Source organism: Ruegeria sp. CJ6 (assembly GCF_056536665.1).
The window spans coordinates 1,015,334-1,128,379 of record NZ_JBQFQB010000001.1; the positions used below are offsets into that span (position 1 = coordinate 1,015,334).

A 113,046-nucleotide genomic window follows, 5' to 3' on the forward strand; every position below is an offset into this window, starting at 1 on the left:
GGATCGCACAGCACCATCGTTTCGTTCCGACGCAAGAACTTCATGTTCCGCTACCGTTCAGCCGAACACTTCCTAGAGTATTTTCGGACTTTCTATGGTCCGATGCAAAAGGCCTTCGATGCACTGGACGCACCGGGACAAGAGGCGCTGCAGCGCGATATCATGGCCCTGATCGAGAAGTTCGATATCTCAGGCAATGACACACTTTGCATCTCATCCGAGTACGCTGAAATTGTCATGCAGCGTGGCTGAGATCGTGAATCACTGGCTCATCGTTCTTTGACCCAACCGTCAAAGAACGATGAAGATCACCCGGTGTAGTCGATCCACCATTTTCTTGGTATTAGTTTGTTTAAGGGGGATTTTGTTATGGCCGAGCGCACACTTTATGAAAAGTACGGTGGGTTTTCACAGATCAGCAAGATCGTGTTCTCGTTCTATGACATCCTGCTCGACAATGACGAGGTTGGACCCTTCTTCGACAACGTGGATATGAGTCGCATGGTCGACCATCAGACCAAGTTCATAGCGTCGCTCCTTGGTGGTCCGGCCTCCTACACCGACAATCAACTGCGCCAGTTACACTCTCATCTCGAAATTACCGATGACCATTTCGACGAATTGGAGGTCGTGCTCCGTGACGCTTTGCAAAGACACGGCGTGGATGCCGAGGACATCGATATCGTTGTCGCGGAATTCAGTAAACGTCGCCCCTTGATTGTTGGATAAATCATGACCATCGAAGCCATCAATGAACAGCTCCTTCGCGCGATTGGTGTGGGCGTTGCCCTACTGGACCGTCAATCGCTGAAGTTTGGGTTCCGCAATGATACGTTTGACGAGTGGTTCAGTGCCGATGGCCCTTCAGACCAATTGCAGCAGCTCTTTCCTGATCTGGATATCGACACAGTGCAAACAAGCCTGTCCGGCACCGGGCGGCATACATCAGAAATCACGTTCAAAAAGAAACGCCGCACACTGGTGATCGCACTCGATTTCACGGTCGCGCACGACGATGTGCTGGTTCTGGTATGTCAGAACATCACCCGTATCAAAGAGCTGGAGTCCATGATCGACTCCTATTCGATGATGGTCGAACGGAACACCCGCGAGTTGAAGCGGGAAAAGGAGCAGGTTGAAAAACTGCTGCTAAATCTGATGCCCCGGTCGGTCTACGAAGAGTACAAGACTTTCGGCGTGGTCACGCCACAACTCTATGACCCCGTCTCCGTCCTGATGCTCGATTTCGTGGGGTTCACGGATATGGTCGCCTCGCAGGACCCAAGCGTCACCGTCACTGAGCTGAACGATATTTACAGCGCGTTTGATCGCATAGGTGAGCAATTCGGTTGCGAACGGATCAAGACAATCGGAGACGCATATATCACCGTCGCTGGTCTGCCCGATCCGACTCCGGATCACGCCAAGGCAATCGCAAACACAGCCATTCGTTTCGTACGCTATTTGACCCGCCGAAACCTGAGCCATCCGCATCAGTGGCGGTGCAGAATTGGACTGGCCACGGGATCGGTAGTCGGGTCGGTCGTTGGCATCCAGAAGTATGTGTACGATATCTTTGGTCCGGCTGTGAATCTGGCCTCCAGACTTCAGGAATTCTCTGACCCGATGCAGATTTCAGTCCAGGACGAAGTCGCGCAGGTCCTCAAAGATCAGTTTGACCTTGAGAATGTCGGCGCGCGAACAATCCGTGGGTTTGGAGAGCAAGACATCTGGCGCTTGTCCGACGATAGCTAAGCGTCAATGCCCGCTGTAATCCTTTGTTCGCACTAAATGGTGACTGATCACTGCAGTGAATACAGTAGGCTGTTTACCCAGTCCCAAAACCACTGATCTTGATCCCTAAATAAGCGGCTACTCGTTTCGGCGTTTGGTGACAACGGTTTCCAGCACCTCGCCTTCGTGATCAACAACCCGCCAGAGGCAATGTCTCTTACCATTCACCTTCACAAAATCTCGTCGGCGTGCCACTTCCATATCGAGAGTGCGCGCAGTTGTTGCATCCGCTATCTTCGGATCTCAGAGGCAAACACTGGACCGAACCGGTTCCAACAGTAGCAGTCGGTTTCGTGACTCAGGTCGATGCCTCGCTCGTGCAACAGATCTACGGCATTCCGAAGCGAGAGCGGGAATCGAATGTACAGCATCACGGTCACGCGGATGATCTCAGAACTGGTTATTATAGTATTTGAAAGATGCAGGTCTGGTCATGGGCAAAAGCTACGCAACACCCCTACCCCGCCCAAGCAAAGCTCTTCTGACAAGACTCTTTTGACAGTTCCCCGATTGCAGTTTTCCTTAGTCACACAAACCTGTTCACATAATTCTCCAGAATCTCCTGACGCCCAGATTGTGGTTTCGGGTTGGTATTTTCCTGCAGAACCCGGGCAGAAATCTCTTCCAGACTGCTACCCAACATAGACACTGCTTCCGGCGTGTTCCAACCGGAATACCGTTCCGTCAGCGCGTCCTCCAAGCCACCGTCTTCAATCATAGCAGCCGCAGCTTTCAAGCCCCGTGCACAAATGTCCATTCCACCGACATGGGCTGCAACAAGATCTTTTGCATCAAGCGATTGCCGACGTATTTTGGCGTCAAAATTTGTGCCCCCAGTTGTAAAGCCACCAGCTTTCAGGATGTGGTAATATGCCAAAGCAACCTCTGGCGTGTTATTCGGGAACTGGTCCGTATCCCATCCGGATTGGTAATCGTTTCGGTTCATGTCGATCGAGCCAAGCATCCCTTCGGCAGCGGCGACCGCAATTTCATGCTCGAAACTGTGTCCGGCCAGGATCGCATGCCCCTGCTCGAGGTTCAACTTGACCTCGTCCTCCAACCCGTACTTCCTGAGAAATCCAATACAAGTCGCGGCGTCGTAGTCGTATTGGTGTTTGGACGGCTCCTGAGGCTTGGGCTCAACGAGAATAGTTCCTTTGAACCCAATCTTGTGTTTGTATTCAACGACCATGTTCAAGAAACGGCCCATGTGGTCCAACTCGGTTTTCAAATCCGTGTTCAACAGGGTTTCATAGCCTTCTCGGCCACCCCATAGAACGTAGTTTTCTCCGCCGAGCTTGTGGGTCGCATCCATGCAGGATTTCACTGTCGCAGCTGCAAACGCAAAAACGTCGGGATCAGGATTGGTACTGGCACCAGACATCCAGCGACGATGGCTGAACATATTGGCCGTGCCCCAAAGCAGCTTGGTGCCAGACACCTGCATCTTTTCACCGATATAATCGGTGATATCTTCTAATGTGCGCAGGTTATCGGCAAAATTTCCCTGTTCGGGCCGGATGTCAGCGTCGTGCCAGCAAAAGAATGGCTGCCCCAAAAGCTCAAACAATTCGAATGCAATATCTGCCTTCTGACGGGCCCGGCCCATATCGTCCTGAGGATACCATGGGCGTTCGAACGTAGGTCCACCAAAGGGGTCTCCGCCCTCCCACGCGAATGAATGCCACCAGGCCACAGCAAACCGCAGATGGTCCTCCATACGCTTGCCCATGATGATTTCATTCGGGTCGTAGTGACGAAAGGCCAACGAGTTCTTGCTATCCACGCCTTCAAACTGGACCTTCTCGATCCCTTCAAAAAATCCACTTGGCATTTCTGCCCCCTACTCTGCTTTTTGTGCTGGCTGCTTGCCGAGAATGATCATCGACAATAGATCGTCATCAGTTACATCTGCGATATCGACCGTCCCAACCAGTTTTCCGTTCTTCATGACCGATGCGCGGTCGCACAGTTCCATGACGGCATGCACGTCGTGATCGATCAGAAATATCCCGATGCCTTGCGCCTTTAGCTGGTGGATCAGATCCGCCACCATCTGAGTTTCATGTGGCCCAAGCGCTGCTGTGGGTTCATCCATGATCAGGATACGGGCGTTGAAATAGACCGCGCGAGCGATGGCCACCGATTGCCTTTGACCGCCGGATAATGCGGAAACGGGAGCATTGAACTTTTGAAAGTTCGGATTGAGCTGCGCCATGATCTTTCGGCACTCGGCCTCCATGGCTGCGTCGTTGACCAAGCCAAAAGGCGTCGTCATCTCGCGCCCCAGGAACAGGTTTGATGTCGCGTCCAGATTGTCGGCCAAGGCGAGCGTCTGATATATCGTTTCGATATTGTTCGCCCGGGCGTCACGGGGATTGCCAATCTCGACCGGCTTGCCATCGATCAGAATCTCGCCGTGGTCCATCTGATAGGCGCCGGACAATACCTTGATCAACGTGGACTTTCCGGCCCCGTTGTGGCCAAGCAGGCCAACGACTTCACCCGGATAGAGATCGACCGACACATGGTCGACGGCCTTGATCCCACCGAAGGAAATCGAGATGTCGCGCATCTCGACCAATGGCGGCGCGCCTGAACCGCGCCCAGTGCCAGAAGGTTTTTTCTGCGTATCCTGAGCTTGCATCACTTTGCCCCCAGTCGCTTGCGGTAAACGATGTCGATATAGACGGCCAACACGAGGACGCTGCCGACGACGATGTTCTGAAACGGCGCGTCAACGCCAACCATTGCCATGCCCGATTGCAGCGCCTGCATGATCAATGCACCCAGAATCGCGCCATAGATGGTGCCGATGCCGCCCGACAATGCGGTTCCTCCGATCACTGCAGCTGCTATGACCCGAAGTTCGTCGAGCGTACCAATGTCGTTCGAATGGTTCGCCAAGCGAGCCGAGGCGACCACCGCGGACACGGCGCACAAGAAACCCATCAAAGCAAAGATTTTCACGGTTAGCAGTCGAGTGTTGATACCCGAAAGCTCTGCCGCATCCGGGTTGCCGCCAGTGGCAAAGATGTACCGACCAAACCGGGTTTTTCGCGCCACAATTGTCAGCGTGACAGCCACGATGATTAGGATGAGTACAGAAATCGGTATGCCGTATCCGACGACCAGCCCCTCTGGCATTGTCTCTCCGCGCGCTTCGAACATACGTTGCAGCCGACGCGTTGGTATGGCGTAGCTGTTTACGATGTAAACGTACCCGAGGATGGCGATCGCGATTATCCCGGCCAAAGTGGCCTCGGCCCAGACAGGTTTGACGGGGAACCCATGCGCCGCCTTTGCGCGACGACTGCTCCACAAAGCCCAGATCGCGATTGCGGTAGCAAACAAGCCGAACAGCCAGCTTGTCGTCGTTCCCAATGTCCCGTTGGTCCCGCCAAACATCAGGAATGTACTATCCAGAGGACCAATCGTCTGACCGCTAGTCAAATACCACGCCACGTTTCGCCAAACCAGAAACCCACCAAGCGTAACGATGAAGGCTGGTATCGTCAGGTATCCGACCATCCAGCCATGAAACGCACCAATCAGCATGCCGACAAACAACCCGACGACAATGGTGATCGCCCAGGTTGCAGGATTGTTCAGACCCATACCAAGTACTTGCGGCAAAAGCTCGGTTTGCGTCATCGCCATCACGGCCGAGGTTGTTGCCAGCAGTGCACCAACCGACAAGTCGATGTGCCGCGTGACGATAATAAATACCATCCCGCATGCCATAATGGCGACCGAAACCGTCTGGATGGACAGGTTGAATAGATTGCGCGGCGTCAGGAACCTTCCATCTGTGAAGATGTTGAACCCGATGCACAGGATGACAAACGCGCCGATCATTCCCAAAAGCCGCATATCCAGTTCCAGTTGCTGGAACAGGCTGGGTTTCGCTTTTTCAGGTACCGGCTGAGACGAAGTTTCGGTCATTTCCGATCTTTCATATTCAGCAATAGTCCCCGGCCCAGACGGGGCCAGGGACTTTGAAGTTTAGTTGCAGGGAGCAGGTCCGTTTTCAACGCCCTGACACAGATCTTCCAATGGGATCCATCCAGCGTCCACAACAACGGATAGGTTGTCCTTGGTGATCGGAACGGGTGCGAGGAAGACCGAGTTCATCTCGGTGCCACCAGGTGATGTCCAACTAACTGCACCTTCGACATCAGCAGGGCTTGTCCCACCGCTCAATGCGACTGCGATTTCGCCAGCGGCCTTTCCGAGTTCACGAGCGTCCTTCCATACCGAAACGGTTTGAGTGCCCAGCGCAACGCGGTTCAACGCTGCGTGGTCGCCATCCTGACCTGACACCGGAATGCCTTCCATACCCTGTGCGGTCAGCGCAGCAACAACACCGCCTGCAGTACCGTCATTCGACGCAACGACTGCATCCACGTTGTTTTCGTTCGCGGTCAGGATTTGTTCCATGTTCCGCTGCGCGTTCGCGGGCAACCAACCATCTGTGTAGGCTTCACCAACAATTACAATGTCACCGCTGTCGACGGCTGCTCCGATGATCTCTTGCTGACCACCGCGCAGGAAATCTGCGTTCGGATCAGTAGGAGAGCCTTTGATCATCACGTAGTTGCCTTTGGGCATGGCCTCAAAGACAGCCCGAGCCTGCATTCTGCCGACTTCCACGTTGTCGAAGGTCAGATAAAATGCTCGGTCGTCCTCGATCAGACGGTCATAGGCAATCACAGGAATACCTTCGTCCGCCGCGGCCTGAACCGCGGGACCAATGGCCTGCGCGTCCTGCGCTAGGATGATAAGCGCGTCCACGCCTTGCGCAATCAGGCTTTCGATATCCGAAAGCTGTTTGGCCGAGGATGATTGCGCATCGGCCGAGATATACTCGGCACCGCCTGCTTCAAGTGCCGACTTGATGGCCGCTTCGTCTGTTTTCCAACGCTCCTCCTGAAAGTTCGACCAGCTCACGCCGACCACTGGCTCTGCGAATGCGGTCGAAGCCAACAAAGTGGCCACAGCCGAAAAGCTGAGAATTCTCTTCATGATTTCCTCCCATTTGCCGAGCCATCGCATTTCGATTCGCGGCTCTCACAAACTTGAATACCATATTTATTTCAGCCGGTAAAATATTTAGTCTGTTAGGACAGGCGAAATCCAAATAGATTGAGGTAAGAACCAGATTCGTGAGGCCAAGATGCTGAAAAGCAAAGCTTCTCAAAATGCCGCGGACCAGCGGAACATTACGCGCCTGCGGGTGTTGGAACATATTCGGACAAGAGGCTCGATCTCTAGGATAGATATCGCCAGCGCTTTGCAGACCAGCCCTGCGACGGTTACTGCAGCCACAGCCGACCTCATATCTGCGGGGCTGATCAAAGAGATCGAATCCGAACCGCAATCCAAATCCGCCAAAAGGGGTCGGCCCAGAGTTTTACTTCAGCTGGATGGCCGCTCTTACCTTGTTGCGGGCCTCAAAGTGGCGCGCCACATGATCTCGGTCATCCTTGTAGATTTCAAAGGCAACGAGGTCACGTCATACAAACATCCGTTGGACGACGTCCGGATGACGCCAGGCGCATTAGTGGCAACCATTCGCAAGGCCTTGGATAAGGCCTGCGCTCAGATCAACGAGACCCTCGACACCTTATCCGGAGTGTCAATTGGGGTTGCCGGTCTCGTGGACGCAGAAAGGAACTTTGTACACTGGTCCTCTTCCCTTACCGATAGAAACGTCGATTTTAGTCAATTTCTGGAAACAGAGCTGCCCTGCCCCGCCTTTATAGAAAACGACGCCAACCTGGTAGCAAAGGCGGAACAACTCTTTGGGTTAGGCAAGGGTTTTAAGAACTTTCTTGTCGTCACGATCGAACACGGCGTTGGGCTTGGAATTGTCCTGGACGGTAAGCTATATCGCGGGGAAAGAGGCTGCGGAGCGGAATTTGGCCACACAAAAGTCCAACTGGACGGCGCGCTTTGCCAGTGCGGCCAGCGGGGTTGCCTTGAGGCCTATGTCGGGGACTATGCACTGATCCGGGAAGCAACCGTCGCCGATCAACGCATTGGAACGGAAACCATTAAAGAGATCCACGAAAATGCTCGATCCGGAGACGAAAGGGCGAAATCCGTTCTGGCCCGCGCGGGCCAGATGTTTGGTCTGGGAATATCCAATCTGATCAATCTGTTTGATCCCGAACGCATTATTTTGTCCGGAGCTCAGATGGACTTAGAACACCTGAATTCGGACGAGGTGATGACCCGAATTCGCAGTGGCGTCGTGAATGTCGATACCCCCTTGCCGGAAATCACAGCCCATCATTGGGGCGACCTTATGTGGGCTAAGGGAGCTGCGGCGTACGGGATTGAGCAGGTCTCGATCCTCAAGGTAAAGGAGCTGTCGACAAATGCGCCCTGAGCTTTGTATCCTATTCGCTTTTGCATCTGCGGCCAGCGCAGAATCTCAAGCTCCGCAATTCCAAAAGATTGACATCGGCGCTCATATTTATGACGGCGGCTGGGAGCACTTTGTTGGCGGCGGAGTCGCCGTTTTCGATTGTGACGGTGATGGGTTGCCCGAACTCTTTGCAGCGGGTGGCACCAACACATCCAAACTGTTTAGAAACACATCGCACGAAAGCGTTTCATTTCGTGCTGATACCCCCGAGCTGCTTTCCATGGTCGACGTAACTGGGGCTTACCCGCTGGATGTCGACAGTGATGGCGTTATGGATCTGGCTGTTTTGCGCGTCGGCCCCGATCTGCTTATAAAAGGTGAGCCTGATTGCAAGTTCCGCCCTTTCAGCTCCCTTGGCTTCAGATCAGAGGATCATTGGACAACCGGGTTCTCTGCCACCTGGGAAGCTAATCAGACTCTGCCAACATTGGCCTACGGAACTTATGTTGATCGTCACAATCCCGACGGCCCGTTTGAGACTTGCGGACCCACGGTCCTATACCGGCCCAGTGGCGGCAGTTACCAGCCACCGGAACATCTCGAACCAGGCTATTGCGCGCTGTCCATTCTCTTTTCTGACTGGTCCCGCACCGGGCAAGCGGATCTGCGGGTCAGTAACGATCGCCATTACTATGTACGTGGCGGCCACGAGCAATTGTGGGCAATGGAAAAAACTCCACGCCCCTATTCGAAAGAAGACGGATGGTTGGCATATTCGATCTGGGGCATGGGCATCGCTTCACGAGATCTAACAGGCGATGGCTTCCCCGAAGTTTACCTGACTTCTATGGGTGACCAAAAATTTCAAGTTTTTGACCCCGAAGCTGGCGGCCCAACCTGGCGAGACGCCACTTACAGCAAAGGCACAACCGCTCACAGGCCACATATTGGAGACGACGGTCGCCCATCAACTGGATGGCATGCGCAATTTGGCGACGTTAACAACGACGGTCTAGACGATATCTTTGTCGCCAAGGGAAATGTCGAGCAGATGCCAGATGCAGCATTGAATGACCCCAACAACCTACTGTTACAACTGGAGAATGGTCAATTTCAAGAAGCTTCAGTCGAGGCTGGCGTTGCCTCTATGGCCAAGTCGCGCGGCGCGGCTTTGGCTGACTTCAACAATGACGGCTGGCTTGATCTGGTGGTAATTAACCGGGGCTCGGAACTTGAGGTCTATCAAAACCAGCCCCACACCGGGAATTGGGTGATGCTGGACATTTCCCAAGATAAACCAAACCGCTTCGCGGTCGGCGGCTTTATCGAGGCCAGGACCGAGTCAGGTGTGGTAACCCGGGAAATCACAATCGGTGGAGGGCACACCAGCGGTATCGCAGGGCTTCATCATTTTGGACTGGGGGATGCGAAGGCAATCGAAGTTCGGGTTATTTGGCCTGATGGCGAAGAAGGAGGATGGCAGGAAATCCAATCAAATCAGATCATTCAAATTGAGCGATGATCATTGGTCAACCGGCAGTCCACTTGGAACCTGATCTGGAACACCAAGACGTTCCGCGGGATCTTCCAGACTGGCCAGAAAGCTCAGTAGCGCGCTGATCTCCTGATCCGTCAGACTTATCCTCGACAGGTCGCTGCTTCTGGCAATCGCATCCAAATTCTCCGGGTTCGACAATGGCAGCTGATCCTTTGCACCCGGAAAGTCAGGAAGCACAGCCATTTCCAAGGAGTACGAACGCAGGGAATCCTCTGGGTCGAGATGATGGCGCACGATATCTTCAAGCTGCGCATAGGCACCGTTATGCCCGTACGGGGCCGTCAGCGTTACATTGCGCAACGAGGGCGTGCGAAACGCAAACGCATCCTCTGCGTCACCAGTCACGCGTAGGCGCCCATCATCCCGGACATGGCTTTCGAACCGCGCCGCTTTTCCGGGTCCTATCTGCGGCATCGCTATGGAGTGAAATTTGTGGTCTGTTTGGAACCAGCCCGAATGACAGATGCTGCACCCTGCCTTCCCGTAGAACAACTGCATGCCGCGCTGTGCATCTTCCGGCAACTCAGATTCCCCCCGCATCGCAAGGTCAAACGGGCTATTGACAGCGCGCCATTCGAAGGCAATGAAATCAGCTATTACATTCGCAATAGCGGAAAAGGTGATCGTATCCCCCGGTGCAACCTGAGAAAAACGCTGTTCGTATTCCGGGATGGCCGCGACGCGAGCCGCTATCAAATCCCACGCCCCGCCTTCCTGAGTAAGCAACCCGAGGCGTACAGCCTGGCTGACGTCATTCTCGGAATAGTGGCCTGCCATCTCATCAGGAGACAGCACCGGAAACATTGCCTGAGCTGCCAGAGCGGATTTGAAACCTGACCTCATATGAGTGCCCAGCGGCGTCCTGATACCGTTCGCGCGTGTCGGATCAGTTTCAAGGCGCCCATCATGAAAGAAGACTGTGAACTCGGTTGCGCCAAGATTCCAAAGACCCGGCGAATTGCGCGGGATTCGTTGCTCCGGCGGGTTTTTCGCATCGAATTTCCGCTTTGCCCCCAGACCCGCACCACCTTCACCGATCCCAAGCGAGAGCCCATCGGACGTGCCGAGTTTGGGGTGATGACAAGTCGCACAGCTGATATTCCTGTTCCCGGACAAGATCGGGTCGTAGAAAAGCAGTCGCCCAAGTTGGACCTCTTTCACGCCAGGTTCAACAAATTCTGGGATTGGCCCAAGGTTCTGAGCCGCTGCCACCGTAATGGACGCAATTACCACGCTAAAAGCAACAATCGGTGTAACAAGCTTCATGTCACACCCTCTGAAATCTGCAGAATCAATGTCTGCTCGTAAGGGGCTTCAGGAGCGCATATGATCGACGGGAACTCGGGGATGTTGGGCGCGTTGGGATAACCCGATGGCTCGATGCACACGCCAGCGCTCTTGTAAAAGGGTTCCGTGAGGTGAGCCCCGGAGTAAATTTGCACCCCTGCCTGGTCTGACCATACAGATAGCTTCAAACCCGTGGGTGTAGTAAGGTCGGCGACCGGAAGCCCCTTCTCTCGTGCGCTGTTGAAAACGAAGTAGTTGTCCAAATCCGTCAAAACGGCACTGATCGCTTTCGGCGCGGAAAAATCCATACCACTATCTCTTGCGTCCACAATCTTGCCCGAGGGAATACCCTGATTGTCAACTTCAAGATAACGGTTTGAAGTCAGCCGCAGACAATGTTCTGAAATGCCCGTTACGCAACCCAGGCTATAGTAATTATGTTGCGCTATACTTACGGGTGTCGGCCGATCCGGCTGTGCTGAAATCGAATAAACCAGACGCGGATAGTCCAGCCTTACTCGCACTTCAAATCTGACGGTTCCCGGATAACCGCTGGCACCCTCCGGGGAAGTGAGGCGCAATACGGCCTCGTTTGCTGTCATCTGCTCAAGAGCCCAATTCTGATGCGATAGGCCTGCCCGCCCACCGTGCAAGGAATTTCGACCCTCGTTTGCGTCCAGTTCATACCGAACATTTTCCATGTCAAAACGCGCTGCTCCAATCCGGTTGGCGACACGCCCAACGATTGCGCCCAGATAATTATTATCGGTGGCGTAGTCCCGCGGGTTCTCGTATCCAAGGATCATTGGCATCCCCTTGTACCACCAACCTTGAGTTGTCGCCCCGTAGCTGAGTAGCGACACGCGCATGTCGCCATCATTCAGGACGGCTCGTTCGATTTGAGGAGGTATGTCCCGCCTTTTGTTCATCGTTTCGCAAAAGGTGCTAAGGCCGAATAATATTGCCGGTAACGTTGGTATTCATTTTCGAATGCATCGATCAGATCCCCACGAGGCTCGATCACCGTGTCGATTTTGGGCGACATCATCACAGAGTCCGGGTTTGCGCCATTGACGGCGCACATTGCCAGGCGGGCGGCGCCGATGGCGGCACCAAATTCACTGCCCCGGGGCAAGGCAAGGGGCGTATTGAGCACGGTGGCCAGGTTTTTCAACCAATACCGAGATCGCGCACCGCCGCCAACGGCCAAAAGGCTGGTTGGCTTTGTTCCGGTACTCTTGAGGGCCTCCAAACAGTCCCGCATTGCAAAGGCGACGCCTTCCATGACAGCCCGCGTCAAATCAGTGGTCTCCGAGGAAATATCCACACCCAGGAACGCACCACGGATTGCACTGTCATTGTGAGGCGTCCGCTCACCTGAAAGATAAGGCAGAAACGTGATCTCTGATGGGCCATCCAGATCGGCAGGCAGCGAGGCGATCATGTCCCCAACGGACTGGCCCAGATTGCGGGAAAGCCAGTTCAAACTGTTTGTCGCAGAAAGGATAACACCCATCTGAATCCACCTGTCAGGGACAGAATGACAAAAAGAATGTATCGCCGTTTCTGGCGCTGGAGCATAGATGTCTCTGGACACCAGCAACACACCTGAGGTTCCGAGGGACAAGAAGCCAGTTCCATCGCTTGTACTGCCTATCCCACAGGCGGCAGCGGCATTGTCCCCTGCTCCCCCTGCAATCACGACCGGTCCAGACACTCCCCACTCTTGCTCCAACTCGGACCGCAACTCCCCGCCCGGATCACTGCCTTCGACCAGTCGAGGCATTTGTTCGATGTTCATGTGACTCTGTTCCAGTGCGGTTTCCGACCATCGCCGCGCACCAACGTCCAGCCATGAAGTTCCGGCACTGTCAGACATATCGCTGACGTAGTCTCCGGTCAGCCAGAGCCGCAGGTAGTCTTTCGGTAGTAGGACCTTGGCAGTTTTAGCAAACAGGTCAGGCTCATTTGCGCGGACCCATTCCAACTTGGGGGCCGTGAACCCCGGAAAAACGATATTGCCTGAACTCGAACGCATACTCGGCAGTTGATCAAGAATTTCTGCCTCTTTAGATGCCCGCGTGTCGTTCCACAGAATGCACGGTCGCAACACGTTACCATTGGCATCCAAAAGGGTCGCACCGTGCATGTGCCCGCTCAAACCAATGCCGCGCAGCGCAGAAAACGCGTTTCCGTGTGCAGCCCGAAGCTGACTGACGACTTCTTTGCAAGCTTCCACCCAATCCAAAGGGGACTGTTCGGACCATCCGGGTTTTGAGGAAGACGTAAGGATAATGGACTCAGCGCTACCTGCGACGGAACCTGCGTCGTCGACAAGAATCCCTCTGAGACCGGATGTTCCCAAGTCCAATCCAAGATACATCTTTGAACTCACCTACCTTTATTTTAGTTGCTAAAATTAATAGCCGGATAGATATTGTCAACAAAAGTTTCAGGCAAGTTGGCTTCTCAGTGAGATAACCCCGCACCACTGCAGATTTATCGACCAAACGGCGAAATCCGTATCTCTGATCAGTAGCGCACATCACAACAAGCGCAGCCGTCTTGTTCCTGCGCATCGCAAACATGAAGCCAATCGTCGCCCTGTTCGTTGAGGAAGTGGTTCCCAAATTACTTCGCCAAACACCTCGCAGTTAACTGCGTGGTATAGTTAGGTTCATCCGCTTTTGCGCGTCCAATTCTGGCTTGTATTGAACAACCAATCTCAGAGAGTTGCCCCATTTCCACAACTGGCGGCGCGGATCATGAAGCCCGTCATTCGTCAGATGAGTGGATTCTGGCAATCCAAGCCTGGATAACCGCACGACAAATAATAGCGCGAATATCCGAGTATCATCTTACAACGAAACACTGGGTGGGTCCTAGGCTTCAAACTCCATTGGTGCTGTCAGACAAATTCGAACCAGTCTCAATTTGACTCAAAATCGTGAACCTATCCGGAACAAAGTTGACGCCACTCGTCAAGAGCGGCGGTTCGCGTCAGCTTGAAGAAGTCTCGGCTGGTGAGGGATCTTTCCTGGTTAAAGTGGTTGTATACGGAGGAATGGTCGGAAGCGAAATTCTGTAAACTTCGAATGCGCCTTAAACCCTGCATCGCGCGCTCGCGTTGTTGATACGGCAGGTGCGAGTTCTCGACCCGGTTGTTGAGCCATCTACCCGTCGGTTGTTTTTCGAGCGTGCCCAGCTCTCTGACCGCGACTCTGTATCCGGCGAAGCGATCCGTGACGACGGCTTCCGCTTGGCCGTGTCGATTCATCAATTTCTTTAGAAATTTCAATGCTGCAGCTTTGTTTCGACGTTTGGTGACAACGGCTTCCAGCACTTCGCCCTCATGATCTACGGCCCGCCAGAGGTAATGTTTCTTGCCAATCACCTTCACGAAAACCTCGTCCACCTGCCACCTCCAATTCGAGAATTCACGCAGTTGTTGCACCCGCTTTTGTCTGATCTCAGAGGCGAAGATCGGACCGAACCTGTTCCACCAATATCGGCCAGTTTCGTGGCTCACGTCGATGACTCGCTCGTGCAGCAGATCTTCGACATTCCGAAGCGAGAGCAGGAAACGGATGTACAGCATCACCGCAAGGCGGATAATCTCAGGACTGGTTTTATAATATCTGAAAAAAGCAGGTCTGGTCATGGGCAAAAGCTATGCAACACCCCTACCCCGCTAAAGCAAAGTTCTTCTGACAAGACCAAACAGAATGCCTTATGAGCTAGCGATGAATAGTCTAATTTCGAGCTTGCCGTAGACTACCTCTTCAGCTTTTTGCCCGATGGAAGAAAAGCTGAGCGACGATGATAACACTTGTAAGTCCACCAGTTTTCGCGCTTCAGGTCGGCTATCGGGGCGAAATAACAATGGTTCTGAACTTGCGAAGGGAACCATTACACTCCGGCGAAGAGTATTTGTTTCTTGCGGTCTGCATCCCTTTGACACAAAACGAAATCGTTCTCATGCAAAAAGCCCTGAGGGGAGGACGCAACTAAAAAATGCCCAAAATCATCTCGCCCTGCGACTAACGCAACCAAAGTTTTCACGCCATTCTGCTGTTTCATTGAAGGCTTTATGAAACGCAACGCCGCACCAATGCGTCTATCGTCTGTGTTATTGGGCCCTGATGCGTGAAAGAGATGCCCGTGATGCATGGATGCCTGCCCTGCACGCAATTCGGCAGCAACTGCATCTTTTTCGTTCACATCGACTGCGATTTCCTGCCCGCGTGACAAAAGATTGTTTTCGCTGAAGGTGTCCACGTGAGGCACGATAAGGCTTTTGTGGCTGCCAGGAACAAACTTCATACACCCGCTTTGCTCAGACGCTTCTGAAATCGCAACCCAACAGGTAACCTCTTCAGCATCATCCAATCCCCAATAGGTCAAGTCTTGGTGCCACGAGACTATCTTCGATGATCGCGCTTCTTTTACGAAAAGTGCACCGCTCCAAACCATGAGGTCCGGCCCTAACACCGTTGAAGCAGCCTCAATCAGCTTCGGATGGCGAAGTAGTGCATCGAATGATGGTATCAGCCTGTCCGGATAAGAATATAGAAGCTTGAGTTTATCTGGGTCGTCTCTGAGAATGCGCTCAGCTTTCTCAAAATCATCGCGCAGCGTTTGGACCTCAGAAGCCGTCAGGATATCCAGCGGAGCTACGAAACCATCTCTTTCATAAGTCTTTGCAATATCACGCGTTCGTTTATCCATTGTCATTATCCGGAAAAGTTAACTGCACCTTCATTGATTGGGTTCGATCAGACGCGACCTCAAAGGCAGTGACAGCCTCGCCAACTTCGAAGGAATGCGTTACCAACTGGTCGACGTTAATTAGTCCGCTTCGCATCATCTCGACCGCGACTGAGAACTCGGAATGGAAACGGAAAGACCCGCGAAGCACTATCTCTTTTGCAGTCAACGCCTGCATCGGCACAGTCATATCTCCGCCCAGACCAAGCTGAACCAATGTTCCACCCGGTCGCAAGCATGCGACGCCAGAAGCCAGAGCCGATTGAGCCCCGGAACACTCCAGTTGTACATCAACCTGACCCTTGTCGTTTTCAAACTGCTCCAGTTTTTGTGGATCGGTGTAGGTGTTGATGACATCGTCTGCCCCGCATCCACGCGCCAGAGCGAGGGTCTGGTCCGAGATATCCGTCGCCACTATTCTGGCCGCCCCAGAACGACGCGCCGCCAAGATCGTGAGGCAGCCGATTGGACCGCATCCCGTGATAAGTACCGTTTTACCTAAGAGGCTCCCGACTTGTTTAATCGCGTGCAAACAGACCGCCAAAGGTTCGGCCATAGCGGCCTGCGCAGGACTTAACCCATCTGCAGGAACGCATTGACTGGCTTTCGCTACGAGTTTGCTTTGAAAAGCGCCTTGGATATGCGGGAACGGCATCGCACTGCCATAGAACTTCATATCAAGACAGTGGTTTTGCTGCCCGATCAGACAATAAAGGCAGGATTGGCAAGGTCGGGATGGAGAAACTGCAACCAGTTGACCTAAATGCAACCCCTGCACACTTGACCCAACTTTCACGATCTCCCCGGCGATTTCGTGTCCAAGCACCATCGGTTGACGCAACTTGATCGCGCCGAAACCACCGTGGTTATAATAATGCAGGTCAGAGCCGCAAATCCCTCCCGCGCGCATGGCAATCAAGACTTCGTCTGGCCCCACGTCGTGCACATCCCGGTTTTCCAACCTCAGATCTTTTGCGGCATGGATAACAACAGCAACACTGGCCGAAGACATTGCACGGACTCCCTATACAGATTGCCAAAAGATACGGATAGTCGGTGCTGACAACCAAGGGATTTTTGCATGACGCTTGAAATGTTTAACCTAGAGGGAACACGCGCGCTCGTAACAGGCTCTAGCCAAGGCATTGGATTTGCGTTGGCTCGTGGTTTGGCTGCCGCCGGTGCGCAGGTCGTTTTGAACGGGCGCGATGCCACTAAACTAGCGGCAGCAGCATCCGAGCTGAGCGAAACAGGCGCCTCGGTACGCGAACTTTCGTTCGATGCAACCGATCATGAAGGTGTCCGATCTGCTGTGGACGACTTTGAAGAAAAAGTCGGCCCAATAGACATCCTGATAAACAACGCCGGAATGCAACACAGGACGGAGTTACAGGATTTCCCCGCTGATGCCTTCGAGCGCCTGCTACAGACAAATGTAGCGTCCGTCTTTCACGTCGGTCAGGCTGTGGCACGGCACATGATTGAAAGAAAGTCTGGTAAGATCATTAACATTGCGTCGGTTCAATCCGCATTAGCAAGACCGGGTATTGCGCCTTATACGGCGACAAAAGGCGCCGTGACCAATCTTACAAAAGGAATGGCAACTGATTGGGCTAAGTATGGTCTAAACTGCAATGCCATTGCGCCTGGATATTTCGATACACCTTTGAACGCCGCCTTGGTTGCCGACCCAGAGTTTAGCTCATGGCTTGAGAAACGTACCCCGGCCGGTCGCTGGGGCAATGTAGAAGAACTTGTCGGCGCCGCCATTTTCCTTGCTTCCCCTGCATCCAGTTTCGTCAATGGTCATACTCTCTATGTCGATGGTGGAATAACGGCGTCACTTTGATCTGCAGCTTCCAATCGCCTGCTAAGCAAGACCGACTTAGATATCGTTCATAGCGCCGACCCCAAGGCAATCACCACAACCACCATTAATGAAGCGGCCATCGCAATATTGATCCTTTGATGCGATCTCTCGCTTAAATCAAGGCTACCCAGCTTTGCGCCAGCACCCAGCCAGATCATGTGCACTGGAACCCAAATCATATTGAATACTACGATTTTTATGACGACCTCCCAAACGGGCGCATCGGGCAAAAAGGCAAACCCTGAAAACAATGCTGTGCCGACCACGTAAGCCTTGGGATTGATGAACTGAAGTGTCAGACCGTTCGCAAAACCAAGCGGCGAAACCGCAGGAGAAAATCCGACCTTTGAGCCGGCGCTGGCAATACGCCAGGCGAGAAATACCAGATACCCGACAGAGGCGAATAGCAACAAAGTTCTAAGCACCGGTACAGCCAAAGCAACCGCAGCGACTCCAGAGACAACTAACATCATGTTGATGAACCCGCCCAGCATCAGACCAGCCACAAAGGCGAGTCCAGCTCGAAAACCAAATGCTGATCCAATACCCGCGGTTGTTAGAACACCCGGGCCCGGCGTAATCAGCAGAAAGAAAACCGCGACAGCAAACTCAAACACTTTTCAGATTGGCCTATTACAGATCTCTGCATTCCGGCACAGCTGTGATCACCGATCCGTCCTTATGGTGTTGCAGCAGATTGTCGACAGTCAGGTCACCCATTGCTGCACGCGTCTCAAAAGTCGCGCTACCAGCGTGAGGGAGCAGAACGACATTGGACAACTCGCGCAATGCTTCTGGAACGCGCGGTTCGTCCTCAAAAACATCAAGCCCTGCCCACCCGAGCTCACCATTTTGCAATGCAGTAATTAAGGCAGTTTCGTCGACAACCGAACCTCGACTAACGTTTATCAGAGTGCCGTCTGCCCCCAACGCGCGCAACACCTCAGCGTTGACCAGCCTATTGGTCGACGGGCCGCCGGGCGTGATGCATATGAGGACGTCCACATGCTCTGCCATTTCAACCAAATTGTCGAAATATCGATACGGGACATCCTTTTGATTGCGGGTGTGATATGAGATTTCGGGTGCCCACGGCTCCAACTTATCAACAATCGCCTGACCAATGCGACCAAGACCAAGAATGCCTATTTTTTGATTGTCCGCTGATCGCGTCAAAGGGGCATTACCTTCAACTTCCCATCGCCCGGACCGGACGTATTCATCGTCACGTATGAGCTCTCGATAACATGACAGCAACAGCAGAACGGCAGTGGTTGCGACTTCTTTGTTCAACACATTGGGCGTGTGCGTCACAACAATCCCGCGCTCAGCCGCAGCACTTGCGTCGACGGCGTCGTAACCGACTCCATAGACGCTGATCATCTTCAGATTACTGAGTGAAATCATTAGGTCATGCGGAACGCCATCATGCCCGTTCGTTACGATATGCGTAATACTTTCCGCGTTGAAATCGTCTAATTGTTGAATATTGAACACTGAAGACAGGCGTTCTCTCATCCGTTCAGTGATCCCTCCGATTTGCAACAAGTCAGTCATCTTGGCCGACCTTTTGCCGCTGAACACCAAGCCCATCGATACGAAGCTCCATGACGTCGCCTTTTTTCAGATAAACTGGTTCCGGTTTGATCCCCATTCCAACACCGGGCGGTGTTCCAGTAGAAATGACATCACCGGGATGCAGTGTGAAAAGTTGGCTTAGATGCTCAATGATCTCGGCAACGGAAAAGATCATCGTGGCAGTATTCCCGGTTTGCATGCGCTGACCGTTTACATCCAGCGACATACCAAGACTCTGAGGATCCGGCACCTCATCCCGGGTCACTAGCCACGGGCCGGTAGGGCCAAATGTGTCGCAGGATTTTCCTTTGGTCCATTGACCTGTCAGTTGCGTTTGAAAATGCCTTTCCGACACGTCGTTTACGATGCAATAGCCCGCAACATATTCGAGTGCGTCGGCCTTGGAAACGTATTTGGCCGTTTTACCAATGACGACCCCCAGTTCGCATTCCCAGTCGGTATGTGTAGACCCCCGCGGCATAACAACATCATCATAGGCACCTATGACAGCCGAGTTCGCCTTGAAAAAAAGTATCGGATGCTCGGGAATATCTGCGCCGGTTTCTGCAGCATGGTCCGAGTAGTTCAAACCGATGCAAAGAAATTTACCGATGTCACCGACACACGGCGCGATACGAGGGTCGCCCTCTACAATTGGCAGGTTGTTCGGATCCAATGACCGCAGGTTATCAAGCGTTCCGTCATCCAACATATCCCCCGTGATATCATTGATATGAGCGGACAGATCCCGCAATTGACCCTCAGAGTCGACCAAGGCTGGCTTTTCCGAGCCCTTGGCTCCGTAACGAACAAGTTTCATTTCTGTTCCTTTTAGTGGTTATCGCGTGGCATGAAGCCTCGCGCGATATCGCGGTAGTTTTCTGCACCCTTGAGCGTCATACCGCGATCCAGCCGATCTACTTTTTCGCGGAATAATTCCTGCCAGGGGGATTGGTTGGGCGGGGTTGAATAACCACCCTTTGCCTCCAGATCGCGGGCGCGTTCATGCAGTTCTTCAAGCGAAACCAGCATATCCGCTGTGCCTTTGCCAAGATCGATGCGCAGTCGGTCGCCATTTCGCACCAAGGCCAATCCACCACCCTCTGCAGCTTCGGGTGAGGCATTCAGGATAGACGGACTTCCTGATGTACCGGATTGCCGTCCATCACCGATGCAAGGAAGGGCTTCGATGCCCTGTTTCAACAAATATGCGGGCGGCCGCATGTTCACGACCTCTGCAGCGCCAGGGTATCCTTTTGGTCCCGCTCCGCGCATAATCAGAATACAGTTTGCGTCGATGTTTTCTGCAGGATCATCGATCCGATGGTGAAAGTCCTCAGGCCCATCAAACACAACCGCCCTGCCCTCAAATGCATCAGGATCATCCGGGTTCGACAGGTAGGTCTCTCGAAATGCCTTTGAGATCACAGATGTCTTCATTATCGCACTCTCGAACAGGTTGCCCGAGAGATTGATGAACCCCGCCTGTTGCTTAACCGGGCTACTGACAGGCTTGATTACGTCGCTATTCTGAGACCGGCGCGTCGAGCAGTTATCGCCCATTGTCTTGCCGTTCACCGTTATCGCATCGGGATGCGGCAGCAATCCAGCATCAAGAAGCTCTCCGACAACGGCGGGTACACCTCCGGCCTGTTGGTAATCTTCGCCCAGATACTCACCCGCAGGCTGCATGTTAACCAACAGTGGAACGTCGTGGCCAAGTTTCTGCCAGTCATCGTTGGTCAACGGAACACCAAGATGCCGAGCGATTGCATTCAGGTGGATCGGCGCATTCGTCGATCCACCAATCGCAGAGTTGATAACAATCGCATTCTCAAAAGCCTGACGTGTCATCACATCGCTGGGGCGTAGATCCTCCCAGACCATGTCCACAATGCGTTTACCCGTTTCATAACTGATTTGACCGCGCTCTCTATACGGGGCTGGAATGGCTGCTGATCCGGGCAATTGCATACCCAAGGCCTCAGCAAGCGAATTCATGGTCGTTGCTGTTCCCATCGTATTGCAATAACCCACCGAAGGTGCTGCGGCGGCTGCGATTTCCATGAACTCATCGGTGTCGATTTCGTCAGCCGCAAGGTCTTCGCGCGCTTTCCAAATAACCGTTCCCGATCCGGCGCGCTCACCTTTCCACCAGCCGTTGAGCATGGGACCGACCGACAGGGCGATCGCTGGGATGTTGACGGTCGCAGCGGCCATAAGAAGCGCGGGCGTGGTCTTGTCGCAACCAATGTTCAGAACAACGCCGTCAATCGGATACCCGAATAGACTCTCAACCAAGGACAGATAAGCCAGGTTGCGGTCGAGTGACGCCGTTGGCCGTTTACCTGTCTCTTGTATCGGGTGGACCGGTATTTCGATGCACGTTCCCCCGGCGGCGATGATTCCATCGCGAACACGTTTGGACAATTCGATATGATGCCGATTACAGGGGCTCAAATCACTGCCGGTCTGAGCAATGCCAATGATCGGTTTGCCTGATTGCAGTTCCTCACGGGTCAATCCGTAATTCAGGTATCTTTCCAGATACAATGCGGTCATCTCAAGGTTCTCAGAATTCATGAACCACTTGCGAGATCGCAAATCGTTTTTTGATACTTTTGTCATTGGCCTGACCAACCCCCGTCAATTATGTGCGTGTGTCCTGTGGTGAATGCACTTTCATCGCTCGCCAGATAGACGACCAATGCAGCAATCTCTTCTGCTTTCGCTACACGCCCCATAGGCTGACGCGCCACAAATTGTGCAAGGGCCTCTTCTCTGCTGCCCAATTGCTCTCCCAACGCATCTACGCGGTCACGCCAACTGGGACTGTCGACTGTTCCCGGACAAATGCAATTGCACCGGATTCCTTTTGTTATGAAGTCCACGGCCACCGATTTCGTCAGCCCGACAACAGCGGCTTTTGTCGTTCCATATACAAAACGATTTGGCGCACCGATTATGGAACCCAGCGCGGAAGACATATTGATTATCGAGCCTCCTCCGCGCTCTAGCATTCCCGGCAATACAGCCTTTGTCGTGCGCACCATTGAGCGCACATTAAGGTCCATTGCGAAATCCCACTCTTCATCGGCTGCATCCAGAATAGTTCCGTGATGCACGAACCCTGCGCAGTTGAACAAAACGTCCGGCTTCGCTCGCGCGACCCCATGATGAATGCTGTCATTATTCGTCACATCCATCTCGAAAATTTCGAGATTTTCGAGATTCCGACCGCGAATCAAATTTAGTTGTTCAGGGCTAATATCCGTCGCATAGACTTTTGCACCCTCTCTTGCCATTGCAATTGCGCTTGCAAGTCCGATCCCCTGTGCGGCGGCTGTGACCAGGACGCTTTTTCCCTTAAGTCTTTCTGACATATAAATATTCCGACCTCAAAAGTGGCGACTGGACAAGTGTTACGTCGTCCCACAGATCAACCGAGAAGCAAAGAAACCTTGGCGGATTTGCAACGACTTCTGGCATGTGGGCACAGAGCCGTTAGCGTATGACAGAGATTTTGGTTTGGCCATAACCATGCGTGGCGCACCTTCGGAAGGACAGTGGATGATGAGCAAGCAGTTCAAAGTGGCTCTGTTGGGAACCGGCCTGATGGGAGCTCCTATGGCGCGGAATATTTTGCGCGCCGAGTTTCCGCTCTCTGTATGGAACCGCAGCTTGAAAAAGGCAAAACCGTTGACAGCAGAAGGCGCGACATTGGTGGAAACTGCCCCGCTGGCGGTTTCGGGTGCAGACGTAATAATAACCATGCTCTCGGATGGATACGCGACCGGCGCGCTACTTGCTGACGAGGCTTTCCGCGAGCAACTCAAACCGGGGATGATCTGGATTGATATGTCGAGCGCCAAACCCGAACACGCAAGAGAGCAATCCGCGCAGCTTTCCTCGATGGGGGTACTGCATCTGGACGCCCCGGTTTCCGGTGGCACCAAAGGTGCCGAAGCTGGCACCCTTGCGATCATGGTCGGTGGCGATCAGGACGTTATGGAGCGCGTGCGACCGGTTCTGACAGCAATGGGCGAGCCTGTGCATGTTGGCCCAAGTGGTTCTGGTCAATTGTGCAAATTGGCCAATCAAACAATTGTCGCTGTAACAATATCGGCTGTCGCCGAAGCGACTCTGCTGGCTCAGCAAGGTGGTGCGGACCCCTCCGCGTTGAGGGCCGCACTGAAGGGGGGCTTTGCGGATAGTATTATCTTGCAACAACATGGCGAACGCATGTCTGATGGAAATTTTACACCTGGGGGTTTGTCTAAGTTTCAACTAAAGGATTTGGACAACACGCTGGAGGAAGCGGGAAGCCTTGGCGTTGAGCTACCTAGCACCCGATCTGTGCGCGACCGTTTCGAATATCTGATAGACGAAATGGATGGGGCCGAACTGGATCATTCGGCTTTGTATCTAGAACTCAAAAAACGGAACGGAATGCTGTGACGCGGATCCTGATTATAGGCGGCGGAGGAATGCTGGGTCAGAAACTGGCCCATCGCGTGTCGACCCAAGAAACCTTCGGAGCCGATGCCCAAGTCTCACTGTTCGATCTCTCGTTCCCGCCCGACAGTGCGGCAGGTAATCAAATTGTGGGGAACTTGACTGCGTCAGGCATAGCTAAGTCTTTTGCTACGCAGCGGCCAGACGTCATTTTTCATCTTGCAGCTATCGTTTCAGGCCAAGCTGAAACAGACTTTGCGTTGGGTTGGGATGTAAACCTTATGGCAACGTGGGCACTGCTGAACGCACTTAAGGATGAACACGAGGCATCAGGAAACGAGTACACACCTCGTCTGGTTTTTGCCTCGTCCATAGCAGTTTTCGGGTCACCATTCCCCGAAAAGATAAGCGATGAGTTCCTCTCGGCACCTTTGACAAGTTACGGAGCGCAGAAAGCGGCCGCTGAATTGATGATCACGGATTTCAGCAGGAAAGGATACATCGACGGTATTTCCTTGCGCTTGCCCACTTTGTGTGTGCGCCCGGGCAAAGCCAACGCTGCCGCTTCGTCCTTCTTTTCGGGTATAATCCGAGAGCCATTGAATGGGGATGAGGCTGTCTTGCCAGTTGCCGAAACCGTTCGCCACTGGCACGCCAGCCCCCGCGCCGCTGCGACTTTTTTGACCCACGCAGCAACAATGGACACACAGCTTTTGAATGACAGACGCGCATTGAACATGCCTGGCGTAAGTTGCACCGTCGCCGAACAAATCGAAGCTCTGCGCAAAGTGGCAGGTCAAGAAGCGGTTGGCCTAATCAGGCGAGAACCCGACGAGGCAATCGAACGAATAGTCAAGAATTGGCCGCGCGACTTTCAAACAGATCGCGCTCTGGAGTTGGGGTTCGAAGCGGAATCAAGCTTCGACGAAATCATTCGCGTGTATTTAGAAGACGATTTTCGGCTTTAGTCGCCCATCGTCTTTCCAGTTAGGTGGCGTTCCAGATGATCGTGAATTTTCTCTCGTGTTAACTGCTCATCCCCTGACAATGCAGCTTCAAGTATATCGGCATGGTGTCTTATGTTCTGAGAAATGAATTCAAAGTTCCGGTCTGCAACCATCAACTGCTGCCTGAACTGCGCGTAAACTCGGCTATGCATTTGTTTTAAAGTTTCCGAGCCACAGGCAGAAATAAGTGTTTGGTGAAACTCCTTTTCCGAGGCAAACCATATCTCGATAAGGCCGCTCGGGTCGTCGGTGGCGTGAATGCGTTTTTCGATATGGCTGAGTTTGTGATGTGCGGCCGTCAATCTTGCTTCCCAATCCACCCCGCCATTACGGATCGACATTGCGGTGCCTTCGGCCTCCAACAGAACACGGACGTGCGTCAATTCGATTAGCTTCTGCGGCGATCGCATTGGCACGCGGAAACCTTTTTGTTCCTGAAAGTCCACCAAACCAACAGCGGCCAAACGAAAAAGGACTTCACGAACGGCGCTCGCAGAACAGCCATACACTTTACGAAGTTCTTCAGCCCGCACCTTCGCTCCATGCTCGAATCCATTAGAGATCAGGCGCATCTTAAGATCTTGATAAATATCTATTTCGTCGTTCATTCCAGTATGCACCTTCAAGTTTTGTCCAAGTAGCGTCCTAACCTTATTTTCGAATTATCGCAAGAATCTCGAAATTTTTAGAAATTTCAATTTTTTCTTGTTGCATTCGATTCGTCGGCTTAACGTTTACCTGCGCGACAGCAAAGGAGGCGGCAAGATCTTCCACACCGCGCACGCTCAACGTCTGGGAGGACAATATGAAAATAGTCAAGACAGCGGCCCTGGCGGCCGTAGCCACGACAATGGCAGCCGGTTTCGCGATGGCTGAAACAACGAAGCTTAGAATTCAAACCCATTTTTCGCCCGAAACTCTGTCAGGCCAGATGGCTGCAAAATTCGTTGAAGACATTCAGGAAATGTCGAACGGCGAAATCGAAGTTGAAATGTTCTATTCCTCTTCGGTGGTCAAATCAGTTGAAACCTTCGATGCCGCAGCTACCGGAATTCTGGATTGCGACATGACGGGCGGCGGCTATCAGACCGGTAAAAACCCGGCCTTCCAGTTTGCGGGCGACCTGCTCGGCGGATATCAGAACCCATATCAGCAAATGGCTTGGCTTCTTCATGGCGGCGGAAGAGAAGCTGTAAATGATCTATACAACGGCTACGACATGGAATTCATCGGATGGTGGATTCCCGGGCCAGAGTCGCTGTCTTCGACCAAGCCGATTGCAAAAGTGGAAGACTTCAAGGATTGGAAGTTCCGCTCGCCTCCAGGCCTTGCAACCAAGGTGTTCGCGGAACTTGGTGCTTCTCCGATCGTGATGGACTTCAACGAAATCTTCACGGCTTTGGAAACCGGTATCATTGATGGTGCGGATGCTGCGAACCTGACGAACAATGTGGGCCTCGGTCTGTACGAGATCGCAGGCCACACAAACTATCCCGGTTTCCACTCGATGCCTGCAGATCACCTAGCTTGTCGCAAAGACGTCTGGGAAGCGATGCCCGCGCATCACAAGAAGATCATGGAAGTCGCAATGGATAGCCTGGCATTGCACAATGCCACAATCAATGAAGTGCAGAACGCTCAGACTGCAAAAGACCTGAAGGCAAAAGGCGTTCAGTTGTACGAATGGTCGCCTGAAGACCTGGCAGCGTATCGCGCGGCCGTTCAGGTCGGTTGGACGGAGTTCGCAACGACACCTGAAGCACAGGCGCTTTTGGAAAGCCACATCAACTTCCTGCGTGACCTGGGCGCAATGCAGTAATCAGGCTTCGATCGAACTACGACACACGGAAAGGCCGCACTTGCGGCCTCTCCGGATCGGCGCCGGGATCCAGAACTTCATGAAAATCACCAGAATAATAAGTCATGTACTGCAGTACGACATGCCGGAAGTTCTGGGCTACTCGCAACAGTATTATGACAAGCGTACAACCCATCTGGTCGAGATTCAGACAGATGAAGGGGTAACCGGTTGGGGGGAGTGCTTTGGTCCCGGAAACGTAGCCATTGCGAACAAATCCATCGTGGAAAAGGTAATCCAACCAATGGTCCTTGGCATGGACCCTTTGGACAAAGACGTGATCTGGCACAAGGTGTACAATCTTTTGCGAGACCATGGCCAAAGCGGAATGCCAATACAGGCTTTGTCCGGGGTGGACATCGCACTTTGGGACATCTCCGGCAAAATCTCTGGCCTCCCCCTCCATAAGCTTGTCGGCGGGGCTCATCGCGCAAGCGTTCCTTGCTACGGCTACGGCATGATGCTCCGGGATGAACCGATTTCTAGTCTTGCAAGCCGTTTTGAGGATGAAGCCGCAAAGATCAAGGCAATGGGATTTACCGCCACCAAAATGAAAACGGGCTTTGGCCCGAAGCCTGATGTGAAACTGTGCGAAGCAGTTCGACGCGGAGTTGGTGACGACTTTCCTTTTATGGTCGATGCAAACCATGCCTATACGACTTCAGACGCGTTCTTTGTCGGTCGGGCGCTGGAAGAACTGGACGCATATTGGTTCGAAGAACCGGTCGCGCCAGAAGACATTGACGGATACCGCGAACTGCGCACTTCGCTTAAAGTAAACATCTCGGGCGGAGAGGCGGTATTCAATCGCTGGGCATGGCGCAATCTTCTTGAAAACCGTGGCATCGATATCGCGCAGCCAGAGGTTTGTGCTTTGGGCGGTGTTTCAGAGTATCTCAGGGTACTGTCTCTATGCCACGCACATTTCATTCCGGTCGTAAATCACGTCTGGGGTAGCGCCATCGCCGTCGCAACTAATCTGCATTTACTAGCGGCCATGCCCGCAATTCCAGGCGGCTTGCATCCATGGGAGCCGATGCTGGAGTTCGACACAACGGACAACAAGTTTCGGGACGATCTGCTGACCGAACCGCTGGAAATTCAAAATCAGGTCAAGGCCAACAACGGCCGAGTCATGATACCGACTGGCCCCGGATTGGGTGTCGAGCCGGACCGAGACTTTATCGATCACTACAGGATCGAAGGATAAGGACGAGGGTTACGCGATGCACAAGAACTCAGGCGGACTAATTGAATGGCTCATACCGTTGGCCTTCGTCGCAACAGCCAGCTGGCTTGTTTGGCATCTTCCCGCATTCCTATTGGACTGGCTGCCTTACACCTCTGAATCCCTCAAAAGTCAGGTAACTGAAATATATCTGCGCAGCGACGTTACGCCCGAATTGTCTGGCGTATTCGGGGGGTATGTCGACATCATCGACATGGCCGCGCTCGTCCTTCTACCGTTTCTTGCAGTGATTGGTACCAAGACCGTGCGCCCGGCGACGATGGAGTTCGAAGGCTCGACGGTTATGGACCGTTTCGCCCTGTTCATAGGTCGAGTGACGATGATGATGATCGCAATCATGACTGTCGTCATGCTCTACGAAGTCTTCATGCGTTATATCCTGGAGAAGCCGACCGAGTGGGCGAACGAAATGACACTCTGGTTCGCCAGCTTTGTGTTTTTGATGTCTGGCTACTACGCCATGCAGCAACGCAGTCACATTCGAATATTCCTGATGTACGACGCAGTTCCACGTTGGCTTCAGCGCGTTTTTGATACGGTTTCGACTATACTGATCTTGCTATTTGCCTTCTTTCTTGTCTACGGCAGCTACAAACAGGTGTTCGTCAACAAGCTCTACAAATGGGAGCTTTATGGCTCTGCCTTCAATCCTCCGATCCCGGCGACGTTGCAGCCGATGGTGCTGATCGTGATTACGCTCGTCGCAATGCAAGCAATTTTGAACTTGGTCGCGGATTGGAACAAAGAACCGGAAATCCACACAGATGAACCGGACGAAGACGAAATTGAAATGATCAAACGGGCGGTGGGACAAGACTGATGGACATTGGAACAATCTCACTCATCCTGATGGTCGCCCTGATTGTGCTTCTGGCGATCGGGATGCCCTTGGGTCTGGCCTCGGCTTCGCTTGCGGTTCTGGTTCTTGTGCTCAAGTTCGAACCGACACTGCTTTTAAACCCGTTTTCATTCGGCGACGGGATTCTCACCGGTCGGCCAGGGACTGGGCCGCTCTATATCCTGGCGCAGAAGATATACGGGCTCTTAACGGACTACGTGCTCATATCCGTGCCATTGTTTATCTTCATGGCGTCGCTGCTAGAGCGGTCCGGGATCGCGCGCGACATGTATTCTTCGCTGAATGTCTGGCTGTCCAGAACACGCGGCGGCATCGCGATCGTGACCTCGATCATGGCGGTGATCATGGCTGCCATGTCCGGCATCATCGGCGGTGAGGTTGTCCTGCTGGGCCTTATCGCCCTGCCCCAGATGCTGCGCCTGGGCTACGATCAGAATCTCGCGATCGGCGTCATCTGCGCCTCAGGGTCTCTGGGCACCATGATCCCTCCTTCGATCGTTCTGATCATCTATGGGCTGATCACCGAAACTTCGATCAAGTCGCTGTTCACCGCGTCTTTCATTCCCGGCTTCATGCTGGCCTCGATGATCATCCTGTACATCATCATCCGCACGCGGTTGAATCCTCATCACGCTCCGCTGCCGGAACCGGACCCAAACGACCCAGAACCGGCCGAAAAACGCAAATTGTTTGGGGCCTTCATGAGCATCGTTGTCGCCGGATTTTCCACCGTTCTGTTTATCCGGGCCGCGTTTTTCGAGCTCTCAGGCTCGAACGCTGCCAGCCAGGGTGAGCCCGCGAGGCTGGGAACGGCTGACTACCTGCCCTGGTTTGCCGGCATCACGATCGTCGCCCTTCTGCTGATTTTCTTCGTCTTTGGCAGACAACGCGCAAAAATCGGTTGGGAAATGGGCAAGGGTCTCGTCGCGCCGCTGGTTGTAATCGGCGTCGTGCTCGGCTCGATCTATGGCGGGATCACAGGTATCACTGAGGCTGCAGGCATGGGCGCCTTCGCAGTCCTGATCATCGCCATCCTAAGGGGCGAAGGATCGTTCGAGCTGGTTTGGGACAGCTTGATGCGGACACTAAAATCCACAGGCACCATCATCTGGGTTACGATCGGGGCCGCCGCGCTGGCGGGTGCCTATACCATTGCTGGAGGGCCCCAATACGTGGCCGACCTGATCGTCGGCCAGGAGCTGCCGACCATGTTGGTCATTCTGGTAATGATGCTGATCTTGCTGTTCATGGGCGCATTCATGGATTGGGTCGGCATCGTACTGTTGATCATTCCGGTCTTTCTGCCGATCGTCCTGCGCCTTCCTATCGAGGAAATCGGAGTCTTTGGCCAGTTGGAGCCGAGTCATGTCGCCATCTGGTTCGGCGTCGTGTTCTGTATGAACATGCAGGTCAGCTTCCTCTCGCCCCCTTTCGGCCCGGCCGCGTTCTACCTGAAGTCAGTGGCTCCGCCGCATATCAGCCTGACGGATATCTTCCGCGGCTTCCTGCCATTCATCGGGATCCAGTTGCTGGCGCTTTCCGTTCTTCTGATCTGGCCGGGTATCATCGCGCTGCTGTTGTGAGGTTGCACCCATGCTGACACAAGATGCGATTGGCAAGTTCCAGACCGATGGATACCTCGTGGTTGAGGATGTAATTCCCAGCGATGTCCTGGGTCGGGTGCAAGCGGAATACTCGGATGTCCTGAACCGACTCTATGACTGTTGGTACAAAAAAGGACTGGTCAAGGACGAGCCGTCCGGAATGACCTTCTGGGACAAACTTCTGTCCGCCTATCAGGCCGGATGCGACTATTTCCAGCCGCTGGACATCTCGCTGCCCGGCGATCGGATCATGGCGGACACACCGTTCCATATTGGGCCCGCAGTGTTCGACTTGCTGACGGCCCGTCCCATGCTTGACATCGTCGAGCAGCTGATCGGGCCAGAGTTGGTGAGCAATCCAATCCAGCACGTTCGGCTGAAGCCACCTGCCCTGAAGCTGTCCAAGGACGAGGTGCGCGCGCACATCACCGCAACGGACTGGCATCAGGACCGAGCGGTTGCGCTGGAGGATGCTGATCAGACCGACATGGTCACGGTTTGGATTGCCGTCAACGATGCAACGGTTGAAAACGGCTGCCTGCAAGTGCTGCCAATGGCACAAGACCAATCTATCCTGCCACATTGTGCCCGGACGCAGACAGGCATTGCCGACGGGTTCATTGATGAAGGCCGCGCCGTGCCCCTTCCAGTCAAGGCCGGCGGGATCATCCTGTTTCACCCTTTGACGCCACACGCTTCGCTGATCAATAAAACGGATCGGTTCCGCTGGTCGTTCGACATCCGCTTTAGTGCAGCAGGCCAACCGACCGGTCGAGATCATTTCCCCAGCTTCATCGCGAGGTCCAGATCGCGCCCCGAAACCGAGCTGCGAGATTGGCGCGTCTGCAAGTCCAATTGGGAGGCGGCACGAGCAAGACTGTCTGGCAAGCCGCATATAGATATTCACCGGTGGTCATCGGACTCACCGTTCTGCGCCTAGCTGCTGCCGCCAGGAAAGCTGATTATGACTTTTGTACGTTTAGATCGAACGGATAGCGTGGTGGTTGCAACTCGGCACCTGGAGGCCGGCAGTATGGTCGAGGATGTCACGACCAATGCGCGCATCCCCTCGGGGCACAAGGTCGCCACGCGGAATCTTGCACTCGGCGATCCGGTCAGAAAGTACGCCCAGATCATCGGCTACGCCACCCAACCGATCGAACCCGGCGACCATGTGCACACCCACAATGTCGAGTTCCGGAACACCAGTGTGGACTACGAGTTTGCGACGGATCACAGGCCCACCAAACCTGCCACCTCGGTCGATACATTCATGGGCTACCACCGGGACAGCGGTCGGGTCGGCACGCGCAACTACATCGCGGTTCTGACCACCGTGAACTGTTCGGCGACTGCGGCCCGCATGATCGCCAATCACTTCACGCCGGACAAGCTGGCCGAGTTTCCGAACATCGACGGCGTGGTGGCCTTTGTCCATGGAACGGGCTGCGGAATGGCCGATTCCGGCGACGGTTTTGAAGCCCTTCAACGGGTCATGTGGGGGTTTGCAAAACACCCCAACCACGCTGCCGTTCTGATGGTCGGTCTAGGCTGCGAGATGAACCAGATCGACTGGCTGCTGGACGCGTATGGGCTGAAGCAAAGTCCCACCTTCCAAACGATGAACATCCAGAACGTCGCCGGATTGCGTCGGACCGTGGAAATGGGCATCAACAAGATCAACCAGATGCTTCCCATTGCCAATGAGGCGAGGCGCAGCGAAGCCCCGGCGTCCGAACTGATGGTTGCGCTGCAATGCGGTGGCTCGGACGCTTGGTCCGGCGTGACCGCGAACCCGGCGCTCGGACATGCCTGCGACCTGTTGGTTGCGCAAGGCGGCACAGGTGTCCTTGCGGAAACACCCGAAATTTACGGAGCCGAACACCTTTTGACCCGCCGCGCCCTTAGTCGCACAACTGGGGAAAAACTGATCGGACTGATCGATTGGTGGCAGGACTATACCGCTCGCAATCACGGTTCGATGGACAACAACCCAAGCCCCGGCAACAAGCAAGGGGGTCTGACGACCATCCTAGAGAAGTCGCTGGGGGCAGCGGCGAAGGGCGGCACCACCCCTTTGACCGGTGTATTCAAATACGCCGAACCCATCACCGCCAAAGGCTTCACCTTCATGGACAGCCCCGGATATGACCCGGCCTCGGTGACCGGGCAGATCGCGGCTGGGTGCAACCTTGTGTGCTTCACCACGGGACGCGGCTCTGCATTTGGGTCCAAACCGGCACCCACGCTGAAAATCGCTACCAACTCTGAATTGGCAGCACGCATGCCCGAAGACATGGACGTGAATGCGGGCGACATTCTGACCAAAGGCGCCAGCGTCGAGGAAAAAGGACAGGAAATATACCGACGGCTGCTCCAAGTCGCCTCTGGCGCGCGGACCAAGTCCGAGGCGCAGGGCTTGGGTGACTACGAATTTGTTCCCTGGCAAATCGGAGCGGTGATGTGAAACGGATCCTTGTAGCCGGCGGCGGATTAATCGGTATCCGCCACGTCCGCGCCGTGATTGAGCATCCCGGTTGCCAGTTGGTCGGGTTGGCCGATCCAGATGGCTCGATCCAGATCGACGCGCCGCGTTTTGCTAGTATGGACGAGGTGCAGGACCCGGTAGATGGCGTCATTATCGCCACTCCGACCCGCCTGCATGCCGAACATGGCATTCTGGCCGCATCCCGCGGTTGGCACATGCTGATCGAAAAGCCGGTTGCCGCGTCGGTCGATGATGCCCTGCGCCTGAAGACGGCCGTTCGCCAGGCCAATGTCCGCAGCCTTGTAGGCCACCATCGGCGGTATCATACAATCTTGCAACACCTGAAGGAGGTGATCGCGCAAGGTACGATCGGACAAGTCATCAATGTCTCGTTGCTGTGGGCCATGCGCAAACCCGACAGCTATTTTGAACAGAACTGGCGGACTTCCGATGGCAGCCCAGTCATGATCAATCTGGTGCATGATATCGATGTCCTGCGCTTTGTGATCGGAGAAATCTCGGATGTCGTCGCCCTGCCCGGAGCGCCCATCCGCGGATCAGAACGGATAGAAAGCGGGGCTGTCGCGATCGCATTCGAAAACGGCGCGACGGGCACTATCAGCTTTGCCGATACCGCACCCAGCCCCTGGGGGTTTGAGGCCGGAACCGGCGAGAACCCGAACATCGGCACGACCCATCAGGACATGATCTGGATCACGGGAACCAGTGGCGCTGTGAGTTTTCCCTCCATGACCCTGTGGCGCGGACAGGATTGGGGCACTGCGGCCCAAAAAGACCAACTTACACGACCGGAACAACAACGCGCACCGCTAGAGGTGCAGCTGGATCACTTCCTTGACGTGATCGATGGCGCTCCTCCACTGATTGACGTCGAGGATGCAGCCCGAACGCTCGAGGTCACATCACGGATTGAACAGGCGCTAAAGGCGCGAACGACCCGAGCGCGGGCGCCGGCCTGATGGACATGCGGCCCGGCCAAATGCCGGACCACCCAAAAACCAATGATTATCCACCGGGCAATATGAGCATTAAAAAAGCAAAGCCGCCCGCAACAAACACAAGAATAAAAACCAGACACATTCACGGAAAGGGAAACCAATGAGCAAACCATCAATCGGGTTTATCGGCTTGGGACTAATGGGCGGAGCCATGGTGAGCCGACTGTTGGACCAAGGACATTCGGTCGCTGTATTGGGAAACCGCGACCGCACATACCTGGACGCCGCGATTGACCGAGGCGCCCGCGAGATGCGAAACGCCCAAGAACTGGCTCAGGCCAGCGACATCGTGATGCTGTGCATGGGCACCTCCGAACAGGTCGAGAGCCGAATGCACGGTGCAGATGGAGTGATTGCGGGATTGAAATCCGGCGCGATTGTCATCGACTTTGGCACCTCGCTTCCTGGCAGCACACGCGCCTTGGCCGAGGAGGTTGCCGCAGCCGACGGAAGCTATCTTGATGCACCGCTTGGCCGGACACCTTCACACGCGCTAGAAGGCAAGCTCAACATTATGACGTCTGGAGACAAGGCCGCCTTTGACAAGGCCGAGCCGACACTGAAAGATTTGGGCGAAAACGTTTTTTACCTTGGCCCCGTTGGGTCCGGGCACACGATCAAGCTGATCAACAACTTCTTCGGAATGACCGTTGCGAACGCGATGGCCGAAGCCTTTGCCATGGCTGACATCACCGGTGTTGACCGCAAGCAGCTGTATGATGTGATGGCCGCAGGGCCGCTGCATTCCGGAATGATGGATTTCGTCAAAGCCTATGGCGTTGAGAGCGACCCAAATCAGCTGGCCTTTGCCATCAAGAACGCGGCAAAAGACCTCGGGTATTATGACCGAATGGCGCGCGAGGCAGGCGTTACCAGCGTGATGTCGCAGGGCACGCTTTCGGCGCTGAATGACGCCCGCGACCACGGTCAGGCGGATGACATGGTAAGCCAGATGGTTGACTACTACGTCAAGCGTTTCAACACCTGATCGATGGCCGTCTCCGCCAACCCCACCGCTGACCTGCCGCGCCTTGGCATTGTGCTGATGTTGATGGCGTGGCTGTTCTTTTCGTTGGTTGACCTTGGGGCCAAGTGGTTGGCGTTGGCCGGAGTGCCGGCATTTCAGTTGGCGTTCATGCGCTATGCGGGGCACTTCGTGATCTCAGTGGGCGTGATCGCCAAGGGCGGGATAGAGGCCGGTCGGTTCAAGACTGACCATCCATGGCAGGTGATAAGCCGGGCCTTGCTGCTGATCTCGGCGACCGTTTTCAATTTTTATGCCCTACGGTTTTTGCCACTGACCGTTGTGTCGGCAATCATGTTCTCAAGCCCGGTCATCGTGTGCTTTCTGTCCGTCTTTGTATTGAAAGAAAGCGTGGGCCCATGGCGTTGGGCGGCTATCATCCTGGGCTTTCTGGGGGTGTTGGTTGTCGTACGGCCGTTTGGTTCGGCCTTTCATCCGACCATGCTGCTGATCGTATATAATGCCACCGCTTTGGCCTTGTACTCGATCATGACGCGCAGGCTGTCCGGGGTTGTTGCCGTTGACACTATGCAATTCTACCTCGGGCTTACCGGTACGGTGGTCCTGTTGCCGTTCGCCATCTGGTTTTGGGTCCAGCCAGAAAACACGTGGAGCCTGATTGTACTGATCGGCCTTGGTGTGTTTGGCTGGTGCGGGCATCAGCTGCTGACGAACGCGCATCGGTTTGGAACGGCGAACCAGTTGATGCCATTCACCTATTCGTTCCTAATCTACGTGGCAATCTGGGGTTATCTGTTCTTTGACACGGTACCGGACGCATTCACGTTGGCGGGGGCTGCGCTGATCATGGCTGCCGGTCTCATCATCTGGAAAAGAGAAAAGAAATGACGCGAATTGCCTGCATCGGCGAAGCAATGATCGAATTGTCCATGCTGGAAACCGGCGCAAAGGTGGGCGTCGCGGGGGATACGCTGAACACGGCCATCTACATGCACCGTGCCGCGCCTGACCTGCAGGTGGAGTATGTGACATGTCTAGGCGACGACCCGTTCTCAAGGCGTATCGTGGACTTCATCGCCAGTCATGACATCGGAACATCCGGCATCCGCATCATTCCGAACGCCTCTCCGGGACTATACGCGATCACGACATCTGCGGACGGTGAACGCAGCTTTACCTATTGGCGCAGCGAGGCGGCCGCCCGCCAGCTTTTTGCCGATCACGACTTCAGCCCGCTGAACGGTTACGACGTGCTGTACTTGTCAGGGATTTCCGTGGCCATTCTTCCGCATGCAGTCAGGCTTGCGCTTCTGGACTGGCTCGAAGGCTCTTCCGTTCGGTTGGTATATGACAGCAACTTTCGTCCGCGTCTTTGGGACAGCGTCCAACACGCTCGGCAGATTAACCAACGGCTTTGGCAACGTGCAGACATTGCCCTGCCGTCCATTGACGACGAGATGGCATTGTTCGGGGAAAGCGCGGACCAGGTGGCTGCACGCTTTGCCGATCATCACGGTGTTGGTGCGTTGAAACGCGGAGAGAATGGCCCTTTGTCCATCGGTCAGAACACTGACCAAACCTATGAACCTGCCAAAAACGTGCTGGATACGACAGCGGCGGGCGACAGTTTCAACGGTGGGTACCTCGCGGCCTTGCTGATGGGGAAATCACAGGCCGACGCCCTGATGGCTGGACACAATTTGGCTTCCACCGTTGTTCAGTTCCGCGGCGCGATCATTCCCGGATAAGTGGCGCGAGATCCTCAGCGCCAACGAGACCCAAAAGCGGCGCTACCGGGTCCGGCTGCTTGACGGCCGTGGCAATTTCCGACGCGCAAGGATCGTTCAGCGCCCTGCCCTTGGCGGTCTGGGACATGCAATAGGAGATCCAGGCCCGCATCCCTGCAATCACCGCCTGAGAGCCGGTCTCACGGAGTGTGGGAACAAACCGATACGGCAGCTTCTGGCTGCCATCCATCGCGATTTGGTCCAGACGGTGCGCCAGCTCGGGGTTTTCAAAGCGGCGCAACAAAGCCTCGGCATAATCCGGAACCTGTGCTTGCAGTGCAGCGGGCAGCGTTGCGCCCGCATCCTTCATCAACTCGGAAACCAGCGGGCGCAAAACCGGGTCTCGAACCGCTTCGTGGACGTAGGTCAGGCCCCGCTCCAACCCGGTATAAGCCAACAGGGAATGGGCACCGTTCAACATGCGCAGCTTTCGCATCTCGTGCGGGGCTACGTCATCGACCAGTTGCACTCCCGGCCAATCCGGGTGCGGACCGGCGAAACTGTCTTCGATCACCCACTCCGAGAACGTCTCGGTCGGAACAGCCATAGGATCGCCGCTGATTGCGCGAACGGCGTCCGTGGTAGCCGGGGTGATCCGGTCGACCATCGCGTTGGGAAAGCGAACAGAGTCCCAATTCACGTCCAGACCGGCTGCTTCCGCAAAATCGGCAACTGCCGTTTCGAGCGTCTTGCCGTTTTCCATGCGATTGTCACAACTTAGTACCGTTACTGGCTTGCGCCGTTCCGCAAGGCCATAAGCTAAAAACCCGATCAGCGTCGCAGGCCCTTGCCCTGCCAGATCGGCGGCAATCGCCGGGTCCTGAAGGTTCAGCTTGCCCGCGGCGTCCAAGTGATAACCTTTCTCGGTTACGGTTGCCGAAATGATCTCGGCATCCGCCATCACATCGAATATCTCTGCGCGATCCTTGGGCGCGACCAGAGCGTCACGCAGAGCTTTGATGCGCCGGACTCCCTGCCCCTGTACGCACAAATCGTACTCGAAACCCTGTCGGGCCAATCCATCCCGAACCGAGGATGAACGCAAGCTGACGCCGACAACGTCCCATCCGCCCGCTTGATCCGTGTAATCCAGCAAATGCGCCCGGGCAAAGTTTCCAAGGCCGAAATGAAGAATTGTACCCATCTAGCTTTGCAACCTGTAAACCTGTTTCGCCAGATCGACCGCCAGCAATCGCGCCAGATGCTCGGCACTGTCCCGATCGAAATAGCCGCGCGCAACCTGCTCCGCCAGATGAATCGCCACACCCCGTCGCCACAGGTCGTGACGTGCAGGAATGGACAGGAAAGCCCGCGTGTCGTCATTGAATCCGGCCAGATTGTAATATCCGGCCGTTTCAACGACCTGATCGAAATACCGCGCAATCCCGGCTGGGCTGTCGTGGAACCACCAAGGCGGCCCGATCCGAAGGCACGGCCAATGTCCCGCCATCGGGGCCAGTTCGCGGGCATAGGTGCTTTCGTCCAGTGTGAACAGAATGATGCGCAGTTCCGCCGAGTTACCGACCCGGTTCAACAGCGCCTCAAGGCCCGTGACCCAATCCATCGCGATTGGAATGTCGGCCCCCTTGTCCCGTCCGAAGTCCCGCAGTACCGCGTGGTTCGTGTTGCGTTTGCTGCCAGCATGTATCTGCATTGTCAGGCCATCATCGACAGACATCTGCGCCATTTCGATCAGCATATGCCCATAGAACCGGCGAGCATCCTGTTCGGTACCTTCCCGCCGTCTCAGCCGCTGGTACAGCGCATCCGGGTCGTCCAGCCACTCGGTCTTTACGCGTTCGATACCGTGGTCGGTGGCAGTACATCCCAGCTGGATGAAATAAGCCCGCCGCATTCGCAGCGCGTTGAGGTAGCCATCATAGCTGTCCAGATCGCAGTCTGTCAGCTCGGCCAACTTATTCAGGTTCTGTACGAACTCCGGGTCCGCCCCATCCAAAACCCCGTCTGGGCGGAACGTCGGAACAACCCGCCCGCCCCAACCGCTTGTTCGAATCTCCCGATGCTCAGCCAGGCCGTCGAGAGCCGAATCCGTGGTGGCCAGAACCTCGATCCCAAACCTGTCGAACAAAGCCCTCGGACGAAATTCGGGTCGCGCCAGCTTTTCTGAGATCTTATCATAAATCAGGTCAGCCGTGCGCAAAGACAACTCTTCAGACACGCCCAGCGTTTCGTGCAGCACGTAGCTAATCCAGATCCGGGATGGCGTTCCCAGAAACAGATGCCAGTGTTCGGCAAAGGTGTGAAAAACGGCGCGTGGATCCTTCTTTCGCCCCTCTTCCCCAACGCCAAGTTCGGACAAAGGAACGCCCTGCGAATAGAGCATACGGAATACGTAATGGTCGGGAACCACAAGCAGCTCTGCCGGGTTGGGAAACGGCTCATCGGTTGCAAACCACCCCGGATCGCAGTGACCATGCGGAGACACGATTGGCAGGTCCTTGATGCCCAAGTACAGGTTTTCTGCCATGCCATTCAAATTGCCAGTCAATTCTGCCTCCGATACTGCTGCCCGCAATTGTTAACACAGTTTTTAATGGTTGCATCTTTCCCGTTCGAACCCGCAGACTGACCGAGTGATCCGGGGGAATGAATGAATATTGCGCTGATTGGTTTGGGGATGGTTTCGGGCACGCATGTCGCTGCCATTCAAGCATCGGATCAAGGCCTCAGTCTTGCCGGCGTCCTCGGGCGCAACTCTGAAAAAGCAGCTGAGTTCGCGCGGCGAAACGGCACCCGCGCATTCGGCTCGATCGAGGAAATCGCAGACGACCCAAACGTCGACTTTGCGATCATCGCAACACCGCCCGATCAGCGCTCAGAGTTGGTTCGGGTTCTTTCGAGCGCTTCGAAACCGATCCTGATGGAAAAGCCCATCGAGAGAACGCTGGGCGCCGCGACAGCCATCGTCGAGCAGTGCGAGGTATCCGGTGTGCCGCTGGGCATAATCTTTCAGCACCGCGCCCGCGCCGCCTCGCAGGCGCTGAAATCAGCCATTGAACAGGGTGAGCTGGGCGCGATCGCCACGGTGGAGATCCGTGTCCCCTGGTGGCGCGATCAGAGCTACTATGACGAGCCGGGTCGCGGCACTTATGCGCGCGACGGAGGCGGTGTCATGATCTCGCAGGCAATCCACACGCTTGATCTTGCGATGTGGCTGCTGGGGCCGATCTCGGACATTCAAGCCATGATGAGAAAAACTCCGTTACACGATCTCGAAGCTGAGGATTGGGCAGGTGCAGTCTTTGAAACGGATAGAGGCGCCGTGGGCACTATGATGGCGACTACTGCCGAATATCCCGGGGCCGCTGAGTCCATTACCATCCAAGGCACACGCGCCAAAGCGCATCTGGAGTCAGGTGTCCTGACCTTAACGACTTTCGATGGTCATAAATCCACGGTTGGCGAAACGTCCGCCACAGGCGGAGGGGCCGATCCCATGGCGTTCACCCATGCTTGGCATCAGGCGGTCATCGAGGATTTCGCCAAGGCTGTTGCCGATCGCACGCTGCCCATGGCCACCGGACGCAGTGCCCTTTTGACCCACGCCGTCATAGACGCGATGCAGATCGCCAATCGAACCGACCAGAAAACACGAGTCATCTCATGAGACTGACCTGCGTCGCCCTTGGCCTGGACCACCGCCATATCTATGGCATGACGGAAAACATGCGTAAAATCGGCGTGGACTGCGTTGGCTACTGGACACAAGGCGATCCGGAAACGCTACCGGGCTACGTCAAAAGGTTTCCCGATATTCCGCGGCTGGCCCGACTGGAAGACGCCCTAACCTGTGGGGCGGATCTGGCGCTGATTTCGGCAATACCGGCAGATAGGGTCGCGTTGACGATCCGCGCCATGCAAAACGGCATGGATGTCATGAGCGACAAGCCGGGCTGCACGACGTGCGAGCAACTCGACCAGATCAAGCGAGCTGTCGCCGACACCGGTCGAATCTGGTCGGTGAATTTTTCCGAACGATTTGAAACGCCCGTCAGCACCCGGGCGACCGAGTTGGTCGAGTCCGGTGCCATCGGGCGCGTGATCCAGACGGTTGGGCTTGGCCCGCACCGATTGAACCGGGCAACCCGGCCGGATTGGTTTTTTCAGCGTGACCGCTATGGAGGTATTCTGACCGACATCGCCTCGCATCAAATCGATCAGTTCTTGCATTACACAGGTTCGAAAACCGCAGAAATTACAAACGCCTATGTGGCGAACTACGCAAACCCCAAAGATCCCGGATTGCAGGATTTCGGAGAGCTCAATCTACGAAGCGAGAATGGCACCGGGTACATCCGGGTTGACTGGTTCACGCCGGATGCCTTGCCAAACTGGGGGGATGGTCGTCTGACGATCCTCGGAACCGAAGGATATATCGAGTTGCGGAAATACGTCGATGTGGGTGGGGCCTCAGGGACAGACCAACTGATCCTCGTCAATGGTGAAACCTGCCAAAAGATCGACGTAGCCGATGCCGGCCTTCCCTACTTCGCGCGCCTGGCCGATGACATCCGCAACCGGACCGAAACCGCGATGACACAGACCCACTGCTTTACGGTCATGGAACTGGCACTGCACGCGCAGGAAATGGCGGAACGCAGATGATCAACGTTGCGATCCTTGGCGCAGGTATAGGTGCGCAACATCTGGACGCTCTGGAACGGCTTGACCGCACCTTCCGCGTAGCCGCCGTGGTCGACCAGAATACGGACCGGATCGAACAGATACGGCAGAACTCGGATTTTCGAGCACTAACCAACATTCAGGACGCTCTGGATGATCCGGCGATTGATGTCATCGACATCTGCCTGCCGCCGCATCTGCATGTACCAACCACGCTTGCGGCACTGGCCGCAGGAAAACACGTTGTCTGCGAGAAGCCTCTTGCGACCTCGATGCAAGATGTGGATCGGATCACGGCAGCCACACGCAACGCGGGCAAGCAGGTGTTTCCGGTGTTTCAATACCGGTGGGGCCCGTCACTTGCCCAATTGCGCCACTTGCAACGCGCAGGCCTGACCGGAGCGGTCCAAACTGCCGCGCTTGAGACCCATTGGTCCCGAGGGGCAGACTATTACGCGGTGCCGTGGCGGGGAACATGGGCTGGTGAACGCGGCGGCGCAGTGCTGGGCCATGCCATCCACAACCATGATCTGCTGACTCATATCGCGGGTGATGTCGCCTGGGTGTCTGCGATGGCCACAACGCGGGTAAACCCGATCGAGACCGAAGACTGCGCCGCGATCTGCTTTGGTATGACTTCCGGAGCTTTGTGCACAAGCAATATCACCCTGGGCGCCGCCACGGACGAAACCCGCCTGCGGCTAGTCTTTGAAAAGGTGACCGCCACCTCTGGCACCGAACCCTATGCCCCGGGTCAAACGCCCTGGACATTCGTCGCGCGAGACCCTGTGTATCAAGCCGCTATCGACGAGGCCCTTGCAGCCGCCACTGACGAGCCAACAGGTTTCGAAGGGTTCTTTACCGAAGTCGGCAGGGCGCTGCGGTCCGAGGCAAATTCGGCCGTTACGCTGAAGGATGGCGCTGCATCCATCGGCCTTGTGACAGCGATTTATCACGCGGCGCGCACCGGGCAGCGCGTTGCTCTTCCCATCAGGTCCGATCACCCGCTGTATGAAGGATGGCTGCCATGAAACAATGCTGGCGTTGGTTCGGACCCGATGATCCGATCGCCCTTGCCGCTCTCCATCAAGTCGGGGTTCAGGGCATCGTCACCGCGCTGCATCACATCCCGCCGGGACAGCCCTGGGACGAACCAAGCATCGCCGATCGGCAAGCAGTTCTGGCTACTGCCGGGTACAGTTGGGACGTTGTCGAAAGCCTGCCCGTTTCCGAGGCGATCAAAACACAGTCCGCAGACATGGCTGAACATCTGCAGGCGTATAAGTCCAGCCTCAGGTCCCTGTCCGCCCGTGGCATCAAAATCGTTTGCTACAACTTCATGCCAATCCTGGATTGGACGCGCACCGCCCTTCGCGCACCGCAGCCGCACGGCGGAACGGCCATGCTGTTCGACCTGACCGATTTTGCTGTTTTCGACATACATATTCTTGAACGTCCGGGCGCGTCCGAAGACTATTCCAGCGACGTCCAGCAAACGGCCAAGGATCGCTTCTTGCGCATGTCGGATAAATCCAAGGCCCAGTTGCAGCATAATGTCACAGCGGGGTTGCCCGGCGCCAACGATCAGTGGAGCGTGCAGGACGTGCGCGCTTTGTTGCAGACCTATGCACATATCGACCGTGACCGGCTTCGCGCAAACCTGATCGACTTCCTGTCAGAAGTCGCCCCAGTCGCCCAAGAACTGGAACTACGCTTGTGCTGTCATCCAGATGATCCGCCGTTCTCGTTGCTTGGTCTGCCGCGGATCATGTCCAGTACCGATGACTACGGCGCCGTTCTGGATGCGGTTGATTTGTTGGCGAACGGCGCAACGTTGTGTACCGGATCGCTGGGAGTGTCTCCCGAATTTGATGGGCCGGACTTCGTGCGCAGGCATGGCGACCGAATTCACTTTGTCCATCTGCGGAATACCCAACGCATCGCCGGGTCAGACAGCCAGAAGCCGGACTTCTTTGAGGCCCCGCATCTGGAGGGCGACACCGACATGGTCGGCACCATTCGCGAACTAATGAACGAACAGCGCCGCCGCAAATCCCAAGGGCGTTGCGACTGGCAAATTCCGATGCGACCCGACCACGGACAAGAACTGCTGAGCGATCTGGGTGGACACAGTACTCCCGGCTATCCGTTGATCGGGCGTATGCGCGGGCTTGCGGAACTGCGCGGCATCATGGCGGCGTTCTCCTAACGCGTCGGATCAGGCGGTTTCTTTTCGCCCGCAACACTTCTATGCTTGCCTGAGCGCCGCATTCTTCGTTTAATTGCTATACGTAAACGGGCAGCGGGGTGTCTTCCGGACTCGCCCGACGTCTGTACAAGACGCGTGAAACTCCCGCGAAAACCGATGCGATTGGGCATCATTTTTCGAAACGTCTGCCATACGGCAATGGCGAAATATCGGGAGGAGTCCAAATGAAAACTGCAGGCGTAATAGGTCTTGGCGACATGGGCAGCGGCCTTGCCAAGAACCTGATCAAGAATGGCTTTGAAACATCAGGTTTCGACCTGAGCGAGACGCGCATGACGGCATTTGCTGACATGGGCGGCCAGCCCAAGGACAGCGTGGGACAGGTCGGTCGACACGCCGCCAGTGTGTTTGTCATGGTAATGAACGGAGATCAGGCCCGCGATGTCATTCTGGGTGAAAACGGGCTGGTTGCGAACATGGCCAAAGGCGGAACGGTCATCCTGTCGGCGACCATTACCCCGGCCGAAGCCCGCGCCATCGGGCAGGATATGGAAGGCTCGGGGATTAACTTAATCGACACGCCGGTCTCAGGTGGGTTTCCCGGCGCGCAGAACGGCACATTGACGATGATGGCTGCCGGTGCTGCGGATGCGCTGGACCGAAACGCCGAAGTCATGCAGGCAGTATCGGCAACCATTCATCGGGTCGGAGAAAACGCTGGCGACGGACAAACCGTGAAAGCCTGCCTGCAATCCCTGATCGGATCGATCTTTTCCGCCACATTCGAGGCTGCGGCCCTGGCGGCCAAAGCCGGTGTCAGCGGTCAGGCATTACTTGATGTGTTCTCCTCATCCAGCGCGGGGTGCGGCGTCGTGAATTCCGCCCTTGAAAACATCATTGATCGCAAGTTCGAGGCCACCGGCAGCCATATCGCAACCATGCACAAGGATCTGACGATCTCGCTGGCACTGGCCGGTGCGTTGGGCGTTCCAATGCACACAGCATCATCCGCTATGCAGATCTTTCACGCAGGAAAAACCAAATACCCGAATGGTGACAACTGGGTGTGTACTCGCGTCATCGAAGAAATCGTTGACGCAGAATTGCATCGCTGAGGGGACCGGACATGAAATTGGGTGTAATTTGCGACGGCATTTCCCGCGATCTGCGGCATGCCGTGGACGTGATGGACGAGTACGGCCTGGACTATGCAGAGCTTCAATTCGTTGGCGATGCGGAGGTCGGGGATCATTCCCCGCAGCAAATTGCCGAGATCGACGCGCTTTTGCGCGACCGGGGCAAGCCTGTGTCATGTCTGTCGCGCCATATCTTTGCGGGGATGACAGCTGCCAACAGGCCCGGCGACGACCTGCACACTCGGCATATGGACGCCTTGAAACGCGTAATCGACATGGCGCATGTTGTTGGGTCTCCGCTGGTTCGGATCATGACGCAACGAAAAGAGCAGATACTGTGGGGAAAAAACGGCGCCGAGAAGTGGAACGTAGCGCATGGGGTATGGGACTCGATGCCGCCGCTGATCGCGCCGGCGGTTGAACTGGCAAGAGCTGAGGGCGTGACGCTTGTCGTGGAAACCGGAAACGGCACGCTGGTCAATTCCAACTATACAGCCCGCAAGCTGATTGACGAGTTGGACGCAAAAGACTCTTTGAAAGTGCTGTGGGACCCCGGAAACAACTGCTGGTGCCATGAACTGGCATATCCGGACGGTTATGAAGAACTGCGCGGCGGCTATCTGGGTCACATTCACATCAAGGACGTGAAGGTCGACACGCCACGGGCAACGCTGGAAGTGCGCCGCATGGGGGAAGGTCAGCTTGCGCCTTTGTTCCAACCCATCGCGGACGCGCTTAGATCCGACGGCTATGATGGCGTCATTTCTTTCGAAAGCGTTTATCACCCCGACAACGGGAATTTCGAAGATGGTTTTCGTCTGTGTGTGGACCAGTTCAAAAGCCTGTTTGCATAAAAATGCAGTCAATATGCGTTCAAAATCAAAAGCTTGATCCCCATTGCTGAATACCAAGTGGGATGTAGAAAGCTGGGCGCGTTCGCGTGAAATCAAGGAAAGGGCCTGCTGGATGAAACAACAGTTTTTTGACCTGTCCATTGAGACGCCGGGCAAATCCCTCATCGACATCAGCGGGATCGTGCAGCGTGCGGTGTTCGAACACGAATTTGTCTCGGGCCTGCTGTCCCTTTGGTGCGTCCACACCGGTGCCGCGCTGTTGGTGCAGGCCAATGCCGATCCCGATGTGCTCAAGGATATCGAGACGTTCTTCGAGAAACTCGTACCCAAGTCACCAGGCAAGTATCACCACCGCCCGACCGAGGACGACAACGCTCCATCGCATCTGCGGGCGCTGTTGACGCAAACTCAGGTATCGATCCCGGTCGAACAGGGGCAGCTTCCGCTGGGTCGCGTACAAAGCCTGTACCTGTTCGAACATCGGGAAGCACCCAAGGCACGCCGATTGAAGGTGCACTACATCGGGACGTGATGCCTTGGATCACATGGAGCGTTGGCAGTGCTAACGCCCCATCCAGCCCCCGTCGACTACAAGGATTTCACCGTTGACGAAGTCCGACGCAGCCGAGGCCAGAAAGACCACCGGTCCGGCAAAATCAACAGGCGTACCCCAACGGCCTTGGGGTGTTCGTTCCAGGATCGACTTCGACCGGACCGGATCATCCCGCAGGGCTTGGGTGTTGTCGGTCGCGATGTAGCCAGGCGCGATCGCATTCACGTTTACGCCCTGCCCGGCCCATTCGTTGGCCAGGGCTTTGGTCAGCTGTCCAATCCCGCCTTTCGAGGCCGCATAGCCCGGAACGGTGATGCCACCCTGAAATGTCAGCAGCGATGCAGTGAAGATGATCTTCCCCGAGCCGCGCGCCAGCATGTCCTTGCCGATCTCGCGTGACAGAACGAACTGCGAGGACAGGTTCACCTCCATCACTTCGTCCCACCAGTCGTCCGGGTGTTCGGCGGCGGGTTTACGTTTGATCGTGCCGGCATTGTTGACAAGTATATCAGGGGTTTGTCCGTCGGCTCTCAACTGATCAATGAACCCATGCAGCGCGGCGCGATCCGAAAAGTCGCATTGGTAGGCCCGGAAATTGCGTCCCATCGCCGTCACGGCTTTTTCGACATCCGAGCCAGACAGCTCGAGCGAGGCGGACACTCCGATGATATTGGCTCCGGCCGATGCCAATGCTTCGGCCATACCGCGCCCGATACCGCGTTTGCACCCGGTCACAAGGGCCGTCTTTCCCGTCAGGTCGAAACTTTGCAAAACACTCATGAACGCGGTCCTACTTCGATCAGGCTTTTCATTGCGGTTGGGCTGCGATCCAGTGCTTCGAACGCGGCCTGGATGTCTGCCAGAGGGCTGACGTCCGTGATCACAACATCCGCGTCCACTCCGCCCGAAGCGACAACTGCAATGGCTTTCTCGTAATCCTCTGGCTCATAGACCCGAGCACCGATCAGTCGCAGCTCTCGCCAGAAGAACTGGAACAGGTCGATCTGGGGCTTTTGAGCATGGATCGCGACCATTACGATCCGGGCCCGAGTCGCGGCAACGGCGGTCATTGCATCGACACCGGGCTGCGTTCCTGACACCTCGAAAACCACATCTGCCCCTTTGTCGCCCGTGCGCGCGTTGATTGTGGACACCAGATCGGTTTCGATTGGGTTGATCGTGTCAAAGCCAAGTTTTTCAGCAATCGCAAGACGGTTCGGATTCACTTCGGAAATCACGACATTTCCACCCGCGTCCCGCGCAACCATGGCAACCAGGATGCCAATCGGGCCGCCGCCGATAACGACAACGTCCTCTCCAGGTTGCAGGTCAGACAGCCGCACATCGTGGCAGGCAACGGCAACCGGCTCGATCAGCGCCGCGTGATCCATGCGCAAGTCATCCGGCAGAACGTGCAACGTGTGGGCCGGAACAGTCCAGATCTCTTGCATCGCGCCATCGGTGTCGAGGCCGAGAAACTTGAGATTCTGACAGATATGCTGATGCCCCCGCTTGCAAGCTGGGCATTCTCCGCAATGATCAAGCGGTCGGACAACGACCTTCTGGCCGGGTTCGACCGTATCGACGCCCTCGCCCACCGCTTCGACCACACCTGACATCTCATGCCCAATCACCCGGTTCAGGCCGACGCGGGCATCCATGTTGCCGTGGTAGACGTGCATATCCGTCCCGCAAATCCCACAATAGGCAACACGAATGGCAGCCTCGCCGGGACCCGGATCTGTCGCTTGGGCTTGCTCTACTGCAAAGCTCTTATCGCCCCTGTAGTATGCGGCAGTGATCGTCTGGGTCGTCATCTATGCATCTCCTTGTGTTCCGCATTCAATTTGTCCCAGTCGAATTCCACTCCGGTTCCCGGGGCATCCGGGGCCACGGCCAGACAGTCTTCGACAACTAGTGGACGGGTCGTGTACTGGTCTATCGGGAATGAGTGTACTTCTAGCCAGCCTGCGTTGGGTTGCGCAGAAACAAGGCTGACGTGAAGCTCCTGCATCCCATGACTGCAAACCGGAATGCCGTGCTGTGCGCTTAGCGCGGCCACGCGCAGCCAGCCGGTGATTCCGCCGCAGTTTGAGGCATCGGGCTGGATAAAACTCAGTTTCGCGTCATCAAAGGCGTATTCAAATTCGTGTATGGTGTGCAGGTTTTCACCCATGGCAAGGGGAACGCCCGTCGCTTCGACAATTCGGCTATAACCTTTGTAGTCGTCTGGAATTGTCGGTTCCTCGAACCACAGGATATCGCAGTCGGCGAACCCTCTAGCAGCGACGATGGCCTGTTCGACACTCATAGAGTAATTCGCATCGACCATGAAGAACCGGTCCGGCCCCAGCATCTCGCGTACCGCCCGGGCACGTGCAAGATCGTCGGCCAGGTCTGGTTGACCGACCTTGATCTTGACTGCGTTGAACCCACGCGCAAGGTACCCTTCGGTCTGACGCAGCAGTTTCTCCAACGAGAAATTCAGGTCGATCCCGCCGGCATAGGCCTTGCACCGTTTGGACGCTCCACCGGCCATCTGCCACAATGGCGCATTCTGCGTTCTGCCGCGAATATCCCACAGTGCAATATCTACGGCCGAGATGGCAAACGAGGCGATCCCACCCCGTGCGACGTAGTGCACGTGCCACTGCATGGCATCGTACAGGCTTTCGATCTGTTCGGCGTCTTGTCCAACAAGGAACGGTGCCAGGTCATGCTGGATCATCGCCAAGATGGCATGGCCACCCTTGCCCCCGGTATAGGTATACCCGACCCCCTCGACCCCATCCGAGGTTTGAATGGTGACAGTGATCAATTGAAAAAACGTGTGATCCCCATGTTTGGCATCGACTAGGACTTCGGCGAGCGGAACGTTGAACAGCCGCGCTGATACACTTTCTATGCGATTCATTAACCTAAGACCTTCTGCTGCCTGGCAATAACCCGAGACTGTAAAAGGATGACCGCAAATAGAAAGCCTCCACGTATGACCATTTGCCAATAGGCACTGAAACTGATGGTGCCCTGACCGTTTTCAAAGTTTAGAACGTTGAAGACCAGTCCCAGCAACAGCGCGCCAGCGACCGTCGCAGGGATCGATCCCATCCCACCCGTCAACAAAGTGCCGCCTACAACCACGGAAGCGATGGCTGACAATTCCCATCCGATGCCTTCAAGGGGTTGCCCAGCTCCAAAACCCGAGGCCAGAAAGACTCCGGCCAGCCCCGCACAGCCCCCCGACAGCAGGTAGACAAAAGCCTTGGCGCGATTGACCTTGAGACCCATGAGGTTCGAGGCATCCTCGCTGCCACCGATCGCCAAGACGGTCCGCCCGATGGTTGTTCTTTCCAGCACCAACCAAAGTGCCAGAGTCAGTCCGGCCACGATGACGATCGCCCATGGAAACATGCCAAACGCCTGCCCCATGCCAAGCTTGGTGAAGTTCGACCCCCAATCGACCGAAATTGTCTGGGCGCCCGAAATCACCAATGCGCCGCCTTTTGCGGCCAGCATGGTGGCCAGCGTGGCGATGAAGGGCGGGATCCGAAGGATGATTATGCAAAAGGCGTTGATCGCCCCGAAACCAACCCCGGCAAGAACGGCCCCCGGCAACGCAACCTGAATCCCATACGGGCTGAGATAGGCCGCAACAACCGAGGTAAAGGCCGCCACGGATCCGACCGACAGATCAATCCCGCCGGTCATGATCACAAAACACATGCCCAGCGCAATCGCGATGAACATCGCGTTGTAATTCAGGAAAGACGAGAAATTGTAGGCGCTGCCAAAGTTGTCATAGCGCATCAGCCCGAACAGAATCAAAGCCAGCAGTGCGATCCACACCGTCACCGAGGCCGAATTACGTCGAAGGTATTTTCGCAGGTCAAAAGCCGTTTCATCCAACATCGTTTAAGCCCTCCGAAACTGCTGGACCCAAACGGCCAGGATAATGATGACGGCCTTGGCGATCAGTGCAACTTCGTCCTCTACCCCGTTGGCCAACAATGTATATTTGACCAACTGGATGATGACGGCACCCAGTATGGCACCAAAGATCGGCGCTCGCCCGCCTTGCAAAAGAGCCCCGCCAACAACCGCGGCCGCAATGGCATCAAGCTCCATCAGATTGCCGTTGCGCGCGGCGTCCGAGGCCGAGTTGATTGCAACCACGATCAAACCGGCTAGGCCCGCAAGCACCGCGCAGATGACATAGGCCCCGATCTTGACCCGTCGAACGGGACCACCCGACAGATAGGCCGCGCGTTCATTGCCCCCTATGGCCAGCAAGTAACGGCCCCATGTGGTTCTGGTGATCACCCAAAACAGCACACAGGCAATGGCCAGCGCCAGCCAGCCCTGGAACGGCAAACCAAGCACTTTACCAGTTCCAAGATAACTGAATGAAGGGTTTGAAAACGTCTGCAGGTTCCCGTTCGTCAAGACTTGGGCAATACCGCGACCAGAGATGAAGAGAATGAGCGTTGCAACGATGGGCTGCACGTTCAACACGGCAACCATCACGCCGTTGAATACCCCGCATAGCCCCGCAATGAACAGCGGCAGGACAATGGCCAAAGTGACGCCTAGCATCGGATTGGCAGCACCCAGATCCGACAGAAAGATCAGCGGAGCAAGCGCCCCCGCCAGCGCCATGACCGCCCCAACCGACAGATCGATCCCACCCGTGGCGATTACCAGCGTCATCCCCATGGCCACGATGGCGATCGTAGCGACCTGGCTGATATTTACGAACAGGGTTTGCAGTTGCAGGAAATTAGGTGTGAAAAACGCGTTGAATACCAATAGGGCGACCAACGCGGCGATGCCGCCGTGAAAGCGGAAGGGCATTGATGCGACCCGTTGCGGCAACTTCATTGCGCGGTCCATGAACCAGTTCCTTCTTCATGATGCGCAAGCGCGCGCACCAGTATGTTCTCGGTGACCCCGGGGTTGGTCAGTTCCTTGACCGAGCGTCCCTCGTGCATGACAACGATGCGGTCAGCGCCTTCCACCAGTTCTTCGAATTCCGAACTAATGAGGACGACACCAAACCCCTTCTCGACATAAGACCGAATGAACGATTGGATCTCTCGCTTGGCGCCAACATCCACGCCTCGGGTCGGCTCGTCGAGTATCAGGATGTCGGGCTGCGTCGCCAGCCAACGGGCAAGCAACACCTTTTGCTGGTTGCCACCGGACAATTCGCGAATGGGCTGGTCCATATGCGCTGCCTTGATGCCCAGATCGTCGATGAACGCCTGAACAATCTCGCGCTCGCGGGCAAAGTCGATTTGACCACGACTGGCCAGTTTCGGCAGCAGGGCCAGCGTCATGTTCTCGCGCACGGACATGTCTGGAATGATCCCTTCGGCCTTGCGATCTTCGGTCAGAAAGCCGACGCCGTTTGCGATCGCGTCACCCGGTCCGGACGGTTGACCGACCGTGCCATGCAACTCGATTGCGCCGCAGCGTTTCCCGTCCACTCCGAACAACGCGCGCGCCGCCTCGGTCCGGCCAGAGCCCAGCAATCCGCCCAACCCGACGATTTCCCCACGGTGGAGCGTGAGGTCGAAATGCGTCAGCCGCGGGCCTGTTGAAACAGAGTCCGCCCGTAAAACGATATCGCCTTTCTTGGCCTTGGCACCTGCGAAGTCCGTCAAACCGTCTGCCGCGATCTCATCCTTGTTGCGGCCCAGCATGTCCGCGATCATTTCCAGTTTGGTCGTGTCCTGGACGTTACGCGTGCTGACGGTGCGCCCATCTCGCATCGTTGTGACTCGATCGCATATTTGGAACAGCTCATCGAGGAAATGCGAAACATAAAGAACAGACACGCCCTGTTTCTTCAACTCGCGCACAACACCGAACAGCACCTCGACTTCGCTGGCATCCAGCGACGACGTGGGTTCGTCCATGATGACAAGTTTCGCATCCAACGAAACAGCCCGCGCAATTGCAACCAACTGCTGGATCGCTGTCGAGAAATTTCCTAACGGCTCGGTCACGTCGATATCTATGCCAAAGCGCGTAAGCACCTCGCGTGCGCGCCTGTTGCCCTCGCGCCAGTCGACCAGAAAGCCGAGACGTTTGGGCTCGTACCCCATGATGATGTTTTCAGTCACTGACCGCAGCGGTACCAGGTTGAGCTCTTGATAGATGGTGGCAATTCCGGATTCCTGCGCTTCGCGTGGAGTGGAGATGCGGCTTGGCACACCCGCCAGATGAACGTCGCCGGCATCCCGATCGTAAACTCCGGTCAGAACTTTGATCATCGTCGATTTGCCCGCACCGTTCTGGCCGATCAGCGCATGAACCTCGCCGGGCGCGATTTCCAGGTTGGCCTGGCTCAGTGCCGGTACGCCGGCAAACGACTTTTCAATTCCCGACATCGAGACGAGCGCATTCATGAGATGTCTTCCTCCGATTGCTTGCAGGCGGCGCCGACCACAGGCCAGCACCACCCACCAGGGAGAATCAATAGGCTTCGTCGATGTGATCGGCCGCATTGTCCTTGGTAAAGATGCGATCTTCGACTTTCACCCATTCCGGGATCGCCTCGCCAGCCGCGTATTTATTCATGACTTCACAAGCCAGAGGGCCGAAGAAGGGTGAGCTTTCCACCGTCACCCCCATCTTGCCATCGATAATAGCCTGAAGTGCATCGCGTGTCCCGTCGATCGAAACGATGGTCACGTCCTCGCCGGGCTTGCGGCCGGCCAGTTCCAGAGCCTGGATCGCACCGATCGCCATCTCGTCATTGTGGGCGTAGACCACGTTCACATCGGGGTGCGCCTGCAGCAGGGTTTCCATCACCTGACGACCCAGGTCGCGCGCAAAGTCACCGGTCTGAGAAGCCACGATCTCAAAGCGGTCATCCGCTGCAATCGCGTCGTCGAAACCTTTTTTGCGGTCATTTGCAGGTGAAGAACCAGTCGTGCCTTCCAACTGGACGATGACGCCATTGTCGCCGTCGAAATTCTCCATCAGCCACTGTGCGGCCCGGTTGCCCTGATCAATAAAATCCGACCCAAGGAACGCCACAAAATGCTCGCCCGGCTTGGCAACGGCCGGATCAACCGAGCGGTCCACCAAAAAGGTCGGGATTCCCGCTGCACGGGCCTTCATAACGGCTGGGATCAACGGCTTTTCTTCCCGCGGGGGCAGGAACAGAACGTCGATGCCTTGGGCGATCATGCTGTCCACATCCGCAACCTGCTTTGCCGCAGATCCGGCCGCATCCGTCGCGATCAGATCCCAGCCACACGCCTCGGCTGTGTCATGGAAAGATTTCGTTTCGGCAATGCGCCACGGGTTGTTCGATTCCATCTGCGCAAAGCCGACCTTGTAGCGATCCTTCTGCTCAAGCGGTGGCAGATCCTGCGCGATCACCGTGGTGCCCAACAGCGCACCTGCGACAACCGTCGAGATCAAAAGAGTTCTGCGTTTCATGGTTATTCCTCCTCCATTGGTGCGGTCGCCTCCGTTTTGACCGCGAGTTTTAGGTCATGCCCAATTCATGTAAGTCGTCTGTTTCCTCAGATAGCCATCGAAGCCATACGCGCCGTCTTCGCCCCCAACCCCGGACAAACCCCAACCGGTGTGAAATCCCTGTACGGCCTCACCATTTGAGCGGTTCAGGTACAATTCGCCGAACTTCAAACGGCTCGGGGCCTCCATCAATCGCCGGTGCGATGCCGTAAAGAGATAGGCAGACAGCCCGAATGATGTGTCATTCGCTACGTCTATCGCCTGATCAAAATCATCGACTCGCATGGCTGTCGCCACAGGGCCAAATACCTCCTCTTGCATCGCGGCATTGCCGTTGTCGGAGACCTCAAGAACCGTCGGGGACATCCAGTGTCCTTTGCGGTGCGCGCTGTCCAACAGGGGCCCGCCTTCCAGATGGACCGTGGCACCTTCCGTGATGCTGCGCTTGATGATTTCGTCGACCTTGGACACCTCGGCCTTGCTTACTTTGGGACCCAGATCGCAGTCCTCCATCGGATCCCCGATCGACAAAGCGCGGGTCGCAGACACGAATTTTTCAAGAAACTGATCCGCAATGCTGCGATGTAGATACATACGCTCGTTGCAGGTGCAAATCTGGCCGCAATTGGCAAACCGGGCGGCAATGGCGGCCGAAACAGCAGCGTCAATATCCGCATCCTCCATCACGATGAACGGAGCCTTACCGCCAAGCTCGAGCCGGACAACCTTGATCCGGTCGGCCGCGGCGCGAAAAATCTCTTTACCGGCTCGTGTGCTGCCGGTCATTGTGATCAGTGAGGTATCGGGGTGTTCGACCAACCGCTGCCCTACCACCGGCCCCTTGCCTGTCAGTACATTCAGAACACCGGGCGGAAACGCGACCTTTTCGGCAAGCTCGGCGATCGCGAGACCGGACAGCGGCGTGATTTCGTGCCCCAACAGAACAACAGTGTTGCCAGCGACCAGCGCAGGCCCGACTTTCCTGGCGGCCAATGCCAACGGATAGTTCCAGGCCGTCAACGCAACAACAACGCCATAAGGATGACGCCGTATCTGGATTTCCTCGGACTTGTTGTCCGATGCCACTATGTCACCCGAAATCCTCCGGGCCTCTTCAGCCGCATGGCAAAGAAAGGTAACAGCAGCATCAACTTCACTCCGGGCCTGCGTGATCGGCTTGCCCTGCTCGACCGTGATCAAAGCTGCCAGACGCCCGGCGTCAATCCGAATGGCTTCGGCCAACCGCTGAACCAGTCGCGCCCGCTCGATCGCCGGGCGCGAGGACCACGAGCCAAAAGCACGATGGGCCGCCTCGACAGCCGCATCCGCATGAGCGGCACCGCCATCTGGAACTTGCGCAAAGATCTCTTCATTTGCAGGGTTCTCGACACCAACCGTGTCCGCGTCAGAGTCGGTAAAGCGGCCATCGATGAACATCGAATGCCGAACCACCTGACCCAACTCCCCCACCACAGACCGCAATTTCGCCTCCCGCGTTTGCTCGGTCAGACCACATTGGCGACCGCACTGCCGATCAAAACACTAATAATATTATTTCGTCAACACTAATATTAATTACTATTCACTAATATTAGTTGCGTGTCCTCCGCATAGTCGATAAAAAGGAAGCGAACAAAAAGGTTGAGCGATGAACGATCAAGCGAACAAGACCGGGCAGCACAGGGGCGTGGGACGAGTCGCGGGCCGGCAGCGCATAACGATGCATGATATTGCACGCGTAGCCGGGTGCTCACAGACGACAGTATCGCTGGTTCTAAACAAGAACGATTCCGTCAAAATCTCCGAGGACACAAAGCAAAGAGTCCTGGATGCCGCCAACACGCTTGGATACGCCATGCCCTCTCAACTCAGGAAACCCCAGGACAGCGCGCCTCGACCCTCGGCGTTAGACGGCACCATCGCTTTTGTCGTGGACGATCTGGCGTCGAGCCCCGAAATGGTAAACGCGTTTAATGGCGTGAAACAGGCCGTTCGGGACACGGGAAATCTTGTATTGCTGGCAGAAACCCAAAACGACCCCGAGGTCGAACCCAGAACGCTTAGGTATTTCCTCGACCAACAGGTTGCGGGCATCATTTACGCAACCGTTTTCACCCGGCGGGTGGTCGTTCCGGAAATACTCAGGCAGACCGCAACCCCGGTTCTGCTGCTGAACTGCTTTTGCGACGACCTCTCTTTTCCTGCGGTGATCCCCGGCGAAGTCGCTGCTGGACATACGGCGACCAACGCCCTGATCAAGGCGGGGCACAAACGAATCGCCACCATCACCGGCGAGCCGTTCATGGAATGCGCCGCAGGGCGAACGACCGGGTACAGAAACGCCCTTGCTTCCGCCGACATCCCATTTGACGAGGATTTGGTCATCGAGGGCAACTGGCTGCCCAGCGCAGGCTATGCTGCCACGCGCGAATTGATGGACCTGCCCTCTCCGCCAACCGCCATTTTCTGTCAGAATGACCGAATGGCAATCGGCTGCTATGAGGCGCTCAAGGAACTTGGCCTATCCATCCCCGAAGACATCTCGGTCATCGGATTTGACGATGACGAAACCGCGCGACACCTGTCGCCCCCCCTGACCTCGATGATCCTTCCAACTAGGGCGATGGGACGCTGGGTCATCGAACAGTTGTTCCACGGTCCGACGGATGGTCAGCGACACCCTCTCGTGAAGCTTGAATGCGAACTGGTGGAGCGCGACTCGATCAGCGAACCCAAACGCCGGGCCTGAAGGCGAACTCATGACGGAAACCTTCGATCATATCGTCATCGGCGGCGGCTCTGCCGGCGCAGCCGCTGCAGCGCGACTGGTCAACCAGGGCAAGTGCAGGGTTCTGGTGCTGGAGGCCGGGCATTCGCACCGCCATCCGTTGCTGGACATGCCGCCGGGTATCTTCAAGATGATCAACGGGTCCAAGTTCATGACCTACCACCAGACCGAACCGCAGGACCACCTGGACGGTCGCGTGCATGACATTCCGCAGGCCAACGTGCTGGGTGGCGGGTCGTCTGTGAATGCCCAGGTCTATATGCGCGGCCGCCCTACTGATTATGACGCGTGGGACGACCTGCTACGACAGACCAACGACGGGGTCGGCTGGGGATGGGATGATGTGCTGCCCTACTTCCGTAGAATGGAAGACAATAACAGGCTTCACAATGACCTGCATGGCAGCAACGGTCCGGTGCAGGTCTCGGATCCGGGGCATATCGACGACATGTCACGTTGGTTCGTTCAGTCGGTGCAGGCCCTTGGCGAACCATTCAACACGGACTTTAACGGCGCAACGCAGCGCGGTGTCGGGTTCTATCAGTTCACCAATCGCGCCGGTAAGCGCAGTTCGTCAGCCTATGCGTTTCTCGCCCCTCTCGAGACGAACCCGAACTTGACCATCCAGCTTGGCGCAACGGTCAGCAAAGTCATCATCGAAAACGATAAGGCCGTCGGCGTGCAGTATCGAGACAAACGCGGAGCCCACACGGTCCGGTGCGATGGTGAAGTTGTCGTTGCGGCGGGCGCTCTGGTGACGCCAAAAATACTAATGCTATCAGGCATCGGACCTGATGCACATCTTGCCGATCACGGTATTCCCGTGATCTGCCCATTGCCTGGGGTTGGCCAGAACCTGATCGACCACCCCGAAGTTCCAATTACCGCCTTTGCCAACGGTCCCTACGGATACTTCAAACAAGGTGAGGGCTGGCGGATGCTTCGCAACGGCATCCAGTTCAAACTGTTCGGCAGCGGACCGGTGACTTCCGCCGGAGTCGAAGCCGGCGCGTTTGTCAATCCGTCGATTCCTGATGGAGAACCAACCATTCAAGCTTTTTGCGTGCCAATTGTTTATCTGGATCGCGACGCTCTGGACGAGGTGCAGGATGACTTTGGCCTGACCGTTACGACCGTCGTGGTCAAACCGAAATCACGCGGAGAGGTCCGGCTTCGCTCGGCCGATCCTCACACCATGCCAGTGGTCTCGCCCAACCTTCTGAAGCATGAAGACGACATGCAAGAGATGATCCGGGGGCAGCGGTTCTTTCGCCGGGCATTCACGTCGGGCCCGCTTGCTCAAAGGGTTCGCGAAATCGTCATTCCCACAGCGGACGACGACCAAACGCTACGAGCACATTGCAAGCGATTCGTAAAAACCAACTATCACCCGGCGGGCACTGCCAAAATGGGCCGGGACGGCGACGGAATGGCCGTGCTGGACGCCAGGATGCGCGTGCGCGGAATCGAGAGCTTGCGGGTGTGCGACATGTCAGCCGTGCCCGACATCAACGCCGGCAATACAAACGCACCTGCCATGATGCTGGGCGAACGATGCGCCGACCTGATCCTCGGCATCGGATCAGCCCGCGAGATACGCAATTCCTAACCTGAGCTGCGGCGTCGCCCGTCATTGATCCGATTTCTAACGCAGAATATGGCGTCGCCCTGCCCGACCCACCGAAAATAGACTACCCTGCCTCAATGCGCAGAACGTGGCCAAAGGTCATGGCGCGGACGGAAAACGCCTTACAGAAAATCGTCCCGCCTGGGCGTGAAGCAATCGATCAACTCTCCGGCAGCCAGGCAAACACAACCATGGCTTACACCGGACGGAATGATCAGGCTGTCACCGGGTTCCAACGCTCGCTCCTGATCTCCGATGACAAAGTTGAACCGCCCGGACCGCACAAATGTCGACTGCACATGCGGATGGTCGTGCAACACGCCTTCGGCACCTTCTTCAAACCGGAATGAAACCATCATGAGGTCTTCATTATCCGCCAAAACCTGGCGCGTGACACCTGATGCAGGTGATACAATCGGATAGCTCTTGGTCATAATGCGAGGTCCTTAGTCAGTTGGCGGCGTTCAATTTACTCGAAATACTCGGCATGTTTCGAGTGAACCTCCTCGATGGTCTTGTCGATACGGCCCAAATGACGGCGTATTGTCTCGGTCGCAGTCGCCTCGTCGCGGTCTGCTAGCGCTTTTGCCAGCTCAACATGATCCCGAACCAGAATGTCGGCCTCGCTCTCGCGCCCAAGGCTTAGAACGCACAGGCGATCGATCTTTCTTTTGCATTCCTGAATCGTATTGAAGGCCAGCGGGTTGCCGCTCAACTCACAAATCAGCCGGTGAAAGTCATAGTCGAGCTGATGGAACTTTTCGGCCTCGTTCCCTGAAACGACATCTTTCTGCTGCTTGAGATTGTCTTCCAGTTGCTTCGAATACTCGGGCTTCCAGTTCCGACATGCAGCGCGCACCACTTCCAACTCGACCGAGAGGCGAACAAAGCGTGCATGACCGATGCGTTCCATGGAAAAACTACGTACCCGCGTGGCTTTCTGTGGCCGGATCAGCAGCAAATCCTGCGCCTCAAGCCTGTTGAAAGCATCGCGGACCGGCTGCCTCGACACTTCGAACTTTTTTGCAATATCTGCTTCGGACAGTTTTGTTCCCGGCAGAATTTCCAGTGAAACGATCGCCTCGTACAAACTCTCATATACGATGTCAGTGGTGGTGCGCCGCTCGATTTTATCCGTAATACTTTGCATTTCCTGCCTTTTTCTGCGCGTGACCAACACCGGCGGCATTCTGGGCCACTAGGCCCCTCCCTCCGATATTCCTCAATGTATCTCCAACCAATCCTATTGGCACGCGCCGTGCGATGCTTTTTGAGGATCCCAAACAAAATTGTTGACAATACTAGTATCCTAGTCGACTACAATAGGCAACACTGCTGAATGCTCGTTAAGGCTCAAAGACCAAAACGGGCGCACTGACTGGATGACCGGAGACCCAAAGGGACAGGAAAATGACCGAATTGAACGCTGAACAGATTGGCCCTTACTTGGAACTGGCAGGGAAGGTTGCGATCGTAACCGGCGGCGGACGGGACATTGGCCGCGCCTGCGTCATGAAACTGGCCAAGGCTGGAGCGTCGATCGCGATCAACTATCACAGCTCATCTTCGGGTGCGGAATCGGCGGTTCAGGAAATAACGGCTGTCGGAGGTAAGGCGATTGCCATACAGGGCGACATGACCTCCGGTGCAGATGTGGAAAGGCTGATCTCGGAGACTATCGCGACATTCGGACCTCGGATCGACATTCTTGCCCACGTGACCGGCGGATTGCTGGCCCGGAAGACCCTGTCTGAGATGGATATGGAACATTGGTGCCATGTCATGGACCTGAACACCACTTCTTTTGCTCGCACTGTTCAGGCCGTGTTGCCGCATATGAAAAAAGGCGGCGCGATCGTCGGGTTTGCGAGTCAGGCGGGGCGTGACGGGGGTGGCCCAGGCGCCGTCGCCTACGCGGCCTCGAAGGGTGCGGTCATGACGATGACGCGTGGATTGGCCAAAGAACTGGGGCCGGACATCCGGGTAAATTCGGTTTGCCCGGGCATGATCGACACCGATTTTCACAATGTCTTCACAAAAAGCGAAGTGCGGACCAACGTGGCCGGCGCCACGCCGCTTAAACGCGAAGGCACATCTGAGGATGTCGCCAATCTGGTCGCCTATCTGGCCTCAGACGCCGCTGCTTTCATTACGGGCGCGAACATCGACATCAACGGAGGCCTGCTCTTTTCATAACCGGCCTTCGCCGGGCATCGAGTCAACTGTCTGTTTTCTAGGGAGGAAAATATGAATATCAAACTGACTAAAACGCTTATGAGCGCCGCGACCGTGGTCGTAATTACCGGGAGCGCATCCTTCGCAGAGGATTGGCGCGGGTGGAATATCCACGTGGATGGTTACCCAAACACCATCGCGATGGACAAATTTGCAGAACTCGTTACGGAAAAAACTGGCGGTGAAATCAGCCTTCAAATGTTCCATGGGGGCACGCTGGGCAGTCAGCCCGACGCGGTTGAACAGGTCCGCGCAGGCGCATTGGAAGTCGGCAACTTTAACCTGGGCCCAATTGGCCCGATTGTCGCCGAGGCCAATGTTGTATCGTTGCCCTTTATATTCAAAGACGTCCCGCACATGTTCCGCGTCTTGGACAGTGAGGGTGGCGAGGCAATTGCAACGGGCATGGCAGCCAAAGGCTTGACACCTCTTGCGTGGTATGACGCTGGCGCTCGCTCCTTCTACAACGGAACAAAGGCAATCAACGCACCTGCCGATGTTGAGGGAATGAAAGTTCGGGTCATGAACAACGACCTGTTTACAGGCATGATTTCTGAGCTTGGTGGCAACCCATCGCCAATGGCGTTTGCCGAAGTTTATCAGGCCCTGAAAACCGGTGTCGTCGATGGTGCCGAAAACAACTGGCCATCGTACGAGTCAACTGGCCACTTCGAAGTTGCAGGTTTCTATTCGCTGTCTCAGCACCTGATCATACCCGAATGTATCTGCATTAATACCGACACGTTCAACGCACTGTCACCTGAGATGCAGGCCGCGGTTCGAGAGGCAGCTCAGGAATCTGCAAAACTTCAGCGGCAATTGTGGGCCGAGCGCGAAGCAGCCAGCCGTACAGCCGTCGAAGAAGCTGGTGTGGTCGTGAATGAAGTGGCAGACAAAGCCCCGTTCCAAGCGGCTATGGGCCCGGTTTACGAAGCCTACTTTGCTACGAACCCCGATTTACGCCCGCTTGTCGAGACTATCCAGGCGACGGACTGATTTAGCTACATTGGGTCTGATATTGTCCGGTCCCGCACATGCGGGTCCGGACGCCTGATCAAGAGTTGTGAGCCAATGAGTTATACTTCCCTGCCCCCGACATCTGTGCGCAAGATGATCCAGATCCTGGATTGGATCGCCGACGTGTGCCGGGTTTTGACCGGTGTCGCACTGATTGTCATCACGGTCATATTCGGATGGCTAGTATTTGGTCGCTATGTTCTGAATGCGACGCCGACCTGGGTCGAGCAAGTCGCCTTGCTTCTCGTCATGACAATTGCGTTTCTCGGTGCGGCAGTAGGTGTACACGATAACACGCACTTGTCCGTGTCTCTCGTGCGTTCTGCGGTTCCTCCACGTGTGAGGACCATTTTGGTTATCTGCACAGACGTGCTTATGGCTGGGTTCGGCGCTTTGATGCTGTGGTTCGGAGCTCGACTTACGATCTTTAAGTGGGGATCGCTAATCCCATTGATTCAAGTCCCCGAAGGCTTGCGTTCATTGCCTCTCACAATTGGCGGAGGACTCATATTACTCTTTTCCGTTGGTCATCTAATCCGCCTCTATGTCGGTTTTGACGAGCGCAATGACAGCATCGAATAGAGGCGAATGATGGGAATACTTCTGTTGCTTGGCGTGTTCGCCCTCTGCGTTCTGATCGGAACGCCTGTAGCATTCGCGCTTGGAATAGCGGCCATTTCGGCATTTTGGTTCGAAGGCTTACCCTTGATGATCGGATTTCAGCGGATCGTCTCCGGGATCAATGTATTCTCGTTGATGGCGATCCCGTTCTTCATTTTTGCAGGTGAACTGATGTTCCACGGCGGGATAGCCATGCGTCTCGTCCGGTTTGCTTCAGCCGCTGTCGGGGCCGTGCGCGGCGGCTTGGGAATTGTGAACGTGTTTTCTTCGATGCTTTTTGGGGGGATTTCAGGATCGGCCATCGCAGACATTTCCGCACTAGGGTCTATCTTGGTTCCTGTGATGAAAGAGAAAGGTTACGATGCAGATTACGCCGTAAACGTGACCGTTACGTCCTCGATTGCCGGTATAATTATTCCACCCAGTCACAATATGATCATTTTCGCGATCGCAGCCGGGGGTGGAATATCGATCTCGAAGCTGTTTCTTGCAGGCGTTGTTCCAGGAGTTTTAATGTGCCTTTGCCTTGCTGTGGCGGCGTACCTTGTAGCGGTGCGCAGAGGTTATCAAGCTGAGACTTTCCCGGGTTGGTCAGCGCTCGTAGTGAGCTTCTTCAGTGCAATTCCAGGACTTTTGACGGCTGTGATTATCGTCGGCGGTGTGTTGTCGGGTATTTTCACCGTTACGGAGTCCGGAGCTTTTGGGGCCATTTACGCATTTGTGGTCACTCTGATCGTCTACAGAAGCATAACGTGGGAAAACTTTTGTATTGCCGTCTCTTCTGCTGTGCGCACGACGGCGATGGTAATGATATTAATCGCATGCGCTGGTGCGTTTGCCTACATGCTGACCTTTTACAGAGTTCCGGACAGAACCGTAGATCTGCTTACTGGGTTGACAGAAAATCCGATACTCATCCTGCTGATGGTAAATGCGGTTTTGTTGTTGCTTGGAATGATTATGGATATGGCAGCTCTAATTCTGATCTGCACACCCATTTTTCTACCCGTTGCCAACAGCCTTGGGATTGATCCGCTGCAATTCGGGATGATCTTGCTCGTGAATTTGGGATTAGGATTGTGCACACCACCGGTCGGATCCTGCCTGTTTGTCGGTTGCGCCGTGGGTAAATTGCCAATGGAGAAAGCCGTGCGAACAATATGGCCCTTCTACTTGGCAATTCTCTTCGCATTAATGCTTATCACTTTTGTACCCGCGATTTCACTAACACTGCCAAGCTTGGTTGGGTGAATAAAGTACATTCAAGTTTAAAGGCAGACACTTGAAGCTAAGCTTGTGTTCGAGTTTCTCTCTTAATGAAAAAAGGAAGCTGACATGTCGCAAAAACCCAAAGTGAATGCTCCCGTCGAGCAGATCAGTGTTTTTGATGTCTGCGGTGGCGAAATAGAGATTGGTCGGCCCAAAGATCGATGGACGATGCTTTTCGTCTATCGCGGGCGTCACTGTCCCAGATGCAAGCGATTTCTCAACAAATTGAACGCCATGCTGGCTGATTGGAGCAGCGTCATGGATGTAGTGGTCGTTTCTGCTGACTCTAAAGAAAAGGCTTTGGCCGACAAGGAAGAGTTCGGTTGGACATTTAACTTGGGCTTTGGATTGACCGAAACGCAGATGCGATCACTTGGACTCTACATGTCGGACCCTCTTTCGGAGGCTGAGACAACCACATTGTTTGCAGAGCCCGGCGCATTCGGAATTCGACCAGATGGCAGTTTGATGTTGGTCGACATTTCGAATGGCCCTGCTGCGCGCCCGGATCTTGAAGAATTGCTAGACGGAATGAAGTTCAATATCGAAAACAACCGACCGACCCGGGGAACAGTTTTTTAACTGCAACGGTGCAGTCAGGCGAATTCGAACCAGTCTCAGCTAGGCCAGTATAGCTGTCCTTCATTCGTCACAAAGACACCGCCACTCGGCGAGAGCGGCGGTGAGTATCAGCTTGAAGGTGCCTCGGCTGGCAAGCGCTCTTTCTCGTTGAAGTGGTTGTAGACAGAGGAATTGACGGCGGCGAGCTTCTGCAAACTTCGCATCCGCCTGAAACGTTGCATGGCGCGTTCGGGTCGTCGGAAAGGCAGGTGCGAATTCTCGACGCAGTTGTTGAGCCACCTGCCCGTTTTCTGTTTTTTGTCAGCACCAAGCTCTCTGAAAGCGGTTCTATATGAGGCGAAGCGATCTGTGACAACGTTTTCCGCTTTACCGTGTCGCTTCATCAATGTCTTGAGGAATTTCAGCGCTGCAGCTTTGTTTCGGCGTTTGGTGACAACGGCTCCCAGCACCTTGCTCTCATGATCTGCGGCCCGCCAGAGGTAATGCTTCTTGCCATTAACCTTCACAAAACCTCATCCACATGCCACTTCCATTTCGAGAATGCGCCCAGTTGTTGCACCCGCTTTCTTCGGATCTCAGAGGCAAACATCGGGCCAAACCTGATCCACCAATAGCGGACAGTTTCGTGGCTCACGTCGATGCCTCGTTCGTGCAGCAGAACTTCGACATTCCGAAACGAAAGCGGGAAGCGGATGTACTGCATCACCGCAAGGCGGATGATCTCAGGACAGGTGTTTATAGTATTTGAAAGAAGCAGGTCTTGTCTTGGGTAAATGCTGAGAAAGCCCCCTGCCCGCCTCAAGGCAAGGTCTACCGACAAGACCTTTGGGATTGATGACGTCTTTATATTGAATGGTGTCAGTTTTGATCGAAGTGATTTGAGTGTTTATTTGGGGTCCGCAATTTTGGGCATAGACACAGACAATGATGGATTTGCCGATACAACCATCGTTCTAGGGGGCGATTATTCCGGTTCGGAATCTACGGTGAAAGATCTCGATGGGGCGACGGCCATAGCAGCTTCATTTCAACCAAAATGCACAAGACGATGTTTTTCACATTGACGAAGACGATGTCATCGCTGGAAACATCCTAGCCAACGACAACTGGTACACAGGCAGAGGACTAACCGTATCCCTGCTTTCAGGTCCGGAAGAGAGGCTACCAAACCTGAATAATGATGGATCGTTTACATATGAAGCAGATTCAGATGTCTTGATTTGGTCGCCCCCGGTGACGAGATAGTCCAGACATTCACGTATGAACTTGAAGACACGTTCGGTAGAACTTCCGAAGCCACGGCCCTCATTTCTGTAAACATACTGGATGACAGCGTATCGCTTTCGGGAAGTCGGAGACGAGACCATATCAATGGCTTGGATGAAGCTGACATCCTGGAGGATGGCTTCGGAAGAGACAAATTGGATGGTGGGGAAAGCGCCGATATCCTGAGAGGCGGACCGGGCCGCGGTGTTCATATTAGTGGAGAGGAAGCTGACCTTCTTGAGTTTCACTTTTTTGATGGCTTCAACATCATGACTGATTTTGAAGTTGGGATTGATCAGATTGGGATTGGCTCAGGTCTATTTGCAGACAATATCTCTGACATTAAGTACCGGGATCTGGATGACGGGGTGCTGCTTAATTTAAGTGGTGCCAAAGTCTTAGTTGAGGATCTGGCATTTATGGATCTGAGCGAAGATTCATTCGCTTGGTTATAGCGAATATCTGTGCTCGCGCGTTAGAATCTATAGCGTTGTAGAGCCCAGGTTGCCCTACTGAAACCAAAGTCTTGAAAGTGAATCTACCAATTCGGATTGATCCATGCATCAAGCTGCATTTTGAACTGGGCATAAGGCAGGCCGCACAAAGCCCGAAGTCCTGAGTGGTAGACCGATCACGCCACCGATTCTTGTCCACCTCTTGGTACATATTGTGGCAGTTATTTTTTTGCATGAAAAATGGTTACTCAAATAGGGTTGTTCCCCCTTGGTCCGCCACTTACTCCCTATGTGCGACAAATAGTTTTGCCTTCTGCGATAGAAATTTTCCATTACGCCGCACAGCCATGCCTTCTGCCAAGTGGTTACGTCGTACATATTTCCCTTTAACAACTGGTTTTGGGCGAAGCCCTTCAGGGTGCTCGTCTCTAAAACCTGCTCCCGGCGAGGGTTGGGGGGGTAGCAAGTGCAATATAGTTCGAAAGGGTGGTGCGCCTATAGGCGTCCGCCCAGGACGGGCTTTGCGCGGTGCCCTCATGACGGCACAGCTCTGCAATACTTTCCTCGCCTATTTGGCCGTCCAGTAAAATCTGGATCTTTTCTTGTGCGGAATACTGTTTACGGGTCGAACGCCAAATGTCCTTTGCTGGCTTCTCACCGTGACTCTGCTTGTTTTAGGGGTTCTTTCTCATCTCCACTCCTTGGCAGCTACGATGAGCCAGAAATCTACTCTTATCAAATCGACCAATACTGTCCCAATGGTACTGACGTCAGACACCGGAAGCTAATGATATAGACCAGAACTAAGGTCCACAATAAGGCATTGATTTTCTTAAATTATTCAAGTTAGCGCCCAATAGTTAACGGCACAGTAAGATTGGGCGTGGGAGCTCACTTCGGGCGGCGTCAATCCTTTGGCTATCACCTCCTCTGCCCCGGACAGTTGGGGGTACAGATAGAACACTCCGAGCCGTCAACGCTATGATGCGATCCTGTTCCAAACCGGAAACGATCCCATATTAGGAAGCCTATGTCTGTTGGTGGTTCTGAAGAAATTCTTTCCAGTTGCGTGTGCGCGGGTTTAGATAAGATGCAGCTTGAGCAGGGCCTACATGTGCTAACAGGTCAAGCCCGGTCACGAACGGCGAAAAATCATCTTCAACACGCCCCCACGGCCTGACATCATATTCCATGTATTCGACGTTGATCCCTGCCAATTCAAACTCCTTGTGTTCCAGATAGTTGCGTGCGCCATGCCCGGTGACATAGCGCGTTCCGCCCAATTCTTGGACGATTTGCAGTATCCTGTTCGAGCCTGTTTCTGTGACATTTAGATCGGTGCTAAGGTGATACTCGCTCGGATTTATGCCAAACTGTGATGCTAGTCCTTTACTGCTGGCGACAATCGCGTCGCAAAGGCCGTCATGCTGATTCAGGTGTAGAACTGGTGCTAGTGCGGAGTCTAGGTAAGGCGTCCCGCTAAGCGATTTCTTGAGTTTATCGATGTGTAAATCTAGCCAATTTGGTTCAGCAGCAACGATGTCAACGATATCTGTCCTGTTTTTAGTATGCTTTACTGGTATGCTAAGCCAGGCGCTGCCAGAAGGCGATCTAATCTGTACGCGGTTAGTAAACGAGCGTCTAGAAAACTGCGCATCTACCAGCCAAACGACTACATCAGCTAAAGCGAGTTGGGCCAAAAAACCTGGCCACGGAAAATACATAGGTTGCGAAATGACGACAGTAGTCATGCAAATTTCCGTCGAATATACCCACCGGGCGAAGAGGACAGCACAAGCTTGCCGTTCAACACCGGATCAACTTCGAATAGGTCTGCTTCTGACATATAGTCATTAAGCGCTGATAGCGGCTCGTTCCCGGCAAACCACGATTTGGAACGGTTTTGTGGGCTGTCCTTCTGGCCGACATACCCGATCATCGTATCCGCAACGACCATGTAGCAGCCAGGTGTAACCAACGGACCGTATGCACGGCACTCGGCCAGAACATGATCGCGGCTGTGGTCGCTGTCTAGAACTACCATGACTTTGGCGCCTTCTGGGATCACGGCACGCACGGCGGCCAGCGTATCCTCGCTGGTCGACGGCCCCTCAATTAGAGTGACTCGTTTCGACATAGGGTGTTTGTTGATCGTGTCGCGGTTGTGAGCGCGGATATCTATGTCGACTCCGATCACGGTGCCTTTGCCAATCAACTGCAATAGTGAGGCCATAAACAGCACCGAGCCACCGCGTGCCACGCCGGTTTCGATAATGACATCGGGTTTCGTGTTCCAGATCACTTCCTGTGTCGCCATCACATCTGCAGGCATCTGAATAATGGGTGCTCCCATCCAGCTCCACAGATAGGAGTAGTCATAAGGGTCAAGTTGTAACATATGTGCAATTGAACTTTGAAAAACATGCTCGTCTTGCCCAAGCGCCAAGCATTGCTTTTCCTTGTGAGCTTCAAACTCTTTGCGGTCGTCTTTTGACGTCATGATTTGCCTTCAGCATTTTTATTGGTGATTTGCCACGCTCTGGAGCTCTCATCTAAGCTTTGTTACAGGTCGTGTCACCATCCATTGTGTGAGTAAGAACTTTTGTCGCGAACATTCGCGAAGGTCTGACACGCTTTTGAACAATCCGAACACTCTTTTCGCTAGTTGCCAGAATCAATAACTCTAAGGTCTCGGTTAGAACAATAGAGTGTCCCACTTTGCGTAAGAGTTCCAAATTCTTAAAACGTTCTAGCTAAAACTGGGGCCATTTAGCTATCGTTACATCATAGCCGCCTCGGTGTCTCTTATGAATTGGCCCTTGATCAGTTCAACCAACTCGAATTTCCCCAGCTTTAAACGTCCTACTCTAAAAGGACTCGTTAACTCGCCGTCTATAGGGGTCGTCGGTCTGGTATTGACGGTCTCGGGACGTTATGAAAAACGAAGCCCTGTGGTATGAGGGGTTTTGACATGGCTGCGACCCTATCCGACGCAGACCGGAATTCCCTCTCCCTGTCATGACATGTATTCAGAAGGGCTGACTATCTGATGGAAAACCTAGACGACGTCGCCTCAAAGTATTTGCAGCCACCAAGTGTCGAGATTGAGAATGATCTCATGATGCGGTGGTATCCCGAAAGGGTGTTTGAGCGCACAGGACATGTCGGGCGTTTGCTAGAGCTTGGGTTGGGGCATGGTTACACAGTTCCCTTCTTTTTCGAGATGAGTGACCAGCACGTCGTCGTTGAAGGCTCTCAAAAGGTCATCGAGAATTTTCAGTCCAAGAACCCTTGGTATACTGGATCATTGGAGGCGGGGTACTTCGAAACTTACACACCTACCGACCCCTTCGATCTGATTGTCATGGGATTCGTGCTCGAGCATGTGGATGATCCAGTCGCTATTCTAAGCCGGTACAAAAAGTTTCTAGCTCCCAACGGTCGCATTTGGATTGCAGTACCGAATGCAAAATCGTTAAACCGGCGCCTCGGGCTTGAGATGGGGATGATTGAGGACATTTATGATCTGAACGAAACGGATTTAATGCTCGGACATCAACGCAATTTTTGCCGCGATACATTGCGAAGCGCCATCGAGGCGGCCGGGTACAGAGTAACGCATGAGGAAGGGCTTTACCTGAAGCCTCTTCCATTGGGTGTTCTCAGAACGCTCGATAACTTTGAAGAGAACATGCGCGCGATGATGGCTGTTGGCGTTGACTTTCCAGATCTTTGTGTTGGTCTTCTTGTAGAAGTGTCTCATGACTAGAGCTGTTTGTGCGGGGCCTGAGTTGTGAACGAGCGCCGACGTATTCTGGTCACCGGCGTAGGAGCGCTCATAGGCCAGGGCATCGCCAGCAGTCTGCGGGATGACGAGCGATCGTGGTTAATTGGACTTGACCGGCGCATGTCGCTATTCGGCGCAGAGCTGTGCGATGAAACTCTGCTGAAACCCAAGCTAGACGAAAGCTCAGATGCGTATCTGACGTTCTGGAAAGATTTGGTGCAGGATCACGGAATTGAACTGATTATTCCAGGTATCAGCATCGACATGGCGTTTCTAGACGCCCACCGAAGTTTTTTCGAAGACCTCGGGGTAGCGTTGGCCATCAACACGACACATCTTATCGCGTTGACTGAAAACAAGTCGGATTTTGCAGCCGACTATGCGCAATTGGGGTTGCCAGTCATCCCGTCGATTGCAGGAGGTGGCACTTGGGAAGCGGCCTGCGCGGCGCTGGGGAAACCGCCATTTCTTTTGAAACCCAGCACTGGGGAAGGCTCCGTTGGCATTGTGCGGCTTCATGACGAAGTGGATTTTGATTATTGGAGCGGAAAAACCTCGGGCGAATTTCTTGTGCAGCGGATTGTTGGTACGGACGACGATGAATATACTGTCGGTACATTTGGCTTTGGCGACGGCGATTACATTGGCCCACTGATCTTTCAGCGCCGATTGACACGTGCCGGTAACACTGGCGAGGCAAAGACCGTCACTCATGAAGCCGTATCCAAAGCAACTGATACAATCATGCGCTACTACAAGCCGCTGGGTCCAACCAACTTACAATTCCGTTTGGAAGGTGAGGATGCCTATCTTCTTGAAATCAACCCTCGGTTTTCAAGTAGTTGTTCCTTGCGAACCGCTTTCGGGTTCAACGAAGCTGAGATGTGTGTTGACTTTTACCTGAACCGACGACGGCCTGCGCAACCTGTCTTGCGTGAAGGGATTGCGCAGCGTCACAACGCAGATCGGATACGTTATGCTGGGCCTGATCTCTGATATTCATGCCAATCTGGCCGCGCTTGAGGCGGTTTTGGCTGACGCGAAGTCCAAAGGGGTGACAGAGTTTGTGTGCCTTGGCGACGTTATTGGGTATAATGGTCAGCCGGAAGAATGCGTACAACTGCTCAAGGCAGAAGGGGTGCGCAATATACTGGGCAATCACGACAGCTACGTTACGTCGGGACAGAATTGCGAACGCTCTAAGGTCGTCGCGGGTATCATAGACAAACATCAGACAGAGCTAAGTTCGGACAGCGTGGCATGGTTGAGCCGATCAATGGACAGCATCCAGGATGGCACAACATTGTTTGTACACGGAGGACCGCAGGATCATGTCGATGAATACCTCTATAAAGTGGGGATCGATACGTTTCCCAAAGGCGTAACACGGCTCTTTGCGGGTCATACCCATGTGCAATGCATTCTAGACTTCGGTACGCACGTCTTTTGCAATCCGGGCTCGGTCGGACAGCCGCGCGATGGAGACCCACGTGCAGCTTACGCAATCTTATCAGATGGCCAGATTGCCCTGCACAGAGTCGTTTATGACATCGACCGCACGATACGCGCGATGAAAGAGCGCGGGTACGAAGAGTTCATGTATCGCGGACTTGCCAAAGGCGCCCAGATCAACGGGCGTATTGACGAGATTGTGAAAGCCTAAGGAGAGGCCAAGGTCTCGATTACCCGACAGACTCGATCAATGTCCCCGTCTGTCATGTCGTGAAAACTGGGCAGGTTCAGTGCCCGCTCGCAAATATCATGGGCATGCGGGGTAGGCGCTTCTACGAACATAGGCTGGCTGGAAAGCGGGTAGAAAAATACACGCGCATCAATGTTTGCTGCCTCGAATGCTGCCAAGGCCCTCTCACGGGAGACGCCAAGTGCCTTGTCAAAAACAACAGTGGGCATCCACGCGCCATTCCGAACGTGAGGAGGCTCAGGGTTCATCGATAGCCCTAGATGCGACAGCCGCTCTTTGTAGGCCGCTAGTATCTCCGCTTTGCGGTTCGTCAGTTCCTCAATGCGCTCAATCTGCCCCATTCCTATTGCAGCTTGAATGTTTGACATCTTGAATTTGTAGCCGACCGTATCAGCCCAGAATTGTTTTTTCTGCGCCTTGTCACGTCCGTGATTGGACAGCGTCAGAATGCGATCCGCCAAAGCATCGTCATCGGTCACCAGCATCCCGCCTTCGCCGGTGGTCAACGTTTTCGTACCATGAAAAGAGAAGGTCCCGAACTTTCCCATCGCGCCTGTATGAATGGCGCGATATCGCGCACCCAACGCTTCGGCCGCGTCTTCGATAAGCACCACTCCACATTCATCTGCGATGCTCAACAGTGTGTCCATCTCACAGAGATTACCGTATAGATGCGTGGCGATGATGGCCTTGGTTTTCGATGTAATCGCCGCGCGGGCCTGATCAGGATCAATACACCAACTGTCTGGCAAGATATCGACGAAAACCGGTGTCGCACCCAAATGCACGACGGGCGCGACCGTAGCGATCCAATTTGTGTCGGCGAGGATGACCTCATCGCCCGGACCGATACCTAGCGCCGCCAGACCCATCTCCATTGCGCCCGTGCAACTGGAAGTCGAAATAGCATGTTTTGTTCCGACATACTCTGCGAAGGTCGCCTCGAAGCGATGAATGTAGTCATAACATTTCGGCCCCCAACCAGTGCGGGCGGCATCTGTGGCATAACTAACCTCGAGATCAGTGATAGAGGGTCGGGTATAGACGATGCGGTCGGTCATAGGATTTGCAGTTCTGGCACAGCAGTTACAAAACGGGTATCTACAAGCCAATCAAGTGATTGCATAATCTCGGTTTTCAGGTTCCATGGGAATATCACCAGGTAGTCTGGACGTCGGTTCTGTAGCTCGTCTGGCGCCAGAATGGGGATATGACTGCCCGGTAGGTATTTGCCGATCTTAAATTCTGCAGCATCACATACGAATTCAATGGCGTCTGGACCAACGCCTGCGAAGTTCATAAGCGTGTTGCCTTTCGCGGCTGCGCCGTATCCTGCTACCGACTTTCCCTCCGCTTTAGCATCCAGCACGAACCGCAAGAAATCGTCTTTGACCTTTTCCGCTTTGAGTTGGAAACCTGTGTAGAAGTCATCGTCATTCATTCCGTGAGATGCTTCGAGATCACGCATGGCCTTCACGGCGTCGGTTTGCGCATGTCTGGCTCCTTCAAGACAGGCAAAGAGACGCAAGCTGCCGCCATGAGTTGTTAGTTGTTCAACATCGAACACCCGCAAACCTGCCGCCGCCAGAATACGCTCGGCTGAAAGAAGAGAAATGTAGGAGAAATGTTCGTGATACACGGTATCGAACTGGTTTTGCGTCACCAGGTTCAACAAATGCGGAAACTCGAGTGTGACCACGCCCTGAGGTTTTAGGCAAACCGCCAGCCCTCGCGAGAAACAGTTAATGTCGGGTACATGGGCAAAGACATTGTTACCTATGACAAGATCAGATTTGGCCAGCCCCTTAGCCAACCCTTCCCCGAAGAACTCCTCTACAACATTGATCCCGATTGCCGTCGCTGCGGAGGCGGTGGAATGTGTGGGTTCAATACCTAGGCAGGGGATCCCTGCCTTCCGAAAATTGCGCAGCAGATAACCGTCGTTGGATGCAACCTCGATCACATGAGAATCCGCATCTAGAGCAAATCGTTCGATAACCGTGTCGCAATAGGCTTTGGCATGGGCAAGCCAAGAGGTCGAGGTGGAAGAAAAATAAGCGTATTCTTCGGTGAATAGCGCCTCGCCCGACGAGAAGTCTTCCGTTTGTACAAGGCGGCACTCCTTGCATACGAAAAGCCGCAGCGGATAGGTCAGTTCGGGACGAGAAAGCGCTTCCGCACTTAGATAATCGTTTGACGGGGGTGCATATCCCAAATCAAGAAACGCCATAGTGCGTGAAGACAGACAATGTCGGCAGGTATTGGTCATAAGGGGCGAACATCCAGCAGGGCAGGCAAGTTTTGATCTCTTTCCGACATAAGCGTGATAGGTAAGGGCCAATCAATGCCTAGATCGGGGTCTGTCGCACGCACACCACCCTCAAGTTCCGGTGTGTACGGAGCAGTGTGGCAATAGTGTAGCGTCGCGGTCTCGGTCAATGTCTGGAAACCATGAGCGCAGCCTTCAGGAATGTAGATTGCGTTCCCAGCCTCAGCGCATAATGTGATTGCTCTGCTTTGACCAAAGGTTGGAGAGCCTTCGCGCAGGTCAAGCGCCAGATCGAATACCTTTCCTTCGGTTGCACGTATAAGCTTTGCCTCAGCCATCGGCGCACGCTGAAAATGCAGACCGCGCAAAGTACCTTGCCCCTTGGTTTGCGACATATTCATTTGTGCCCAATTGGTCAGCAGACCGGCTTGCGCAAAAACGTCAGCACAGAATGTACGAGCAAAAGCACCGCGGGCATCGGACTGGCGCGCCAACTGGACTTCGTAAAGCCCATCAATATCTTGAGGGATAAGCTTCAAGATTCACCATAGTATTGCAACTGTTTAAGTGAGACCGCACGAGGGCACTGGCCCTCCGCAACAGACTGGTACCACTGTATTGTAGCGCGGATGCCGTCTTCGAAAGACCAACAGGCGAAATGACCCAGCAGTGCCTCTGTCTTGTCAGTGGCAAGCCGGAGAATCTGAGCTTCGTGGGCAGAATTGGATTTCCGAGAAGTATCTTCCCATGCGCCCGGCCACATGGAGAGTGCCGTTGTAACAACGTCCTTTACGGTTCTAACCCCCTCAGATGGTGGACCAAAATTGAACGCACTTTGGAGATCGGGATCTGCCGACGTAAACAGCTTTTCCGCGAGTATCAAATACCCTCGCAGAGGCTCCAGGACGTGTTGCCATGGTCGAACGGAATTCGGATTGCGCACTTTGACTGGAATGTCGGCCGCCAGGGCACGTGCAATATCGGGCACGATGCGGTTCTCGGCCCAGTCGCCACCGCCAATAACGTTGCCAGCGCGCGCCGAAGCCATACGGATCTCTGTCTGTGCAAAAAAAGATTTTCTCCAGCTATCGACGCCAATTTCCATCGCGGCTTTGCTGGAACTATATGGGTCATGACCACCTAGGGAATCAGTTTCGCGAAATGGCCGCGCTTGTTCGTCGTTGGCATACACTTTGTCTGTGGTTACCATAACCACGGCGCGTGGACCGGTCAGATCACGCAGCGCCTCCATCAGATTGAGCGTCCCCATCACATTGGTGGACCAGGTCTCAATCGGGGTTTCGTATCCACGTAAAACCAAAGATTGTGCTGCCATGTGAAAAACAATTTCGGGGTCTGACGCTGTTACGGCGTTTGTCACGACAGACGAATCTCGAATGTCACCGATAATGTGCCTGATGGTATCTTCTAGTTTCAGAGAGGAAAAAAAGGGACTTTCAGGTGCCAGTGCTATGCCAGTGACTTTGGCACCGAGTTGCGTCAACCACAGCGCAAGCCATGCACCTTTGAACCCGGTATGTCCGGTAATCAGAACGCGTTTGTCTTTCCAGAACGCATTCATCACCAAGTTTTCCATGGTGCATCGCCGGATTTCCAAAGCTCTTCAAGGTAATCACGATCCCGCATCGTATCCATCGGAGCCCAGAAACCCGAATGCTTGAACACTGAAAGCTGTCGCTCAGTTGCCAGAGTTTCCAATGGAGCGCGTTCCCAAATCGTTTCGTCTCCGTCGATGTAGTCAATCACCTCAGGCTCACAGACAAAAAAACCGCCGTTAACCCAGAAGCCATCTCCATCGGGTTTCTCGTTAAACCGGGTCACAAAATCACCCTCGATCTCCAAGGCTCCGAACCGCGCTGCTGGTTGCAAGGCGGTAACGGTCGCACGGCTGCCAGTTCTTTTGTGAAAGGCCAAAAGCTTGGTAATATCAAGGTCCGTCACACCGTCGCCGTATGTAAGACAAAACGTGTCGGTCAGATGCTCCTTCACACGCTTTAGGCGGCCACCGGTTTGGGTTAGCTGACCGGTGTCGACCAATGTAACCTGCCAAGGCTCCGAGTATCGATTGTGCACCTTCATCTTATTGTCTTTTAGATCAAATGTGACATCGGATGTATGTAGAAAGTAGTTCGCGAAATACTCTTTGATCAGATAGCCTTTGTAGCCGCAGCAGATGACAAATTCAGTGATCCCATGGGCGCCATAGATTTTCATGATGTGCCATAATATGGGCAAACCACCAATTTCAATCATGGGTTTTGGGCGGAGGTGAGATTCTTCACTAATCCGAGTTCCAAGCCCGCCCGCTAGAATTACCGCTTTCAAATCATCGCTCCGCTCTGTTCTAATCGACCAACAGGCCGCAGATAATTGAATTCCCTTTAAGCATGATAACTTTGATTAGCAAGGAGAGTGGTGTGAGACGCGTCGAGCTGGTCTCAGTTTGCTACATAATTTGAAAACCCATGTGAATCAAAGCTGCCACTTTGGGTCAGCTCAAAGTTCGGTCGTGAGTTGAGTTGGCGTTCCTGATTGAACTCGGGTATTGCCAAGTTGTCTGCGGCGGACTGCGATCTATTCGCAGATGTTGTCTCATGCCGCCATTCTACCGGAGTAGTCAGCCCAGAGGTTGAGCGTATCTGATCGAGCGCAACGAAGTGAGGCTGCTCCCGCCCGAACAAGCCAAAAATTCAAGAGTCAGAAGCTGGTTAGCATGGAATAATTCCAGTTCAGTTGCCAGCACCTATATTTTCACAGATTGACATCGATCGTGTTTTGGGGTTGGACACATGCGAAAATATCAAGTTATGAGCCGCGCTGGACCGCATATCTACACCGTCAAATTTCTAATAGACCATAATTCGACGCCGTGTAGCCCACTAGATCTCCGGTATTAGCCGCATAAGGATGCACCATGGTCCCTCTAGTTATTCCCACACGTAACCGTCCAATGTCTTTGTCCTTTCTCCTTAAGTATCTGGGCGAGTTCAATCCGGGACAACGTGTGGTGATCGCCAATGGCAGTCATCATTCATACCTTGCTGCTTATGAGGAAGCGGTACGTGACAACGACAGTCTTTTGCAGATCGAATATAAGGAGTACGATTCCGATCTGCATTTTCGGGACCGCATGGTTGATTGTGTGAGCGGGTTGGATGATGACATTATCTTCGTCGGAGCAGATGATGATTTTCCTGTGCTTGATACACTCTATCAAGGTGTTGAATTCCTGCGCGCAAACCACGACCACGTCGTCGCTATCGGCGGGATCATTTGCCTGTCAATGTTAGACGAAGATCAGTTCAACGCGAAATTTCTTCATGCATTCAGCCTTCAAGACGAAGACATAGTTTCTCGTCTGTCTAAATACAGCCAATGGGCCTTCGCGACCAGTTATGCTGCGACACGCCGCGATCACTACCTTGAAAGATGTAACAACTTACAGCTTAATGCCATGAAAATATTTGGCGACTATAATGTCGGCCTCCACGACTGTCTGGCTGGAAAAATCAAGGCCTTGCCAGAAATTGGCTACTTCACCACAAAACTAGCCACTCATAGTAGGTTTGGACCGCCCAGCCGTCTGCATTATCTGGAGCATGCACAAGAAACCTTAAACCTGAGAGATTACTATGCTGAAAAAATTGCCTCAACTACGGCAATTGACAATCAAGAAGCTCGGTCAATCGCAGATAAACTGATTGCAATGAAAATTGCCCATTGGACAGGTGGCAGCCCGCAGTTTTTGGATGGGTTTGGGTGTTCGTCGCTGTTCCGTGATGAAACTGTGCGCAAACAATATGACGCGTTTCAAGATCTATTTCGTCAAGGTACAGCAGAGCAAAAGAAACTTGGAGGCAATCTAAGGAAGGTTGTCGACGCAATGTTGGAAATTAGTGAGGCTAATTCAGATAATCACGGTGAGCCGGAAAAGTACGATTCAATAGAATATTTTTTGGCTTCGACCAATGGCGGTATTTCGCGGCCATGACAGAACGCCTCGTTAAGGAGTAAATGGATGAGACGAAAGATTAAGCGCAAACTTGCTAAGATGTTTTCTGCGCGCCGCTCGGAGAACAGTGCGAAGCCGAGGCCCGAACCAAAAAAACCAAAGCAGATCATTAGCCCACGGTTTAATATAGCCTTTTCCCCAGAAACGCTTGAAAGAAAGTGAAGTGGGCCTGCTTTCAAAGGGCGTATTTCTGTCGCGAAATTTATCGCTGAGCGTGGAAATTTCGTCGGATCAACAGGTCAAGCAGCCAAATCCGCGATGCGTTGAAACTAACCGAGTCCAGGCGTAATTTATCCTCCGCGGATCATGTGTGTCTTCGATACCTGCAAGTGTTGCCTTCGCTGATCGCGCGTACGATACCAATTGGTTCCGTGAAGCATTGAAAGACAATGGGATACGCGCCTGTGTCCCCGGAGGAAAACAGCGCAAAAAAACCTATTAATATGACAAGCGAAGATACCAAAGGCGCAACCCGATCCCCGCCTCCGGTCCATGTTGATCCGCGCCCATGGCTGGACCCGCGATCTGAAGTCCGGAGTTCGACTGAAGGAGATTGCACGCCGCGAAAGCGTCCCCGGCGCCTTCATCCGTACCCGCGCCCAGCTCGCGTTTCTCTCACCGAAGATTCAGGCCGCGATACTCGACGGCACCCAGCCGCCTGAACTTACACTCAAGCGTCTGGTCAGCGTGACCCACCCACTTGATTGGTCCGAACAGGAACGCCTGTTCGGCTTCTGACATCTCCAGATCCTGCGTCCCTGATACAGACTTCGCCCTCCCTGATCCGGCGGAACAATTCCCTGTTCGCACGAGAAAATTCCCTGCTCCACCTTTTAGGGAATTTGCAACATTAACCCCCTGTAAAACATTCAGTTCTGACAGGTGAAATTACTGAACTCAGTCCCGTTTTGCGAAATTTCCCTGTAAACTTCCGGGTATCAGGGAAATCCCGCCCAAAGCGATCCCACCAAAATGCGGCACTGAGACTGGGGCCTGAATCGTGATCCGAGTGTACGAACTGCTCCGACTCTGATTGAAAGCGCATGCGTCAACTCGCGGGAATTGCGGAACAACTCCGGGTCAAAAAACACAACTGAAGTGAGACAGGTATGAGTGGCGGGGAGACAGGGATTCGAACCAGTCTCAGCTAGGCCAGTATAGCTGTCCTTCATTCGTCACAAAGACCCCGCCACTCGGCGAGAGCGGCGGTGAGTATCAGCTTGAAGGTGCCTCGGCTGGCAAGCGCTCTTTCTCGTTGAAGTGGTTGTAGACAGAGGAATTGACGGCGGCGAGCTTCTGCAAACTTCGCATCCGCCTGAAACGTTGCATGGCGCGTTCGGGTCGTCGGAAAGGCAGGTGCGAATTCTCGACGCAGTTGTTGAGCCACCTGCCCGTTTTCTGTTTTTTGTCAGCACCAAGCTCTCTGAAAGCGGTTCTATATGAGGCGAAGCGATCTGTGACAACGTTTTCCGCTTTACCGTGTCGCTCCATCAATTTCTTGAGGAATTTCAGCGCTGCAGCTTTGTTTCGGCGTTTGGCGACAACGGCCTCCAGTACTTCGCCCTCATGATCTACGGCCCGCCAGAGGTAATGCCGCTTGCCATTCACATTCACGAAAATCTCGTCAACGTGCCACTTCCATTTTGAAAAGGCTCGGAGTTGCTGAACACGCTTCTGCCTTATCTCAGCAACAAACATCGGGCCAAACCTGTTCCACCAATATCGGACAGTTTCGTGGCTGACATCGATACCTCGCTCGTGCAGCAGATCTTCGACATTCCGAAGCGAGAGCGAGAAACGGTTGTACAGCATGACCGAAAGGCAGATGATCTCTGGACTGGTTTTAAAGTATTTGAAAGAGGCAGGTCTGGTCATGCGCAAAAGCTACGCAACACCCCCACCCCGCTCAAGCAAAGTTCTTCTTAAAAGACCATCAGAGCAATTCAATCTGACAAGACGTAAAAAAGGCTTGTAATACTATCTACCTATTGATAGGTAGATTGGATGAAGCACAAACCCCGACGGAGGTACTCAGATGAAGATTTATGATGTCGAAGGGTTCCCGAACCCTGCCCGTGTTCGTATTGCGCTGGCTGAAAAAGGCGCGTCAGACAAAGTTGAATTCATCCCTGTGGATGTGATGGGCGGCGAACATCGTACACCTGAGTTCAAAGCCAAAAACCCCGATGCCGCGGTGCCTTGTTTGGAACTGGAAGATGGATCGCACATCGCTCAATGCAACGCGATCACTGAATATATCGACGCAACCTTCGATGGCCCATCATTGACCGGCGTGACTGCGCAAGAGCGCGCCCGAATCTCGATGATGAACCTGCGCGCGGAAAACGGTCTGTTGAATGCGGTCGGCACCTACTTCCACCATGCCACACCTGGCCTCGGCCCGGACCTGGAAACCTATCAATGCGCCGAATGGGGCAACAAACAGAAAGAGGTTGCCGGAAACACTATGGCCTATCTGGATGCGGTATTGGCCGAAAACGAATACTTGGCTGGAGACACATTCTCGGTGGCTGATATCACCGCCTTTGCAGGATTGGCGTTCGCCGATTTTGCTAAAGTTGAAATTCCTGAAACCCTGACCAACCTGCAAGGTTGGCGTGCTAAGATGGCGGCCCGTCCATCTATCGCCGGCTAAGCGAGAACTGCCATTTAAGTTGAAAGGACCCCTCCCATGGAACTCAACTCAGACTTCTCTTCGCGTGTCGTTGTTCACTCTGATCAGCTTGAGTGGCAGGCCTCGCCCATGAAGGGTGTGGACCGGCGCATGCTGGACCGAATTGGTGGCGAAGTCGCCCGCGCCACCACCATTGTGCGCTATGCACCAGGCAGCAAGTTTTCGGCCCACACCCATACAGGCGGTGAAGAGTTCATCGTTCTGGACGGCGTCTTTCAGGATGAGCATGGCGATTTCCCGGAAGGCACCTATGTGCGCAATCCCCCAACGACCGAGCACACGCCCGGCTCAGAACCCGGCTGCACGATCTTCGTCAAACTCTGGCAATTCGACATGGATGATCGCAATCAGTTCCGCAAAACCATGGCCGACGAACTGGCCGCACCCGTGAACGGGGTCGCCACTGCGACGCTGCACAAGGATGACCGCGAGGTTGTCACTTACAGCCATGTTGATGCAGGCACCGAGATTACTTCGAATGCGCCGGGTGGTATCGAGCTGTTAATGATTGGCGGATCGCTGACCTCAGGCGGTGACGTGCTGAAAAAGAACGACTGGCTACGCCTGCCTGAGGGTGAAGCGCTGTCGGCTATGGCTGGCCCAGACGGGGCGAAGGTCTGGATGAAGACTGGCCACCTGCCCTTTGCACAGCCACCGGTGGTTTAATTCATGAGTAGCAAGAAACCTCTGGCGATTGTCGCCGGTGCGGGGGCTGGCCTTGGCCAGTCCCTTCTCGCGCGGTTTCAGGCAGGTGGCATGACGGCCATTGGTCTTGGACGGACGCAGCCGCAGGAAACGATCGCGCCGTTTCATCAGGTCGATCTGTCCGATCCGAGTGCGGTTGCACCAGTGATTTCTGAATTGATCGCTACGCATGGCCCGCCGAAGATCGTGGTACAAAATACGGCTGAGCTGGTGATCGCGCCATTCCCCGAAACCGCATTGGAAGACTATCAGAGAACGTGGACATCAATGGTGCAATCTTTAGTCCTGCTGGGGCAATGTGTTCTGCAACCGATGGTGCGCGGCGGTAGTGGCGCGCTGATCGTTTCGGGGGCCACAGCGTCGCTGCGCGGCGGCCCACGGTTTTCCGCTTTTTCGTCGGCTAAGTTCGCCCTGCGCGGGCTGACACAATCGCTGGCACGTGAATATCAACCGGCTGGCGTACATATCTCGCACGTCGTTTTGGACGGGATCATCGATACACCCCGCTCGCGGGATTTGCACTCGCTGGATCCGTCGAAGATGATGAAACCGGACGAGATTGCCGAGGCCTACTGGCAGTTAGCCCATCAACCGCAATCCACCTGGACCCATGAGCTGGACCTGCGCCCGGCATCTGAGGGGTTCTGAGCGATGCAGACGCAAACTCTGATCATTGGCGCAGGCCTTTCTGGCCTCTGCCTTGCGCGACAGCTACAGGCACGAAACCATGACTACCTGCTGGTCGAAGCGCGGGGTCGTCCGGGCGGACGTATCTTGACGGAAAGGCTGAAGGGTGGGTACTTCGACATGGGTCCCGCCTGGTTCTGGCCCGGGCAGCCGCGTATTGCAGCGTTAATAAAGCGGCTCGGACTGGAGTGGTTCGAGCAATATTCAACAGGCGCACTCAGCTTTGAAAACGAGATCGGCCAGGTCGAGCGCGATCGCGGGTTTGCCTCGATGCAAGGATCTTATCGCTTGAAAGGTGGTCTGGGCGCCCTCACTGATGCGCTTGCCGCTGAGATACCGCCGAAGCGGCTCATCTTATCCGCGCCTATCGTCGGGTTAGAGAAGTCTGCGTCTGGGATCACCGCGACCGCTCAAACTGGGCAGGTCATTCATGCTCAGGAAATCGTACTGGCCCTCCCTCCTCGCGTGGCGAGCAAGATCGCGTTCTCACCTGCTTTACCAGATGAAGCTTTAGCGGCAATGACTGGGATCGCGACTTGGATGGCCGGCCAGGCCAAAGTCATCGCTGTCTATGATACCCCGTTCTGGCGCACGGCCGGGCTGTCCGGTGACGCGATGAGCCGCAGGGGGCCGATGGTGGAAATACACGACGCCTCCCCTGCCGAGGGCGGACCTTACGCGTTGTTCGGCTTTATCGGCTTACCCCCGCGCACCCGCAGCAACGAAGAACAGCTGCGGCAGTTGCTCAAAGAGCAACTGTCCCGGCTGTTCGGCGCCGAAGCTGCGGAGCCAAAGACACTCTTTGTCAAAGATTGGGCCTTTGACCCGTTCACCTCTATCGAAGCGGATCAACAGCCGTTATACGCTCATCCGCAATACGGGCTGCCCCATGCGATGACCCGTCTGTGGGATGGCCGACTAATCTTTGGCGGGACCGAAGTTGCACCACAGTTCGGGGGCTATATCGAAGGCGCCCTGGAGTCTGCGGAAAACGCGCTGGCCCTGATAATGACGGAAAAGGTTTGAGCACGTATGACGAGTGATACCAAGACTGCCCTTTTGGATGTTGCCGAACACGCTGCGCGCGCGAGGGGGTTTGACGGGTTCAGCTATGCCGATCTGGCAGAGGCGGTGGGTATTCGCAAGGCGTCAATCCACTATCATTTCCCGACCAAAGCGGCGCTGTCGGCGGCACTCATGGGTCGCTATCATGAGACCCTGCAAGCAGAGTGCAACCGTATCCGGGTAGAGCACAAAACCGGGGCCGAGCAATTGCTGGCCCTGATCGACCTCTACCGGGATGCACTCAATGACGGGAAAACCTTGTGTCTCTGCGTGTCGCTCATCAGCAGCCGTGAAAGCCTTTCGGATGACGTGATCCAAAAGATCAGAAAATTCCGCGCCATGATGGTTACCCAAATCGAAGAGATCCTGAAGCTTGGCCAAGAAGACAAATCAATCACCGGCATCACCGATCCTACCTCGGAGTCCCGCGCGGTACTGGCCCTTTTGGAAGGCGCGCATCTGACCGCGCGCGCAGAAGAGAATGTGAATACCTTCGATGAGGCTTTGGGCGTTTTAAAGTCCCGCTGTTGACCTTCGCCCCGACACATCGGATCGTTGCCGCAAGCAATTCATTTGATATTCGGAGCTTCCATTATGCCCAAAGTCATTCTGATCACCGGCACGTCAACCGGCCTTGGTGTTCAAATCGCCGTACAAGCAGCCCAAGCGGGCCATACTGTCTACGCTACTATGCGAAACCTCGCCAAGCGTGGCATCTTGGATGCGGCCGCCTCTGACGCTGGCGTCAATTTCAACGTGCTTGAGCTGGACGTGCAGAACAGCGCCAGCGTAAACGCCGCAGTCGATCAGATCATCGCGAACGAGGGGCGGATCGATAAGCTGATCAACAATGCAGGCGCTGGATTTGTCCGCACAACCGAACAAGCCAGCGAAGAAGACGTCGCCTGGGTCATGGATGTGAATTTCATGGGAGTCGTGCGCTGCACAAAAGCGGTGATGCCACACATGCGCGCAGCACGCTCGGGCCACGTCATCACAATCTCATCCGTAGGCGGCCTAGTGGGTCAGCCGTTCAACGAGATCTACTGCGCCGCAAAGTTCGCCGTTGAGGGATACACTGAGGCTTTGGCCAGCTATGTCACGCCCAATTTCGGCGTCCATTTCTCAACGGTTGAACCGGGCGGTATTCAATCCGAGTTTGCGACCAATGTGCTTAAACATGTCGAGGCCACGGGCGGGATGCTTGAGGATGAGTATCTACCTATTCTCCAGAAGTATATCGGCGGCGCTCAGGCGCGAATGGATGGCAGCGATATCTATCAAACTTCGGAACAAGTGGCATCAGTTGTCATGGGCGTGGTTGAAGCCTCTGACCCGCCGATCCGCGTTCGCACTTCAAATTGGGGTGAGGCGTTTACTCGCCTGAAAACCGAAGCAGACCCGGATGGAAAAAAGCAACAAGCAGCCGTGATTGAGCAGTTCCTACGCTAAAACCTTACTCGTGTAAGTCTGCTCAGAATGCTGCAGCCTTGCTGCAATTGCCACAGGTTTCCATGCTGCACCATCGGCGACGTCCGCTTTTTGCGATGTCGAGGAACACCAGCTCGCGTCGATCATGCGTACAATCCCTGATCCTTTTCGGATCGGTTTTTGTCGGTAATATCGTAAAGCTTTTCGCGACCAGCGCCATGAAAACCATTGCACGCGTCACGTCATTTCACTCTGTGATAGACCATTCAGCATCATCCAAATGTCGCCGTTTCTCGAATTGGTCTGGGCTATAAGCCAGACCGCTTAGAGAAAAGGTGCCTGCAGGCAATCGCGGCGTCCGACAATCCAATGATAACACCCCGCGGTGGGAGCTTTGCTTGATCCAACGCAGGGCCTTCGATCCGGTCGCCCGACAGACTCACCGTCGAACCCAACAATGTCGCACAGAATCATGAAAAAGCACTCACTCGTTTATCTGGCACTCGCGGCACTCGTGAACGTGGGTAGAAGCACTAAAGCGCGTTCGACAATCGGAAGCGCGAGCCAACTGGATTGCATTCAACGGCCCATACCAGGCCTTTGACCGACCTTGAGGGCGCTGCGGCGCAGCCCGTCAGACCGGACTATCGGCGCAATCGCAAGGCGGGATGGCAGACTTCGTACGTTTTGCGGGTCAAAGCGCCAATTCGCTGCATTTGCCTATGAATTCTCCGCGTGACAAAGTGAATGCGCCGACCCTTGAAGTTCACGTTCCCGCCACCCAACGATTCTGATAGCAAAACAGAGAATTCTCGTTCCGGGGGCAGCGTTGATCGACAGACTAACAGCGATTTTTGCTTTGAAGGTCATTGCAGTTTCTATGTGCATTGGCGCGCTCACGCCTCTCATATTCCTAGACGGATACGAGAAACCAGTGGATGCAATTGTCGGCAGTTTGACCGGGTTAATCATTGGTGCAGGATGCCTAACGGTTGAGCTCACCTTTCTCTCTAATCAATCGATCCGATGGCTGCGGCAGACCCCGCTTATCGTCATAATCGGCTTTAGGGCCGTCACTTATAGTCTGATTATCGTTATCGGGATCATACTTCCCGCGCGCGTACTGCTTGATCAGAAACTCTGGCAGGAACCTGAGTTTGCATTCAACTTTGCTCTATCCGCTGCAATCGCTTCTGTCATTTCCACGTCAGTTGAACTGCTAAGACTGTTAGGCCGGGAGGCAACTTTGGCAATCTTCACCGGACAATATCGACGCCCCCGGCTAGAAAACCGAATTGTTCTTTTTGCCGACCTGGTAGGGTCGACCTCGCTCGCGGAGCGGATTGGCGATTTGAGATTCCACGAGTTCCTTTCTGACGTGTCCTACGATCTGTCCCAGCCGATAGAAAGCAGTGGGGGCGAAGTGCATCGATACGTGGGAGACGCAGTCATCGTGACATGGCCGACAGCGAGCCCGAAGAGTTACGAACGGAGTTTTGCGTGCGCGAAGGAAATGCCCCGCACGTTAGAGAGTAAGACCGAAGAATACGTCGCCAGATTTGGGCAAGAGGCAAAGATCAGGGTGGCTCTACATTGTGGGCCGGTTGCGGCAGGTGAGATCGGGACATGGAAAAAGGAGGTAGCCTTGCTGGGCGACACAATGAACACCGTCGCCCGGATAGAAAGTGCTGCCAGAGACTTCGGAGTAGAAGTGGTGATCTCGGATGCTGTCAGGGAACAACTGTCCGATGAAGTTAACAAAATGCTATCCCAACTTCCCGCCTACAATGCCCGCGGAAAAACAGATCAAATGGCGCTTTGGACCATCACTAAGTGATTTGCCATTGCAGAAGCTATCGAAATCTAAACACTTGGGCCGTTCGTGTGGACGGCTCAGACCTTCTATTGGCAAACAGTTCTCAACGCTGAATTGCGGCCCGACAGACCTTACTTTCGCCGCGGCCGCAACATCTGGTTCTTATAAACTCATGGTTTTCGGGCAACGCCGCCAATCGCAATAGCTTTCTAAAGGTGGAAACAAACCTGAATGCAGTCCATTCACTCAGGAATGTACTATTACTGGTGATGTGACACAGATAGCGTTTCCACTTGCAAAGCTGAATGAACTAGAGCTTCAAGGTTTTTGCGCGACAACATAACGACTCTGGAGCATCGAGGCTTGATCGGAAGTATACAGGATTTCAAAGCCTGCACGCTCAATTTTCCTATCAAGCATCGACATAGAAACGAAATTCACAAACGGGGCTTTCCCAAAAAACTGCATGATAGGGATCGCGACACGACTGATCATCGCATACTTGAACCCACCATTCTCAGGCGCACACACCGTTTTGGATATGAAAACCCCACCGGATTTTGTCAATTTGGCAATATGCTCTAGCGCTTGATCCAAATCAGGCAGGAGATGAAGCAGGTTATGCGCCAGAACCGCATTGTAACCACCTTCAACAGGATCGTGCTCGAGAACTTCGGCCACCTTGAAAGTGACATTCTCCAATCCTTCTTTAGCACGCTTCTCGTTGGCAATCTCGATCATGCCCGGAGCGAGATCCGAGGCGGTGATATGGTTGACATGCGGTGCAAGCAACAGCGCGGTTGAACCCGTCCCGCAACCGATTTCCAGTACACTGTCTTCTGCTTTTAGGTGCGACTTCGTACGTTCGAGTGTGTTCAGATACCCTTCCATGTTCCGGATTGGGTCCGCCGCATACTTTCGCGAGATTCTGCTCCAGAACGCGGCATCTTTGGACAAAGCAGCCATTTTATTACTCTCTTTCAAGTTTGTTGTCGCATCCCATACATCCATACACACATTTACTAAATTGCCATAATTCGCAGAAGTGTTATGCATAAATGCATGAACTGGAATGCCATCAATTTCGACTGGAATCAGGTACGGACCTTTCTTGCGACGGCTGAAGAAGGCTCGTTTTCCGCAGCGGCGCGCGTTCTCGAGCAAACTCAACCTACTGTCGGTCGTCAGGTTGCGGCGCTGGAATTGGCGCTTGGGATCACCCTGTTTGAAAGAGTTGGTAAATCGCTTAGTCTAACGACCGCTGGCGCCGAGCTTTTGTTGCATGTCAGAGAAATGGCGGATGTCGCGCACAGGATCTCCCTTACTGCTACAAGCCAGTCGCAAACTGTCGAAGGGCAAGTCAGGATCACCGCGTCAGATGTGATGTCTGCCTATCAGCTGCCGCCTATACTGAAAAAGATCCGACTTGCAGCACCGCGTCTTGAGATCGACGTCGTTGCTGCCAATGACTTACGAGACATACAGAGACGTGAGGCTGATATCGCCATCCGACATGTACGCCCGACGCAACCAGATCTGACCGCAAAGCTTGTTGCCGAGGCGACGGCACATTTTTACGCAGCACCTGCGTACCTTGATCAGTTGGGAAGGCCGAAAAATGAAAACGAGCTCGCAAAGTTGGATTTCGTGGGGTTTGGCGACATTGACACGATGATCGGTTTTCTCGATCCGGCGGGCGTTAAGGTCACTCGAAAGAGTTTCCGGATTGGCTCGCAAAGCGGAATTGTATCCTGGGAGCTGGTGCGCCAAGGGTTTGGCATCAGTGTAATGTCGGATGACGTGGCTGCCTTGACACCAGGTGTGGAGCGCGTGCTACCCGACCGAGAGCCGTTTAAGTTCCCGATTTGGCTGGCGACGCACTCGGAATTACATACTGCGCGAAGGATCAGGTTGGTGTTTGATCAACTTGCAGATCAACTGAGCACAGGGGCCATTAGGTAGTCCGGGAGTTCACCCTATGTCACAGGTCCAACCAACGCTTCACTTGCTTTGTGGCAAAGTCGCCTCAGGAAAATCAAGTCTGGCGGCGAAACTTGCGAATAGCGGCGGGGCGGTGCTCATTTCAGAAGATGAATGGCTTAGCGTCCTATTCGGCGACCAGATGAACTCCCTGCAGGATTATGTAAATTGCGCTTTGAAATTGCGGCCGGTCATGGGGCGGCACATCGCATCGTTGCTGAAGGCCGGGGTTTCTGTCATTCTCGACTTTCCGGCGAACACAATTGAAAACAGAGCCTGGATGCGCAAGCTGCTGGAAGAAACTGCTGCGACGCACCAGCTTCACTTTTTGGACTTGCCGGATGAGGTTTGTCTGCGCCGGCTGCACAAGCGCAACAGTGAAGGTGCGCATGCCTTTGCAGCAACGGAAGATCAATATTGGCGTTTAGCGAGGTATTTCGAGGCACCATCACCCGAAGAAGGTTTTAATGTCATAACTCACAATCAGTAGCGCCAGCCATTCAGTATTTCGCGGAGTCACTCAGATATTTTGGCCACCCACTCTGTATCGGTGAATGGCCAAATGCACACAGGCAGCTTTCACTGAGTCTCAAGTCCGGAGTTTGCGCGACTCATGAGGTGCATGCCAACTTTCGTTAGCCGCCCTTTGCTCGCGGCCCACAAACACATCAGTCCAAGTACCATCTCTATCCCAAGAGCAGAAAGGATGCTGTCCGATGGTCGTCCATCAAGCATAATGCTGACCACGCGCCCCGCGGCAAAGGCGAAGAACACAGTGGCTCCAAGCCAAGCTGATGTCTGGGCCATCTTTTGGTGTAGCGCTCCCGACAGGATGATCAGGCCAAGTGCAGCCAGATTGGCAGCAGGTGCGCGCAATTCGCTCATCAAGTTCGGCTGCGGCGAAATATCAATGCCGTAGCTGGAATAAAAGGCCAGTGGGGCCAGCGTGATGATCAGCCCCAGGGTGGCTGCAACAAGACCCGCCAACCCCAGGACAAGCCTGCGTTTTACGTCAAACGTCATGATTGTGTTCCTTTGTCGTCAGACCGACTCATGCAGCTTGTGTCCAAGCGCCAGACTTTGCGGCTTCATCAGCAAAATCAGAGAAATCGCGCGGAGCTCTCCCCAAGGCACGTTGAACACCGTCCGCAGTGTTCGCATTGCGACCATCAAGCGTTTCCCTCGCTATGTCAGTAATCACGTCAGCAATCATCTCTCCGCTCGCGTTGATGATTTCCGCATGGAAGTCTTCAAACGAAATCGGCACATATTGCACGGTTCTACCCATTGCGCGCGAAAGCTCGGCAGCCATTTCGGCAAATGTCATGAGACGCGGCCCTGTAACTTCATAAAGCTCGCCAGTGTGTCCTTCCTCGGTCAAGGCGGCGACGGCAACGTCGGCAATGTCGTCCACGTCGATAATCGGTTCACGCACGTCACCTGCGGGCATGGGCAACACACCGGCCATTACCGGCTCCAGCAATGCACCTTCAGAGTAGTTTTGCGCAAACCACGCCGCACGGACGATCGTAAAGGGCACGCCGGAGTTCCGAACAACCCCTTCGGCACGTTCGGCATGAAATTCTCCGCGACCTGTTAACAGCACAAGTCGCTGCAGTCCTTTTTCTCGAGCCAATGCCGAAAAGGCCGCAACTTGCTCGACCGCGCCCGGAAAGGCGATGTCAGGAAAATAGGAAATATAGGCGGCAGAAACACCGTCCAGGATTGCAGGCCATGTCTGCGGTTTTTCCCAATCAAATGGGGTTTTGCTATTCCGCGATCCACGCCGAACTGCATGGCCCCTGTCTTCAAGGCGCGTCACGATACGTGATCCGGTTTTACCTGTTGCGCCAAGTACGAGAATGGTTTGCTGTGTCATCGGTCATCTCCGTAAAATCAGTCAATGACCCCAAAATAGGTAAGCACGAAGGACGAAGAAGTCTGCATTGTCCTGACTTTTTATCCATTCATCCAAATATTGTGGACAATTGGGGAGATATCGAACAGTCTGGTGCAGTGAGCCAGATCAACCCCCATATTCCCGACCCCCATGCAATGGCGCAGCCAATCGGTGATCCGCTCGGGGAAATTCTTCATCTTCTGAAACTGACGGGTACATTCTATTGCCAGTCGCGCATGTCTGCGCCTTGGGGCGTTTCTATACCGGGTTTCCCCGAAATACTGAGCTTTGCGGTCATTACGCACGGGCGTTGCTTTATGAGGGTCGGAGAAGATGTGCCGTTTGAAGTCGAGAAAGGCGACTTGGTTCTGATGACAAATGGCGCGCCAGTTGGGTTCTCCAGCTCAAAAGACACCCCACTTTTGAAACTGGAAGAACTGCCCATACGCAAGGTGACCGAGCTCTACGAAACGCTAGAGCACGGCGGCGGTGGAGCCGAGACCGGAATCATGTACGGGCTCGTCAGGATAGATCACGCGGCCAGCGGCATGTTGATGGCCTTGCTTCCCGACGTGCTCAAAATCGATCCGTGGGAAGAGGATGCAGGGAGCTGGCTACAAGCAACTTTGCAATTCATTGCAAGAGAGGCGCGTGAATTACGACCGGGCGGTGAAACAGTGATTACACGCTTGGCCGATGTGGTTGTCATCGAGGCTATTCGCCGATGGTTGAACAGTGCGCCCGACGCCAATCGAGGTTGGCTGAAAGCCGCCAGAGACCAACAGATTGGCCGCACCATTGTTTCCATTCATCGCGCACCTGCAGCAAACTGGACAGTCGAGTCTCTTGCACAGGTTGCAGGTATGTCCAGATCGGCATTTTCCGCACGGTTTACCGAACTCGTCGGCGTGCCGGCAATACAATACCTCGCAACTTGGCGAATGCATCTGGCGCGGGAACGATTAATTGCTACCGATCAACCAATCTCGCAAATCGTGGCTGAGATCGGGTACCTATCTGAACCTTCTTTTAACAAAGCATTCAAACGGGTTTTTAACATGCCTCCAGGGAAAGTCCGCAAGCTGCAACATCAGTCACAAGGCGCTGTTTAGTCGAAAATAGACACGTCTTGCGAAAAGCGTATTTGCTTTGAGTCTAAACAGGTCGGCTTCAGGCTCGTTGCAGACTTCGGTGCAGACGCAGCGCAAGCGCCTTCCCCGTTCTCCACGATACATCCAACGGCCTAAACCGGGCCTTGCGCGGAGCGATCAGTTTCCGCGAGTGCAGCCCACATAGCGGTCATCGATCCGGGATAGCACTGAGGAAACCGGTATCGTTTCGACTTGGTGAAAACCTTTCCAACACCCAATCATAGAGTTGATTATGCTGCCCGGAGACGTCATGGGCAGGCTTTTTGTCTCCCTATCAAAACACAAATGTCTCGCGGTGGCGTCTTGCTTCCTCAACGCCCAGCCCGTTGAGCGCCGCCTCCGTACTGGTCATCATAGCTTCAGGACCGCACATGTACACATCTCGCATTCCGAGATGCGCGACCGATTGAACGTCTTCGCTTTGCATGCGTCGCTCCTCAATCTTCAGCAGCTGGTCGGTGAAAGTCGCGTTCAGATCATCGCGTGCGGATTTCGCAGCCAATGCATTTTCGCCTGCGCTTTGAAACGCGACAATACGTAGTGTCACCTGGTCCGAAACAGAGCTGTTTTTTTTCGCAAAGTGCTGCAGAACTGCAATGTCATCGTCCCGACCGGAAAACAGAAACACGATATCGATGGGCTGGTCCTGCGGGTAAGTCTCTACCACTTGTTTGACTCCGTCCCACATCACCATGAACGGGGTGATGCCAACGCCACCCGCGATCCAAAGCATCTTTGCTGGGAACTTTGGGGGGCTGCCCTCAGCCACTTCGGAAAAACAGGAAAAGCCCGCTCCGGTGCCTTTGAATTTAACTGGAAGATTGTACGTGATCAGCTTCTCCGCGTTGTTGTGCAAGAGGTTGGACATCAGACCGCCTGGTTTGCGTTTGACCGTAACACTGATCCGATTGGTCGTGCGAAACGCGTTGTTCTCTTCGTCAAACTTTGGCGCTCCGGAAAGCGTCCATGTGCGGACGTAGTCCTCGTTCACAAGCTGAGGGTTTGTCTCGTTCATGTGGCTGTATCCGGCGTCCACCAGGTCGGAGAAGTCAAAGACGCCAAAGCCACCAGGCAATGGGGCATTGATTGCCTCAGACAGCTCGAATTCGAAGGTACTGATTGTGCTGGACAGGGGTTTTGTAGCGATAAGCTGGGCGGTCAACGGGATAGCGGCGTCGTGCGCCTTGATTGCATGCCCCATCTTCTCCAACTCTGCGCGCAAATATTTGACTGGCGGATTGTAGGGGGAGAGTTGCTCTTTTGATGCCAGCTTGAGGTTTAAGCCTCCACGCACAAAAACCGCGCCCGTTACCTTGATACGTGTCAGCAGGCTCACGCGCGGCATCAGCGCATCTGCGTCATCCCCAAGCAGATTTTCAGCATCCCCCGTAATGTAGAGGATCTCACCGGTTTCAAAGTCTGGAAAGACCAGCCCAACCTTCGGGTCCGTTTCGATATTGCCCAGCGACTGGTAGAAGCGATTGCCAGAATGATCGGGCAGAACCAAATAGGTCGTAACCCGCGCCCCGTCGTTCTCCTCGTAGAGCCGGGTAAAGCCGGGCGCGCCGCCGCGATGATTGACGCCCATATCGGTCTGAGCGCCTGCAGTGGTGGCATCGCTTGTATGTTTTGTCGCCAAGAACAAGGTGCTGGCGCGCGCCACGACGGATTTGGCCTCATTCGACAGCACAGATGAGTGCACATCGAAGCCGTCATGGATAATTTCAGGGTTGCGTCGCGTGTGCCCTAAGGAACGGACTGTAATGTACTTTGGACAGTTCCCCAAGTGCTGATCGGACAACAGTTGTAACCTGATCTTCTCCTCGCCCTCGACATCTGCGGTACGTATGGAGCCCGCAATTTTGTTTCGTCGGCGGTTACCGAAATCGATCCCAACCCCGGCAAAGAGCCGCGCTTCAAGGCCCGATGCGGGATCCTGGCTCACAGCACGCACAAAGGGATCATGCGGATTGGTTTCCGCGACCACATGCGTGGTGTTCTGGCCCGCAACCTGAATGCCAACAGAAGGGTCGCTGTCTGATTGTGTAACCAGAAGGCTGACCCACGGACGCCCATTACGATCAAGCGTTGCGAGCGGCAAATAGGACAGACCCGCAAAGAAATCCGCATGCTGTTTCGGCATATCGCTTTCGATGTAGTGCGGAATCGCATCGCTCACCTCTTTGGGAGTGTGACGCCGCTCTTGCAGCATCAACTCACCTCTGTGCGATTTATGTATCTGTGCCATCGCTTGATCCTTTCACCAGAGCCACGCTAGAGCCCGAGATCGCTCAGACCGGGGTGGTCATCCGGACGGCGCCCCGGCGGCCAGCGGAACTTTCTGTCCGCCTCTTGGATGGGGTGTTCATTGATGCTGGCAAACCGGCGTTCCATGTAGCCATCCTTGTCGAACTCCCAATTTTCATTGCCATAGGCCCGGAACCAGTTTCCGCCGTCATCGTGGTACTCATAGGCGTAGCGGACCGCGATGCGATTGCCGTCATGTGCCCAAAGCTCTTTGATCAGACGGTAGTCCAGTTCCTTGGCCCATTTCCGGGTCAAGAACTCCTCAATCTGATCGCGCCCTTGGGGAAACTCGATCCGGTTGCGCCACTTGCTGTCCGGCGTGTAGGCCAGCGCGACCTTGGCCGGATCCCGGCCGTTCCAGCCGTCCTCAGCCAGGCGCACCTTTTGAATGGCGGTTTCTTTTGAGAACGGTGGCAAAGGATGCCGTTGGGCTTCGGTCGTCATGGGTTTGCCCTTTCACTCTGCAACAAGACCAACAGCCGTCGCCGGCATCGCTTCAAAACCGGGCAAGGCCTCAAACCGAGCGAGCCAGGCACGGACATTCGGGTATGGCTCGAGAGAGACATTCCCCTCCGGCGCGTGTGCCGTATAGGAGTAGTTAGCCACATCAGCGATCGTGGGTTGCTCGCCGACGAGCCAGTCGCGGCCCGTGAGCCCATGCTCCAGTTTCTGCATCGCTTTTTCGGCAGTCGCGGCTGCAAAGTTCGGGTCCAGCGGCGCGCCAAAGACGGTGATCAACCGCGCAGCGCAAGAACCAAACGCAATCTCTCCAGCCGCTAAAGTGAGCCAACGCTGCACGTTTGCTTCTCCGACCGCATCACTTGGTATCCAATCAGGCGCATATTTCCGCGCAAGATAGACAAGAATCGCGTTCGAGTCGGACACAACAACCTCGCCATCCTCAAGAACGGGCACTTGCCCATTTGGGTTCATGGCAAGAAATTCAGGCGACTTATGCGCGCCAGCTGCCAGATCGACGGGAACAACCTCATGTGCAATCCCGGCAAGTTTCGCAAAGACCAAAGCGCGGTGTGCATGGCCAGATTTGGCGAAATGGTGAATACGAACAGCGTTGGACATGGGTTTCTCCGGTTGGTTGCAGGTGTTGAACAAGCAATACACATTGCGCTTCTTGATGATAATCTCCTATATTTGACGAACTTTAAGCCCTCAGAAGGCGCAATAGGATGGACAAGATAGACCGCATGCGGGCCTTTGCGCTGGTTGCAAAGAACACGTCGTTCACCGTCGCTGCGCAGCGCATGGGGCGGTCTGCGCGTTTGGTCAGTAAGTACGTTGCTGATCTGGAAAACGCGCTTGGTGTACAGCTGCTCAATCGCACGACCCGCAGCGTGTCGTTGACAGATGCGGGTGCAACATACCTGATGTTGTGCGAGCCGCTTCTCGACGGATTCGACGAACTCGAAGACAGGGTCAGAAATGAGCAGGCGTCCCTTCGCGGTGTGATCCATATCTCGGCGCCAACGGGGTTTGGCGCATTGCGGTTGGTACCTTCGCTCGCCAAATTCGCTGAGAAACACCCCCATGTAGAGCTCGATCTGAAGTTTTCTGATCGCAGAGCGTCGATTGTTGAAGAAGGCCTCGACCTTGCTGTCAGGATTGGCCCAATGCGGGACAGCTCGCTCAAGGTTCGGCAATTGGGCCGCATGCCCTTGGTTGTCTGTGCCTCACCCACCTATTTGGAACGCGCAGGGCGCCCGGACCATCCCCGGGCACTGACCAAACATGAGTGTATCCTCGATGGCAATATGACAGAGCCTACAGTGTGGAGGTTCGACTTCGGCGGCCAAGAAGAGGCTGTCCAAGTGACCGGACGCTTCCGAATGAATGCTCCCGCTGCGTCAGCTCGCCTTGCTCAACAAGGCGCCGCCATCGCACGGTGCCCGGCATATACAGTCGCAGATGCCTTACGGTCCGGCGATCTGGTCGAGCTGTTTCCCGAGAACCGGGTGTCGCCATATGTCGTCGCTGCATTGTTTCCACAGAACAGGCGCATTACAACTCGGGTGCGCGCGCTTCTGGATCACCTAGCAGGCGACACGACTTTATGTCCTGATGGAAAGCGCTGACGGCCCGTTGCAGACATTCGACGCGTATCCGAAGTTTTGCGCTAAGAGCGCTCAGCAGAAATTCGAGTGGGCACGAGTTCTAAACCCGTTTGGCATTCATGCAGACAGATGGAGGTTATTTGAATAATTCTATCATTCCACCGGATCCAAGTAGGGAGCTGCCGCTGGCCGGTTTTTTCAGAGCATGCATGTGATCAAATTGCATCATACAAAAGACCAGTCAGAAATTCGTTAATATATCGTTAATCGGAACATCAAAAAGCCATCTTTTTTTTGCTGCTAACAAATACGCGGAGGTTTTCGCGCAAAAAAGTTGCGGTGGTTTCCAGACCACTCTTAAGGGGTGAACAAGATGTTACGAGTAAGCGGTTTGAACCGCAAAGCGCGCCGTCGTACAGCGGCACTTTCCAAAGCGCAGACGAGCAAATACCATCAAGGAAAATCCGCTGCATATCGCGCTTTCGCTGCTCCAGTTGCTGCCGGTGCGATAGGTTTGGGTGCATCGATTGGAGTGGCAACTCCTTCGATCGCGCAAACGGTTGTTCCCCCATCAAACGGTCCGTGCAGTGTTGCGGGTGACCTCGCCACCTGTACGGGAGATGTTTCAACGGGTGTTCAGGCAAACGGGCCAGCAATCGAAACGCTCAATATCAATAACGTGACTGCTCCGGGAATTGCACCAGGCGGTGGAACAGACGGAGTGGCTTTCAGCACACCAACAGGTAACGTAACCCTTAACATCCAGACGAATGGAACCGACGGCATTGTCACGACGGGGAACGGCGCGGATGGGATTGTTGTGGATGCGGACGGCGACTGGGATGTTTCGATCACTTCGACGGGCGACATTGCAACCGACGGACGTCGGTCCTTTGGCATTCGGTCCGATCTTGAGGGTGACGGTGCCATCTCGGTTAACTCGACGGGCAATATCACGACATCTGGACGCAGCAGAAGCGCCGGTATCGGCGCTACGCAACAAGGTGGTGATGGCGATGTGTCAGTGGTTTCAGCGGGTCGTATAAGCACATCGGGCAGCCGTTCAGACGGAATCTACGCCAATCAGGACGGTGGAGACGGCACGGTATCGGTCAACTCAGCGGGCGATATCAGCACAATTCGAAATCGATCAACAGGCATCACCGCTCTTCAGAGTGGCGGCGAAGGGGATGTCTTGGTGGTGTCGAATGGCAATATCTCAACGGCTGGAAACAACTCTGGCGGTATACTTGGACAGCAAAGCGATGACGATGGCGATGTCGCGATCCAATCGACCGGAAACATCACAACAGAAGGAAACAACGCGAACGCCATCTTGGCGCGTCAAAATGGCGGCGGTGGGGATATCTCCATTGAATCCGAGGGCAACCTCTCGACTTCTGGAAATAACGCCCGCGGGATCTTTGCACGGCAAGACGACGGTGACGGCGATATCACGATCCGCTCGACCGGAAATATCGCGACAGAAGGAAACAACGCTGACGGCATCTTTGCCCGCCAAAGGGGCGGAGACGGAGATATCAGCGTCACCTCGTCGGGCAATATTTCGTCCGCAAGGGACGGCATCCGCGCGCTTCTGACCAATGATGGCGACATTACAATTTCGAACCGGGGCGATGTCAGCGGCGCAGCAGCGGGCGACGGTATCAACGCCACGGTGAATGGCGCTGGTGATGTCGTCGTCGACAGCATCGGGGATATTACTGGCAGAGAATACGGGATTTACGGCGTAGCAAATGGAACAGGCAATGTAACGGTCAATTCCAACGGCAACATTTCTGCTGAAGAAGAACATGCGATCTTTGCTGACGCGGAGGACGGGAATGTGACCGTCAATGTGACGGGCGACGTCCAATCCCTCGATAGCGATGCAATTGATGTGGAAACCGGCAGCCCCGGAGGCGTGATTGACGTGACTGTGGTAGGCAATATCACTGGCGATGCGATCGGCATTGACGCTGATGCCGAGGACTCCGGTGATATCAACATTCAGGTCACAGGTGATATCCGCGCCGGTTCGGATGACGGCATCGAAGCCGAAGTTGATGGTGACGGCGACATCTCGATCACGATGAACGGTGATATCGAAGCAAGCGAACACGGGATCCGCAGCTTTGTTGCTGGCGACGGAAACATCTCGGTTGAAGCGTCGGGTGAAATTGCGGCGGAAAATATTGATGGCATTAACGCTGAAATAGACGGAAACGGCGATGTTACTATTTCGGCATCCGGTACCATCGATGCCGAAGTTGACGGAATCTTCGCCCACGTGACCGAGAACGGCAACATAAGCATTACAAACGCTGCATCCATAACCGCCAGAAACGACGAGGGAATTGACGCCGAAATCTTCGGAGATGGCGATGTCTTCATTAGAAACTCGGGGCGGATAACCTCTCGCGAAGACGATGCGATCGAAGTGGATGTCGAGGGAAGCGGCGATGTCAGCATTGTGAACTCTGCCCAGCTCACCGCCGATTCCGACGCGATCGATATCGAACTAAACGGTGACGGCGATGCCCGTGTGACCAACAGCGGGGCGTTGCGTTCGCTGGACAATAACGGGATCGAAGTGGACGTGGACGGAGCCGGTTCAATCACCATTGTGAACACCGGAAATATTGATGCGTTCGAATACGGTATCGAGATCGAAGATCGCGACAACAACGCCGCTGCAATAATCACAAACTCCGCACGCATCACCGGTCGAGAAGGCTTTTCCATCGTATATGGCGGCGATGGGAACGACACGTTGAATCTCGAGCCCGGCTCGATTCTGAACGGATCGGTCGATTTCGGCAATGGCAACGATGGCATGGGGGGCACGAACCCGAATGACATTGACACGTTGAACTTTGCGCGCGGGATGAATTCGGTTGTAAATTTTGCTGATGCATCGGGTGACGATAATGACCTCGCATCCGCCCCCGAAGTCGTCAATTTTGAAGGGGCCGGCGTTGTGGCCAACAATGGCCTCACTGCGGTTTCGGTGGATACGACGGGATTCGCGGCCCAAGGTACCTTTATCAGCGATCTCACCGACGCGGTGTTCAATACGATTGACACCGCCAGCCCCTATGCGTCCGGCTCGTCCGGTGGCCAGGTTAGCAGAAACCTGGGTCCTTTCGGGTATGTTGAACAGGATTACGGCCCATATGTCTGGGGTTCAGCCTTCGGAGGAGATCGCGATGTTGAAGAAGACGGTTCAAATCTTGGATTCAGCCATCGTATGTACGGTTTCGTAGTTGGTGCCGAGACGAATGAATTCATCGATAACAGCGATTTTGGTGTTCTTGTCGGATATGACGACAGCCATGTCTCGCTGGATCAAGACGCAGGAGATACCGATATCACGTCATATTTTGGGGGCGTCTACCTCGAAAGGGACTACGGACGATACAGCCTCAACGCAGCGCTTCTTGCTGGCGTAACCGACAATGAAGCGACCCGAAACGTTGATGGCGGCGAAGCGAAAGGCGATTTTGACGGCACGTTCGTTTCGCCATCGCTCTCGATCTCGGCACCCATCAACGCCTTGCCAATTCCTGCCTTCTTCAGTGCACGCGCAAGCTATGTCTTTCTGAAACTTGATGAATATTCCGAAACAGGAACCGCGTATCCGCTGACTGTCGAAGATCGGAACGTTTCGCTGTTCAACACGCGGGCGCAATTGAACTTGCCCCGCCTCTACGAGGCCGCAAATGGATCGAGTACCTACCTGAACTGGGCCGTTGGAGTAGATGCAACTTTTGATGCAGGATCCGACGATGTGGACGCAATCGTAGCAGCGACACCCTTTTCTTTCGTAGCTTCAACAGAAGATGCTGCTGCAGGGTTTCTTGGCTTTACGCTTGAACATACCTCTGCAGATGGAAACCGATCGATAGGCTTCAGCGGCGAGTTTCAATCAAACTTTGGTGGTGGATCCAGTGTTGTCGGAGAACTCACGGCTTCCATAAGGTTCTAAACCAACGAATTGCCGTATTGTTTGGTCAAATGTTGGTTCATAACAGCCTCTTCAAACTGACTGCCTTAACATGGGAGCGTCTGTTTAGTTTCGTAACGCACGTCCAAGCTATCTACGCCTACGAAATCAAGGGGGCTTTTTTGTATCTTCGATTCTAGCCGTAGGCGTCGACCGCGAAGGTCGGATTTCGCCTCCGCTACCGGATAGGTTTGCAACCGCAGAGAATGTCAGCTTCCCGCCCTTCGGGACCAAAGTGCTGTCAGACGAATTCGAACCAGTCTCAGTTTGCCACGGAAACCGCGAACCTACCCGGAACAAAGTTGACGCCACTTGCTAAGAGCAGCGGCGCGGGTCAGCTTGACGGTGTCTCGGCTGGCTAGCGATCTTTCCTGTTTGAAGTGGTTGTATACGGAGGAATGGACGGCGGCGAATTTCTGCAGACTTCGCATGCGCACGAAACGTTGCATGGCGCGTTCACGCCGTCGGAAAGGAAGGTGTGAATTCTCGACTCGGTTGTTGAGCCACCTGCCCGTCTGTTGTTTTTCGGTAGCGCCAAGCTCTCCAAGAGCGGCCCGGTACGATGCGAAGCGATCCGTGACGACGGTTTCCGCTTTACCGTATCGCTATATCAATTTCTTGGGGAATTTCAGTGCTGCTGCTTTGTTTCGACGTTTGGTAACGATTGCTTCCAGCACTTCGCTCTCATGATCGACGGCCCGCTAGAGGTAGTGTCTCTTGCCATTCAGCTTCACGAAAACCTCGTCCACGTGCCCTTCCATTTGGAGTATGCTCTGAATAGCTGAACACGCTTTCTTCGGATCTCAGCAGCAAACATTGGGCCAAACCTGTTCCACCAACACCGGACAGTTTCGTGGCTCACGTCGATGCCTCGCGCGTGCAACAAATCTTCGACATACCGAAGCGCAACGCCGGGTGGACAAAGAGGCACCGCGGGACTGATCGGTAGATTGAAGTTGTTCAACGACTTCAACACCGGAACCCATGTTCTCCCATGGACGTAAGCAATCCCGATCTTCATGCTTTCAACGTGGAAGCTGCCATAGGTTACGTTCTGAAGGAAGCAGGACCCGAGGTCGCAGCCCAATATCAATATAGTGTGCAAAGATTGCAGCCCGGTGAACGCCGGATTTTTTACAATGCAGTTTTTGGACAGAGGAGGTCCTACTCAGCGCGGTACACGACAGGCCCTCCTAAGTTCAAAAAGTCGTAGCAGAATTTCTCATTGCGAAGCGAAATGATGTAACGCCTCAAATGGCAGAAATCGCGACTTTGCTAAGAGTAGACACAAATCATTTGAGAGAACGCGGGACAAACCGCCCGGGGTTGCTACTTTGGCGGTGTGAGTAACATTCAATTTAAGATTTCCCCAGTTTGGCCGACTCTCAACGTTCCGCCTTTAGCAACCTCAACATAGACACCCATGTCCGTATGACCCATCAACACCCGAATTTGATAGGGTATCTTCATGTCCCGCTCGGCCGTTTCCGGGTTCACTTCAGTGGCTGCACACCTTTTCGTGCGTGAAAGTATCTTTAACTCAACTTCGCCAAATCTGAAAACTGATCCAGTTTCATCCAACTCAGAAAACGGAGGTAAACCGTCCATCTCGATATTCGCCCGGAAGCGCGCTGGGTGGATTTCTGCGTTCAGTTTTTCACCCAACTTTTCCACAGACGCCAAATTTAAAACGGATATCGCGTTCATCATTTTGGGTGATACGACAGACACATCTGTAAACCGATGAGGAGCCGACGAAACGAATATTGGCGGTTCGGGATCTTTTAAGCCGATCTCTGAAGAAAGGAAATTTGACGCATTTTTCCGATCTTCTGCAGCTTGCATGTTAAAGCTGTGTGTTTTGCCGCTCGCTTTGATCACAAGATCTTGGGTCTCAATATCAAAATTCGTCTTAACACCTGCCAGAGCAGCCTCATTTAATAGAACAACAAAGCGATCTTTCGGCAGAGGCTGAGGGTTCTGTGCGCTAAATCCGGAGTTGTAACGCGCGAACCCGAAAAGGCGATCACCTGGAATCCCCTCCCCTGCTCGCAGCGTCACGGTTTGCATAGGCTCGGCACTCAATCCTTTAATTGGATAGCGGTTCAATCTGACGATAGAGAGTGTGTTCATACGTCTGCACCTGACCAAACGAGTTATACACGTTCCCGAGTGGTCCGCGCTATTTGACGCTACCTCCAATTCTCAAAGGTATCGACCAAATAATCTGTGAGTGCTTCAGCAGAGGGTTCGCTAAACGCGTTGGCCGCATGATGGCCGCGATTGTAGGCTGTGCCAATTTTAGTCGATAGAGCCATTTAATACCTCGCTGACGAGAATAGATGCGTATCAAGAAAAATAAACAAATTCTCATATAATCAACGACTAAGAAGCAAATTGAACGTTCCTCTCCGCCTTTTTGAGGTACGAACCTCAAATATTTCTGGACTTGAGGTGCGTACCTCAAATAGCCTTATAGACATGCCGCGATTCGCACATCCTCGAATGACGGCGCAAAAAAGGGAGGAATGGATGACTTACACAAAACTGGCTTCGGCCAGCGCAATAGTCCTTGCCGCTACTACTCTTTCTACCAAGGCAAATGCTGAAGACCTGACGCTCTGTTGGGCTGCATGGGACCCGGCCAACGCGCTTGTTGAGCTATCAAAAGAATTCGAAGCAGAATCCGGCCACACGATGAACTTCGAGTTTGTGCCGTGGCCAAATTTTGCGGACCGGATGCTGAATGAGCTGAACTCCGGCGGGAAGCTCTGCGACCTGTTGATCGGAGATAGTCAGTGGATCGGCGGGGGCGCTGAAAACGGTCATTATGTAAAACTGAATGATTTCTTCGATGCCGAAAGCATCAGCATGGACGATTTCGCGCCGGCAACGGTTTACGCCTATTCGACATGGCCTAAAGGTACTCCGAACTACTACGCATTGCCCGCAATGGGGGATGCAAACGGCTGGTTCTATCGCAAGGACTGGTTCGAGAATCCGGACATCCAAGCTGCGTACAAGGAAGCAACAGGGCAAGATTTGCGTGAACCTCAGTCTCAGAAAGAATTGCTGCAAATAGCGCAGTTTTTCCAGGGTCGTGAGATCGATGGAAAGACGGTTTACGGTGCGGCGATCTTTACTGAGCGTGGTTCCGAAGGGATCACCATGGGTGTGACCGGAGCACTCTATCCGTGGGGCTTCAAATATGAAAACACACCAGGATCCTACGATATGGAGGGTGCCGTAAACTCGCCCGAAGCAGTCGAAGCGCTAGAGTTTTACAAAGAATTCTACAAAACAGCGACACCCCCAGGATACACAAACTCCTACATGGGCGAGAGCTTGGACGCCTTTAAGTCCGGTCAGGTCGCCATGGCTATGAACTGGTTCGCGTTCTTCCCGGGTCTCTATGCCGATCCCAATACCGGTGGTGACAAGATCGACTTCTTCGTCAACCCACCACAAAATCAGGCAGGCTCGACACTGGGCGGACAAGGTATCTCTGTTGTCAGCTACTCTGACAAACAGGACGCCGCGCTTGAGTACATTAAGTGGTTCGCGCAGCCAGAAGTTCAGGCCAAATGGTGGGAACTAGGCGGCTACTCAGCACATAATTCGGTGCTGGAAGATCCTGGTTTCGTAGACAGCCAACCGTTCGCCGGTGACTTCCTGGAAGCAATGGCCGGGGTGCAGGATTTCTGGCAAGAGCCTGCCTACGCGGAACTGCTGCTGGCAATGCAGAAGCGCATCCACGACTACGTGGTTGCCGACCAAGGCACAGCTCAAGAAGCGCTTGATCTTCTGATCGAAGATTGGACGGAAGTCTTCGAAGACGAAGGCAAGCTTTAGTCCGGACACAGGCAGGAGCGGGTGCAAACCCGCTCTACCTTCACCCGTGAGTCCTAAACCAACAAGAACTGGCAAAGAGATGTCTGACAGGACCGTAGATCGCGTTGCGCAGGCAACGCCCGAGCGAGTTGCGCGAAAAATTCGGGGGTTATCCGACCGCGCGATCGCCTGGATATTCATCTCCCCAACGATATTTCTACTGCTGGCGATCAATATCTTCCCTTTGATCTGGACCATCCAACTAAGCTTTACCAATTACAAAGCCAATCGGATCGGGCGCGAGGTCAAAGATGTCGGATTCAGGAATTACGAGCGCATCCTGACAGACTCGGACACATGGCTGAACATGCAGGCCACCGCACATTTCCTGTTCTGGACGATTTTTTTTCAAGTCCTGATCGGATTTACTCTGGCGTGGTTGATCAACAAGAAATTCAAGGGCAATGATCTTTGGACCACGATCATCGTGCTGCCGATGATGTTGTCGCCTGCCGTCGTCGGGAACTTCTGGAAGTTTCTCTATCAGCCCCAGATCGGCCTGTTTAACTACATCGTATCGTGGTTTACCGGCAAAGACCCGTCGAGCTTTGAGATGCTCGGGTCCGTAACGCTGGCGCCCTGGTCCATCGTGATTGTCGACACCTGGATGTGGACCCCCTTCGTGATGCTCATCTGTCTGGCCGGGCTGCGCAGTATTCCCGATTACATCTACGAGGCAGCTGAGATCGACAGGGCCAGCAAGCTGCGCCAGTTCTTTACGATTACCATCCCGATGGTCCTGCCATTCCTCATGTTGGCGGTGCTGTTTAGAGGGATCGAGAACTTCAAGATGTTCGATCTGGTGGTGCAACTGACGGGCGGCGGGCCAGGGTCTGTTACGGAGCTGACCTCCATCAATTTGAAGCGCGAAGCCTTTGAGAAATGGCGCACGGGTTATGCCTCGGCCTATGCGATCATCCTTTTCGTCACCGTGTTCGGCCTTGCGTCGATCTACGTCAAAGCCCTGAACAAGGTGAAACAGAGATGAGCAGTTTTTCCGTCACCGAACCTTCGAACCGTTCAAAGTGGATCGCCGGGTTTCTGGTTATCACCTATGCGCTGATCACGATGATCCCGCTGGTTTGGATTTTGCTAACTGGCTTCAAGTCTCCAGCCGACGCGATCAGCTATCCGCCCAAGGTTGTCTTTGACCCAACACTTGAAGGCTATGTCAATCTCTTCACCACTCGCACACGGCAGACGCAGGAGTTCCTGGAAGCCAACCCGCCACAGAACTGGGCAGATGAGATCGTCCGGCAATATGACATGGTTATTGTCGGGCCATCCAAGTTTGGCGAGCGTTTTATGAATTCGGTGATCATCGGGTTTGGATCGACGTTCCTAAGCATCTTCCTTGGCACCTTGGCTGCTTATGCATTCAGCCGTTTCAAGGTGCCGCTCAAGGATGACCTTCTATTCTTCATCCTCAGTACGAGAATGATGCCCCCGGTTGCCGTTGCGATCCCAATCTTCCTGATGTTCAGAAACCTCGGTCTAAGCGACACGCATTTGGGGATGATCCTTCTCTATACGGGTGTGAACATCTCGTTGGCTGTTTGGCTGCTGAAAGGGTTCATCGACGAAATCCCGCGAGAGTACGAGGAAGCGGCACTAATAGATGGCTACACCCGGTTTCAGGCGTTTTACAAAGTTGTACTGCCGCAGGCTGCGACGGGTATCGCTTCGACAGCGATCTTCTGCCTTATCTTTGCATGGAACGAGTATGCGTTTGCCGTGTTGCTGACATCCGCGAATGCGCAGACCGCGCCGCCCTTTATTCCCACCATCATCGGGATCGGTGGGCTGGATTGGCCTGCAGTTGCGGCTGGTGCCACGATCTTCCTGATTCCGGTCATGATTTTCACCATCCTGATGCGCAAACACCTGCTGCGCGGGATCACATTCGGAGCGGTACGCAAATGAGCGAGTTTCTATCAAGACTAATGCGTTTTCGCCGAGGCCCATGGGAGATGGTCGCGACCATCCTCATCGCGGTCGGCGTATTTATGCTGATGCAACCGTTCGTCCTTTGGGCGTTCACCTATTCCTTTATCGTCACGCTGATCGGAACCGTCATGTTCATCATCGTCAGCCATTTCCCGGAGTAGAAATGGCCCAGATCGTAGTTAAAAACGTAAAGAAGATGTTCGGCGACTTCACGGCTGTCCGCGAAAGCTCGTTCACGATTGAGGACGGTGAGTTTTTCATGTTGCTAGGGCCATCTGGCTGCGGAAAAACGACGACACTGCGGATGATCGCAGGCTTGGAACTTCCAACGTCGGGTGAAATCTACCTAGACGGCGAAGAGATCAGCCAGCGACCCCCATCAGAGCGAGACATCGCTTTCGTATTCCAAATGTTTGCGCTGTATCCACATATGAACGTGCGTAAGAATATCAGCTACCCCCTGATATCGCAGGGCATGCCGCGTGCTGCTGTAAAAGCCAAAGTAGAAGAAGTCGCGGCAATTCTGGGGATCAACGACATCCTCGATAGCCCGGTTGGTGGCCTGTCAGGTGGCGACCGGCAGCGCGTGGCGCTGGGCCGCGCGATCGTTCGCGAACCCAAGGCATTCATGATGGACGAACCGTTGGGTGCCTTAGATGCCGAGTTTCGGGAACACATGGCCGAAGAGTTACGCGCGCTTCATGACCGTATGGGCGCAACCACTGTTTACGTGACACACGACCAGTTGGAAGCCATGCAAATGGGCGACAAGATCGTAGTGATGAACAACGCTGTGATTGAGCAATTCGGCACACCTCAGGAAATCTACGACAAACCAGCCACAATGTTCGTTGCAGATTTTATCGGGTCCCCTTCCATGAACTTCCTGCCGTTTCAAGGAAAGGTCGCGCCTGACTCGGAAATGGTTCGACTAAATGGCCATGACGAAGCCGTGCCCAAACTGATGGAGGGGGCGGAAGGTGACTTAGTTTTTGGGGTTCGCCCTGAGCATGTTTTTCTATCGGATGCGAGCGCCTACAGAGCCAAGGTTCTGGCGACAGAATATTTGGGAACCACCCAGATCGTGACGCTGCAAAGCCCGAACGGAGAGCTGAAAGCCCGGATTGATGCGCGCGAAGTCGTAAATCCCGGCGAGACGGTGGGGTTAGAGTTCCGCTCACCCGCAGTAACACTATTTGAAAAGGCCACCGGACGCGCGTTGAGGTCCGCTCTGAACGACGAGGTACTAAGTAATGGCTGAAGTCGTTTTAGAGAGTATCTCGAAGTCATTCGGCGATCTAAAGGCGGTGGATGATATCTCGATGACGATCCCCAACGGCGCCTTTGTGGTGCTATTGGGTCCAACGGGCGCGGGAAAGACAACGACGCTGAGATTGATATCCGGACTTGAGAAACTGGATTCTGGAACCGTTCGCATTGCTGGACGGGATGTTGGAATAGAAACGCCAGCCCAGCGCGATGTGGCCATGGTTTTCCAGCAATACTCACTGTACCCGCATATGACAGTGCGGGAGAACCTGTCTTTTCCTCTGAGGTCGCCGATCCTGAAGACGCCAGAGGATGAGATCAAGAGGAAGGTTAACGAAGTTGCGGACATCCTCCAGATTCCGCACAAGTTGAACAACAAAGCGACTGAACTGTCTGGCGGTGAAATGCAGCGCGTTTCAATTGGACGAGCGCTGGTGCGAGACCCCCAGATATTTCTGATGGATGAACCCCTCAGCTCTTTGGACGCCAAGCTTCGGGCGGATTTGCGGGTCGAATTAAAAAGAATTCAGGCGGATCTGGGATCGACCTTGCTATACGTGACCCATGATCAAGTCGAAGCCATGACAATGGCGACGCATATCGGCGTTTTGGAAAACGGCAGGCTGGTTCAGTACGGAACACCCCGGGACATCTATGAAAACCCCGGTAGCGTTTATGTCGCCAGCCGGTTGGGACTGCCGCGGATCAACATTCTGCCTTCCGAGCTGTTCGGAGGCAATCACAAAGGTCCGCAAATAGGTCTTCGCCCGGAAAACATCATCGAAGGAGAAGGCAGCGAAGCGCGGGTAATACGCGCAGAGCATCTGGGGGATCAAACGCGGCTACACCTGGACCTGAACGGTCACCCGGTTGTGACCTTGATTGATGTACATCAGGATTATCCATCTGGAAAACTTATAAAAATCCGCCCACACAACCCGTTGTATTTTGACGCGTCCGGCGCGCGCGTGAATTAAGGAGCAAAAGCATGGCCCAGTTCCTCAACACAAAAGAAACTTTGGTTACAGAGGCCATAGACGGTCTTCTGGCGTCTTCCGGAGGGCAACTGACCCGGTTGGACGGTTACCCGCACATCAAGGTTGTTTACAGGTCGGATTGGGACAAGTCGAAGGTCGCCCTGGTTTCTGGCGGGGGGTCTGGTCACGAACCCGCCCATGCAGGTTTTGTTGGCGCCGGTATGCTGACAGCCGCGGTGTGCGGGGAAGTTTTTGCATCCCCGTCAGTCGAGGCGGTTTTGGCGGGCATTCTTGCGGTCACGGGTGAGGCTGGGTGCCTGCTTATCGTCAAAAATTACACCGGTGATCGGTTGAACTTTGGACTGGCAGCTGAACGCGCCCGTGCATTGGGCCGCAAGGTAGAGATGGTCGTTGTCGACGATGACATCGCCCTGCCCGACCTTCCGCAACCACGTGGCGTGGCGGGTACGTTGTTCGTACACAAAATCGCCGGAGCGCTTGCTGAAGACGGTGCTGACCTAGACACCGTTACAAATGCTGCAAGAAGTACCATTGCGAAGGTTGTCAGCATCGGTATGAGCTTGGACACCTGTACCGTTCCGGGATCTCCAAAAGAAGACCGGATCGCCCCCGGGAAAGCAGAGCTTGGCTTGGGTATTCATGGCGAACCCGGTGTACAGCAAGTCGAGTTCTCAAATGCTGTATCGGCTATGTCCACAGTGGTGGAGAAGCTGAAGCAAAGGGTGGGGTCCGGGGATTGCGTGGCGTTGGTCAACAACCTGGGTTCTACAACTCCGCTAGAAATGGCTGTCCTTACGCATGCGTTGTCCGAAACTGGTTTTGCCCACCATATCATTGGCCCGGCACCCATGATGACGTCGCTGGATATGCACGGGTTTTCGGTTTCCATTCTGCCTGTGGATCAGGACGATTTGTCAGCCCTTGAAACACCCGTTGATCTGGCCGCATGGCCCGGGGTCGATTCCATCGGCCCGATCAAAGTGGCACCATTGCCTGACGGCCTGACCCCTATCGATCCAATTCCTTCTAACAATCCCACCACAAGGGAAACGATCACCCGGTTGTCTGAACTGCTCATCAACGCAGAGAAGAACCTCAACGAACTGGACGCGAAATCTGGAGATGGCGATACAGGAAGCACATTGGCGACTGCCGCAAGAGCATTGCAAGGTAGCCTTGACCGCATGCCGCTTGCTGATCTGACACAACTGTTTCCGGCGTTGGGCAATGAGTTAAGTCAGACAATGGGTGGTTCTTCCGGCGTGATACTCGCAATCTTCTTCAACGCAGCTGGAGATGCCTGTGCGAGCGGAGCATCGGTACCGAAATCTCTCGTCGAAGGACTGAATCGCGTCAGCCAGGTTGGGGGTGCCAAGGTCGGTGACAGGACAATGATTGACGCCCTGGCACCGGCACTTGTCGCACTACCATCTGGTCTGACGCATGCGGCCGAGGCTGCCCGCAAAGGCGCGAACAACACCGCAAATATTCGACGTGCTAAGGCAGGCCGCGCAGCCTATGTTCCCGAAGAAAACCTTGTTGGACATAACGATCCCGGCGCTGAGGCTGTTGCTTTGTTGTTTGAAGGCTTAGCGCGGGAGATTGAGGGCTGAAGAACACGTGGAAGACCAAAAACAAAGATTAGAATTGGTGAAAAAGCCAACCGTTAATGACATCGCGCGCGTTGCGGGTGTCAGCCTAGCGACTGTTGACCGGGTCTTGAACAGACGCCCCGGCGTGCGGGCGGTGACCGTACAGAAAGTACAAAAGGCGATTGATGAGCTGGGGTATGTACGCGACACGGCCGCGGCCAACCTTGCGCGTAACCGAGTTTACAACTTCCTCTTTGTTCTGCCGGACACGGACAACGAGTTTGTGGAGGCAATCAGCAGTCAGATCGCAGAACAATCACGCGACCAATTTATCGAGCGGACTCGCATTGCAATAAAGAAGGTTGCTCCGTTTGAGCCCCAAGATATCGTCAACATTCTGGATGCTGTAGACAGTTTGGATGTAGACGGAGTCGCCGTTTTCGGGCCCGAAACGCCTTCTGTCCGGGATGCTGTTAAAAGGCTCAGGGACAAAGGCGTTCCGGTGGTTGCGTTGGTGTCTGACTTGCCGAGTTCTGAGCGAGACCACTTTGTGGGAATCGATAACGTTTCGGCAGGACGAACCGCCGCTCAGCTAATGGGGCGATTTGTGCATCGTGACGGCAAGGTCTTGGTACTTACAGGATCCCGTTTGGCACGTGACCACCTCGAACGACGTCAAGGCTTTGACCTTGTTGTGGCTGAGGAATTTCCGCACCTCGAAGTCGTAGCATCAGTCGAGGGCCGAGATGACCCGGATCTGATTTACAGGATGATGCCCGAAATATTTGAAACCTATCCAGATCTGGTCGGAATATACTCGTCAGCAGCGGGTAACGCAGGCCTGATTCAATTCCTTTCAGAAAACAAGCTCAGCGAAGATCTGGTGATCATAGCTCATGAGCTTACACCGCTCAGTCGTGAGGCGCTCACGCTCGGTACATTTGACGCTCTGATCTCGCAAGACACTGGGCACATTGTACGTTCAGCCGTCCGCCTGCTGCGCGCGACTTCGGATAAGGTTCCGTTCAACAAAGCGCAGGAACGTATCCGCATCGACATCTATCTGAAGGAAAATTTACCGCCATAGAGGCTCAGGTTTTGGGGAGGAGATTTTATGAAGACGATCAAAGGTCCAGCTTTGTTTCTTGCGCAATTTGCGGGGGACGAAGCGCCGTTCAATTCGTGGGACGCGATCACTAAATGGGCAGCTGACTGTGGATACAAAGGCGTTCAGGTGCCCAGTTGGGACGGCCGGCTGTTCGACCTGGAACAGGCCGCGTCCAGCACCGGTTACTGCGATGACTTCAAAGGAAAAGCCAGGGACAATGGTGTCGAAGTTACTGAACTTTCAACGCACCTTCAGGGCCAGCTTGTGGCCGTTCACCCGGCCTATGACAGTGCATTTGACGGCTTTGCGGCCGAAAGCGTCAGAGGGAACCCGAAAGCCCGGCAAGAATGGGCAGTAGACCAGGTCAAGAAAGCGCTATCAGCTTCGAAAAACTTGGGTATTTCTGCACATGCGACATTCTCGGGCGCGTTGGCATGGCCTTATGTCTATCCTTGGCCGCAGCGCCCCGCCGGCTTGATTGAAACGGCGTTTGATGAGCTTGCGCGTCGTTGGGTGCCAATCCTTGATCACGCCGAAGACTGCGGCGTTGATGTATGCTACGAAATCCACCCCGGAGAGGACCTCCACGATGGTGTGACGTACGAGATGTTTCTGGAACGGACGGGAAATCACCCACGGGCCTGCATGCTATACGACCCGTCGCACTACGTGCTGCAATGCCTCGACTATCTGGACAATATCGACATCTACAAAGATCGGATCCGGATGTTCCATGTCAAAGATGCCGAGTTCAACCCAACCGGGCGGCAAGGTGTTTATTCCGGGTATCAAAGCTGGGTTGATCGGGCTGGGCGGTTCCGGTCGCTTGGTGATGGCCAAGTGGATTTCGGTGCGGTCTTCTCAAAAATGGCGGCGAATGACTTTGATGGTTGGGCTGTGGTCGAATGGGAATGCTGTCTCAAACACCCCGAGGATGGCGCGCGTGAAGGCGCTCAGTTTGTGTCAGATCACATCATCCGTGTGACCGAGAAAGCCTTTGATGATTTCGCTGATAGTGGCGCCGACGAAGCCGCCAATCGGAAAATGCTGGGGATTGATTGATGGTCACAGGACGCAGTGAAGAAACATCAGGACGCATTCGGCTTGGCATGGTTGGCGGCGGAAACGACGCCTTCATAGGGGGTGTTCATCGCATAGCGGCGCGACTGGACGACAAGTTCGAGCTGGTCGCCGGTGCTTTGTCTTCGACGCCAGAGAAATCTCTTGAAAGTGGTCAAGCATTGGGGCTCGAACGGGTTTATGAAGACTTCAAGAAAATGGCGATCCGGGAAGCCCGATTGAAATCTGGGATCGAGGCAGTCTCAATTGTCACGCCAAATCACGTTCACTATGCAGCCGCGCGTGAATTCCTGAAACGCGGTATTCACGTCATTTGTGACAAGCCACTCACCTCGACCCTTGCGGATGCAAAAAGACTGGTGAAGGCGGCCGAAAGCGCGAAGGCACTGTTCATTTTGACCCACAATTACACGGGCTATCCGATGGTTCGGCAGGCGCGTGAAATGGTTGCCAACGGCGAAATTGGCAAGATTCGTGTGGTTCAAGTTGAGTACCCGCAGGACTGGCTGACCGAGCAGCAGGATTTCAAACAGGCTGAGTGGCGAACCGATCCTGAACGCTCGGGCGCGGGTGGATCAACCGGTGACATCGGAACCCATGCCTACCACCTCGCTTGCTTTGTAACCGGGCTGAAGGCGGAAAGCCTGGCGGCGGACTTGCAGGCTTTTGTGCCGGGACGCAAAGTAGATGACAACGCGCACGTCTTGCTTCGCTTCGAAGGCGGAGCGCGTGGGATGCTTTGGTCTTCTCAGGTGGCGCCCGGTAATGAAAACGCACTTCGTTTGCGGGTCTATGGCGAAAAAGGTGGGCTGGAGTGGGCCCAGGAAGATCCCAATTACCTTTGGTTCACACCATACAACGAACCCAAGCGTCTGATCACCCGAAATGGAGCTGGAGCAGGTGACGCTGCCAATCGATTGAGTAGAGTCCCTCCGGGCCATCCCGAGGGATATCTTGAAGGTTTCGCCAATATCTATGGAGAGGCTGCTGAGGCAATCCAAGCTTTCCGAGGCGGGATTTCACCTGATATTCCGGTTGTCTATCCAACGGTCCATGATGGACTCAATGGTGTAAAGTTTGTAGCCGCATGCGTGCAAAGCTCTTCAAGGAATGCGGCTTGGGTCAAGTTAGAGTAAAGTCTGGCTGTGGGAAAAGAGCGGACATCTTAGAGGGTGCTGTCAAACGAATTCGAACCAGTCTCAGTTTGCGGCGGAAACCGCGAAACTATCCGGAACAAAGTTGACGCCACTCGCTAAGAGCGGCCGCGCGGGTCAGCTTGAAGGTGTCTCGACTGGCTAGCGTTCTTTCCTGGTTGAAGTGGTTGTAAACAGAGGAATTGACGGAGGCGAATTTCTGTAGACTTCGCATGCGCCTGAAACGCTGCATCGCGCGTTCGCTTCGGCGAAACGGCAGGTGCGAATTCTCGATACGGTTGTTGAGCCTCCTGCCCGTCTGTTGTTTTTCAAGCGCGCCCATTTCTCTGAGCGCAGCCTTGTAGGAAGCGAAGCGATCTGTGACAATCTATTCGGCGCAACCGTGCCGCTTCATCAATTTCCTGAGGAATTTCAGTGCTGCGGCTTTGTTTCGACGCTTCGTGACAACGGCTTCCAGCACCTCGCCTTCGTGATCAACAGCCCGCCAAAGATAATGCCGCTTACCATTCACCTTCACGAAAACCTCCTCCGCGTGCCACTTCCATTTGGAGTATGCTCTCAATTGCTGAACACGCTTTCTTCGGATCTCAGAGGCAAACATCGGACCGAACCTGTTCCAACAGTAGCAGTCGGTTTCGTGGCTCACGTCGATGCCTCGCTCGTGCAACAAGTCTTCGACATTCCGAAGCGAGAGCGGGAAGCGGATGTACAGCGTTACCGCAAGACGGATGATATCGGGACTGGTTTTGAAGTATTTGAAAGAGGCAGGTCTGGTCATGGGCAAAAGCTATGCAACACCCCTGCCCCGCTCAAGACACGTTCTTCTGACAAGACCCCAACCCGATCCCCGCCTCCGGTCCATGTTGATCCGCGCCCATGGCTGGACCCACGATCTGAAGTCCGGAGTTCAACTGATGGAAGTTGCGCGGCGTGAAAGCGTCCCCGGCGCTTTCATCCTTGCCCGTGCTCAGCTCGCGTTTCTCTCACTGAAGATTCAGGCCGCGCTTCTCAACGGCACCCAGCCGCCCGAACTTACACTCAAGCGTCTGGTCAGCGTGACCCACCCACTTGATTGGTCCGAACAGGAACGCCTGTTCGGCTTCTGACATCTCCAGATCC

General features: G+C 54.4%; 106 protein-coding genes and 7 pseudogenes (1 of these 113 running past the window's edge). 65 read left to right on the forward strand and 48 right to left on the reverse strand.

The window, feature by feature from the left end; all coding sequences use genetic code 11:
- The 3 genes from ACR0BT_RS05120 to ACR0BT_RS05130 form a co-directional block, all read left to right on the forward strand.
- Positions 1–252: the end of a class I SAM-dependent methyltransferase gene (locus ACR0BT_RS05120; protein WP_170597879.1), read on the forward strand. 579 nt of this gene lie to the left of the window's left edge; 252 of the gene's 831 nt are visible here — the last part of the coding sequence; the start codon falls outside the window, past its left edge; it ends in the stop codon at positions 250–252.
- A gap of 117 nt (positions 253–369) precedes the next feature.
- The gene (locus tag ACR0BT_RS05125; RefSeq protein WP_170396214.1) at positions 370–729 is read left to right on the forward strand and encodes a group I truncated hemoglobin; all 360 of its coding nucleotides are present in this window, start codon (positions 370–372) and stop codon (positions 727–729) included.
- A 3-nt stretch (positions 730–732) separates the two neighbouring features.
- Positions 733–1,755, forward strand: coding sequence for an adenylate/guanylate cyclase domain-containing protein (locus ACR0BT_RS05130; RefSeq protein ID WP_170396212.1), 1,023 nt, complete (start codon positions 733–735; stop codon positions 1,753–1,755).
- 123 nt (positions 1,756–1,878) lie between these two features.
- Here the strand turns inward: ACR0BT_RS05130 and ACR0BT_RS05135 are convergent.
- The 5 genes and pseudogenes from ACR0BT_RS05135 to xylF all read right to left on the reverse strand — a co-directional run.
- Positions 1,879–2,229: pseudogene (locus ACR0BT_RS05135) on the reverse strand (DDE-type integrase/transposase/recombinase); the annotation flags it as partial.
- Between the two features lie 91 nt (positions 2,230–2,320).
- Positions 2,321–3,628, reverse strand: coding sequence for a xylose isomerase (gene xylA, locus ACR0BT_RS05140; RefSeq protein WP_480561307.1), 1,308 nt, complete (start codon positions 3,626–3,628; stop codon positions 2,321–2,323).
- A 9-nt stretch (positions 3,629–3,637) separates the two neighbouring features.
- Complete coding sequence (locus tag ACR0BT_RS05145) at positions 3,638–4,441, reverse strand: ATP-binding cassette domain-containing protein (protein WP_480762632.1); 804 nt, start codon at positions 4,439–4,441, stop codon at positions 3,638–3,640.
- Positions 4,441–5,739 (reverse strand): sugar ABC transporter permease, encoded by a 1,299-nt coding sequence (locus tag ACR0BT_RS05150; RefSeq protein WP_480762633.1) that lies wholly within the window; start codon positions 5,737–5,739, stop codon positions 4,441–4,443. The genes ACR0BT_RS05145 and ACR0BT_RS05150 overlap by 1 nt, the downstream gene beginning before the upstream one ends.
- A gap of 60 nt (positions 5,740–5,799) precedes the next feature.
- Entirely contained in the window at positions 5,800–6,819 is a 1,020-nt protein-coding gene (gene xylF, locus ACR0BT_RS05155; protein WP_155150139.1) for a D-xylose ABC transporter substrate-binding protein, read from the reverse strand.
- A gap of 151 nt (positions 6,820–6,970) precedes the next feature.
- Between xylF and ACR0BT_RS05160 the strand changes: the two genes are divergently transcribed.
- Positions 6,971–8,188, forward strand: a complete 1,218-nt coding sequence (locus tag ACR0BT_RS05160; RefSeq protein ID WP_480762634.1) for an ROK family protein — start codon at positions 6,971–6,973, stop codon at positions 8,186–8,188.
- The gene (locus ACR0BT_RS05165) at positions 8,178–9,689 is read left to right on the forward strand and encodes a CRTAC1 family protein (RefSeq protein WP_170597871.1); all 1,512 of its coding nucleotides are present in this window, start codon (positions 8,178–8,180) and stop codon (positions 9,687–9,689) included. The genes ACR0BT_RS05160 and ACR0BT_RS05165 overlap by 11 nt, the downstream gene beginning before the upstream one ends.
- Here ACR0BT_RS05165 and ACR0BT_RS05170 read toward each other — a convergent pair whose 3' ends face one another.
- The 6 genes from ACR0BT_RS05170 to ACR0BT_RS05195 all read right to left on the reverse strand — a co-directional run bounded on the left by ACR0BT_RS05170 (position 9,690) and on the right by ACR0BT_RS05195 (position 16,791).
- Positions 9,690–10,991, reverse strand: coding sequence for a cytochrome c peroxidase (locus ACR0BT_RS05170; RefSeq protein WP_170466298.1), 1,302 nt, complete (start codon positions 10,989–10,991; stop codon positions 9,690–9,692).
- Positions 10,988–11,941 carry an aldose epimerase family protein gene (locus tag ACR0BT_RS05175; RefSeq protein WP_223117833.1) on the reverse strand — a complete coding sequence of 318 codons (954 nt, stop codon included), beginning with the start codon at positions 11,939–11,941 and terminating at the stop codon, positions 10,988–10,990. The genes ACR0BT_RS05170 and ACR0BT_RS05175 overlap by 4 nt, the downstream gene beginning before the upstream one ends.
- On the reverse strand, positions 11,938–13,395 hold the full coding sequence (gene xylB / locus ACR0BT_RS05180; RefSeq protein ID WP_480762635.1) for a xylulokinase: 1,458 nt from the start codon (positions 13,393–13,395) through the stop codon (positions 11,938–11,940). The genes ACR0BT_RS05175 and xylB overlap by 4 nt, the downstream gene beginning before the upstream one ends.
- Positions 13,396–13,965: 570 nt before the next feature.
- Complete coding sequence (locus tag ACR0BT_RS05185) at positions 13,966–14,673, reverse strand: IS6 family transposase (RefSeq protein WP_480762636.1); 708 nt, start codon at positions 14,671–14,673, stop codon at positions 13,966–13,968.
- A 248-nt stretch (positions 14,674–14,921) separates the two neighbouring features.
- Entirely contained in the window at positions 14,922–15,740 is an 819-nt protein-coding gene (locus tag ACR0BT_RS05190) for a phytanoyl-CoA dioxygenase family protein (protein WP_480762637.1), read from the reverse strand.
- Complete coding sequence (locus ACR0BT_RS05195) at positions 15,733–16,791, reverse strand: L-idonate 5-dehydrogenase (RefSeq protein WP_480762638.1); 1,059 nt, start codon at positions 16,789–16,791, stop codon at positions 15,733–15,735. Before ACR0BT_RS05195 ends, ACR0BT_RS05190 begins: the two co-directional genes overlap by 8 nt.
- Before the next feature lie 69 nt (positions 16,792–16,860).
- Here ACR0BT_RS05195 and ACR0BT_RS05200 point away from each other — a divergent pair, with 69 nt between their 5' ends.
- Entirely contained in the window at positions 16,861–17,628 is a 768-nt protein-coding gene (locus tag ACR0BT_RS05200) for an SDR family oxidoreductase (protein ID WP_480762639.1), read from the forward strand.
- A gap of 47 nt (positions 17,629–17,675) precedes the next feature.
- On the opposite strand, the gene ACR0BT_RS05205 is transcribed toward ACR0BT_RS05200, so the two are convergent.
- From ACR0BT_RS05205 to ACR0BT_RS05225, 5 genes are read right to left on the reverse strand one after another with little or no spacing between them, the layout of a single operon-like run.
- A complete protein-coding gene (locus tag ACR0BT_RS05205) occupies positions 17,676–18,266 on the reverse strand; it encodes a LysE family transporter (RefSeq protein WP_170403474.1) in 591 nt (196 codons plus the stop codon).
- Between the two features lie 16 nt (positions 18,267–18,282).
- Positions 18,283–19,206, reverse strand: coding sequence for a 2-hydroxyacid dehydrogenase (locus tag ACR0BT_RS05210; RefSeq protein WP_480762640.1), 924 nt, complete (start codon positions 19,204–19,206; stop codon positions 18,283–18,285).
- On the reverse strand, positions 19,199–20,047 hold the full coding sequence (locus ACR0BT_RS05215) for a fumarylacetoacetate hydrolase family protein (RefSeq protein ID WP_170512742.1): 849 nt from the start codon (positions 20,045–20,047) through the stop codon (positions 19,199–19,201). Before ACR0BT_RS05215 ends, ACR0BT_RS05210 begins: the two co-directional genes overlap by 8 nt.
- 11 nt (positions 20,048–20,058) lie before the next feature.
- Positions 20,059–21,855: an IlvD/Edd family dehydratase gene (locus tag ACR0BT_RS05220; RefSeq protein WP_170800182.1), complete on the reverse strand. Its 1,797-nt coding sequence runs from the start codon at positions 21,853–21,855 to the stop codon at positions 20,059–20,061.
- A complete protein-coding gene (locus ACR0BT_RS05225; protein ID WP_480762641.1) occupies positions 21,852–22,610 on the reverse strand; it encodes an SDR family oxidoreductase in 759 nt (252 codons plus the stop codon). Before ACR0BT_RS05225 ends, ACR0BT_RS05220 begins: the two co-directional genes overlap by 4 nt.
- A gap of 190 nt (positions 22,611–22,800) precedes the next feature.
- Between ACR0BT_RS05225 and ACR0BT_RS05230 the strand changes: the two genes are divergently transcribed.
- Both ACR0BT_RS05230 and denD read left to right on the forward strand, forming a co-directional pair.
- Complete coding sequence (locus tag ACR0BT_RS05230) at positions 22,801–23,685, forward strand: NAD(P)-dependent oxidoreductase (protein ID WP_480570466.1); 885 nt, start codon at positions 22,801–22,803, stop codon at positions 23,683–23,685.
- Positions 23,682–24,650, forward strand: coding sequence for a D-erythronate dehydrogenase (gene denD / locus ACR0BT_RS05235; RefSeq protein ID WP_480570469.1), 969 nt, complete (start codon positions 23,682–23,684; stop codon positions 24,648–24,650). Before ACR0BT_RS05230 ends, denD begins: the two co-directional genes overlap by 4 nt.
- On the opposite strand, the gene ACR0BT_RS05240 is transcribed toward denD, so the two are convergent.
- Positions 24,647–25,297 carry a GntR family transcriptional regulator gene (locus tag ACR0BT_RS05240; protein ID WP_170396177.1) on the reverse strand — a complete coding sequence of 217 codons (651 nt, stop codon included), beginning with the start codon at positions 25,295–25,297 and terminating at the stop codon, positions 24,647–24,649. The genes denD and ACR0BT_RS05240 overlap by 4 nt on opposite strands.
- Positions 25,298–25,494: 197 nt before the next feature.
- Here ACR0BT_RS05240 and ACR0BT_RS05245 point away from each other — a divergent pair, with 197 nt between their 5' ends.
- The 10 genes and pseudogenes from ACR0BT_RS05245 to ACR0BT_RS05290 all read left to right on the forward strand — a co-directional run bounded on the left by ACR0BT_RS05245 (position 25,495) and on the right by ACR0BT_RS05290 (position 36,499).
- Entirely contained in the window at positions 25,495–26,508 is a 1,014-nt protein-coding gene (locus tag ACR0BT_RS05245) for a TRAP transporter substrate-binding protein (RefSeq protein ID WP_170396175.1), read from the forward strand.
- A gap of 79 nt (positions 26,509–26,587) precedes the next feature.
- Positions 26,588–27,757: a mandelate racemase/muconate lactonizing enzyme family protein gene (locus tag ACR0BT_RS05250; RefSeq protein ID WP_480762642.1), complete on the forward strand. Its 1,170-nt coding sequence runs from the start codon at positions 26,588–26,590 to the stop codon at positions 27,755–27,757.
- 16 nt (positions 27,758–27,773) lie between these two features.
- Positions 27,774–28,616 (forward strand): TRAP transporter small permease subunit, encoded by an 843-nt coding sequence (locus tag ACR0BT_RS05255; RefSeq protein ID WP_480762643.1) that lies wholly within the window; start codon positions 27,774–27,776, stop codon positions 28,614–28,616.
- A complete protein-coding gene (locus tag ACR0BT_RS05260; RefSeq protein WP_170403499.1) occupies positions 28,616–30,238 on the forward strand; it encodes a TRAP transporter large permease in 1,623 nt (540 codons plus the stop codon). Before ACR0BT_RS05255 ends, ACR0BT_RS05260 begins: the two co-directional genes overlap by 1 nt.
- 10 nt (positions 30,239–30,248) lie before the next feature.
- Positions 30,249–31,199, forward strand: a complete 951-nt coding sequence (locus ACR0BT_RS05265; protein ID WP_480762644.1) for a phytanoyl-CoA dioxygenase family protein — start codon at positions 30,249–30,251, stop codon at positions 31,197–31,199.
- A 24-nt stretch (positions 31,200–31,223) separates the two neighbouring features.
- The gene (locus ACR0BT_RS05270; protein ID WP_480762645.1) at positions 31,224–32,726 is read left to right on the forward strand and encodes a UxaA family hydrolase; all 1,503 of its coding nucleotides are present in this window, start codon (positions 31,224–31,226) and stop codon (positions 32,724–32,726) included.
- Positions 32,723–33,727 (forward strand): Gfo/Idh/MocA family protein, encoded by a 1,005-nt coding sequence (locus tag ACR0BT_RS05275; RefSeq protein WP_480735746.1) that lies wholly within the window; start codon positions 32,723–32,725, stop codon positions 33,725–33,727. Before ACR0BT_RS05270 ends, ACR0BT_RS05275 begins: the two co-directional genes overlap by 4 nt.
- Positions 33,728–33,833: 106 nt before the next feature.
- Positions 33,834–34,754: pseudogene (locus tag ACR0BT_RS05280) on the forward strand (NAD(P)-dependent oxidoreductase); the annotation flags it as partial.
- A 3-nt stretch (positions 34,755–34,757) separates the two neighbouring features.
- The gene (locus ACR0BT_RS05285) at positions 34,758–35,639 is read left to right on the forward strand and encodes a DMT family transporter (RefSeq protein ID WP_170396161.1); all 882 of its coding nucleotides are present in this window, start codon (positions 34,758–34,760) and stop codon (positions 35,637–35,639) included.
- Complete coding sequence (locus tag ACR0BT_RS05290; RefSeq protein ID WP_170733460.1) at positions 35,636–36,499, forward strand: sugar kinase; 864 nt, start codon at positions 35,636–35,638, stop codon at positions 36,497–36,499. Before ACR0BT_RS05285 ends, ACR0BT_RS05290 begins: the two co-directional genes overlap by 4 nt.
- On the opposite strand, the gene ACR0BT_RS05295 is transcribed toward ACR0BT_RS05290, so the two are convergent.
- Both ACR0BT_RS05295 and uxaC read right to left on the reverse strand, forming a co-directional pair.
- Positions 36,486–37,682, reverse strand: a complete 1,197-nt coding sequence (locus tag ACR0BT_RS05295) for a mannitol dehydrogenase family protein (protein ID WP_480762646.1) — start codon at positions 37,680–37,682, stop codon at positions 36,486–36,488. The two genes, ACR0BT_RS05290 and ACR0BT_RS05295, sit on opposite strands and share 14 nt — an antisense overlap.
- Complete coding sequence (gene uxaC / locus ACR0BT_RS05300) at positions 37,683–39,026, reverse strand: glucuronate isomerase (protein ID WP_480762692.1); 1,344 nt, start codon at positions 39,024–39,026, stop codon at positions 37,683–37,685.
- Between the two features lie 123 nt (positions 39,027–39,149).
- Here uxaC and ACR0BT_RS05305 point away from each other — a divergent pair, with 123 nt between their 5' ends.
- From ACR0BT_RS05305 to ACR0BT_RS05335, 7 genes are all read left to right on the forward strand, one after another.
- Positions 39,150–40,166, forward strand: coding sequence for a Gfo/Idh/MocA family protein (locus tag ACR0BT_RS05305; RefSeq protein WP_480762647.1), 1,017 nt, complete (start codon positions 39,150–39,152; stop codon positions 40,164–40,166).
- Positions 40,163–41,164, forward strand: coding sequence for a Gfo/Idh/MocA family protein (locus ACR0BT_RS05310; protein WP_480762648.1), 1,002 nt, complete (start codon positions 40,163–40,165; stop codon positions 41,162–41,164). Before ACR0BT_RS05305 ends, ACR0BT_RS05310 begins: the two co-directional genes overlap by 4 nt.
- Positions 41,161–42,213 (forward strand): Gfo/Idh/MocA family protein, encoded by a 1,053-nt coding sequence (locus tag ACR0BT_RS05315; RefSeq protein WP_170626573.1) that lies wholly within the window; start codon positions 41,161–41,163, stop codon positions 42,211–42,213. Before ACR0BT_RS05310 ends, ACR0BT_RS05315 begins: the two co-directional genes overlap by 4 nt.
- Positions 42,210–43,391 carry a mannonate dehydratase gene (gene uxuA / locus ACR0BT_RS05320; protein ID WP_480762649.1) on the forward strand — a complete coding sequence of 394 codons (1,182 nt, stop codon included), beginning with the start codon at positions 42,210–42,212 and terminating at the stop codon, positions 43,389–43,391. The genes ACR0BT_RS05315 and uxuA overlap by 4 nt, the downstream gene beginning before the upstream one ends.
- Before the next feature lie 224 nt (positions 43,392–43,615).
- Positions 43,616–44,506: an NAD(P)-dependent oxidoreductase gene (locus ACR0BT_RS05325; RefSeq protein WP_170423988.1), complete on the forward strand. Its 891-nt coding sequence runs from the start codon at positions 43,616–43,618 to the stop codon at positions 44,504–44,506.
- 11 nt (positions 44,507–44,517) lie between these two features.
- Positions 44,518–45,381: a sugar phosphate isomerase/epimerase family protein gene (locus tag ACR0BT_RS05330; protein WP_480762650.1), complete on the forward strand. Its 864-nt coding sequence runs from the start codon at positions 44,518–44,520 to the stop codon at positions 45,379–45,381.
- Between the two features lie 112 nt (positions 45,382–45,493).
- A complete protein-coding gene (locus ACR0BT_RS05335) occupies positions 45,494–45,913 on the forward strand; it encodes a secondary thiamine-phosphate synthase enzyme YjbQ (RefSeq protein ID WP_480762651.1) in 420 nt (139 codons plus the stop codon).
- Between the two features lie 30 nt (positions 45,914–45,943).
- Here the strand turns inward: ACR0BT_RS05335 and ACR0BT_RS05340 are convergent, their stop codons facing one another.
- The 8 genes from ACR0BT_RS05340 to ACR0BT_RS05375 all read right to left on the reverse strand — a co-directional run bounded on the left by ACR0BT_RS05340 (position 45,944) and on the right by ACR0BT_RS05375 (position 54,898).
- Positions 45,944–46,714: an SDR family oxidoreductase gene (locus ACR0BT_RS05340; RefSeq protein ID WP_170396139.1), complete on the reverse strand. Its 771-nt coding sequence runs from the start codon at positions 46,712–46,714 to the stop codon at positions 45,944–45,946.
- Positions 46,711–47,751 carry an alcohol dehydrogenase catalytic domain-containing protein gene (locus tag ACR0BT_RS05345; RefSeq protein WP_170403544.1) on the reverse strand — a complete coding sequence of 347 codons (1,041 nt, stop codon included), beginning with the start codon at positions 47,749–47,751 and terminating at the stop codon, positions 46,711–46,713. Before ACR0BT_RS05345 ends, ACR0BT_RS05340 begins: the two co-directional genes overlap by 4 nt.
- Positions 47,748–48,848, reverse strand: coding sequence for a mandelate racemase/muconate lactonizing enzyme family protein (locus ACR0BT_RS05350; RefSeq protein ID WP_480762652.1), 1,101 nt, complete (start codon positions 48,846–48,848; stop codon positions 47,748–47,750). The genes ACR0BT_RS05345 and ACR0BT_RS05350 overlap by 4 nt, the downstream gene beginning before the upstream one ends.
- Entirely contained in the window at positions 48,848–49,843 is a 996-nt protein-coding gene (locus ACR0BT_RS05355) for an ABC transporter permease (RefSeq protein ID WP_170396133.1), read from the reverse strand. The genes ACR0BT_RS05350 and ACR0BT_RS05355 overlap by 1 nt, the downstream gene beginning before the upstream one ends.
- A 3-nt stretch (positions 49,844–49,846) precedes the next feature.
- Positions 49,847–50,824, reverse strand: coding sequence for an ABC transporter permease (locus tag ACR0BT_RS05360; protein WP_170512694.1), 978 nt, complete (start codon positions 50,822–50,824; stop codon positions 49,847–49,849).
- Positions 50,809–52,344, reverse strand: a complete 1,536-nt coding sequence (locus ACR0BT_RS05365; RefSeq protein ID WP_480762653.1) for a sugar ABC transporter ATP-binding protein — start codon at positions 52,342–52,344, stop codon at positions 50,809–50,811. Before ACR0BT_RS05365 ends, ACR0BT_RS05360 begins: the two co-directional genes overlap by 16 nt.
- A gap of 67 nt (positions 52,345–52,411) precedes the next feature.
- Positions 52,412–53,386, reverse strand: coding sequence for an ABC transporter substrate-binding protein (locus ACR0BT_RS05370; RefSeq protein ID WP_170733471.1), 975 nt, complete (start codon positions 53,384–53,386; stop codon positions 52,412–52,414).
- 54 nt (positions 53,387–53,440) lie between these two features.
- Positions 53,441–54,898 carry an aldehyde dehydrogenase family protein gene (locus ACR0BT_RS05375; protein ID WP_480762693.1) on the reverse strand — a complete coding sequence of 486 codons (1,458 nt, stop codon included), beginning with the start codon at positions 54,896–54,898 and terminating at the stop codon, positions 53,441–53,443.
- A gap of 247 nt (positions 54,899–55,145) precedes the next feature.
- On the opposite strand from ACR0BT_RS05375, the gene ACR0BT_RS05380 reads away from it, so the two are divergent.
- Positions 55,146–56,174, forward strand: coding sequence for a LacI family DNA-binding transcriptional regulator (locus ACR0BT_RS05380; protein ID WP_170396944.1), 1,029 nt, complete (start codon positions 55,146–55,148; stop codon positions 56,172–56,174).
- A 10-nt stretch (positions 56,175–56,184) separates the two neighbouring features.
- Positions 56,185–57,822, forward strand: a complete 1,638-nt coding sequence (locus tag ACR0BT_RS05385) for a GMC family oxidoreductase N-terminal domain-containing protein (RefSeq protein ID WP_170626566.1) — start codon at positions 56,185–56,187, stop codon at positions 57,820–57,822.
- A 140-nt stretch (positions 57,823–57,962) separates the two neighbouring features.
- Here the strand turns inward: ACR0BT_RS05385 and ACR0BT_RS05390 are convergent, their stop codons facing one another.
- Both ACR0BT_RS05390 and ACR0BT_RS05395 read right to left on the reverse strand, forming a co-directional pair.
- A complete protein-coding gene (locus ACR0BT_RS05390; protein WP_170396125.1) occupies positions 57,963–58,274 on the reverse strand; it encodes a cupin domain-containing protein in 312 nt (103 codons plus the stop codon).
- Between the two features lie 35 nt (positions 58,275–58,309).
- Complete coding sequence (locus ACR0BT_RS05395) at positions 58,310–58,990, reverse strand: GntR family transcriptional regulator (RefSeq protein WP_170818000.1); 681 nt, start codon at positions 58,988–58,990, stop codon at positions 58,310–58,312.
- A gap of 260 nt (positions 58,991–59,250) precedes the next feature.
- Between ACR0BT_RS05395 and ACR0BT_RS05400 the strand changes: the two genes are divergently transcribed.
- From ACR0BT_RS05400 to ACR0BT_RS05420, 5 genes are all read left to right on the forward strand, one after another.
- Positions 59,251–60,036, forward strand: a complete 786-nt coding sequence (locus tag ACR0BT_RS05400) for an SDR family NAD(P)-dependent oxidoreductase (protein ID WP_480762654.1) — start codon at positions 59,251–59,253, stop codon at positions 60,034–60,036.
- A gap of 51 nt (positions 60,037–60,087) precedes the next feature.
- On the forward strand, positions 60,088–61,071 hold the full coding sequence (locus ACR0BT_RS05405; RefSeq protein WP_480762655.1) for a TRAP transporter substrate-binding protein: 984 nt from the start codon (positions 60,088–60,090) through the stop codon (positions 61,069–61,071).
- A 75-nt stretch (positions 61,072–61,146) separates the two neighbouring features.
- A complete protein-coding gene (locus tag ACR0BT_RS05410) occupies positions 61,147–61,674 on the forward strand; it encodes a TRAP transporter small permease (RefSeq protein WP_480762656.1) in 528 nt (175 codons plus the stop codon).
- Positions 61,675–61,683: 9 nt separating this feature from the next.
- The gene (locus ACR0BT_RS05415) at positions 61,684–62,964 is read left to right on the forward strand and encodes a TRAP transporter large permease (RefSeq protein ID WP_480752604.1); all 1,281 of its coding nucleotides are present in this window, start codon (positions 61,684–61,686) and stop codon (positions 62,962–62,964) included.
- Between the two features lie 84 nt (positions 62,965–63,048).
- Positions 63,049–63,564, forward strand: coding sequence for a redoxin domain-containing protein (locus tag ACR0BT_RS05420; protein WP_480762657.1), 516 nt, complete (start codon positions 63,049–63,051; stop codon positions 63,562–63,564).
- A 60-nt stretch (positions 63,565–63,624) separates the two neighbouring features.
- Here the strand turns inward: ACR0BT_RS05420 and ACR0BT_RS05425 are convergent.
- Positions 63,625–64,328 (reverse strand): annotated as a pseudogene (locus tag ACR0BT_RS05425) (IS6 family transposase); the annotation flags it as partial.
- Between the two features lie 9 nt (positions 64,329–64,337).
- Between ACR0BT_RS05425 and ACR0BT_RS05430 the strand changes: the two are divergent.
- From ACR0BT_RS05430 to ACR0BT_RS05440, 3 genes are all read left to right on the forward strand, one after another.
- Positions 64,338–64,628: a hypothetical protein gene (locus tag ACR0BT_RS05430; RefSeq protein WP_480762658.1), complete on the forward strand. Its 291-nt coding sequence runs from the start codon at positions 64,338–64,340 to the stop codon at positions 64,626–64,628.
- 25 nt (positions 64,629–64,653) lie between these two features.
- The gene (locus tag ACR0BT_RS05435) at positions 64,654–64,809 is read left to right on the forward strand and encodes a hypothetical protein (RefSeq protein ID WP_480567052.1); all 156 of its coding nucleotides are present in this window, start codon (positions 64,654–64,656) and stop codon (positions 64,807–64,809) included.
- A 131-nt stretch (positions 64,810–64,940) separates the two neighbouring features.
- The gene (locus tag ACR0BT_RS05440) at positions 64,941–65,285 is read left to right on the forward strand and encodes a hypothetical protein (RefSeq protein ID WP_170399850.1); all 345 of its coding nucleotides are present in this window, start codon (positions 64,941–64,943) and stop codon (positions 65,283–65,285) included.
- Positions 65,286–66,313: 1,028 nt separating this feature from the next.
- On the opposite strand, the gene ACR0BT_RS05445 is transcribed toward ACR0BT_RS05440, so the two are convergent.
- Both ACR0BT_RS05445 and ACR0BT_RS05450 read right to left on the reverse strand, forming a co-directional pair.
- Positions 66,314–67,036: a WbqC family protein gene (locus tag ACR0BT_RS05445; RefSeq protein ID WP_480762659.1), complete on the reverse strand. Its 723-nt coding sequence runs from the start codon at positions 67,034–67,036 to the stop codon at positions 66,314–66,316.
- Positions 67,033–67,683 (reverse strand): cephalosporin hydroxylase family protein, encoded by a 651-nt coding sequence (locus ACR0BT_RS05450; RefSeq protein WP_480762660.1) that lies wholly within the window; start codon positions 67,681–67,683, stop codon positions 67,033–67,035. The genes ACR0BT_RS05445 and ACR0BT_RS05450 overlap by 4 nt, the downstream gene beginning before the upstream one ends.
- 651 nt (positions 67,684–68,334) lie before the next feature.
- Between ACR0BT_RS05450 and ACR0BT_RS05455 the strand changes: the two genes are divergently transcribed.
- From ACR0BT_RS05455 to ACR0BT_RS05465, 3 genes are read left to right on the forward strand one after another with little or no spacing between them, the layout of a single operon-like run.
- Positions 68,335–69,054: a class I SAM-dependent methyltransferase gene (locus tag ACR0BT_RS05455; protein WP_480762661.1), complete on the forward strand. Its 720-nt coding sequence runs from the start codon at positions 68,335–68,337 to the stop codon at positions 69,052–69,054.
- Between the two features lie 24 nt (positions 69,055–69,078).
- The gene (locus ACR0BT_RS05460; RefSeq protein ID WP_480762662.1) at positions 69,079–70,068 is read left to right on the forward strand and encodes an ATP-grasp domain-containing protein; all 990 of its coding nucleotides are present in this window, start codon (positions 69,079–69,081) and stop codon (positions 70,066–70,068) included.
- Positions 70,049–70,735 (forward strand): metallophosphoesterase family protein, encoded by a 687-nt coding sequence (locus ACR0BT_RS05465; RefSeq protein ID WP_170399826.1) that lies wholly within the window; start codon positions 70,049–70,051, stop codon positions 70,733–70,735. Before ACR0BT_RS05460 ends, ACR0BT_RS05465 begins: the two co-directional genes overlap by 20 nt.
- Here the strand turns inward: ACR0BT_RS05465 and ACR0BT_RS05470 are convergent.
- Genes ACR0BT_RS05470 through rfbF form a run of 5 tightly spaced genes read right to left on the reverse strand, consistent with a single transcriptional unit; the run spans position 70,732 to position 75,389 of the window.
- Complete coding sequence (locus ACR0BT_RS05470; protein ID WP_480737902.1) at positions 70,732–71,835, reverse strand: DegT/DnrJ/EryC1/StrS family aminotransferase; 1,104 nt, start codon at positions 71,833–71,835, stop codon at positions 70,732–70,734. The two genes, ACR0BT_RS05465 and ACR0BT_RS05470, sit on opposite strands and share 4 nt — an antisense overlap.
- On the reverse strand, positions 71,832–73,043 hold the full coding sequence (locus tag ACR0BT_RS05475; RefSeq protein ID WP_170399820.1) for a class I SAM-dependent methyltransferase: 1,212 nt from the start codon (positions 73,041–73,043) through the stop codon (positions 71,832–71,834). Before ACR0BT_RS05475 ends, ACR0BT_RS05470 begins: the two co-directional genes overlap by 4 nt.
- Positions 73,040–73,582, reverse strand: coding sequence for a dTDP-4-dehydrorhamnose 3,5-epimerase family protein (locus ACR0BT_RS05480; protein ID WP_170627349.1), 543 nt, complete (start codon positions 73,580–73,582; stop codon positions 73,040–73,042). Before ACR0BT_RS05480 ends, ACR0BT_RS05475 begins: the two co-directional genes overlap by 4 nt.
- On the reverse strand, positions 73,579–74,640 hold the full coding sequence (gene rfbG, locus ACR0BT_RS05485) for a CDP-glucose 4,6-dehydratase (RefSeq protein ID WP_480762663.1): 1,062 nt from the start codon (positions 74,638–74,640) through the stop codon (positions 73,579–73,581). The genes ACR0BT_RS05480 and rfbG overlap by 4 nt, the downstream gene beginning before the upstream one ends.
- Positions 74,625–75,389: a glucose-1-phosphate cytidylyltransferase gene (gene rfbF / locus ACR0BT_RS05490; protein WP_170627351.1), complete on the reverse strand. Its 765-nt coding sequence runs from the start codon at positions 75,387–75,389 to the stop codon at positions 74,625–74,627. The genes rfbG and rfbF overlap by 16 nt, the downstream gene beginning before the upstream one ends.
- Before the next feature lie 589 nt (positions 75,390–75,978).
- Between rfbF and ACR0BT_RS05495 the strand changes: the two genes are divergently transcribed.
- The 3 genes and pseudogenes from ACR0BT_RS05495 (at position 75,979) to ACR0BT_RS05505 (ending at position 77,814) form a co-directional block, all read left to right on the forward strand.
- The gene (locus ACR0BT_RS05495; protein ID WP_480585570.1) at positions 75,979–77,055 is read left to right on the forward strand and encodes a TIGR00180 family glycosyltransferase; all 1,077 of its coding nucleotides are present in this window, start codon (positions 75,979–75,981) and stop codon (positions 77,053–77,055) included.
- A 364-nt stretch (positions 77,056–77,419) separates the two neighbouring features.
- Positions 77,420–77,515 (forward strand): annotated as a pseudogene (locus ACR0BT_RS05500) (IS5/IS1182 family transposase); the annotation flags it as partial.
- A 53-nt stretch (positions 77,516–77,568) separates the two neighbouring features.
- Positions 77,569–77,814: a hypothetical protein gene (locus ACR0BT_RS05505; protein ID WP_480762664.1), complete on the forward strand. Its 246-nt coding sequence runs from the start codon at positions 77,569–77,571 to the stop codon at positions 77,812–77,814.
- A 430-nt stretch (positions 77,815–78,244) separates the two neighbouring features.
- Here the strand turns inward: ACR0BT_RS05505 and ACR0BT_RS05510 are convergent.
- Positions 78,245–78,903: pseudogene (locus ACR0BT_RS05510) on the reverse strand (IS6 family transposase).
- Between ACR0BT_RS05510 and ACR0BT_RS05515 the strand changes: the two are divergent.
- From ACR0BT_RS05515 to ACR0BT_RS05545, 7 genes are all read left to right on the forward strand, one after another.
- Positions 78,811–79,002 carry a hypothetical protein gene (locus ACR0BT_RS05515; RefSeq protein WP_480561856.1) on the forward strand — a complete coding sequence of 64 codons (192 nt, stop codon included), beginning with the start codon at positions 78,811–78,813 and terminating at the stop codon, positions 79,000–79,002. The pseudogene ACR0BT_RS05510 and the gene ACR0BT_RS05515 overlap by 93 nt on opposite strands.
- Positions 79,003–79,111: 109 nt before the next feature.
- Positions 79,112–79,732: a glutathione S-transferase family protein gene (locus ACR0BT_RS05520; RefSeq protein ID WP_480762665.1), complete on the forward strand. Its 621-nt coding sequence runs from the start codon at positions 79,112–79,114 to the stop codon at positions 79,730–79,732.
- 36 nt (positions 79,733–79,768) lie between these two features.
- Complete coding sequence (locus ACR0BT_RS05525) at positions 79,769–80,437, forward strand: cupin domain-containing protein (RefSeq protein ID WP_170511673.1); 669 nt, start codon at positions 79,769–79,771, stop codon at positions 80,435–80,437.
- A 3-nt stretch (positions 80,438–80,440) separates the two neighbouring features.
- Positions 80,441–81,124 carry an SDR family NAD(P)-dependent oxidoreductase gene (locus ACR0BT_RS05530; RefSeq protein WP_480762666.1) on the forward strand — a complete coding sequence of 228 codons (684 nt, stop codon included), beginning with the start codon at positions 80,441–80,443 and terminating at the stop codon, positions 81,122–81,124.
- Between the two features lie 3 nt (positions 81,125–81,127).
- The gene (locus ACR0BT_RS05535; RefSeq protein WP_170626562.1) at positions 81,128–82,189 is read left to right on the forward strand and encodes an NAD(P)/FAD-dependent oxidoreductase; all 1,062 of its coding nucleotides are present in this window, start codon (positions 81,128–81,130) and stop codon (positions 82,187–82,189) included.
- 6 nt (positions 82,190–82,195) lie between these two features.
- Positions 82,196–82,759, forward strand: coding sequence for a TetR/AcrR family transcriptional regulator (locus ACR0BT_RS05540; RefSeq protein WP_170626561.1), 564 nt, complete (start codon positions 82,196–82,198; stop codon positions 82,757–82,759).
- Positions 82,760–82,822: 63 nt separating this feature from the next.
- The gene (locus tag ACR0BT_RS05545; RefSeq protein WP_480762667.1) at positions 82,823–83,680 is read left to right on the forward strand and encodes an SDR family oxidoreductase; all 858 of its coding nucleotides are present in this window, start codon (positions 82,823–82,825) and stop codon (positions 83,678–83,680) included.
- A gap of 22 nt (positions 83,681–83,702) precedes the next feature.
- Here the strand turns inward: ACR0BT_RS05545 and ACR0BT_RS05550 are convergent, their stop codons facing one another.
- Entirely contained in the window at positions 83,703–83,888 is a 186-nt protein-coding gene (locus tag ACR0BT_RS05550) for a CGNR zinc finger domain-containing protein (protein WP_480762668.1), read from the reverse strand.
- A 600-nt stretch (positions 83,889–84,488) separates the two neighbouring features.
- Between ACR0BT_RS05550 and ACR0BT_RS05555 the strand changes: the two genes are divergently transcribed.
- Positions 84,489–85,496, forward strand: coding sequence for an adenylate/guanylate cyclase domain-containing protein (locus ACR0BT_RS05555; protein WP_480762669.1), 1,008 nt, complete (start codon positions 84,489–84,491; stop codon positions 85,494–85,496).
- A gap of 297 nt (positions 85,497–85,793) precedes the next feature.
- On the opposite strand, the gene ACR0BT_RS05560 is transcribed toward ACR0BT_RS05555, so the two are convergent.
- Complete coding sequence (locus tag ACR0BT_RS05560; protein WP_480762670.1) at positions 85,794–86,486, reverse strand: class I SAM-dependent methyltransferase; 693 nt, start codon at positions 86,484–86,486, stop codon at positions 85,794–85,796.
- A gap of 51 nt (positions 86,487–86,537) precedes the next feature.
- Between ACR0BT_RS05560 and ACR0BT_RS05565 the strand changes: the two genes are divergently transcribed.
- Positions 86,538–87,437 (forward strand): LysR family transcriptional regulator, encoded by a 900-nt coding sequence (locus tag ACR0BT_RS05565; protein WP_170508695.1) that lies wholly within the window; start codon positions 86,538–86,540, stop codon positions 87,435–87,437.
- Between the two features lie 16 nt (positions 87,438–87,453).
- The gene (locus tag ACR0BT_RS05570) at positions 87,454–87,945 is read left to right on the forward strand and encodes an ATP-binding protein (protein ID WP_170819488.1); all 492 of its coding nucleotides are present in this window, start codon (positions 87,454–87,456) and stop codon (positions 87,943–87,945) included.
- Between the two features lie 89 nt (positions 87,946–88,034).
- Here the strand turns inward: ACR0BT_RS05570 and ACR0BT_RS05575 are convergent, their stop codons facing one another.
- Both ACR0BT_RS05575 and ACR0BT_RS05580 read right to left on the reverse strand, forming a co-directional pair.
- Positions 88,035–88,478 carry a DUF4345 domain-containing protein gene (locus ACR0BT_RS05575; RefSeq protein ID WP_223117794.1) on the reverse strand — a complete coding sequence of 148 codons (444 nt, stop codon included), beginning with the start codon at positions 88,476–88,478 and terminating at the stop codon, positions 88,035–88,037.
- Positions 88,479–88,506: 28 nt separating this feature from the next.
- Positions 88,507–89,334: an NmrA family NAD(P)-binding protein gene (locus ACR0BT_RS05580; RefSeq protein ID WP_170402603.1), complete on the reverse strand. Its 828-nt coding sequence runs from the start codon at positions 89,332–89,334 to the stop codon at positions 88,507–88,509.
- Between ACR0BT_RS05580 and ACR0BT_RS05585 the strand changes: the two genes are divergently transcribed.
- Positions 89,328–90,467, forward strand: coding sequence for an AraC family transcriptional regulator (locus ACR0BT_RS05585; RefSeq protein ID WP_480762671.1), 1,140 nt, complete (start codon positions 89,328–89,330; stop codon positions 90,465–90,467). The two genes, ACR0BT_RS05580 and ACR0BT_RS05585, sit on opposite strands and share 7 nt — an antisense overlap.
- Before the next feature lie 313 nt (positions 90,468–90,780).
- On the opposite strand, the gene ACR0BT_RS05590 is transcribed toward ACR0BT_RS05585, so the two are convergent.
- From ACR0BT_RS05590 to ACR0BT_RS05600, 3 genes are read right to left on the reverse strand one after another with little or no spacing between them, the layout of a single operon-like run.
- Entirely contained in the window at positions 90,781–92,754 is a 1,974-nt protein-coding gene (locus ACR0BT_RS05590; protein WP_480762672.1) for a pyridoxamine 5'-phosphate oxidase family protein, read from the reverse strand.
- A 26-nt stretch (positions 92,755–92,780) separates the two neighbouring features.
- On the reverse strand, positions 92,781–93,257 hold the full coding sequence (locus ACR0BT_RS05595; protein WP_170567713.1) for a nuclear transport factor 2 family protein: 477 nt from the start codon (positions 93,255–93,257) through the stop codon (positions 92,781–92,783).
- A gap of 12 nt (positions 93,258–93,269) precedes the next feature.
- Positions 93,270–93,893 (reverse strand): glutathione S-transferase family protein, encoded by a 624-nt coding sequence (locus tag ACR0BT_RS05600; RefSeq protein WP_480762673.1) that lies wholly within the window; start codon positions 93,891–93,893, stop codon positions 93,270–93,272.
- Positions 93,894–94,000: 107 nt separating this feature from the next.
- Between ACR0BT_RS05600 and ACR0BT_RS05605 the strand changes: the two genes are divergently transcribed.
- Together ACR0BT_RS05605 and ACR0BT_RS05610 are read left to right on the forward strand one after the other, a co-directional pair.
- Positions 94,001–94,903: a LysR family transcriptional regulator gene (locus ACR0BT_RS05605; protein ID WP_170567717.1), complete on the forward strand. Its 903-nt coding sequence runs from the start codon at positions 94,001–94,003 to the stop codon at positions 94,901–94,903.
- Between the two features lie 352 nt (positions 94,904–95,255).
- A complete protein-coding gene (locus ACR0BT_RS05610) occupies positions 95,256–98,870 on the forward strand; it encodes an autotransporter domain-containing protein (protein WP_480762674.1) in 3,615 nt (1,204 codons plus the stop codon).
- A gap of 305 nt (positions 98,871–99,175) precedes the next feature.
- On the opposite strand, the pseudogene ACR0BT_RS05615 reads toward ACR0BT_RS05610, so the two are convergent.
- Together ACR0BT_RS05615 and ACR0BT_RS05620 are read right to left on the reverse strand one after the other, a co-directional pair.
- Positions 99,176–99,798 (reverse strand): annotated as a pseudogene (locus ACR0BT_RS05615) (IS6 family transposase); the annotation flags it as partial.
- A 443-nt stretch (positions 99,799–100,241) separates the two neighbouring features.
- Positions 100,242–101,021 carry an MOSC domain-containing protein gene (locus ACR0BT_RS05620; RefSeq protein ID WP_480762675.1) on the reverse strand — a complete coding sequence of 260 codons (780 nt, stop codon included), beginning with the start codon at positions 101,019–101,021 and terminating at the stop codon, positions 100,242–100,244.
- Positions 101,022–101,420: 399 nt separating this feature from the next.
- On the opposite strand from ACR0BT_RS05620, the gene ACR0BT_RS05625 reads away from it, so the two are divergent.
- From ACR0BT_RS05625 to ACR0BT_RS05670, 10 genes are all read left to right on the forward strand, one after another.
- Positions 101,421–102,740: an extracellular solute-binding protein gene (locus ACR0BT_RS05625; protein ID WP_170399683.1), complete on the forward strand. Its 1,320-nt coding sequence runs from the start codon at positions 101,421–101,423 to the stop codon at positions 102,738–102,740.
- A gap of 79 nt (positions 102,741–102,819) precedes the next feature.
- Positions 102,820–103,767: a carbohydrate ABC transporter permease gene (locus ACR0BT_RS05630; RefSeq protein WP_170403466.1), complete on the forward strand. Its 948-nt coding sequence runs from the start codon at positions 102,820–102,822 to the stop codon at positions 103,765–103,767.
- Positions 103,764–104,702, forward strand: a complete 939-nt coding sequence (locus ACR0BT_RS05635) for a carbohydrate ABC transporter permease (protein WP_010442361.1) — start codon at positions 103,764–103,766, stop codon at positions 104,700–104,702. Before ACR0BT_RS05630 ends, ACR0BT_RS05635 begins: the two co-directional genes overlap by 4 nt.
- Positions 104,699–104,887, forward strand: coding sequence for a hypothetical protein (locus ACR0BT_RS05640; protein WP_480762676.1), 189 nt, complete (start codon positions 104,699–104,701; stop codon positions 104,885–104,887). Before ACR0BT_RS05635 ends, ACR0BT_RS05640 begins: the two co-directional genes overlap by 4 nt.
- Positions 104,888–104,889: 2 nt before the next feature.
- The gene (locus ACR0BT_RS05645; protein ID WP_170399673.1) at positions 104,890–105,987 is read left to right on the forward strand and encodes an ABC transporter ATP-binding protein; all 1,098 of its coding nucleotides are present in this window, start codon (positions 104,890–104,892) and stop codon (positions 105,985–105,987) included.
- Positions 105,980–106,972, forward strand: coding sequence for an ABC transporter ATP-binding protein (locus ACR0BT_RS05650; protein WP_480762677.1), 993 nt, complete (start codon positions 105,980–105,982; stop codon positions 106,970–106,972). The genes ACR0BT_RS05645 and ACR0BT_RS05650 overlap by 8 nt, the downstream gene beginning before the upstream one ends.
- An 11-nt stretch (positions 106,973–106,983) precedes the next feature.
- On the forward strand, positions 106,984–108,606 hold the full coding sequence (locus tag ACR0BT_RS05655; protein ID WP_170399666.1) for a dihydroxyacetone kinase subunit DhaK: 1,623 nt from the start codon (positions 106,984–106,986) through the stop codon (positions 108,604–108,606).
- A 37-nt stretch (positions 108,607–108,643) separates the two neighbouring features.
- Positions 108,644–109,672, forward strand: a complete 1,029-nt coding sequence (locus ACR0BT_RS05660; RefSeq protein WP_480437991.1) for a LacI family DNA-binding transcriptional regulator — start codon at positions 108,644–108,646, stop codon at positions 109,670–109,672.
- A 27-nt stretch (positions 109,673–109,699) separates the two neighbouring features.
- Positions 109,700–110,755 (forward strand): sugar phosphate isomerase/epimerase family protein, encoded by a 1,056-nt coding sequence (locus ACR0BT_RS05665; protein ID WP_480613016.1) that lies wholly within the window; start codon positions 109,700–109,702, stop codon positions 110,753–110,755.
- Entirely contained in the window at positions 110,755–111,909 is a 1,155-nt protein-coding gene (locus tag ACR0BT_RS05670) for a Gfo/Idh/MocA family protein (RefSeq protein WP_480762678.1), read from the forward strand. Before ACR0BT_RS05665 ends, ACR0BT_RS05670 begins: the two co-directional genes overlap by 1 nt.
- An 88-nt stretch (positions 111,910–111,997) precedes the next feature.
- Here ACR0BT_RS05670 and ACR0BT_RS05675 read toward each other — a convergent pair.
- Positions 111,998–112,705, reverse strand: a pseudogene (locus ACR0BT_RS05675) (IS6 family transposase).
- 82 nt (positions 112,706–112,787) lie between these two features.
- On the opposite strand from ACR0BT_RS05675, the gene ACR0BT_RS05680 reads away from it, so the two are divergent.
- The gene (locus ACR0BT_RS05680; protein WP_223117798.1) at positions 112,788–113,033 is read left to right on the forward strand and encodes a hypothetical protein; all 246 of its coding nucleotides are present in this window, start codon (positions 112,788–112,790) and stop codon (positions 113,031–113,033) included.
- The last annotated feature ends 13 nt before the right edge of the window (positions 113,034–113,046 follow it).

Excerpts from the sequence above, each read along its gene's own strand:
- ACR0BT_RS05125 (WP_170396214.1), top strand. The coding sequence starts at position 370 with ATGGCCGAGCGCACACTTTATGAAAAGTACGGTGGGTTTTCACAGATC.
- ACR0BT_RS05130 (WP_170396212.1), top strand. The coding sequence starts at position 733 with ATGACCATCGAAGCCATCAATGAACAGCTCCTTCGCGCGATTGGTGTG.
- xylA (WP_480561307.1), bottom strand. The coding sequence starts at position 3,628 with ATGCCAAGTGGATTTTTTGAAGGGATCGAGAAGGTCCAGTTTGAAGGC.
- ACR0BT_RS05145 (WP_480762632.1), bottom strand. The coding sequence starts at position 4,441 with ATGCAAGCTCAGGATACGCAGAAAAAACCTTCTGGCACTGGGCGCGGT.
- ACR0BT_RS05150 (WP_480762633.1), bottom strand. The coding sequence starts at position 5,739 with ATGACCGAAACTTCGTCTCAGCCGGTACCTGAAAAAGCGAAACCCAGC.
- xylF (WP_155150139.1), bottom strand. The coding sequence starts at position 6,819 with ATGAAGAGAATTCTCAGCTTTTCGGCTGTGGCCACTTTGTTGGCTTCG.
- ACR0BT_RS05160 (WP_480762634.1), top strand. The coding sequence starts at position 6,971 with ATGCTGAAAAGCAAAGCTTCTCAAAATGCCGCGGACCAGCGGAACATT.
- ACR0BT_RS05165 (WP_170597871.1), top strand. The coding sequence starts at position 8,178 with ATGCGCCCTGAGCTTTGTATCCTATTCGCTTTTGCATCTGCGGCCAGC.
- ACR0BT_RS05170 (WP_170466298.1), bottom strand. The coding sequence starts at position 10,991 with ATGAAGCTTGTTACACCGATTGTTGCTTTTAGCGTGGTAATTGCGTCC.
- ACR0BT_RS05175 (WP_223117833.1), bottom strand. The coding sequence starts at position 11,941 with ATGAACAAAAGGCGGGACATACCTCCTCAAATCGAACGAGCCGTCCTG.
- xylB (WP_480762635.1), bottom strand. The coding sequence starts at position 13,395 with ATGTATCTTGGATTGGACTTGGGAACATCCGGTCTCAGAGGGATTCTT.
- ACR0BT_RS05185 (WP_480762636.1), bottom strand. The coding sequence starts at position 14,673 with ATGACCAGACCTGCTTTTTTCAGATATTATAAAACCAGTCCTGAGATT.
- ACR0BT_RS05190 (WP_480762637.1), bottom strand. The coding sequence starts at position 15,740 with ATGGATAAACGAACGCGTGATATTGCAAAGACTTATGAAAGAGATGGT.
- ACR0BT_RS05195 (WP_480762638.1), bottom strand. The coding sequence starts at position 16,791 with ATGTCTTCGGCCAGTGTTGCTGTTGTTATCCATGCCGCAAAAGATCTG.
- ACR0BT_RS05200 (WP_480762639.1), top strand. The coding sequence starts at position 16,861 with ATGACGCTTGAAATGTTTAACCTAGAGGGAACACGCGCGCTCGTAACA.
- ACR0BT_RS05210 (WP_480762640.1), bottom strand. The coding sequence starts at position 19,206 with ATGACTGACTTGTTGCAAATCGGAGGGATCACTGAACGGATGAGAGAA.
- ACR0BT_RS05215 (WP_170512742.1), bottom strand. The coding sequence starts at position 20,047 with ATGAAACTTGTTCGTTACGGAGCCAAGGGCTCGGAAAAGCCAGCCTTG.
- ACR0BT_RS05220 (WP_170800182.1), bottom strand. The coding sequence starts at position 21,855 with ATGACAAAAGTATCAAAAAACGATTTGCGATCTCGCAAGTGGTTCATG.
- ACR0BT_RS05225 (WP_480762641.1), bottom strand. The coding sequence starts at position 22,610 with ATGTCAGAAAGACTTAAGGGAAAAAGCGTCCTGGTCACAGCCGCCGCA.
- ACR0BT_RS05230 (WP_480570466.1), top strand. The coding sequence starts at position 22,801 with ATGAGCAAGCAGTTCAAAGTGGCTCTGTTGGGAACCGGCCTGATGGGA.
- ACR0BT_RS05240 (WP_170396177.1), bottom strand. The coding sequence starts at position 25,297 with ATGAACGACGAAATAGATATTTATCAAGATCTTAAGATGCGCCTGATC.
- ACR0BT_RS05245 (WP_170396175.1), top strand. The coding sequence starts at position 25,495 with ATGAAAATAGTCAAGACAGCGGCCCTGGCGGCCGTAGCCACGACAATG.
- ACR0BT_RS05250 (WP_480762642.1), top strand. The coding sequence starts at position 26,588 with ATGAAAATCACCAGAATAATAAGTCATGTACTGCAGTACGACATGCCG.
- ACR0BT_RS05255 (WP_480762643.1), top strand. The coding sequence starts at position 27,774 with ATGCACAAGAACTCAGGCGGACTAATTGAATGGCTCATACCGTTGGCC.
- ACR0BT_RS05260 (WP_170403499.1), top strand. The coding sequence starts at position 28,616 with ATGGACATTGGAACAATCTCACTCATCCTGATGGTCGCCCTGATTGTG.
- ACR0BT_RS05265 (WP_480762644.1), top strand. The coding sequence starts at position 30,249 with ATGCTGACACAAGATGCGATTGGCAAGTTCCAGACCGATGGATACCTC.
- ACR0BT_RS05270 (WP_480762645.1), top strand. The coding sequence starts at position 31,224 with ATGACTTTTGTACGTTTAGATCGAACGGATAGCGTGGTGGTTGCAACT.
- ACR0BT_RS05285 (WP_170396161.1), top strand. The coding sequence starts at position 34,758 with ATGGCCGTCTCCGCCAACCCCACCGCTGACCTGCCGCGCCTTGGCATT.
- ACR0BT_RS05290 (WP_170733460.1), top strand. The coding sequence starts at position 35,636 with ATGACGCGAATTGCCTGCATCGGCGAAGCAATGATCGAATTGTCCATG.
- ACR0BT_RS05295 (WP_480762646.1), bottom strand. The coding sequence starts at position 37,682 with ATGGGTACAATTCTTCATTTCGGCCTTGGAAACTTTGCCCGGGCGCAT.
- uxaC (WP_480762692.1), bottom strand. The coding sequence starts at position 39,026 with ATGGCAGAAAACCTGTACTTGGGCATCAAGGACCTGCCAATCGTGTCT.
- ACR0BT_RS05305 (WP_480762647.1), top strand. The coding sequence starts at position 39,150 with ATGAATATTGCGCTGATTGGTTTGGGGATGGTTTCGGGCACGCATGTC.
- ACR0BT_RS05310 (WP_480762648.1), top strand. The coding sequence starts at position 40,163 with ATGAGACTGACCTGCGTCGCCCTTGGCCTGGACCACCGCCATATCTAT.
- ACR0BT_RS05315 (WP_170626573.1), top strand. The coding sequence starts at position 41,161 with ATGATCAACGTTGCGATCCTTGGCGCAGGTATAGGTGCGCAACATCTG.
- uxuA (WP_480762649.1), top strand. The coding sequence starts at position 42,210 with ATGAAACAATGCTGGCGTTGGTTCGGACCCGATGATCCGATCGCCCTT.
- ACR0BT_RS05325 (WP_170423988.1), top strand. The coding sequence starts at position 43,616 with ATGAAAACTGCAGGCGTAATAGGTCTTGGCGACATGGGCAGCGGCCTT.
- ACR0BT_RS05330 (WP_480762650.1), top strand. The coding sequence starts at position 44,518 with ATGAAATTGGGTGTAATTTGCGACGGCATTTCCCGCGATCTGCGGCAT.
- ACR0BT_RS05335 (WP_480762651.1), top strand. The coding sequence starts at position 45,494 with ATGAAACAACAGTTTTTTGACCTGTCCATTGAGACGCCGGGCAAATCC.
- ACR0BT_RS05340 (WP_170396139.1), bottom strand. The coding sequence starts at position 46,714 with ATGAGTGTTTTGCAAAGTTTCGACCTGACGGGAAAGACGGCCCTTGTG.
- ACR0BT_RS05345 (WP_170403544.1), bottom strand. The coding sequence starts at position 47,751 with ATGACGACCCAGACGATCACTGCCGCATACTACAGGGGCGATAAGAGC.
- ACR0BT_RS05350 (WP_480762652.1), bottom strand. The coding sequence starts at position 48,848 with ATGAATCGCATAGAAAGTGTATCAGCGCGGCTGTTCAACGTTCCGCTC.
- ACR0BT_RS05355 (WP_170396133.1), bottom strand. The coding sequence starts at position 49,843 with ATGTTGGATGAAACGGCTTTTGACCTGCGAAAATACCTTCGACGTAAT.
- ACR0BT_RS05360 (WP_170512694.1), bottom strand. The coding sequence starts at position 50,824 with ATGGACCGCGCAATGAAGTTGCCGCAACGGGTCGCATCAATGCCCTTC.
- ACR0BT_RS05365 (WP_480762653.1), bottom strand. The coding sequence starts at position 52,344 with ATGAATGCGCTCGTCTCGATGTCGGGAATTGAAAAGTCGTTTGCCGGC.
- ACR0BT_RS05370 (WP_170733471.1), bottom strand. The coding sequence starts at position 53,386 with ATGAAACGCAGAACTCTTTTGATCTCGACGGTTGTCGCAGGTGCGCTG.
- ACR0BT_RS05380 (WP_170396944.1), top strand. The coding sequence starts at position 55,146 with ATGCATGATATTGCACGCGTAGCCGGGTGCTCACAGACGACAGTATCG.
- ACR0BT_RS05385 (WP_170626566.1), top strand. The coding sequence starts at position 56,185 with ATGACGGAAACCTTCGATCATATCGTCATCGGCGGCGGCTCTGCCGGC.
- ACR0BT_RS05390 (WP_170396125.1), bottom strand. The coding sequence starts at position 58,274 with ATGACCAAGAGCTATCCGATTGTATCACCTGCATCAGGTGTCACGCGC.
- ACR0BT_RS05395 (WP_170818000.1), bottom strand. The coding sequence starts at position 58,990 with ATGCAAAGTATTACGGATAAAATCGAGCGGCGCACCACCACTGACATC.
- ACR0BT_RS05400 (WP_480762654.1), top strand. The coding sequence starts at position 59,251 with ATGACCGAATTGAACGCTGAACAGATTGGCCCTTACTTGGAACTGGCA.
- ACR0BT_RS05405 (WP_480762655.1), top strand. The coding sequence starts at position 60,088 with ATGAATATCAAACTGACTAAAACGCTTATGAGCGCCGCGACCGTGGTC.
- ACR0BT_RS05410 (WP_480762656.1), top strand. The coding sequence starts at position 61,147 with ATGAGTTATACTTCCCTGCCCCCGACATCTGTGCGCAAGATGATCCAG.
- ACR0BT_RS05415 (WP_480752604.1), top strand. The coding sequence starts at position 61,684 with ATGGGAATACTTCTGTTGCTTGGCGTGTTCGCCCTCTGCGTTCTGATC.
- ACR0BT_RS05420 (WP_480762657.1), top strand. The coding sequence starts at position 63,049 with ATGTCGCAAAAACCCAAAGTGAATGCTCCCGTCGAGCAGATCAGTGTT.
- ACR0BT_RS05430 (WP_480762658.1), top strand. The coding sequence starts at position 64,338 with ATGCTGAGAAAGCCCCCTGCCCGCCTCAAGGCAAGGTCTACCGACAAG.
- ACR0BT_RS05445 (WP_480762659.1), bottom strand. The coding sequence starts at position 67,036 with ATGACTACTGTCGTCATTTCGCAACCTATGTATTTTCCGTGGCCAGGT.
- ACR0BT_RS05450 (WP_480762660.1), bottom strand. The coding sequence starts at position 67,683 with ATGTTACAACTTGACCCTTATGACTACTCCTATCTGTGGAGCTGGATG.
- ACR0BT_RS05455 (WP_480762661.1), top strand. The coding sequence starts at position 68,335 with ATGGAAAACCTAGACGACGTCGCCTCAAAGTATTTGCAGCCACCAAGT.
- ACR0BT_RS05465 (WP_170399826.1), top strand. The coding sequence starts at position 70,049 with ATGCTGGGCCTGATCTCTGATATTCATGCCAATCTGGCCGCGCTTGAG.
- ACR0BT_RS05470 (WP_480737902.1), bottom strand. The coding sequence starts at position 71,835 with ATGACCGACCGCATCGTCTATACCCGACCCTCTATCACTGATCTCGAG.
- ACR0BT_RS05475 (WP_170399820.1), bottom strand. The coding sequence starts at position 73,043 with ATGACCAATACCTGCCGACATTGTCTGTCTTCACGCACTATGGCGTTT.
- rfbG (WP_480762663.1), bottom strand. The coding sequence starts at position 74,640 with ATGGAAAACTTGGTGATGAATGCGTTCTGGAAAGACAAACGCGTTCTG.
- ACR0BT_RS05495 (WP_480585570.1), top strand. The coding sequence starts at position 75,979 with ATGGTCCCTCTAGTTATTCCCACACGTAACCGTCCAATGTCTTTGTCC.
- ACR0BT_RS05505 (WP_480762664.1), top strand. The coding sequence starts at position 77,569 with ATGTTGATCCGCGCCCATGGCTGGACCCGCGATCTGAAGTCCGGAGTT.
- ACR0BT_RS05520 (WP_480762665.1), top strand. The coding sequence starts at position 79,112 with ATGAAGATTTATGATGTCGAAGGGTTCCCGAACCCTGCCCGTGTTCGT.
- ACR0BT_RS05525 (WP_170511673.1), top strand. The coding sequence starts at position 79,769 with ATGGAACTCAACTCAGACTTCTCTTCGCGTGTCGTTGTTCACTCTGAT.
- ACR0BT_RS05530 (WP_480762666.1), top strand. The coding sequence starts at position 80,441 with ATGAGTAGCAAGAAACCTCTGGCGATTGTCGCCGGTGCGGGGGCTGGC.
- ACR0BT_RS05535 (WP_170626562.1), top strand. The coding sequence starts at position 81,128 with ATGCAGACGCAAACTCTGATCATTGGCGCAGGCCTTTCTGGCCTCTGC.
- ACR0BT_RS05540 (WP_170626561.1), top strand. The coding sequence starts at position 82,196 with ATGACGAGTGATACCAAGACTGCCCTTTTGGATGTTGCCGAACACGCT.
- ACR0BT_RS05545 (WP_480762667.1), top strand. The coding sequence starts at position 82,823 with ATGCCCAAAGTCATTCTGATCACCGGCACGTCAACCGGCCTTGGTGTT.
- ACR0BT_RS05550 (WP_480762668.1), bottom strand. The coding sequence starts at position 83,888 with ATGGTTTTCATGGCGCTGGTCGCGAAAAGCTTTACGATATTACCGACA.
- ACR0BT_RS05560 (WP_480762670.1), bottom strand. The coding sequence starts at position 86,486 with ATGGATGTATGGGATGCGACAACAAACTTGAAAGAGAGTAATAAAATG.
- ACR0BT_RS05565 (WP_170508695.1), top strand. The coding sequence starts at position 86,538 with ATGAACTGGAATGCCATCAATTTCGACTGGAATCAGGTACGGACCTTT.
- ACR0BT_RS05570 (WP_170819488.1), top strand. The coding sequence starts at position 87,454 with ATGTCACAGGTCCAACCAACGCTTCACTTGCTTTGTGGCAAAGTCGCC.
- ACR0BT_RS05575 (WP_223117794.1), bottom strand. The coding sequence starts at position 88,478 with ATGACGTTTGACGTAAAACGCAGGCTTGTCCTGGGGTTGGCGGGTCTT.
- ACR0BT_RS05580 (WP_170402603.1), bottom strand. The coding sequence starts at position 89,334 with ATGACACAGCAAACCATTCTCGTACTTGGCGCAACAGGTAAAACCGGA.
- ACR0BT_RS05590 (WP_480762672.1), bottom strand. The coding sequence starts at position 92,754 with ATGGCACAGATACATAAATCGCACAGAGGTGAGTTGATGCTGCAAGAG.
- ACR0BT_RS05595 (WP_170567713.1), bottom strand. The coding sequence starts at position 93,257 with ATGACGACCGAAGCCCAACGGCATCCTTTGCCACCGTTCTCAAAAGAA.
- ACR0BT_RS05600 (WP_480762673.1), bottom strand. The coding sequence starts at position 93,893 with ATGTCCAACGCTGTTCGTATTCACCATTTCGCCAAATCTGGCCATGCA.
- ACR0BT_RS05605 (WP_170567717.1), top strand. The coding sequence starts at position 94,001 with ATGGACAAGATAGACCGCATGCGGGCCTTTGCGCTGGTTGCAAAGAAC.
- ACR0BT_RS05610 (WP_480762674.1), top strand. The coding sequence starts at position 95,256 with ATGTTACGAGTAAGCGGTTTGAACCGCAAAGCGCGCCGTCGTACAGCG.
- ACR0BT_RS05620 (WP_480762675.1), bottom strand. The coding sequence starts at position 101,021 with ATGAACACACTCTCTATCGTCAGATTGAACCGCTATCCAATTAAAGGA.
- ACR0BT_RS05625 (WP_170399683.1), top strand. The coding sequence starts at position 101,421 with ATGACTTACACAAAACTGGCTTCGGCCAGCGCAATAGTCCTTGCCGCT.
- ACR0BT_RS05630 (WP_170403466.1), top strand. The coding sequence starts at position 102,820 with ATGTCTGACAGGACCGTAGATCGCGTTGCGCAGGCAACGCCCGAGCGA.
- ACR0BT_RS05635 (WP_010442361.1), top strand. The coding sequence starts at position 103,764 with ATGAGCAGTTTTTCCGTCACCGAACCTTCGAACCGTTCAAAGTGGATC.
- ACR0BT_RS05640 (WP_480762676.1), top strand. The coding sequence starts at position 104,699 with ATGAGCGAGTTTCTATCAAGACTAATGCGTTTTCGCCGAGGCCCATGG.
- ACR0BT_RS05645 (WP_170399673.1), top strand. The coding sequence starts at position 104,890 with ATGGCCCAGATCGTAGTTAAAAACGTAAAGAAGATGTTCGGCGACTTC.
- ACR0BT_RS05650 (WP_480762677.1), top strand. The coding sequence starts at position 105,980 with ATGGCTGAAGTCGTTTTAGAGAGTATCTCGAAGTCATTCGGCGATCTA.
- ACR0BT_RS05655 (WP_170399666.1), top strand. The coding sequence starts at position 106,984 with ATGGCCCAGTTCCTCAACACAAAAGAAACTTTGGTTACAGAGGCCATA.
- ACR0BT_RS05665 (WP_480613016.1), top strand. The coding sequence starts at position 109,700 with ATGAAGACGATCAAAGGTCCAGCTTTGTTTCTTGCGCAATTTGCGGGG.
- ACR0BT_RS05670 (WP_480762678.1), top strand. The coding sequence starts at position 110,755 with ATGGTCACAGGACGCAGTGAAGAAACATCAGGACGCATTCGGCTTGGC.
- ACR0BT_RS05680 (WP_223117798.1), top strand. The coding sequence starts at position 112,788 with ATGTTGATCCGCGCCCATGGCTGGACCCACGATCTGAAGTCCGGAGTT.